Annotated in this window: 100 protein-coding genes and 1 pseudogene (2 of these 101 cut by a window edge); 42 read left to right on the forward strand and 59 right to left on the reverse strand. The window is 68.5% G+C overall.

Going from position 1 to position 114,095, the window contains the following annotated elements:
* From ACV22V_RS09185 to panE, 8 genes are all read right to left on the reverse strand, one after another.
* Positions 1-51, reverse strand: partial view of an SDR family oxidoreductase gene (locus ACV22V_RS09185; RefSeq protein WP_059692157.1) — the 5' portion only. It extends 708 nt beyond the left edge of the window; the window shows 51 of its 759 coding nt (coding positions 1-51); its start codon is at positions 49-51; its stop codon lies beyond the left edge, outside the window.
* Positions 48-1,595 (reverse strand): FGGY-family carbohydrate kinase, encoded by a 1,548-nt coding sequence (locus ACV22V_RS09190; RefSeq protein WP_448013618.1) that lies wholly within the window; start codon positions 1,593-1,595, stop codon positions 48-50. Before ACV22V_RS09190 ends, ACV22V_RS09185 begins: the two co-directional genes overlap by 4 nt.
* 34 nt (positions 1,596-1,629) lie before the next feature.
* Positions 1,630-2,718, reverse strand: a complete 1,089-nt coding sequence (locus tag ACV22V_RS09195) for an alcohol dehydrogenase catalytic domain-containing protein (protein WP_448013619.1) — start codon at positions 2,716-2,718, stop codon at positions 1,630-1,632.
* A 46-nt stretch (positions 2,719-2,764) separates the two neighbouring features.
* Positions 2,765-3,772 (reverse strand): ABC transporter permease, encoded by a 1,008-nt coding sequence (locus ACV22V_RS09200; protein WP_059819400.1) that lies wholly within the window; start codon positions 3,770-3,772, stop codon positions 2,765-2,767.
* The gene (locus ACV22V_RS09205) at positions 3,759-5,279 is read right to left on the reverse strand and encodes a sugar ABC transporter ATP-binding protein (protein WP_448013676.1); all 1,521 of its coding nucleotides are present in this window, start codon (positions 5,277-5,279) and stop codon (positions 3,759-3,761) included. The genes ACV22V_RS09200 and ACV22V_RS09205 overlap by 14 nt, the downstream gene beginning before the upstream one ends.
* A gap of 62 nt (positions 5,280-5,341) precedes the next feature.
* A complete protein-coding gene (locus tag ACV22V_RS09210; protein WP_448013620.1) occupies positions 5,342-6,283 on the reverse strand; it encodes a substrate-binding domain-containing protein in 942 nt (313 codons plus the stop codon).
* A gap of 118 nt (positions 6,284-6,401) precedes the next feature.
* Positions 6,402-7,361 carry an AraC family transcriptional regulator gene (locus ACV22V_RS09215; protein WP_059526694.1) on the reverse strand — a complete coding sequence of 320 codons (960 nt, stop codon included), beginning with the start codon at positions 7,359-7,361 and terminating at the stop codon, positions 6,402-6,404.
* Positions 7,362-7,656: 295 nt separating this feature from the next.
* Positions 7,657-8,595, reverse strand: coding sequence for a 2-dehydropantoate 2-reductase (panE, locus tag ACV22V_RS09220; RefSeq protein WP_059526697.1), 939 nt, complete (start codon positions 8,593-8,595; stop codon positions 7,657-7,659).
* Positions 8,596-8,854: 259 nt separating this feature from the next.
* On the opposite strand from panE, the gene ACV22V_RS09225 reads away from it, so the two are divergent.
* Positions 8,855-10,408, forward strand: coding sequence for a methyl-accepting chemotaxis protein (locus tag ACV22V_RS09225; RefSeq protein WP_448013621.1), 1,554 nt, complete (start codon positions 8,855-8,857; stop codon positions 10,406-10,408).
* Positions 10,409-10,530: 122 nt separating this feature from the next.
* Here ACV22V_RS09225 and ACV22V_RS09230 read toward each other — a convergent pair whose 3' ends face one another.
* Complete coding sequence (locus ACV22V_RS09230; protein ID WP_059526704.1) at positions 10,531-11,208, reverse strand: response regulator transcription factor; 678 nt, start codon at positions 11,206-11,208, stop codon at positions 10,531-10,533.
* Positions 11,209-11,581: 373 nt separating this feature from the next.
* On the opposite strand from ACV22V_RS09230, the gene ACV22V_RS09235 reads away from it, so the two are divergent.
* Positions 11,582-12,073 (forward strand): hypothetical protein, encoded by a 492-nt coding sequence (locus tag ACV22V_RS09235; RefSeq protein WP_059449548.1) that lies wholly within the window; start codon positions 11,582-11,584, stop codon positions 12,071-12,073.
* Positions 12,074-12,148: 75 nt separating this feature from the next.
* Here ACV22V_RS09235 and ACV22V_RS09240 read toward each other — a convergent pair whose 3' ends face one another.
* The 8 genes from ACV22V_RS09240 to ACV22V_RS09275 form a co-directional block, all read right to left on the reverse strand.
* Complete coding sequence (locus ACV22V_RS09240; RefSeq protein ID WP_448013622.1) at positions 12,149-13,570, reverse strand: sigma 54-interacting transcriptional regulator; 1,422 nt, start codon at positions 13,568-13,570, stop codon at positions 12,149-12,151.
* 112 nt (positions 13,571-13,682) lie between these two features.
* Positions 13,683-14,267 (reverse strand): hypothetical protein, encoded by a 585-nt coding sequence (locus tag ACV22V_RS09245; protein WP_448013623.1) that lies wholly within the window; start codon positions 14,265-14,267, stop codon positions 13,683-13,685.
* 156 nt (positions 14,268-14,423) lie between these two features.
* Complete coding sequence (locus ACV22V_RS09250; RefSeq protein ID WP_448013624.1) at positions 14,424-16,070, reverse strand: chemotaxis protein CheA; 1,647 nt, start codon at positions 16,068-16,070, stop codon at positions 14,424-14,426.
* Between the two features lie 44 nt (positions 16,071-16,114).
* Positions 16,115-16,396, reverse strand: coding sequence for a hypothetical protein (locus tag ACV22V_RS09255; protein ID WP_448013625.1), 282 nt, complete (start codon positions 16,394-16,396; stop codon positions 16,115-16,117).
* 74 nt (positions 16,397-16,470) lie between these two features.
* Positions 16,471-17,061, reverse strand: a complete 591-nt coding sequence (locus ACV22V_RS09260; protein ID WP_059526722.1) for a hypothetical protein — start codon at positions 17,059-17,061, stop codon at positions 16,471-16,473.
* Positions 17,062-17,172: 111 nt separating this feature from the next.
* Positions 17,173-17,499 carry a hypothetical protein gene (locus ACV22V_RS09265; protein WP_059527202.1) on the reverse strand — a complete coding sequence of 109 codons (327 nt, stop codon included), beginning with the start codon at positions 17,497-17,499 and terminating at the stop codon, positions 17,173-17,175.
* 1,481 nt (positions 17,500-18,980) lie between these two features.
* Positions 18,981-19,145, reverse strand: a complete 165-nt coding sequence (locus ACV22V_RS09270) for a hypothetical protein (RefSeq protein WP_448013626.1) — start codon at positions 19,143-19,145, stop codon at positions 18,981-18,983.
* Between the two features lie 265 nt (positions 19,146-19,410).
* Entirely contained in the window at positions 19,411-20,337 is a 927-nt protein-coding gene (locus tag ACV22V_RS09275; protein WP_448013627.1) for an AraC family transcriptional regulator N-terminal domain-containing protein, read from the reverse strand.
* A 183-nt stretch (positions 20,338-20,520) separates the two neighbouring features.
* On the opposite strand from ACV22V_RS09275, the gene ACV22V_RS09280 reads away from it, so the two are divergent.
* The 7 genes from ACV22V_RS09280 (at position 20,521) to ACV22V_RS09310 (ending at position 40,706) form a co-directional block, all read left to right on the forward strand.
* A complete protein-coding gene (locus tag ACV22V_RS09280) occupies positions 20,521-20,982 on the forward strand; it encodes a (2Fe-2S)-binding protein (RefSeq protein ID WP_059468378.1) in 462 nt (153 codons plus the stop codon).
* A 2-nt stretch (positions 20,983-20,984) separates the two neighbouring features.
* A complete protein-coding gene (locus ACV22V_RS09285) occupies positions 20,985-23,195 on the forward strand; it encodes a molybdopterin cofactor-binding domain-containing protein (RefSeq protein ID WP_448013628.1) in 2,211 nt (736 codons plus the stop codon).
* Positions 23,196-23,644: 449 nt separating this feature from the next.
* Positions 23,645-24,043 carry a winged helix-turn-helix domain-containing protein gene (locus ACV22V_RS09290; protein ID WP_448013629.1) on the forward strand — a complete coding sequence of 133 codons (399 nt, stop codon included), beginning with the start codon at positions 23,645-23,647 and terminating at the stop codon, positions 24,041-24,043.
* Between the two features lie 359 nt (positions 24,044-24,402).
* Positions 24,403-25,581: a type III secretion system cytoplasmic ring protein SctQ gene (gene sctQ, locus ACV22V_RS09295; RefSeq protein WP_448013630.1), complete on the forward strand. Its 1,179-nt coding sequence runs from the start codon at positions 24,403-24,405 to the stop codon at positions 25,579-25,581.
* A gap of 3 nt (positions 25,582-25,584) precedes the next feature.
* Positions 25,585-26,259 carry a type III secretion system export apparatus subunit SctR gene (sctR, locus tag ACV22V_RS09300; protein ID WP_044847619.1) on the forward strand — a complete coding sequence of 225 codons (675 nt, stop codon included), beginning with the start codon at positions 25,585-25,587 and terminating at the stop codon, positions 26,257-26,259.
* A complete protein-coding gene (locus tag ACV22V_RS09305; RefSeq protein WP_448013631.1) occupies positions 26,256-27,041 on the forward strand; it encodes a lytic transglycosylase domain-containing protein in 786 nt (261 codons plus the stop codon). The genes sctR and ACV22V_RS09305 overlap by 4 nt, the downstream gene beginning before the upstream one ends.
* Before the next feature lie 234 nt (positions 27,042-27,275).
* Positions 27,276-40,706 carry an LWXIA domain-containing protein gene (locus tag ACV22V_RS09310; protein ID WP_448013632.1) on the forward strand — a complete coding sequence of 4,477 codons (13,431 nt, stop codon included), beginning with the start codon at positions 27,276-27,278 and terminating at the stop codon, positions 40,704-40,706.
* A 15-nt stretch (positions 40,707-40,721) separates the two neighbouring features.
* On the opposite strand, the gene asnB is transcribed toward ACV22V_RS09310, so the two are convergent.
* From asnB to ACV22V_RS09385, 15 genes are all read right to left on the reverse strand, one after another.
* Positions 40,722-42,689 carry an asparagine synthase (glutamine-hydrolyzing) gene (asnB, locus tag ACV22V_RS09315; protein ID WP_448013633.1) on the reverse strand — a complete coding sequence of 656 codons (1,968 nt, stop codon included), beginning with the start codon at positions 42,687-42,689 and terminating at the stop codon, positions 40,722-40,724.
* 256 nt (positions 42,690-42,945) lie between these two features.
* A complete protein-coding gene (locus tag ACV22V_RS09320; RefSeq protein WP_059692139.1) occupies positions 42,946-43,977 on the reverse strand; it encodes an EscU/YscU/HrcU family type III secretion system export apparatus switch protein in 1,032 nt (343 codons plus the stop codon).
* Positions 43,978-44,001: 24 nt separating this feature from the next.
* Positions 44,002-44,811, reverse strand: coding sequence for a type III secretion system export apparatus subunit SctT (gene sctT / locus ACV22V_RS09325; protein ID WP_059526749.1), 810 nt, complete (start codon positions 44,809-44,811; stop codon positions 44,002-44,004).
* Positions 44,805-45,479 carry a hypothetical protein gene (locus tag ACV22V_RS09330; protein WP_448013634.1) on the reverse strand — a complete coding sequence of 225 codons (675 nt, stop codon included), beginning with the start codon at positions 45,477-45,479 and terminating at the stop codon, positions 44,805-44,807. Before ACV22V_RS09330 ends, sctT begins: the two co-directional genes overlap by 7 nt.
* Positions 45,472-46,857 carry a type III secretion system ATPase SctN gene (sctN, locus tag ACV22V_RS09335; RefSeq protein ID WP_059526754.1) on the reverse strand — a complete coding sequence of 462 codons (1,386 nt, stop codon included), beginning with the start codon at positions 46,855-46,857 and terminating at the stop codon, positions 45,472-45,474. The genes ACV22V_RS09330 and sctN overlap by 8 nt, the downstream gene beginning before the upstream one ends.
* On the reverse strand, positions 46,854-47,483 hold the full coding sequence (sctL, locus tag ACV22V_RS09340) for a type III secretion system stator protein SctL (RefSeq protein ID WP_059526757.1): 630 nt from the start codon (positions 47,481-47,483) through the stop codon (positions 46,854-46,856). The genes sctN and sctL overlap by 4 nt, the downstream gene beginning before the upstream one ends.
* Entirely contained in the window at positions 47,465-48,205 is a 741-nt protein-coding gene (locus tag ACV22V_RS09345; protein WP_448013635.1) for a SctK family type III secretion system sorting platform protein, read from the reverse strand. The genes sctL and ACV22V_RS09345 overlap by 19 nt, the downstream gene beginning before the upstream one ends.
* Positions 48,202-49,086, reverse strand: coding sequence for a type III secretion system inner membrane ring lipoprotein SctJ (gene sctJ / locus ACV22V_RS09350; protein WP_448013636.1), 885 nt, complete (start codon positions 49,084-49,086; stop codon positions 48,202-48,204). The genes ACV22V_RS09345 and sctJ overlap by 4 nt, the downstream gene beginning before the upstream one ends.
* A gap of 53 nt (positions 49,087-49,139) precedes the next feature.
* Positions 49,140-49,622, reverse strand: a complete 483-nt coding sequence (locus ACV22V_RS09355; RefSeq protein WP_448013637.1) for a hypothetical protein — start codon at positions 49,620-49,622, stop codon at positions 49,140-49,142.
* 124 nt (positions 49,623-49,746) lie between these two features.
* A complete protein-coding gene (locus tag ACV22V_RS09360) occupies positions 49,747-49,968 on the reverse strand; it encodes a hypothetical protein (RefSeq protein WP_059527208.1) in 222 nt (73 codons plus the stop codon).
* Between the two features lie 145 nt (positions 49,969-50,113).
* Complete coding sequence (gene sctD / locus ACV22V_RS09365) at positions 50,114-51,463, reverse strand: type III secretion system inner membrane ring subunit SctD (protein WP_448013638.1); 1,350 nt, start codon at positions 51,461-51,463, stop codon at positions 50,114-50,116.
* A complete protein-coding gene (gene sctC / locus ACV22V_RS09370; RefSeq protein WP_448013639.1) occupies positions 51,444-53,483 on the reverse strand; it encodes a type III secretion system outer membrane ring subunit SctC in 2,040 nt (679 codons plus the stop codon). The genes sctD and sctC overlap by 20 nt, the downstream gene beginning before the upstream one ends.
* Positions 53,483-53,761: a type III secretion system export apparatus subunit SctS gene (sctS, locus tag ACV22V_RS09375; RefSeq protein ID WP_011659215.1), complete on the reverse strand. Its 279-nt coding sequence runs from the start codon at positions 53,759-53,761 to the stop codon at positions 53,483-53,485. The genes sctC and sctS overlap by 1 nt, the downstream gene beginning before the upstream one ends.
* On the reverse strand, positions 53,758-55,971 hold the full coding sequence (gene sctV / locus ACV22V_RS09380; RefSeq protein WP_059819694.1) for a type III secretion system export apparatus subunit SctV: 2,214 nt from the start codon (positions 55,969-55,971) through the stop codon (positions 53,758-53,760). Before sctV ends, sctS begins: the two co-directional genes overlap by 4 nt.
* Before the next feature lie 238 nt (positions 55,972-56,209).
* The gene (locus ACV22V_RS09385; protein ID WP_059526771.1) at positions 56,210-57,043 is read right to left on the reverse strand and encodes a helix-turn-helix transcriptional regulator; all 834 of its coding nucleotides are present in this window, start codon (positions 57,041-57,043) and stop codon (positions 56,210-56,212) included.
* 280 nt (positions 57,044-57,323) lie between these two features.
* On the opposite strand from ACV22V_RS09385, the gene ACV22V_RS09390 reads away from it, so the two are divergent.
* Entirely contained in the window at positions 57,324-58,229 is a 906-nt protein-coding gene (locus ACV22V_RS09390) for a helix-turn-helix transcriptional regulator (RefSeq protein WP_059527214.1), read from the forward strand.
* 85 nt (positions 58,230-58,314) lie between these two features.
* Here ACV22V_RS09390 and ACV22V_RS09395 read toward each other — a convergent pair whose 3' ends face one another.
* On the reverse strand, positions 58,315-59,961 hold the full coding sequence (locus ACV22V_RS09395) for an Nramp family divalent metal transporter (RefSeq protein WP_448013640.1): 1,647 nt from the start codon (positions 59,959-59,961) through the stop codon (positions 58,315-58,317).
* 104 nt (positions 59,962-60,065) lie between these two features.
* On the reverse strand, positions 60,066-60,203 hold the full coding sequence (locus ACV22V_RS09400) for a hypothetical protein (RefSeq protein WP_175752182.1): 138 nt from the start codon (positions 60,201-60,203) through the stop codon (positions 60,066-60,068).
* 1,065 nt (positions 60,204-61,268) lie between these two features.
* Here ACV22V_RS09400 and ACV22V_RS09405 point away from each other — a divergent pair.
* Entirely contained in the window at positions 61,269-61,538 is a 270-nt protein-coding gene (locus tag ACV22V_RS09405) for a hypothetical protein (RefSeq protein WP_059692200.1), read from the forward strand.
* 92 nt (positions 61,539-61,630) lie between these two features.
* A complete protein-coding gene (locus ACV22V_RS09410) occupies positions 61,631-63,115 on the forward strand; it encodes a carbohydrate porin (RefSeq protein ID WP_059692133.1) in 1,485 nt (494 codons plus the stop codon).
* 91 nt (positions 63,116-63,206) lie between these two features.
* Here the strand turns inward: ACV22V_RS09410 and treA are convergent, their stop codons facing one another.
* Positions 63,207-64,922 carry an alpha,alpha-trehalase TreA gene (gene treA / locus ACV22V_RS09415; protein WP_448013641.1) on the reverse strand — a complete coding sequence of 572 codons (1,716 nt, stop codon included), beginning with the start codon at positions 64,920-64,922 and terminating at the stop codon, positions 63,207-63,209.
* A gap of 331 nt (positions 64,923-65,253) precedes the next feature.
* On the opposite strand from treA, the gene ACV22V_RS09420 reads away from it, so the two are divergent.
* On the forward strand, positions 65,254-66,642 hold the full coding sequence (locus ACV22V_RS09420) for an MFS transporter (RefSeq protein ID WP_059526783.1): 1,389 nt from the start codon (positions 65,254-65,256) through the stop codon (positions 66,640-66,642).
* Positions 66,643-66,990: 348 nt separating this feature from the next.
* On the forward strand, positions 66,991-68,202 hold the full coding sequence (locus ACV22V_RS09425; protein WP_448013642.1) for a winged helix-turn-helix domain-containing protein: 1,212 nt from the start codon (positions 66,991-66,993) through the stop codon (positions 68,200-68,202).
* A 102-nt stretch (positions 68,203-68,304) separates the two neighbouring features.
* On the opposite strand, the gene ACV22V_RS09430 is transcribed toward ACV22V_RS09425, so the two are convergent.
* Both ACV22V_RS09430 and ACV22V_RS09435 read right to left on the reverse strand, forming a co-directional pair.
* A complete protein-coding gene (locus ACV22V_RS09430; protein ID WP_006751720.1) occupies positions 68,305-68,523 on the reverse strand; it encodes a DUF1653 domain-containing protein in 219 nt (72 codons plus the stop codon).
* Positions 68,524-68,578: 55 nt separating this feature from the next.
* Positions 68,579-69,022: a GNAT family N-acetyltransferase gene (locus tag ACV22V_RS09435; protein ID WP_059526789.1), complete on the reverse strand. Its 444-nt coding sequence runs from the start codon at positions 69,020-69,022 to the stop codon at positions 68,579-68,581.
* A 152-nt stretch (positions 69,023-69,174) separates the two neighbouring features.
* Here ACV22V_RS09435 and ACV22V_RS09440 point away from each other — a divergent pair, with 152 nt between their 5' ends.
* Together ACV22V_RS09440 and ACV22V_RS09445 are read left to right on the forward strand one after the other, a co-directional pair.
* Positions 69,175-69,435, forward strand: coding sequence for a type II toxin-antitoxin system Phd/YefM family antitoxin (locus tag ACV22V_RS09440; protein ID WP_059526792.1), 261 nt, complete (start codon positions 69,175-69,177; stop codon positions 69,433-69,435).
* A complete protein-coding gene (locus ACV22V_RS09445) occupies positions 69,432-69,698 on the forward strand; it encodes a Txe/YoeB family addiction module toxin (protein ID WP_012366508.1) in 267 nt (88 codons plus the stop codon). The genes ACV22V_RS09440 and ACV22V_RS09445 overlap by 4 nt, the downstream gene beginning before the upstream one ends.
* Before the next feature lie 30 nt (positions 69,699-69,728).
* Here ACV22V_RS09445 and ACV22V_RS09450 read toward each other — a convergent pair whose 3' ends face one another.
* Positions 69,729-69,914 carry a DUF4087 domain-containing protein gene (locus ACV22V_RS09450; RefSeq protein ID WP_059526795.1) on the reverse strand — a complete coding sequence of 62 codons (186 nt, stop codon included), beginning with the start codon at positions 69,912-69,914 and terminating at the stop codon, positions 69,729-69,731.
* A gap of 75 nt (positions 69,915-69,989) precedes the next feature.
* Here ACV22V_RS09450 and ACV22V_RS09455 point away from each other — a divergent pair, with 75 nt between their 5' ends.
* Both ACV22V_RS09455 and ACV22V_RS09460 read left to right on the forward strand, forming a co-directional pair.
* On the forward strand, positions 69,990-70,613 hold the full coding sequence (locus ACV22V_RS09455) for an HAD hydrolase-like protein (protein WP_448013643.1): 624 nt from the start codon (positions 69,990-69,992) through the stop codon (positions 70,611-70,613).
* A gap of 370 nt (positions 70,614-70,983) precedes the next feature.
* On the forward strand, positions 70,984-71,556 hold the full coding sequence (locus ACV22V_RS09460) for a DUF4142 domain-containing protein (protein WP_059526798.1): 573 nt from the start codon (positions 70,984-70,986) through the stop codon (positions 71,554-71,556).
* Positions 71,557-71,654: 98 nt separating this feature from the next.
* Here the strand turns inward: ACV22V_RS09460 and ACV22V_RS09465 are convergent, their stop codons facing one another.
* Positions 71,655-72,260: a GNAT family N-acetyltransferase gene (locus ACV22V_RS09465; protein ID WP_059692198.1), complete on the reverse strand. Its 606-nt coding sequence runs from the start codon at positions 72,258-72,260 to the stop codon at positions 71,655-71,657.
* Positions 72,261-72,321: 61 nt separating this feature from the next.
* Positions 72,322-73,236 (reverse strand): LysR family transcriptional regulator, encoded by a 915-nt coding sequence (locus ACV22V_RS09470; RefSeq protein ID WP_448013644.1) that lies wholly within the window; start codon positions 73,234-73,236, stop codon positions 72,322-72,324.
* A 52-nt stretch (positions 73,237-73,288) separates the two neighbouring features.
* On the opposite strand from ACV22V_RS09470, the gene lysA reads away from it, so the two are divergent.
* The 5 genes from lysA to ACV22V_RS09495 all read left to right on the forward strand — a co-directional run bounded on the left by lysA (position 73,289) and on the right by ACV22V_RS09495 (position 78,441).
* The gene (gene lysA, locus ACV22V_RS09475) at positions 73,289-74,584 is read left to right on the forward strand and encodes a diaminopimelate decarboxylase (RefSeq protein ID WP_257127680.1); all 1,296 of its coding nucleotides are present in this window, start codon (positions 73,289-73,291) and stop codon (positions 74,582-74,584) included.
* A 357-nt stretch (positions 74,585-74,941) separates the two neighbouring features.
* Positions 74,942-75,553 (forward strand): ribosome-inactivating family protein, encoded by a 612-nt coding sequence (locus ACV22V_RS09480; RefSeq protein WP_448013645.1) that lies wholly within the window; start codon positions 74,942-74,944, stop codon positions 75,551-75,553.
* A 20-nt stretch (positions 75,554-75,573) separates the two neighbouring features.
* Positions 75,574-76,215: a hypothetical protein gene (locus ACV22V_RS09485; RefSeq protein ID WP_448013646.1), complete on the forward strand. Its 642-nt coding sequence runs from the start codon at positions 75,574-75,576 to the stop codon at positions 76,213-76,215.
* Between the two features lie 59 nt (positions 76,216-76,274).
* Positions 76,275-77,387, forward strand: coding sequence for a hypothetical protein (locus ACV22V_RS09490; RefSeq protein WP_448013647.1), 1,113 nt, complete (start codon positions 76,275-76,277; stop codon positions 77,385-77,387).
* Position 77,388: 1 nt separating this feature from the next.
* Complete coding sequence (locus tag ACV22V_RS09495; protein ID WP_156443183.1) at positions 77,389-78,441, forward strand: hypothetical protein; 1,053 nt, start codon at positions 77,389-77,391, stop codon at positions 78,439-78,441.
* A gap of 58 nt (positions 78,442-78,499) precedes the next feature.
* Here the strand turns inward: ACV22V_RS09495 and ACV22V_RS09500 are convergent, their stop codons facing one another.
* Positions 78,500-79,183, reverse strand: a complete 684-nt coding sequence (locus ACV22V_RS09500; protein WP_059526814.1) for a helix-turn-helix transcriptional regulator — start codon at positions 79,181-79,183, stop codon at positions 78,500-78,502.
* Positions 79,184-79,466: 283 nt separating this feature from the next.
* Here ACV22V_RS09500 and ACV22V_RS09505 point away from each other — a divergent pair, with 283 nt between their 5' ends.
* The 8 genes from ACV22V_RS09505 (at position 79,467) to ACV22V_RS09540 (ending at position 85,388) form a co-directional block, all read left to right on the forward strand.
* The gene (locus tag ACV22V_RS09505; RefSeq protein WP_059526817.1) at positions 79,467-80,159 is read left to right on the forward strand and encodes a DUF2589 domain-containing protein; all 693 of its coding nucleotides are present in this window, start codon (positions 79,467-79,469) and stop codon (positions 80,157-80,159) included.
* Between the two features lie 210 nt (positions 80,160-80,369).
* Positions 80,370-81,050: a DUF2589 domain-containing protein gene (locus ACV22V_RS09510; protein ID WP_448013648.1), complete on the forward strand. Its 681-nt coding sequence runs from the start codon at positions 80,370-80,372 to the stop codon at positions 81,048-81,050.
* Positions 81,034-81,480, forward strand: coding sequence for a lysozyme (locus tag ACV22V_RS09515; RefSeq protein ID WP_059449501.1), 447 nt, complete (start codon positions 81,034-81,036; stop codon positions 81,478-81,480). The genes ACV22V_RS09510 and ACV22V_RS09515 overlap by 17 nt, the downstream gene beginning before the upstream one ends.
* 168 nt (positions 81,481-81,648) lie before the next feature.
* Positions 81,649-82,764 carry an extracellular catalytic domain type 2 short-chain-length polyhydroxyalkanoate depolymerase gene (locus tag ACV22V_RS09520; protein ID WP_448013649.1) on the forward strand — a complete coding sequence of 372 codons (1,116 nt, stop codon included), beginning with the start codon at positions 81,649-81,651 and terminating at the stop codon, positions 82,762-82,764.
* 47 nt (positions 82,765-82,811) lie between these two features.
* Positions 82,812-83,354: a hypothetical protein gene (locus tag ACV22V_RS09525; RefSeq protein WP_059526824.1), complete on the forward strand. Its 543-nt coding sequence runs from the start codon at positions 82,812-82,814 to the stop codon at positions 83,352-83,354.
* Entirely contained in the window at positions 83,351-83,971 is a 621-nt protein-coding gene (locus ACV22V_RS09530; protein ID WP_059699112.1) for a hypothetical protein, read from the forward strand. The genes ACV22V_RS09525 and ACV22V_RS09530 overlap by 4 nt, the downstream gene beginning before the upstream one ends.
* 111 nt (positions 83,972-84,082) lie before the next feature.
* A complete protein-coding gene (locus tag ACV22V_RS09535; protein WP_059526829.1) occupies positions 84,083-84,700 on the forward strand; it encodes a hypothetical protein in 618 nt (205 codons plus the stop codon).
* A 70-nt stretch (positions 84,701-84,770) separates the two neighbouring features.
* Positions 84,771-85,388 carry a hypothetical protein gene (locus ACV22V_RS09540; RefSeq protein ID WP_059692123.1) on the forward strand — a complete coding sequence of 206 codons (618 nt, stop codon included), beginning with the start codon at positions 84,771-84,773 and terminating at the stop codon, positions 85,386-85,388.
* 72 nt (positions 85,389-85,460) lie between these two features.
* On the opposite strand, the gene ACV22V_RS09545 is transcribed toward ACV22V_RS09540, so the two are convergent.
* Positions 85,461-86,348, reverse strand: a complete 888-nt coding sequence (locus ACV22V_RS09545; RefSeq protein WP_448013650.1) for a DMT family transporter — start codon at positions 86,346-86,348, stop codon at positions 85,461-85,463.
* A gap of 126 nt (positions 86,349-86,474) precedes the next feature.
* On the opposite strand from ACV22V_RS09545, the gene ACV22V_RS09550 reads away from it, so the two are divergent.
* Positions 86,475-87,932: an aminotransferase-like domain-containing protein gene (locus ACV22V_RS09550; protein ID WP_059699115.1), complete on the forward strand. Its 1,458-nt coding sequence runs from the start codon at positions 86,475-86,477 to the stop codon at positions 87,930-87,932.
* 42 nt (positions 87,933-87,974) lie between these two features.
* Here ACV22V_RS09550 and ACV22V_RS09555 read toward each other — a convergent pair whose 3' ends face one another.
* Positions 87,975-89,408, reverse strand: a complete 1,434-nt coding sequence (locus ACV22V_RS09555) for a nicotinate phosphoribosyltransferase (protein WP_448013651.1) — start codon at positions 89,406-89,408, stop codon at positions 87,975-87,977.
* A gap of 74 nt (positions 89,409-89,482) precedes the next feature.
* Positions 89,483-90,523 carry a bifunctional nicotinamide-nucleotide adenylyltransferase/Nudix hydroxylase gene (locus ACV22V_RS09560; RefSeq protein ID WP_059526842.1) on the reverse strand — a complete coding sequence of 347 codons (1,041 nt, stop codon included), beginning with the start codon at positions 90,521-90,523 and terminating at the stop codon, positions 89,483-89,485.
* Positions 90,524-90,708: 185 nt separating this feature from the next.
* On the opposite strand from ACV22V_RS09560, the gene ACV22V_RS09565 reads away from it, so the two are divergent.
* The gene (locus ACV22V_RS09565) at positions 90,709-91,161 is read left to right on the forward strand and encodes a type II toxin-antitoxin system RatA family toxin (RefSeq protein ID WP_059692120.1); all 453 of its coding nucleotides are present in this window, start codon (positions 90,709-90,711) and stop codon (positions 91,159-91,161) included.
* Between the two features lie 18 nt (positions 91,162-91,179).
* Here ACV22V_RS09565 and ACV22V_RS09570 read toward each other — a convergent pair whose 3' ends face one another.
* A complete protein-coding gene (locus tag ACV22V_RS09570; protein WP_448013652.1) occupies positions 91,180-91,776 on the reverse strand; it encodes a DJ-1/PfpI family protein in 597 nt (198 codons plus the stop codon).
* A gap of 244 nt (positions 91,777-92,020) precedes the next feature.
* On the opposite strand from ACV22V_RS09570, the gene ACV22V_RS09575 reads away from it, so the two are divergent.
* The 3 genes from ACV22V_RS09575 (at position 92,021) to ACV22V_RS09585 (ending at position 93,842) form a co-directional block, all read left to right on the forward strand.
* Entirely contained in the window at positions 92,021-92,782 is a 762-nt protein-coding gene (locus ACV22V_RS09575) for an N-acetylmuramoyl-L-alanine amidase family protein (RefSeq protein ID WP_448013653.1), read from the forward strand.
* Positions 92,783-92,833: 51 nt separating this feature from the next.
* On the forward strand, positions 92,834-93,223 hold the full coding sequence (locus tag ACV22V_RS09580) for a lysozyme inhibitor LprI family protein (protein WP_059692116.1): 390 nt from the start codon (positions 92,834-92,836) through the stop codon (positions 93,221-93,223).
* A 103-nt stretch (positions 93,224-93,326) separates the two neighbouring features.
* Positions 93,327-93,842: an N-acetyltransferase family protein gene (locus ACV22V_RS09585; RefSeq protein WP_448013654.1), complete on the forward strand. Its 516-nt coding sequence runs from the start codon at positions 93,327-93,329 to the stop codon at positions 93,840-93,842.
* Between the two features lie 66 nt (positions 93,843-93,908).
* Here ACV22V_RS09585 and ACV22V_RS09590 read toward each other — a convergent pair whose 3' ends face one another.
* From ACV22V_RS09590 to ACV22V_RS09600, 3 genes are all read right to left on the reverse strand, one after another.
* Complete coding sequence (locus tag ACV22V_RS09590) at positions 93,909-95,255, reverse strand: glutamine synthetase family protein (RefSeq protein ID WP_059699131.1); 1,347 nt, start codon at positions 95,253-95,255, stop codon at positions 93,909-93,911.
* 147 nt (positions 95,256-95,402) lie between these two features.
* Positions 95,403-95,960 (reverse strand): helix-turn-helix domain-containing protein, encoded by a 558-nt coding sequence (locus ACV22V_RS09595; protein ID WP_059526860.1) that lies wholly within the window; start codon positions 95,958-95,960, stop codon positions 95,403-95,405.
* A 16-nt stretch (positions 95,961-95,976) separates the two neighbouring features.
* Complete coding sequence (locus tag ACV22V_RS09600; protein WP_448013655.1) at positions 95,977-97,266, reverse strand: NAD(P)/FAD-dependent oxidoreductase; 1,290 nt, start codon at positions 97,264-97,266, stop codon at positions 95,977-95,979.
* Positions 97,267-97,449: 183 nt separating this feature from the next.
* Between ACV22V_RS09600 and ACV22V_RS09605 the strand changes: the two are divergent.
* Together ACV22V_RS09605 and ACV22V_RS09610 are read left to right on the forward strand one after the other, a co-directional pair.
* A pseudogene (locus tag ACV22V_RS09605) lies at positions 97,450-97,716 on the forward strand (DUF488 family protein); the annotation flags it as partial.
* Positions 97,717-97,931: 215 nt separating this feature from the next.
* Positions 97,932-98,669 (forward strand): sulfite exporter TauE/SafE family protein, encoded by a 738-nt coding sequence (locus ACV22V_RS09610; RefSeq protein ID WP_448013656.1) that lies wholly within the window; start codon positions 97,932-97,934, stop codon positions 98,667-98,669.
* 157 nt (positions 98,670-98,826) lie between these two features.
* Here ACV22V_RS09610 and ACV22V_RS09615 read toward each other — a convergent pair whose 3' ends face one another.
* The 4 genes from ACV22V_RS09615 to ACV22V_RS09630 form a co-directional block, all read right to left on the reverse strand.
* On the reverse strand, positions 98,827-99,405 hold the full coding sequence (locus tag ACV22V_RS09615; protein WP_448013657.1) for an NnrU family protein: 579 nt from the start codon (positions 99,403-99,405) through the stop codon (positions 98,827-98,829).
* Positions 99,406-99,661: 256 nt separating this feature from the next.
* Positions 99,662-100,069, reverse strand: a complete 408-nt coding sequence (locus ACV22V_RS09620; protein WP_059447108.1) for a TfoX/Sxy family protein — start codon at positions 100,067-100,069, stop codon at positions 99,662-99,664.
* Positions 100,066-101,175 (reverse strand): malate/lactate/ureidoglycolate dehydrogenase, encoded by a 1,110-nt coding sequence (locus ACV22V_RS09625; protein ID WP_448013658.1) that lies wholly within the window; start codon positions 101,173-101,175, stop codon positions 100,066-100,068. The genes ACV22V_RS09620 and ACV22V_RS09625 overlap by 4 nt, the downstream gene beginning before the upstream one ends.
* A 75-nt stretch (positions 101,176-101,250) precedes the next feature.
* The gene (locus ACV22V_RS09630; protein ID WP_059699136.1) at positions 101,251-102,705 is read right to left on the reverse strand and encodes a M20 family metallopeptidase; all 1,455 of its coding nucleotides are present in this window, start codon (positions 102,703-102,705) and stop codon (positions 101,251-101,253) included.
* A gap of 608 nt (positions 102,706-103,313) precedes the next feature.
* Here ACV22V_RS09630 and adiC point away from each other — a divergent pair.
* Positions 103,314-104,840 (forward strand): arginine/agmatine antiporter, encoded by a 1,527-nt coding sequence (adiC, locus tag ACV22V_RS09635; RefSeq protein WP_448013659.1) that lies wholly within the window; start codon positions 103,314-103,316, stop codon positions 104,838-104,840.
* Positions 104,841-104,843: 3 nt separating this feature from the next.
* Complete coding sequence (locus ACV22V_RS09640; protein ID WP_448013660.1) at positions 104,844-107,183, forward strand: Orn/Lys/Arg family decarboxylase; 2,340 nt, start codon at positions 104,844-104,846, stop codon at positions 107,181-107,183.
* Between the two features lie 66 nt (positions 107,184-107,249).
* On the opposite strand, the gene ACV22V_RS09645 is transcribed toward ACV22V_RS09640, so the two are convergent.
* A complete protein-coding gene (locus ACV22V_RS09645; RefSeq protein ID WP_448013661.1) occupies positions 107,250-107,975 on the reverse strand; it encodes a hypothetical protein in 726 nt (241 codons plus the stop codon).
* Between the two features lie 172 nt (positions 107,976-108,147).
* Positions 108,148-109,122 (reverse strand): transcriptional regulator FtrA, encoded by a 975-nt coding sequence (gene ftrA, locus ACV22V_RS09650; RefSeq protein WP_448013662.1) that lies wholly within the window; start codon positions 109,120-109,122, stop codon positions 108,148-108,150.
* Positions 109,123-109,233: 111 nt separating this feature from the next.
* On the opposite strand from ftrA, the gene ACV22V_RS09655 reads away from it, so the two are divergent.
* The gene (locus ACV22V_RS09655) at positions 109,234-109,653 is read left to right on the forward strand and encodes a rhodanese-like domain-containing protein (RefSeq protein ID WP_448013663.1); all 420 of its coding nucleotides are present in this window, start codon (positions 109,234-109,236) and stop codon (positions 109,651-109,653) included.
* Positions 109,654-109,743: 90 nt separating this feature from the next.
* Complete coding sequence (locus ACV22V_RS09660) at positions 109,744-110,070, forward strand: superinfection immunity protein (protein ID WP_059526895.1); 327 nt, start codon at positions 109,744-109,746, stop codon at positions 110,068-110,070.
* Positions 110,071-110,088: 18 nt separating this feature from the next.
* On the opposite strand, the gene ACV22V_RS09665 is transcribed toward ACV22V_RS09660, so the two are convergent.
* The 5 genes from ACV22V_RS09665 to ACV22V_RS09685 all read right to left on the reverse strand — a co-directional run.
* Positions 110,089-111,255: a cytochrome P450 gene (locus ACV22V_RS09665; protein ID WP_448013664.1), complete on the reverse strand. Its 1,167-nt coding sequence runs from the start codon at positions 111,253-111,255 to the stop codon at positions 110,089-110,091.
* Between the two features lie 164 nt (positions 111,256-111,419).
* Positions 111,420-111,686 carry a YodC family protein gene (locus tag ACV22V_RS09670; RefSeq protein ID WP_059526900.1) on the reverse strand — a complete coding sequence of 89 codons (267 nt, stop codon included), beginning with the start codon at positions 111,684-111,686 and terminating at the stop codon, positions 111,420-111,422.
* A 333-nt stretch (positions 111,687-112,019) separates the two neighbouring features.
* Positions 112,020-112,880 carry an isocitrate lyase/PEP mutase family protein gene (locus tag ACV22V_RS09675; protein WP_448013665.1) on the reverse strand — a complete coding sequence of 287 codons (861 nt, stop codon included), beginning with the start codon at positions 112,878-112,880 and terminating at the stop codon, positions 112,020-112,022.
* Positions 112,881-113,015: 135 nt separating this feature from the next.
* On the reverse strand, positions 113,016-113,876 hold the full coding sequence (locus ACV22V_RS09680; protein ID WP_059526906.1) for a MurR/RpiR family transcriptional regulator: 861 nt from the start codon (positions 113,874-113,876) through the stop codon (positions 113,016-113,018).
* A gap of 55 nt (positions 113,877-113,931) precedes the next feature.
* Positions 113,932-114,095: the final stretch of a YgiW/YdeI family stress tolerance OB fold protein gene (locus tag ACV22V_RS09685; protein ID WP_059526909.1), read on the reverse strand. 190 nt of this gene lie beyond the right edge of the window; only the last 164 of its 354 coding nucleotides appear in the window; its start codon lies beyond the right edge, outside the window; its stop codon occupies positions 113,932-113,934.

The raw sequence follows: 114,095 nt of genomic DNA on the forward strand, positions 1-114,095 counted from the left end.
CGCACCGGTGACGAGCACCCGCGCACGGCTGAAATCGAATCGTGTCTTCATGATGACGCGCGCAGTTCGTGCATGATTGGCTTGAGTGCCGGATACAACGCCGTGTAAAGCGCGAAGCGCGCCGCATACGCATTCGCGCGCGCGGCATCGGGACGCGCGCGTTCGACGAGCGTGACCCAGCCGCCTTGTGCGTCGTCGTGCGACACCAGCCCCGCGCCGACGCCCGCGAGCAACGCGGCGCCCATCGCGGCTTCGACGTCCTGCTCGATCGTCCACACCGGGAAACCCGTCACGTCCGCGACGATCTGCATCCACAGCGCCGAATGCGCGGCGCCGCCGACGACGGTCAACCGGTCGTCCAGCGCCGCCGCGCCGCGCCGGCCGGCCTCGATGTTGTGCCGCAGCGCGAACGCGACGCCTTCGAGCACCGCGCGATACAGGTGCGCGCGTGTGTGCGCGAGGCTCAGCCCGACGAATGCGCCGCTCGCCTTCGCGTCCCACACCGGGCTGCGTTCGCCCATCAGGTACGGCAGGAACAGCACGCCTTCCGCGCCGGGCGGCACGCTTTCGGCCGCTTCCTCGAGCAGCACGTGCGGGTCGCCGTGCGGCAGCAATCGCGCCGCATCGATCTCCGCATGACAGAACTGATCGCGGAACCACGCGACCGATGCACCGGCCGTGATCGCGCCGCCGAACACGTACAGGTCGCGCTGACCGTTGAACACGTGCGGCATGCTGACGAGCCCGTGCCGCGCATCGACGTGCTGGTTCACGTAGCCCCAGCACATGCTGGTGCCGATCATCGCGACATGCTGGCCGGTGCGCGTCGCGCCGGCCGCGAAGGTCGCGACGGCCGCATCCACGCCGCCCGCGACGACCGGCATGCCGGCCGGCAGGCCGAGCCGTTCCGTCCATTGCGACAGCAGCCCGCCGACGACGTCGGTCGATTCGACGAGCCGCTCGGGCATCATCGTCGCGGGGATGCCGAGCATGTCGAGCGCATCGTCGGACCACTCGCGGCGCGCGACGTCGTACACGCCGCCGATGTTACCGGCCGAACTGTGGTCGACCGCGATTTCGCCGGTCAGCAGATAGATCACGTACGCGTTCGGCGGCAGAAAATAACGTACGTTCGCCCACACGTCCGGGCGCTGCTCGCGCAGCCACAGTATCTTGGCGAACCCGTAGTAGCTGTCGACGCCGTTGCCCGTGATCACGCGCAGCCGCTCGACGTTCACGTTCTCGTTCACCCAGTCGACCTCCGCGGTCGCGCGCCGATCCATCCAGATCAGGCACGGGTGCAGCGGCCGCATGTCGCTGTCGACCGGAATGCCGGAGCCGCCATACAGGCTGCTCACGCACACGGCGCGGATCGCGTCGGCCGGCACGCCGTGCGCGCGCGCGTCGCTCACGCAGCCCGCGATGCAGTCGAGCACCGCATCGAACCACACCTGCGGCCACTGCTCCGCCCACAGCGGGCGCGGCGTGTCGGGCTGGTAGCCGGCCGAACGGCGCGCGACGATCGTGCCATGCCGGTCGACGAGCAGCGCCTTGGTGCTCTGCGTGCCGATGTCGACGCCTATCACGTATTCCATGATGTCTCCGGTGAGAGATCGCACGAGCCGGCATTCAACGCGCCGGCTTCAGCAGCACCTTGATTGATTCGGACGACTTCGCAATGCGAATCGCTTCGTCCCAGTCCTCCAGCGCGAAGCCGTGCGTGACGATGCCTTTCGACGTGACGAGCCCGCGCGCGAGCAGGTCGATTGCGATCGGGTAGCAATACGGCCCCAGATGCGCGCCGCGCACGTCGAGCTCCTTGCGATCGCCGATGATCGACCAGTCGGCGGTCGTGTCCTCGCCGAACACGCTGAACTCGACGAAGCGGCCGAGCTTGCGGATCAGTTCCAGCCCCTGGTTCACGCCGACCGGCGCGCCCGTCGTCTCGATGTACACGTCGCATCCGTAGCCGTCGGTCAGCGCACGGACGATCTCGCGCGCATCGTCGCGCGTCGGATTGATCGTCACGTCCGCGCCGTATTGCCGCGCAAGTTCGAGGCGCTCGTCGATCAGGTCGATCACGACGAGCTTCTTCGGCGTCTTCAGGTGCGCGACCTGCGTCATCATCAGGCCGAGCGGGCCCGCGCCCGCGATCACCACGACGTCGTCGAGCTGAAGGTCGCCACGGTTCACGGTATGGATCGCGCACGACAGCGGCTCGATGATCGCCGCATCCTCGAGCGACACGCCGAGCGGAATCCGGTGCACGATCGCCGTCGGCGGAATGCGCATGTACTCGGCCATCCCGCCGTCGGCGACCTCGCGCTGGAAGCCGAAGATGTTGTGCACCTCGCACATCCAGTACTGGCCCGACTTGCAGTAGCGGCACTTGCCGCACGGCACGATCTGCTCGGCGATCACGCGGTCGCCCAGTGCGACGCCGAAATGCTCGGCCGCGCCGTCGCCCAGCGCTTCCACGTAGCCGAAGAATTCATGGCCGGGAATCACGGGCGCCTTCACCCACGGGCTCGGGCCGCCCCAGAACATCTTCGCGCCCGTATAGCATTTGCAATCGCTCGCGCAGATCCCGCACGCGGCGATGCGGATCACGAGCTCGTTCGCGCCCGCGCGCGGCTGCGCGACCTGTTCGACGCGGTAATCCTCGGGGCCGTGGCAAACCACCGCGGTCATGCGCGGCTGGGCTTCGGGTGTCGTCATGAGTTGTCTCTTCCGTTGATGATTCGGATGTCTGATGAATGAATCGTTACCGCGACCGTTCGCGGCTGATGTAGATCGCGAGCAGGATGATTCCGCCCTTGATCACGTTCTGCACATACGGGTTCACGCCGATCATGTTCAGCCCGTTGTTGAGCACGCCGAGCAGCAACGCACCGACGAGCGTGCCGAGGATCGCGCCGCGCCCGCCGGAAATCGACGTGCCGCCCATCACGACGGCCGCGATCGCATCGAGCTCGAAGCCGACGCCGGCGTTCGGCTGCCCGCTCATCAGGCGCCCGGTCAGCACGATCGCGGCAAGCGCCGACGTGAGCCCGGCCAGCGTGTAGACGATCAGCTTCACGCGCGCCACGCGCACGCCGGTGAGCCGCGTCGCCTGTTCGTTGCCGCCGATCGCATACACGTAGCGGCCGAACGGCATGCGATCGAGCAGCAGCCACGCGATCGCATAGACGACCAGCATGATCAGCACCGGCGCCTGGATGCCGAGCACCTTGCCGCTGCCGAAGAACGCGACCCAGTCGGGCAGCCCGTCGATCGGATAGCCGCCCGTATAGATCAGCGCGAGGCCGCGCGCGATGCCCATCGTCGCGAGCGTGACGATGATCGGCGGCATCCCCGCGAACGCGACGAACACGCCGTTCAGGAAACCGAACCCGAAGCCCACCGCGATACCGATCGCGAGCGCGGCGACCGCATTCACGCCGGCGACCATCAACCCGGCCGCGAGCGTACCGGACAACGCCATGACCGAGCCGACCGACAGGTCGATCCCGCCGGTCAGGATCACGCAGGTCATGCCGACCGCGATGATCGCGTTGATCGACACCTGGCGCAGCACGTTCTCGAGATTCGCGGCGGACAGGAAGCTCGGGCTCGCGATCATCATCGCGATGCACACGACGATCAGCCCGACGAGCGGATAGAACAGCGTCGAGCGCCGCAGTTGCGTCCACATCGCGCGCGGCGGCGGCATCTCGCCGGCCGCGGCCGCGAGTGTCGGGGAAGACGGGGAAGAAGAATCAGGCAGGTTCATGGGTCGCTCCTCGCGTGCCGGCCGTGGCATGGGTCATGACCGTGTCGGGATCGATCTCGTCGCCCTCGAGCGTCGCCTCGATGCGGCCCTGCCGGAACACGGCGACGCGATCGCACATGCCGACGATCTCCGGCAGCTCGGACGAGATCATGATGATGGCGTAGCCGCGCGCGGTGAGTTCGCGCATCAGCCCGTAGATTTCCGCTTTCGCGCCGACGTCGATGCCGCGGGTCGGCTCGTCGAAGATCAGCACCGTCGCGTGGTGATTCAGCCAGCGCGCGATCACGACCTTCTGCTGGTTGCCGCCGGACAGCGTCGCGACCTCGGTGTGGATCGACGGCGCCTTCACGCCGACGCGCCGCATCACGTCGTGCGTCGTGCGCGCTTCGCCGCGGCGATCGATCAGCCAGCGCATCGACCGGTACTTGCCGAGGTTGTTCAGCGAGATGTTGTCGCGAATCGAGAACGACGTGACGAGCCCTTCCGTCTTGCGGCTCTCCGGCAGAAGGCCGATGCCCGCGCGCAGCGCGTCGGCCGGATCGGCGAGCTTCGCCGCCGCGCCGCGCACGCGCACGTCCTTGCGGTGCGCGCGCGTCGCGCCGATCACCGCGAGCGCGGTCTCCGTTCGCCCCGAACCGACGAGCCCCGCGAAGCCCAGAATCTCGCCCGCATGCAGCGCGAAGCGGTTGACCGGGCCGTCGCGCTCGATCTGCAGCGCGTCGACTTCGAGCACGGCGGGCGCATCCGTGGCGCGCGCCGGCTTCGGCGGGAAGCTGCTTTCGAGCCGGCGGCCGACCATCATCCGCACCAGCTGCTCGACGTCCGTGCGCGCGACGTCGGTGGTCGCGACATACTGACCGTCGCGCAGCACCGTGATGCGATCGCACACCGCGAAAATCTCGTCGAGGTGATGCGAGATGAAGATCATCGCGACACCCTGCCGCTTCAGCTCGCGCATGATCGAGAACAGATGCTCGGCCTCGGCCGGCGTGAGCGTGGCGGTCGGTTCGTCGAGGATCAGGATGCGCGCGTCGAGCGACAACGCCTTGCCGATTTCGACGAACTGCTGCTGCGCGACCGACAGCGTGCGTAGCGGCGCGTCGAGATCGATCGTCACGCCGAGCCGCGCGAAGATGCCGGCCGCGACGCGCCGCATCCGCGTGCGATCGCGCACACCCCAGCGGGTGCGCAGCTCGCGGCCGAGGAACAGGTTGTCGACGGCATCGAGGTGCGGAATCAGGCTGAATTCCTGGAACACGATGCCGACACCGACCGCGACCGCGTCGTGATAACTCGCGAAATGCCGCGCGCTGCCGTCGATCTCGATCGTGCCGGTATCCGGCTGGTGGATCCCGCAGAGGATCTTCATCAGCGTCGATTTGCCGGCCCCGTTCTCGCCGAGCAGCGCATGAATCTCGCCGCGCGCGATCTCGAGGTGAATGTCCGACAGCGCCTTCACGCCCGGAAAGCTTTTCGTGATGTGACTGAGCGTCAGTATCGTGTCCATCGGCTTCTCCGTGCGAAGGGCGTCGGCCGCGCCGCCGCCCTTCGCGTCGCGTTGCGCGTCGCTCACCAGCTGAATCCCTTCGCGTTGCCGCGATCGACGACCTTCACGTCGACCGGAATCGCCTTCGGCACCGTCGCGCCCCACTTGCGCGCGATCGCGATGCCGAGCGCGATGCGCACCTGGTCGGCCGGGAACTGCGCGGTCGTCTCGATGAACTTCGAGTTCGGTTTCTGGATCGCCGCGATCGCCTCGGGCGCGCCGTCGACGCTGGTCAGCCTGATGTCCTTGCCCGATCCCTCGATCGCGGCGAGCGCGCCCATCGACCCGCCGTCGTTCACGCTGAAGATGCCCTTCAGGTTCGGATGCGCGGAGATCATGTTCTCCGTCACCGACAACGCGGTCGCGCGCTCCTGCTTGCCGTTCTGCGTGTCGACCAGCTTCACGTTCGGGAATTTCGCGAGGCCGGCCTTGCAGCCGCGCACGCGTTCGAGAATCGGCACGACCGGAATGCCGTCGAGGATCGCCACCTCGCCGCTGCCGCCGATCGCCTTCGCGAGGTATTCGCACGACATCACGCCCGCGTCGTAATTCTTCGAGCCGACGAACGAATCGACCGGGCCGTTCGCGTTCGCGTCGACTGCCACGACCACCGCGCCGGCCTTCTTCGCCTGCGTGATCGCCAACTGGATGCCGGTCGAATCGGTCGGATTCACGAGCAGGATGTCGATCTTCTTCTGCAGCATGTCCTCGACGTCGCTCACCTGCTTGCTGACGTCGTGATGCGCGTCGGTCACGACGACCTGCGCGCCGATCGACGCGGCCGCGTCGTTCAACGCCTTCTGCATCGTCACGAAATACGGATTGTTCAGCTCCTGGAAGGTCATGCCGATCCGCAGCGGCGCCGCATGCGTGACCATCGGGAACCAGGCTGCGACAGCTGCCGCGGCAACGGCCGCGATGCGTGCGGCGCGGCGGCGGGATGAAGCGGGCGATGCGTGCGTCATGACGGTGTCTCCGGTTATGTGCGGTTTTTTCGTGGGTGAGCGAGCCCCTCGCGACGCGAACGGCGCGATGGGCTGGGTGAAACGGCAAGGAAAAGTCAGGCGGGCGAACGCCGGGCGATCATCCGGGCTGCGGTACGCGCCCGCGTGCATCGGGCGTGACCACGCGCGGCGGCATCGGATTGCCGGTGGGCGCCGCATGCAGCGCGAGCTCGCGGCTGCGTGCGTTCAACCGCTGCAGCGCGCGGAATTCGGTCGGCGCCATCCCCTTCACCGCGCGAAACTGGCGATTGAAGTTGGACACGTTGTTGAAGCCGGCCTGGAAGCAGATGTCGGTGATGTTCGCGTCGTCGGCGAGCAGCATCTGGCATGCGGATTCGATCCGCAGCCGGTTCACGTACTGGACGAACGGCAACCCGGTATGGCGATGGAACGCGCGCGAGAATGCGCTGACGCTCTGCCCGGTCAATTGCGCGAGATCGGATTCGCGCAGCTCGGACGCGAGATTCTTGCCGATGTACGACAGCGCGTGGCTGAGCCGCGTCGGCGTCACGTGCGCCTGGTCGTACGCGGGGCTCGCGAGCAGCGTGCGTTCGGCCGCGCCGCACAACCGCTCGAGGATCGTCATGAACAGCGCGATGCGACGCATCCCGCGCGCGGTCAGCAATTCGTCGAACAGCGGTGCGATCGCGGCGCTCGTGTCGTCGTCGAAGCCGACGCCGCGCCGCGCGTCGTCGAGCAGCGCCTGCGCGTCGCGGCATTCGGGAAACGCGTCCATGCAGCGGCGCACGAACGACGGATCGAACTGGATCACGAGATTGCGGCGCTCGACGGTTTCGCCTTCGGCCATGTCGCTGACCCAGTTGTGCGGCAGGTTCGGGCCGAGCAGCACGAGATGGCCGGGGCCGAACGAGCCGATATGGTCGCCGACGAAATACTTGCCGCTCGTCGCGACGATCAGGTGCAGTTCGAATTCGGGATGGAAATGCCAGCGGATCGTGCGGTACGGATAGCCGTGCGACCAGACCTTGAACGACTCGTCGCGTCGCACGTCGACCACTTCCAGATCGGGATGCATCATCCTGGCGTCTCCATTCCCATGTCTCGCTGGCCGGGCCGCTCGGCGGTTCGCCTCGTTCGCCGCGTGAGTCGTGCGGCAACGCGACCGGTCGCATGGGAAGCAATGTAGGTCGATCGCGTGCGCGGCTCCACCAACTTTACGCCTGATTTTCGATACTTTTTTGCGGGTTGCGGGTGGAAAGGGGCGCGAAACGCAAAATTGTGCAGTGCGGCACCCCGCCGACCGAGCGCCGGCGGGACATACGCGCGCGCCGGAACACGGCCGCCAGGCGGGTCGACGACGGCCGCTGGCGCGGCTACGCCGCCGCGCTTTCCCGCGCGACACGCACCTCGTACGCCTTCAGGTGGTTGTACGCAATCCGCAGCAACGACAACGCATCCGCCGCCTGCGGGTCGCGGCGCGCAAGCAGGTCGCCGATCACGTGATCGGCTTCGACCCGTGCGCGGTTTTCGACGTCGCGCAGCATCGACGCGGTCAGCGGCGACGGCGTCAGCACCATCCGCTGCATCCGCTCGACCGCGGCGGAATCGGGCCGGTAACCGTTGTGCGCGGCGATCGCGCTGCATTCGTCGAGCATCGTCTCGAGCAGGCGGCGGCCGTCCGGCGCGGCGAGAATGTCGCCGATCGACCCGCGAAACAGCGACGTGCTCGCTGCGAGCGTCGCGAGGAACACCCACTTGTCCCACATCCGCGCGGCGATGTCGTCGCTGAGCGTCGCATCGAAACCCGCGCCGCCCAGCACGTCGGCCACCGCGCGCACGCGCGCCGATTCGCCGCCGGCGAGTTCGCCGAACGACAGCCCTGCCGTGTCGTTCAGATGCACGATCCGCTGCTCGCGATCGAGCGTCGCCGCGATCACGCACAGGCCGCCGAGCACCTGCGCGGCATCGAACCGGTCGCGCAGCACGTCGAGATGGCGCATCCCGTTGAGCATCGGCAGGATCAGCGTCGACGGCCCGACGAACGGCGCGAACGATGCGATCGCATCGTCGAGGCTATACGCCTTGCAGCTGAGCAGCACCAGGTCGAACGGCGCGGCCGCGTCGCTCGCGCGCAGCGTCTGCACGTTCGCGAGCGTCAGGTCGCCGCGCGGGCTGCGGATCAGGAGCCCGTCGCGCGCGAGCGCGGCCGCCCGGCCGTCGCGCACCAGAAACGTCACGTCGCGCCCCGCCGCCGCGAGCCGGCCGCCGAAGTATCCGCCGACCGCGCCGGCCCCCACCACCAGAATTCGCATCGTTGCCTCCTTTCGGGTTGGTTCGACGCCGCCGCCGTTCGCCCCGACCGTCGGGGCACGACGCGCAACCGCCATCGCCCGACAGTATAGCGACGCCGAATATGTATATGCATAGATAACCGCACCGCGCTCGGCGGTATCGAGCCGTCGCCGTTTCTAAGGGATTTCCCGCCTACGGCAACGTCCGTTTCGCGCCGTCAAAGAATTATCCCGTCACGCCGTTCCGGCGCGCTTGTTCGACCGACCGACCTCACTACCCATGCGCACCCTTTCCCTGAACCAGAAACTCGCCTCGATGATCGTCATCCTGTGGCTCGGCCTGCTCGTGATCGCCGGCATCGGCGCATGGCAGACGCGCGCATCGATGATCACGGATCGCCGCGACCAGCTTGCGTCGCTGGTCGCGCAGGCGACGAATGTCGCCGACCATTACTACAAGCTGTCGCAACAGAACGCATTGCCGGAAGCCGACGCGAAGCAGAAGGCGCTCGAGGCGATCGCGGCGATGCGCTACGGCACCGACGGCTACGTCTCGATCAACGATTCGAAGCCGGCGGTCGTGATGCATCCGATCAAGACCGAGCTCAACGGCAAGGACGTGTCGAATTTCACGGATCCGAACGGCAAGCATCTGTTCGTCGAGATCGTGAAGGCCGGCAACGTGGACGGCGGCAAGGGTTTCGTCGAGTATCTGTGGCCGAAGCCGGGCGCCGACAAGCCGCAGGACAAGACCAGCGCGGTGCAGCGCTTCGCGCCGTGGGACTGGTATCTCGTGACGGGCATGTACATGGACGACGTGCGTTCGGCCGTGCTCGCGAGCGTCGGCCGCTGGCTCGCGATCACGGCCGTGCTCGGCGCGATCGCGACCGCCGTGATGGTGCTCGTGCTGAAAAGCGTGCGCGCGAACCTCGGCGGCGAGCTCGAAGTGGCGCTCGACGCCGCGCAGCGTATCGCGCAGGGCGACCTGACCGCGCGCGTGAGCGTGAAGCAAGACGACCGCGGCAGCCTGCTGCATGCACTGCATACGATGCAGAACGGGCTGATCGACATGGTGTCGCGCGTGCGGACGGGCACGGAGAACATCAACGTCGGCGCGAGCGAGATCGCGTCGGGCAACACCGATCTGTCGCAGCGCACCGAGGAACAGGCGGCCGCGCTCGTGCAGACCGCGTCGAGCATGGACCAGATGACCGCGAACGTGAAGCAGAACGCCGACAGCGCCGCCCAGGCCGCGACGCTCGCGGGCCAGGCCGCGCAGGTCGCGACGCGCGGCAGCGAGGTGGTCGACGATGTGGTGCGGACGATGAACGAGATCACCGACCGCTCGCACAAGATCGGCGACATCATCGGCGTGATCGACGGGATCGCGTTCCAGACCAACATCCTCGCGCTGAACGCGGCCGTCGAAGCGGCGCGCGCGGGCGAACAGGGCCGCGGCTTCGCGGTGGTCGCGGCCGAGGTGCGCTCGCTCGCGCAACGCTCGGCGACGGCCGCGAAGGAGATCAAGTCGCTGATCGTGTCGTCGAACGAAACCGTCGAGCACGGCGCGACGCTCGTCACGCACGCGGGCGAGACGATGGCCGAGATCGTGCAGTCGGTGCGGCGCGTGAACGAGATCCTCGACGAGATCAGCCATGCGTCGCGCGAGCAGAGCGCGGGGATCGAGCAGGTCAACCGCGCGGTGGGCGAGATGGATCAGGTCACGCAGCAGAACGCGGCCCTCGTCGAGGAGGCCGCGGCCGCCGCGCATTCGCTGCGCGACCAGGCCGAGGCGCTGCGCGACGCCGTCACGCGATTCACGTTGCCGGCCTGACGTCGCCTCGTCCGTCGGCATCCCGCCGGATGCCGACGGATTTCGCCTGACCGGCCGGCAATGCGCGGCCGGCCCCGCACGACCCGGGCCCCGCCCTCACTTCTTCCGCGCGTCTTCCACGCTTACCCCGCTCCGCCCGGCCGGCTCATGGGCTTGAAACCGCCGAACCCCATCCCGGCCGCCCGCTGGGCCAGCTCGATGTCGTTGGTCACGCCGAGCTTCTTCATCGCGCTGATCTTCTGCGCGCTGACCGTCTGCTTGCCCTTGTTCAACCGCTGCGCGATCGTCTTGATCGGCAGGCCGGCCAGATAAAGGCGCATCACCTCGATCTCGCGCGTCGACAGTTTCACCGGCGCCTGGTCGTGCTCGGCGACCGCATCGAGCGCACGCCGGACGAGCGGCGACTGATAGCGCCCGCCGCTGTAGCTCGAATGGATCGCGGTGACGATGTGACCGACTTCGTCGAACTTGCTGACGAGGCTCGCGCCGCCTTTCGCGAGAATCGAGCGGAAGATCACCGGATTCTCGTTGCCCACCAGCGCGACGACCCCGACGTTCGGGCGCGTGCTGTGCAGCCAGTCGAACAGTGCGAGACCGTCCATCTGCACGTCGCCGCGAATCGGATAGTCGACCAGCACGATGTCGCAGTCGACGCTGCCGAGCGCCTCGATCAGATCGCCCGGGGTCCGGGAGACGCCGACCAGATCGATCGCGCACGCGTCGCCGGCAATGTGCTCCATGCCCGCGAGCGTCAGCGGCGAGTCGTACGCGAAAACAGTGCGAATTCTGAATTTCCCCATGCGCAGTCCCAGAAGTTTCGCCGGGCCGCACGTCGCGGAATGCGTGCGCGGCGGATCGGCATTGAATCGACGTTCAGGATATTTTTATCCCGGACATCATTCTAGGCAGCAACGCACGGCCGGGATATGGGGCGTCGTCTGAATTGGTCGGTGCAGGCGTGATACGAGTTTGATATCGGCGCCGGTCCGACCGTCCAGCGGCGGCCGGGGTCGGCCGGACGGCCGACGTTGCGGGTCGCGCGGGCCGCACGGACGGCCCGCGGGGTAAAATTGCGGCCTTTGCATGCCACTCCGGGCGACCGGCCGGCGGCAGCGCGCCCTTCCCGGCCGCGCGCCCGCCCGTTCGCCGGCTGCCCGTACTCCCGCTTCCCCCATGACCGAATCCGATCTGCAATCCGACGACACCACCATCCACGAAGACGGCCTCTGGCGCGACAACGGCTGGACGGCCCGCATCATCAAGAACGAGGACGACGACGGCTGGGCCGTCGAGATGATCAAGGACGGCGAAGCCGAGCCCGCGCTCGTCGGCCCGTGGACGATGGGTCGCGACAAGAAGAATCCGAAGCCGATGGACGCGAATGCGTTCCGCACGCTGGTGAAGACCGCGACCGAGGTGCTGATGCGACACGAGCAGCAACGCCGTGCGATGCTGCACAAGGAAGTGACGGTGCAGAACGACGACGGACAGGATGTGTCGGTCACGCTCGACATCGTGCCGGACGAGTTCGAGCCGTATGCGCAACTGAAGGCGTTCGACCCATACGGCGAGCTGCTGGCCGACGCGAAGGTCTCCGCCGGGTTCAAGCTCAACAAGGCCAGTGCCGCACGCTGGGTCGAATCGGGCTTCGAACGGCCGGCCTGACGCCACGGGCCGGCGCCCGCGCGACGCCGGCCACCTGCCGCGCGGGCGCAACGCGCGCAACCTGCGCAATCCGCGTCAGCCGTGCAGGCCGTGCGCGGTCATCAGGCGGTACAGCGTCGCGCGCGAGACGCCGAGTTCCGCCGCGACGTCGGCATGCTGACGCCGATGCCGCAACAGCGTTTCCTCGATCGTGCGCCGCTCGGCCTGGCGGCGCAATTCCGCGAGCGTCGGCGGCCGCTGCGACGTGTACTGGTTCAGTTCGAGATCGACGGCCGAGATCAGCGGGCCGTTCGTCATCACGACCGCGAAGCGGATCCGGTTGATCAGTTCGCGCACGTTGCCGGGCCATGCATAGTTGTGAATCGCCTCGATCGCGCACGGCATGAAGCCGCGAATCCGGTGCGCGCTGTCGCCGCGATAGCGCCGCAAGATGTGATCGGCGAGCAGCATGATGTCGCGGCCGCGCGCGCGCAGCGGCGGCTCGTCGATACGCAGCACGCACAGCCGGTAATACAGGTCCGCACGGAACCGTCCCGCCTGCATCGCGGCCTCGAGATCGACGTGGGTCGCGGACACGATCCGCACATCCACCGGAATCGACGTGTGTCCGCCGAGCCGCTCGATCTTGCCCTCCTGCAGGAACCGCAGCAGGCTCGCCTGGCTCTCGAACGGCATGTCGCCGATTTCATCGAGGAACAGCGTGCCGCCGTGCGCGGACTCGATGCGGCCGATCTTGCGCTGATGCGCGCCGGTGAACGCGCCGCGCTCATGACCGAACAGCTCGGCCTGCAGCAGCGTCGTCGGAATCGCCGCGCAATTCACGGCGACGAACGGCGCGTCGGCGCGCGACGAATGCTGATGGATCGCCGACGCGGTCAACTCCTTGCCGGTGCCGGATTCGCCGGCGATGAACACGGTGGCCTCGGTGTTCGCAACCTTGCGGATCGTCGCGAACAGACGGCGCATCGCGTCGCACGCGCCGATCATCGTGCCGCCGGGCGGCGCGGCATCGACGGCCGGATCGCCTTCCGCCAGTTTCAGCATCCCGTACGCATGGCCGACGAGATAACCGATCGTCGTATCGGCCGTCGCATCGCGGGCGTAGCCGAAGCAGCACTGGCGGATCAGACGCGCGATGGTGGCGTCGCGCAGTCGCTCGTCGTCGGCGAGCGCGACCCAGCCGATCCGCGGATCGCGCAGCAGCGCCTCGAACGACGCGACGTCGGGCGACGCGAAACCGTCGAAATCGACGATGCCCGCATGCAGGCGGTTCGCCTTCACGAGATTGAGTGCGTCCGCAACGGATTTCGCGCGCCACACGTCCCAGCCGCGCGACGCGAGACAGTCGACGAGCCCCGCATCGGGACGCGGCGACAGATACACGAGCGGGCGTGACGGCACGCCATGGTGACGCCGGACCGCGACGAACGGTGGCGTGCACGGCGCCCGCTCACCCTCCTGCGGGCCTGACAGTCTGATCGGGCAGCAATGGTTCACGATGGCCTCGCCGCATGGGGTTGTCTGGCCGAACGGGCGGCGCGAAACGATGCGCGGCAGGCCTCCCTGCCCACGCGCGACGCTGCCGGCATGTCCGCTCGGGAAAGTTTCGTCATCGGCAGAACACGACGCGTTGCATGTAGATCTGCGGTTCGACGACGGGCCGCGCGGCCTGGTTGAGGTCCTCGCGATAAGCACGGTAGGTCTTGCCGTTCACCGTCACTTCCGTCGCAGGCGCCGTCTCGATCGTGTTCAGCCCTTTGCGCTGCCAGTCGCTGACCCGCGCCGACGCCGACAAGCTCGACTCGCCGGCGATCTTCTGCGTGATCGCGCTGCCGTCGCTCCACGGCTGCGTCTGCATGTCCTCCGCGTGCTGCATCGCGCCGACCGTCTTGCCGGTCGGCGTCGGCCCGTTCTGCGCGGCGAACGGCGCGCCACGACCGTACACCGGCGATTGCCACGACGGTGCGTGCCCCTCCGCCGGCATCATGTAGATCATCTGCGGATCGCCGACCATCATCATCGGCACGCATGCCGTGTTGTCCGGGCGGCCGAGCGTCGTCAGCGCCTGCTGGACGCTCGCGGCATTCGCGAGGGTCTGCTCGCTCAGGATGACAAAGACCGCGGGGTTCTGGAAAACCGACTGCGCGGCGGCTTGTGTGCCGGCCAGCAGCAGCGCGACCAAAAAGATCCTCATGATTGAGGCCTCCTTGTACCCTCGTCAGGCAAAAAGAGGTGTTGACCTCGGGGAAGGGACCAACACCCGTCAAACTTGCGACGTGCGTCGCGCCGCGGATCCCGGCGGCGCCCGTGCGACCGGCATGTTGATCGCACGGGAGCCTTGTCCGCATGCTTACGACGATGTGCTCGTCGAGATGACGGTCGGCGCCGGCATCGCCGGCGCGGCCGGGGCGGCCTGCTGGTCAACCGCGGCCGGCATGTCGGCGGACGGTGCGGGCGTGGCAGCGGATTCGACCGCGTCCGTCGCCTTCGCATCGGCTGCCGGCGCGTCGGCAGCGGCAGCTGCTGCTGCTGCGGCGGGCTGCGCGGCTTCTGGCGCGGGCGCCTCGGCTGCTGCCTGCGATGCCGGTTCGGCAGCCTTCGCATCGACCGCGGGCGCCGACGTTGCGGCGTCCGCGGTCTGCGGTGCGGCGTCGGTCGCCGTCGGTCCGGATTGCGCGATGTCCGGCGTCTTCGTGTCGGCGGCGGGCGCTGCTGCGGCTTGCGCCGTGGTGTCGGTTGCGGCCGGTGCAGGTTCCGGCGCCTTGTCGGCAACCGCCGGCGCGGGTTCCTTCGCCTTCGTGTCGACCGCGGGCGTCGCGGCGGCTTGCGCCGTGGTGTCGGTTGCGGCCGGCGTGGGTTCCGGAGCCTTGTCGGCAACCGCCGGCACGGGTTCCTTCGCCTTCGTGTCGATCGCAGGCGTCGCCGCGGCTTGCGCCGTGGTGGCGGTTGCGGCCGGCGTGGGTTCCGGAGCCTTGTCGGCAACCGCCGGCGCCGCAACGATGGCGGCAGCCGGCACCGCACTCACCGCGACGGGTGCAACGGCAGGTGCAGCACTCGTCACGGCCGGTGCGGCAACGGCGGCAGGCACGAGCGCAGCCGCTTGCGTCGCCTTCACGGCGGCCGCTTGTACTGCGGCAGGCACCGCGCCGACGGCCGGCGCGGCGATCGACGGTGCCGGCACCGGGATCGGCGCCGCCTGGACCGCGGTCGTCGCCACCGGGCGCGTCTGCGCGGGCGCGGCGGCGTCCAGCGGCGGCAGGCCCATGCGGTTGCGCACGATCGGATCGCGATACTTCACGTCGTCGGCCACGGTCGCTTCGACGGCGGGCGCCACGTTCGAGCGCGCGAGCGGCGCGGTCGTGCCCGGGCACAGGTGACCGGTCGCTTCCACCGCACGCCGGTTCGCATCGCTCTGGCAAAGCAGCGCGAGCGCGACGTCGGTCAGCCCCATCGCGCGGAATTCACGCGCGTCGAGACGACGCACGCAGGCCTGGTCGACCAGGGTCGTGCCGCCCGTCGCGCCGAAGCCCGGAAACGACACGCCGACGCTCACCGAGCCCATGCAGGTATCGGACAGCGTGGTCGTGAGGCCCGGCGCCTGGATCGCGGGGTTCGTCTTGATCGTCTGGGTACCCGAGTAGTTGACGTTTTCCGACGTCTGGGTGTTGAACGGATTAGTCCCCGGCGAGCCCGCCGACTGGAGCGAGCTCACGCTCTGCGGCGTCACGTTCGAGCCGCCGCTCGTGGAAGAAGGCAAGTTCAAGTTCACCTGCACGCTCGAATTGCCGCTGCCACGCACCCCGCTGCTGCTGGTGGCGTTACCGCCGCGCGAACTCGTGGTGTTCGTGTTCATGCTCGAGCCACCGCCCTGGCTGATCGCCGTCGACGACGTCGAGGACTGCGCGCTTGAAGTCGAGTCGGCGGTCTGCGCTTGGGCACCGATCGTGGCCATCGCGAACATCGCCGCACATGCCACCCTGATCTTGTTGCTGTTCATTTCAATCTCCGGACGTGGTTTGACCTCCCACCCAGGCAACCGTATTAATTCCCCTGAATGCCTTCAGTTTTGCCTGCTTCCCCGAACTGCTTCCAGCCACTGCCCAGCTGGGACCATGAACCGCCCGACATGCCCGGCCATTGCGGGGCCGCCGATGCGCCGATGGCACTGCCCGACGAAAGCGTGTGTTGTTGTGACGGTTTGGTTGTCTGGTCAGGGTTGTTTGACGTTTGCACATTCAATTGCACGTCGTCGGCAGCACGGTCAGCGCCATACGCCGTCAGAGACGCGAGCATCAGAGCGGCGGCAATCAGTTTCTGCTTCATGCCAACTCCTACGGTGACAACAAGGCGAGGAAAGAGACCAGCGTCGTTGGGAAGCTGGCCCCCCGACACCCGATTCAGGGACTGCCGGCGGTCGCGCCGGAACTGCCCTGGCTGCCGCCCGATGCGAACGGCGATCCGGCCGGACCGGTGCCCCATACCGTCGACGAGTTGAAGTGATTCGAGCCCGCGACCGTTCCCGACCACCCACTGCCCGCCATGCCGGCGGCACCTGCGTTGGCAATGCCGTTGTCGTTCGCGCCGGTTGCCGTGTAGTGGTTCGCGCCGAGTACGATCGTGGCGGTCACCCCTCCCGACAGCGCATTGGCGTTCTCGCTCGTGTTGCCGGTTCCACCGAACGAGCCTGCGGCACCGATACCGCCGCCTGCCGCGAACGCGCCTCCGTTCGTGCCCCAGCCGCTGGCCGTCGAAGTCGAGTCGTGATAGGCGGATGCCGTGCCGATGGAGCCGGCGGGTGTCACGGTACTTCCGGCGTTCGCGCCCGCCACCGAAGTCGAGTTGCTCGTGTAGCTGCCGGTACCGACCAGCACCGAACCGGAGACGCCTGCCGCGACGGATTGCGTCTGGTTGAATGTCGTCGGACCTGCCGCCAGCACGGCTGACGATAGGACGGTGAGCGCTGTCGCTAAAATGACGTTGGCTTTCATAGCAATTCCTTGCTGTGAGGAAGTTCGGTGGCCAGGTCGCCGGGTCCGCCCTCGCGGGACGAAACCCGGCATCCGTGCCACCTGTCCATGACGAACGCTATGCGCCGCGGCTTAGTAGTGATACATCGTCCAGCCGGTCGATCCGGCGTTCGCGCCGCTGGAACCGCCAGCTTGTGCGCCGCCGAAGCCGAAGCCGCTCACCGTCGACGTGTTGATGTGGTTCGTGTACGAGATCGAGCTGCTCGCGCCGCCACCGGCCGTTGCACCGGCGGCGCCGAGCGCCGCGCCCGAATCGGTTGCGGTGAAGTGCCCGAACCCGACGACACCGGCCATCGTCTGGCCACCACTCGACGAGTTGCTGGTCGAGACCGTGCCGCTCGCTGCGAACGCTGCACCCGAAACCGCCATCACTGCTGCTGCAATCAGAAGCTTCTTCATGGTCGACTCCATAACGGCGTGGACGGAACAAGCGAGGAAAGCTGCACGCCTTCAACTTCCCTGCCTCGAGCAATCCTTAAAAATAAGGATCACTATCCAATCACAAAGCAACGATTCGTCTCGAATCCGAGACCACGTCACCTTTGGCCAGTCGAAGTTCAGGTTGGTATTTTTTTAATTTTCCGAATTTTTTATAGAAATTCTCGATATCGCATATCGATATTTAAAAATCAGAAAACAAATCGCCTCACGCACCCGAATACAGGCATTCGACATCCCGAACTGGTTTTTTCGAAATTCGCACCCGCGACACACCGGCACACGGCATTCGCTTCAGCGATCGAAAATGCGTGAAAATGGTTAAATACCGAAAATGCAGCGCCATCCAAAACATGCACATCATCGTGGCGATAACGGGCCTGCATGACGGTCAGTCGGCATCGCCTCTCCCTGAGCTACCGATCAAGGATCTTCCGGGTCATCCGGCCATCGGGTATTCGCGCGAGTCCGGCGAGCGCCGGTATTTGCCCGGCGCACTCGATACGGCCCTGCACGGTCGGAGTCGAGTCGGGGTCAAGCTGTCCGGCACGAACAGCCCGGTCCACCCGGACGCGCTGAATGAAAGGGAGCACCGCTGTCGGCCGGTCGTCATGCGGAACGACAGGCGTTCCAGCACGTGCAACACGCGGATGCCGGGAAACCGGCGACGAACCCGCGAGGCTGGCACTGCATCGCGAGCCGTACTCCGAGCTGTCCGACTACCCCACGGATGCGCAAGGAATGCGCGGAACGAATGACTGCTTCTGGTCTTCATCTCTATTTCCCCGACTGCTTATTGACGAACGCGTCGCCCCCCCATCTTTGTCGCATCAGGTCGACCGCTCGCCGGTGCGTCCCATGTCGCAAGCGGCATGCCATGCGTGATTCCACCGATGGTTGCCTGACGCGTACCATCCGCAACGCCCGGCCATTTCGCCGCGAATCGCATTTTTTGTTTCAGGAATGTATCGCGACAACCGTGGGCAGCTTGCGCCGATCATTGAATGCCGCGAAGCAATGCCGGAAAAGGCGGACGAATGCGGCCCGCGGGGCTCCGCGCAAGGGGGTGACGAACGGGTGTTTCATACTTGAGAAGTGCGCGGTCGCAGATTACGGCCGATCCGCACATCGGCCCCTGCCAAACCGCCTGCTGCGGCCCGTTCGACAGCGTTCGCATACCTGGGAAACGACGAATCGAAACGCGCGGCACCCCGGTGCAGCGAAGGCTGCACGGCAGATATCGCCAGGCTTCCGGCCGCGCACGCCGGCCGCCGCGAAACGCAGTTGATTCATCCGTGAAAATACCGACGGGATCAAGCGTCGGCCGACAATGCGAACGCGCGGCAAAAGACGGCAATTGCGGTGCAGGCCGACATGGCGTTCGCGCCGCCTGCATAACGGAAAAAATGACAACCTGTGCCGCACGAAGCCTTCAACACCCTTTATTCATTGTTACTGGCGTCATTCAATTCGGCGACATTCGATGTCGATAACCGCCGCGCGCCAATCGCCGGATAACGACGCACGATGCGCGCGAGAAACATCTCCGATGCGATATCGGCCGCGAATCTCATCGCTGAAACATGTTCGTGCAAAGCGTGATTCATGCAGAAAATTCGTGGCGCCGCGACTTTTTTGCGCGTTTCGACCGGCCGGTTCGTATGCTGCCGGCAGTTGTCACACCGGTTCGCGCAATCCACGGATACATGCGTGAAACAGAAGTTCGTGCGCGGCGCGGCAGCGCCGCCCGCTGCTCCCTCGCATCCGCATGCGGCAACCCTGGCACGCCGCTTGAATGTCGTCCTGATTCGGCAGACCGCGCAGCGCACGACGAAGCCACGCGCGATGCAATCGCAATGAACCGCGTCGCCGCTATGTGCCGAGCAATTCCTTCTTGCGCAGATGCACGACGTCGCGCATCGGCGGCGCGCCGAACAGCCGGCTGTATTCGCGGCTGAACTGCGACGCGCTTTCATAGCCAACGGTCGCGGCCACGGACCCGACGTCGCCGCCCTGCCGCAGCAATAGCCGCCGCGCTTCATGCAGCCGCAGTTGCTTCTGATACTGCAGCGGGCTCAGCGTGGTCACGTGCTTGAAGTGATGATGTAGCGACGACACGCTCATGTTGACCGCCTGCGCGAGCGTGTCGACGCGCATCGGCTCCGCGTAGTGATCGCGGATCCACTCGATCGCACGCGCGATCCGGTGCGTCTGGCTGCCCGCGACGGCCATGTGCCGCAGCCGCGTGCCCTGCCCGCTCTTCATCAGCCGATAAAGCAGTTCCTTTTCGATCAGCGGCGCGACCACCGGAATGTCGGCCGGCGTATCGAGCAGCCGCAACAGCCGCAGCGCGGCATCGAACAGCGGCGGCGTCAGCTCGGCAAGCGCGATGCCCTCGCCTTCGGGGCCGGCATCCGGCTCCGGTAGCCGCATCTCGGCCGCGAGTTCGACGATGCGCTGCGGATCGAGCGTGAGCGACAGGCACAGGTAAGGCGCATCCGGCGACGCCTGCGTGACGCGCGAGAGAATCGGCAAGTCGATCGACGCAATCAGGCAGTTCCGCGTGTCGTATTCGTAAGCCTGGCCGCCCACGATCACACGCTTCGCGCCCTGCGCGGCGATCACGAGCGCGGCGCGCGACACGCCGCAGCCGAGATCGACCGGATGCCCGTGCCGGTGCAGCATCAGCGCCGGCACGGCCGTCGAGTGGGAGCCGTCGGTCGGCGCGAAGCGGGCGATCAGCGATGCCAGTTCGCGCCGACCGGATTCGCGCGACGCCGCGATATCGGTCATGTCCATGACGGGTTCCTCGCTTCGTTTCCCCGAATCGCGCGAGCATAGCGAATCGCTCGCCGCCGCGCCGGGGATTTGCAGGATTGTTCAATAAATTTGCAGGATTGGGTAGACGCAAAAAACGCGCGCTCGCGCACACTGCCCGCTAACCGGGCGCATGCCGGGTTTTCCCCATGGAGACATACCAACATGCCTACCTCGTTTGTCCTCAACGGCAAGAACGTTACGCTCGACGCCGATCCGTCGATGCCCGTCCTCTGGGCGATCCGCGAGCACGCGGGGCTGACCGGCACGAAGTTCGGCTGCGGCATGGCGCAGTGCGGCGCGTGCACCGTCCATCTCGAAGGCCAGGCGGTGCGCTCGTGCGTGCTGCCGCTCGCCGGCATCGCAGGCAAGCACGTCACCACGATCGAAGGCCTGCAGAGCAAGCCCGCGCAGGCCGTGCAGGCCGCCTGGGTGAAGCTGCAGGTGCCGCAGTGCGGCTATTGCCAGTCCGGCCAGATCATGTCGGCCACCGCCTTGCTCGAACAGAACCCGAAGCCGACCGACGCGGACATCGACGCCGCGATGAACGGCAACATCTGCCGCTGTGCGACCTACGCCCGCATCCGGGCCGCGATCCACGACGCGGCCGCGACGCTGGGAGCCTGACCATGACGATCGAACTCGACAATCGCGATTCGGTGCGGCCGTCGCGCCGCACGTTTCTGAAGGCCGCGGGCGCCGCGGCCGCCGTCAGCCTGACGATCGGTTTCGAGTGGGCCGGCCTCGGCCGCCGCGCGCTCGCCGCGACGGCCCCCGCCGCCGACTTCGCGCCGAACGCATTCCTGCGCATCACGCCCGACGGCGCGGTCACCGTCATCGCGAAACACGTGGAAATGGGTCAGGGCGCGTACACGGGCATCGCGACGATCGTCGCCGAGGAGCTCGACGCCGACTGGTCGAGCGTACGCGTCGAAAGCGCGCCGGCCGACGCGAAACGCTATGCGAACCTCGCGTTCGGCACGATGCAGGGCACGGGCGGCAGCTCGGCCATGTCGAACTCGTGGCAGCAACTGCGCGAAGCGGGCGGCAAGGCCCGCGCGATGCTCGTGTCGGCCGCGGCGGCGCGCTGGAAGGTGCCGGCCGGCGAGCTGACCACCGCCAACGGCGTCGTCACGCACGCGAAGAGCGGCAAGACGGCCGCCTACGGCACGCTGGTCGCCGACGCGTCGAGACTGCCGGTGCCCGACAAGGTCACGCTGAAACAGCCGGCCGACTTCAAGCTGATCGGCCATCGCATTCCGCGCGTGGACGGGTCGGCCAAGTCCAACGGCACCGCGCATTTCACGCTCGACACGACCTTCCCCGGCATGCGCGTCGCGCTGCTGCAGCGCCCGCCGCGCTTCGGCGCGACGGTCAAGTCGTTCGACGCGACGGCCGCGAAGGCCGTGCCGGGCGTGGTGTCGGTCGTGCAGGTGCCGGGCGGCGTCGCGGTCGTCGGGACCGGCTTCTGGGCCGCGAAACAGGGCCGCGACGCGCTGAAGATCGACTGGGACGAAACGAACGCCGAGAAGCGCGGGTCGGCGGAGATCATGCGCGAGTACCGGCAGCTCGCGGCGAAACCCGGCGCATCGGCGCGCAAGGACGGCGATGCCGACGCGGCGATCGCGGGTGCCGCGCGCAAGGTCAGCGCGACGTACGAATTCCCGTATCTCGCGCACGCGCCGATGGAGCCGCTCGACGCGGTCGTCAAGCTGACCGCGAACAGTTGCGAGATCTGGGCCGGCGACCAGTTCCAGACGGTCGACCAGGGCAACGCCGCCCGGGTCGCGGGCTTGAAGCCCGAGCAGGTGCAGATCCACACGCTGTACGCGGGCGGCAGCTTCGGCCGGCGCGCGAACGCGTGGTCGGACTACGTGGTCGAGGCCGTGTCGATCGCGAAGGCGCTCGGCGCGGACGGCAAGCCGGTCAAGCTGCAGTGGACGCGCGAGGACGACATCCAGGGCGGCTTCTATCGCCCGATGTACTTCCACAAGCTCGACGCGGGGTTGACCTCGGACGGCAAGCTGGTCGGCTGGCGCCACCGGATCGTCGGCCAGTCGATCCTCGCCGGCACGCCGTTCGAGGCGTTCATGGTCAAGAACGGGATCGACGCGACGTCGGTCGAGGGCGCGGCGAACCTGCCGTACGCGGTGCCGAACGTATCGGTCGAACTCACGACCACCCAGGTCGGCCTGCCCGTGCTGTGGTGGCGCGTGGTCGGCAGCTCGCACACGGCCTACGCGGTCGAGGCGTTCATCGACGAAGCCGCGCACGCGGCCGGCAAGGATCCGTACCTGTTCCGCCGCGACCTGCTCGCGAAGGAGCCGCGAATGCGCGCGGTGCTCGAGCTGGCCGCGCAGAAGGCCGGCTGGGATCCGGCGAAGCCGCTGCCGAAGGGCCGCGGGCGCGGGATCGCGGTGGCCGAGGCGTTCAAGAGCTATGTCGCGCAGGTCGCGGAAGTATCGGTCGACGCCGACGGCAAGGTGAAGGTCGAACGCGTGGTGTGCGCGGTCGACTGCGGGATCGCGATCAACCCCGACATCGTCGCCGCGCAGATGGAAGGCGGCATCGGCTTCGGGCTCGGCGCGGCGCTGCACAGCGCGATCACGCTGAAGGACGGCCAGGTCGAGCAGCGCAACTTCGACGGCTATCACGTGCTGCGGATGGCGGAGATGCCGAAGGTCGAGGTGCATATCGTGCCGTCGGCCGAGGCGCCGACCGGCGTCGGCGAGCCGGGTGTCGCGCCGGTAGGCCCGGCGGTCGCCAACGCGATCTTCGCGGCGACCGGCAAGCGGCATTACGTGCTGCCGTTCGATTCGGGCGATACGGCGAAGGCTTGACGGGCAAATGAAACGCCGGCCGCGCGGCGAGAGTGTCGCGCGGCCGGTTTTTCTTTCTGCCGGGGCAGGCCTCGGCGGCGCATTCGAAGTCGGCGAAAATCTGCCCCAACCCATTGATTCGACGCGGCAATCCGTCCGGCGCGGGACGGTTCGATGCCGGTTTCACCGTCCGGCCGTTGCCCGGCTTGATCGGCGGAAATCGCCCGCCCCCGTAACACCGCCCGTAACGCCCGTAACGTTCCCCCGGATGCTACGTAACAATCCTTCAATGTTGCTCCGACCCTTCCGAAGCCCGCCGCGCATCCCGCGTTAAAAATTCTTTTAGATTCAAGGCCGGCGCGCCGCCAGCCCCGCCCCCGCCCCCCGTCGACGCCTGACGGACCATCCCTGGCCCGGAAGTTGCGGTACATGACCCGCAAACACTCCTTTACGGACATGCGAGGGCCAACATGGATTGCAAATACCTGTACATCGACAATATAAAAATCAACTTCGTGCGCCGCACGATCGAAATCGACAACAAAGTCGTCGACGTCACGCCGCGTGAATTCGACGTCGTCGAATTCCTGCTCGACAACATGAACAAGATCGTGCCGCGGCAAGCGATCCAGGAAGCGGTCTGGGGCCGCGAGCTCGGCGTGTCGTCGCGCACGCTCGACACCCACATCTCGCGCATCCGTTCGAAGCTGCAGCTCGATCACGACAAGAACCTGCGGATCATCCCGATTTATGCGGTCGGCTATCGGCTGGTGCTGTTCGGCGCGGCCATGACGCACGTCGAGCGCCACGACGCGGCGCCGATCCTGCGCGCCGCGCCGCAGCAGGCGATGGCTGCCGACTACGCGTAACGCGTCACGGCTCACCCGCGCGCCACCACCGCGCGGCGCGCCGGCAAGACTCCCCACCGCGCCGCACGTCCGCCGTGCGGCGCCGCGCGGCCCGGCACACGTGCCCCGCCGCGCCACGACCGCCGCCTCCGGGCGGCGGTTGCCTTTGTGCGCGCGACGCGCCGCACGCGGCCACGCCGCCGCGCAACAGGCTTCGTAGCTCGCCGCCGCCCGCGCGGCCGGCGGATGCGCGCGACTACGGATTCCGGCGCGGCACGCGGCCGGCGCCGTCCCTACAATCGACGCAGCAGCCGCGCGCCCCCTGCGCCGCCGGCCACAACAACCCGTCGAACCAACGCCGAATCCGCCCCGATCCCGCCGTGCCTGCGCTGTCCCTGACGAATGCCGACGCCGGCGACGCCGCGAACCGGGCCTCGCCCGCCGCTGCCACCCCGCCCGCCGCGGCGCCCGCCATCCCGCCCCCGCCGGCCGCGGTCGCGCTCGACGCGTCGCCGTGGCTGCCGCGCCTGTCCGCCGCCGCCGCGCGCGGGATGTCGCATGCGTACGGCGCCACGGGCGCGGTCCCGGTCACGCTCGGCGAACACGCGTACGAGGTGCGCTGGCGCGTCGACGCCGAACCGGCCGCCGACGCGCACGCGTACCGCTTCGTCATCGGCCCGGCCGCCGGCACGCTGTGGATCGATCCGGTCGCGGAAAGCGCATGGCTCGGCGACGCGGCCGACCCGGCCGTGCCGGCCGTGATCCGCGCGGCGCTGCTCGCCGACCTCGCCGCGCCGCTCGTAGCGGTGCTGCAGGCCGCGACACGGCAGCGCGTGGAACTGCTGCCGCCGCCGGCGAGCGTGCCCGCGTGGCGCACCGCGCCGGCCGCGCTGCGCTTCGAACTGCGTCGCGCCGACGGCGCATGGCGCTGCCACGGCGCGCTGCTGTTCGATGCGCCGGACGCGCTCGCGGTGTTCTTCGCGGCGCCGGCGGCCACGCGGCCCGACACACGCGCCGCGTATGCAAGCCTGCCGGTGCCGCTGGTATTCGAGATCGGCCGGACCGAGCTGACGACGGCCGAGCTGGCCGACGTCGTCAGCGGCGACATCATCGCGATCGAGCGCTGGCGCGCGCACGAGCAGAACCTGCTGTGCGTGGCGCGGGTGCCGGCCGCGCCGGCGTGGGAGATCACCGGACGGCCGTCGGGGACCCGGCTGACCGTCGAACGAATCAGGGAGATGCCTTTGGAACCGACCCGCACCGACACCCCGCCCGCCACCGCGACCGCGCACGATGCGTCGCCCGACGATGCGCCGCGCTCGCTCGACGGCCTCGCGGTCGACCTGCGCTTCGAATTGCCGCCCACGTCGATCCCGCTCGGCGAACTCGGCACGCTGCAGCCCGGCGCGGTGATCGAACTGCAGCAAGGCATCAACCAGAGCGTGATCCATCTCGTCGCGAACGGGATGCTGATCGGCACCGGCCATCTGATCGCGGTCGGCCAGAAGCTCGGCGTGCGCGTCGTCACGCTGACGCAGCCCGCGCCGCGCGAGCGCTGAACGATGGGCAGCCTGCCGAATCCGGTCGCGCTGATCGCGGTGATCGCCGCGCTCGGCATCGCGCCGTTCGCGGCGCTGATGGTGACGAGCTACACGAAGCTCGTGGTCGTGCTCGGCCTGCTGCGCTCCGCGCTCGGGATCCAGCAGGTGCCGCCGAACCTCGTGCTCAACGGCATCGCGCTGATCCTGTCGCTGTTCATCATGGCGCCGGTCGGGATGTCGATCCGCGACGCGCTGCAGGCCCGCCACTTCGACGCCTCGGGACAATTGTCGACCGCCGACATCGGCGCGCTCGCCGATGCCGCGCTGCCGCCGGTCAAGGATTTCCTGGTGTCGCACACGCGGCAGCGCGACCGCGAATTCTTCGTGCGCACCGCGACGTCGGTCTGGCCGAAGAACCGCGCGGACGGCATCAAGGATGACGACCTGCTCGTGCTGGTGCCGAGCTTCACGCTCGCCGAGCTGACGAAGGCATTCCAGATCGGTTTCGTGATCTACATCGTGTTCATCGTCGTCGACCTGCTGGTCGCGAACATCCTGCTCGCATTAGGCATGCAGATGATCTCGCCCACGACGATCTCGGTGCCGTTCAAGCTGCTGCTGTTCGTCGCGCTCGACGGCTGGTCGCTGCTCGTGCACGGGCTCGTGCTGTCGTATCGCGTGGCGGGGGCGGGATGAGCGCGCGCAGCGTCGCCGCGAGCCTGTGCGCGATGCTCGCGCTGACGCTCGCATGCGCGGGCATGCAGCCGCGCGGCGCGCACGCGGCGGGCAGCGCCGCGGGCTTCGCGCAGCTCGCGCGCGCCTGCGCGCCGAACGTCGATCCCGACACGCTCGCCGCGCTCGTGCGCACCGAATCCGGCTTCAATCCGTATGCGATCGGCGTGGTCGGCGGCCACCTGACGCGCCAGCCCGCGTCGCTCGACGAAGCACGCGCGACCGCAAGCGAGCTGGCCGCGCGCGGTTTCAGCTACAGCGTCGGCCTCGCTCAGGTCAACGAACGAAACTTCGCGAAATACGGCCTCGACGACACGACGATGTTCGAACCGTGCCGCAACCTGCGGGCGGGCGGCGCGATCCTGACCGAATGCTTCGCGCGCTCGTCGAACACCGGCCGCCCCGCGCAGGCCGCGCTGCGCGCGGCGCTGTCGTGCTACTACAGCGGCAACTTCACGACCGGGTTCTCGAGCGGCTATGTGAGCCGCGTCGTCGCGAGCGCGCAGCGCAACGCACGCGAAGGCGGCGTCGAACCGATTCCGGTGGTGCGCGACATGCCGCCGCCCGCGCGACAACGGCGCATGGACGCGGCCGCGACCACACCGCCGGAGCGCGCGCGCAGGCTCGCGTCGCCCGCAGCCTCCGCCGACGCGCCGTCGTGCCATGCGCGACCGGTCGTGATGATGTGTCGCGGATTGTCGGCGAGCCAGGCGAAGCGGCTGTGCGTGCGATGCCTCGACCAGTAACGGCGCGCGGCCCGTTTTCCGGGGCGGGAACATCGGCCGCGCAGCCCCGGGCACGCCGCCGACGCGGGGCCGCGCGCGTCTCGTAGCGCACCGTGGCCGCGCGCGGCGGCCGGCACGCCGCGCTACGAAACGGCGAGGAGCCGGCCGCAATTCGTATCCCTACACTCGTCGGATCGCATCGTGGCGCACGTGGCGCCGTGCGGGACGCGCATCGCGCGCGTAAGGGAGACGAGCATGCTGTCGATCGACGGAATGGGACTGGGCGTCAACTGGCAACGCTTCCTGTCCGACACGCTGGACCCGGTCGTCGCGCCGCCTCCCCCGCCGCAAAAGGACGATTCGTCGACCGGCCCGGCCAACCCGACCGTGGCGCCGCCGATTCCCGTGACGGCCACGCCGTTCACCGACCCGTCGAAGCCGACCAACCCGGAAATCGCATCCGCGACGTCGCTGATCCAGAGCATGGCCGCGCAATACAGGCCGCCGCCGCCCGACATCACGGTCGAGAACGACAAGACGCGGGCGGTGCAGAAGGCGATCCAGGACGCGCAGACGCAATACGACACCGCGTCGCAATCGCTGCAGGGCGCGCAGAACGTGCTGCACCTCGCCAACCGCGACCCCGAGTCGACCCCCGACGAACGCAATGCCGCCCAGGCCAGCTACGCGAAGGCGCGTGCCGCCGCCGACGATGCGCAGCGCAACCTGAACGTCACGACCGACGCGGGCTACATGATCCTGTACGGCGAACAGGCGACGAACGACATGCCCGCCGGCATGGTTCAGTCGGATACGGGTGAAATCACGAATCCGGGCGACGCGCGCAATCTCGCCGACCAGAAGCTCGCCGCGCTGCAGGCGCTGTTCCCCGACTCCCCGCACGATCCGAACGACAAGAACTGGGCGCCGCAGGCGAGCGACTGCAAGACCCCTGTCCAGATCCGCGCGTACGACGACTGGCAGACCGCCGACGCACATGCCGCCGCGGGCGAGGCGAAATACTACGCGGATATCGCGAACTCGAATCTCGCCTATACGCAGTTTCAGTCATACCTCGCCGATCCCGACTACAAGGCGGCCGTCGACGCCGGCGTCGGGAAGTTGAACGACGCGCTCGCGCCGCTGAACCTGGAGGTGTCGCTGCCGGATGCACCGGCGTCCATGGACGCCGCGCAGCAGGCCGTCACGACCGCCGCGAAGGATGCGAACTACGCCAATGCCGCGCTCTCGGCGGCAAACGACAACGTGACGCTCGTGCAGGCGCAGCAGCAATCGGACGCGGACCACGGCAAGGAAGGCCCGACGGTCGTCGCGCCCGGCGCGATCGAGAAGGACAAGACCGCGCTCGATCGCGCGCAGACCGCCGCAGGCACGAGCAGCAGCTATCTGCAGATGTTGTCCACGCAACAGCAGGCCGACACGCTGCAGGCAAACTTCCGCGGCAAGCATGCGAGGATCGACGACGATCCGGGCGACCCGTACACGCAGCTGCAAATGGCGAAGCAGCAGGCAAGCATCGCGCACGATGCGTTCGTCGTCGCGTATGGCGGATCGCTCGCGCAGCAGTACGACGACCAGGCCGCGCAGATCGAGGCGACGGTGAAGGCGACGGCGAAGCCGCCGACCATGTGCCGCGTGCAGCCGAACTGGCTGAATGCGTCGCCGCTGTTTGCGCCGCCGTGGAGCACGGCCGCGAACGGCACGGCGAACCTGCCCGGCGCGGCGCCGCTGTTCGCATCGCCGTTTTCGGCGGCGAATCCGCTGGCGGGCGGCACACCGAACGGCGACACGCCGTCGCTCGGCACGTCGCCGTTCGTGACGAGCCCGCTCCAGCCCGCGCAAAGCGATGCGACGGCGAGCGGCACGGCGGACGCCGGCCCGACGCTGGCCGATGCGCAACGCCTGCGCGTCGTCGCGGGCGCGATCCGCGCGGCCGACGATCGCCTGTCCGATTCGGTCAACGAGCGCGCCACGAACGCGGCGCTCGCCCAGGCGCGCGACCTGCAATCGCAGAAGCACGACTCGCTGACGAACGTCCAGCAGAAATACGACGACTGGCAGGCGTCGCATCCGGCACCGCCGCGCTTCCGGCAAGTGGCCGACGGCGACATCCTGCCGGCCTTTTCGCCGCCGCTGCCGAACCCGCACCAGCGCGAGCTCGACCAGGCGAAACAGGACGCGCAGAACGCGGACAACACGGTGCAGCGGCTGCAGTTGATGGGCGAACTGGCGCATCGTCAGGTGCTGATGGACCAGTTCGATGCGGGCCTCGACGAGCGCCTGCGCTACGTGACGGACGATCACTCGGACGCGTACAAGGACTACCAGAAGGCAGCGCGCGACTTCTATTCGGCGCATCACAGCGACATGTCGAACACGCTGCTCGACGTTGCGAGCGCGAACACCGGCAATGGCGCGACGATCGATTTCGGCAAGCTGAGCGATACGCAGCAGCGCAACCTGATCGGTGTCGCGCTCGGCATGTCGCCGGACGTCGGCGGCGATCCTTCGTCGACCACCTCGGTCGCCAACGACACGCAGACGCACTTCACCAACAAGGACAAGCTGTCGGCGATCGACGGCGTGCGCAACACGCTGCTGAAGATCGGCGGCGGCGCCGGCACGCAGATCAGCGTGCGGCCGATCGTGTATGCCGCGAAAGACGTCGGCATGCAGACGACCGCGCTCTTCGAAGTCAAGGACACCAAAGGCGTCACGCAGTTCGTGGACGAGACGGCCAGCACGTACCACGACATCAACGACTACATCGACAACAACGAACTGTCGTCGGACGGCACGGTGGACATCGCGACCGGCCACAACGCGGACGGCACGCTGCAGATCGTGTCGCGCGCGGCGCACCACGACAGCGGCTTCGACAGTTTCCTCAACACGTTGACGGGCACCAAGCTCAATCTCGGGATGCTGATCGGCGGGATGGTGCTCGAAGGCATCGGCGGCGTGCTCGACGCGACGGTGCTCGGCCTGCCGCTCGGCGCGACGCTGAACGTCATCGGCACCGGCATGGCGTATACGTCGATCGCCGCGACGATGACGAGTTCGGCGCTCGACCTCGCGAACCGTGCGGACCATGGCCGCAGCTTCAACCCGTTGAGCGACGCGGGGGCGCGCTCGGATTTCATCAACCTGATACCGATGGGCGCGGCGGGGGCCTCGAAGCTCGTCGGCAGCAAGCTGTTCATGCGCGGCGTCACGGGGCTGACGCGCATGCCGAAAGTGGCGTCGTTCCTCCGCGGCGCCACGAAGGTCTTCGCGGTCGGGACCGGCGTGGCCGGTGCGACCGAGTCGTTCTTCGAGGCCGGGGCCGACTACCTCAGCGGCAATGCCGACGCGGGCAACAAGGCGCTCGTCGGCGGCCTCACGAACGTCGCGCTGATCGCCGCGGGCGGGCTCAAGGCGCGCGCGGTCACGGGCGTCGTCAATCGCACCGGCATCGTCGCGCGCACGACGGACGGCAAGGCAGTGACGATCGACGGCCAGACGATCCGGCAACTGCTGAACAACGGCGGCGACGCGTCGCTCGCGGCCGGCCGCAATCGCGCGACCTTCGACGGCGAGCGCGTGACGGTGTCGCACGACGGCACGCTGATGGTCGGCGACAACGTGCTGACCTATGACGGCAAGCCGATCCGCATGCTCGACAACGCTTCGCGCAAGGCGTTGCCGACGGGCGAATCCGTCGTGCTCGGCGCGGACGGAAAACTGTCGCTCGCTTCGGTTTCCGACAAGAACTGGACCAACGGCACGCGCATCGACTCGCTGACCGACACGGGCGAAAGCCTGTCGTTCGGCCCGGGCGGCCGGATGAGCACGACGCCGAAGATCGCGGCGAGAACGCGGCTCGATCTGCTCGACAGCGCGTTGCAGCAGGCGCGCGACGCGTACACCGCCGAGAACGGCGGCGAACAGACGGCACGCAGCCTCGCGCAGACGACGACGCAGGACGACACGGCGAGCGCCGCGACCGACGCGCGCAGCACGCGGCGCACGAGCGAGGAACGCGCACGCATCGACGAGCAGCGCGACGAAAGCGATGCCGATCACGCGACGAATGCAGGCAGCAACCGCCGCAGCGCCGACGCGCACGCGATGCGGTATCGTCCGCTCGACACCGATACGCCGGCCGGCGCCGGCAATCGCGAGACGCCCGGGGCCGCGCGACCGCGCGTCGACGTCCGGGTCGTCGATCTCGCCGACGAGGCGCCCGCCACCCGTCCGGCGACGTCCGACCCGGCCGGCATCGCGGTACCGCGCGGGCCGCGCGCGGAACCGATGAAGATCGGTGATCGCACGGTGTACATCGTCCGCGACGGCGCCGAAGCGGACGCCCCCGCTGTCGGCGGCGTCCGTCCGCAGGACCTCGAGGAACCCGTCATCGTCGTCGCGGGCGAACACGACGGGCTACTCGCGCCCGAACTCGCGAACCGCTGGCAGAAGGCCATTTATGCGGCCGCGCCCGATGCGTTCGGCACCGATGGCCAGTTGCGCCCCGATGCGCGCGTGCTCCGCTTCGACCCCGCGCCGGACACCGAGGCGGCCGCCGGCCATGTGGCCGCCGACGAAACGCCGCACGCAAATTCGCCACGCGACCCGCGCGACGATACGGTGATCGTGCTCGCCGGCAGGCGCGGCCCGAACGAGCCTGCGGTGCCCCAACCCGCCGCGACGCGTCAACCGGTGAACGCGCTCGACGGTAGGTTCAGCCCGCCGAACCGGGTGCTCGTGCTGATCCGCCCGGAACGCACCGATGCGGCGCAGCGTGCGCCTGCCCGCGACGGGACGGCGCCGGACGAATCCCGCACGGCGCCCGCCGCGCGCGCGGACGGCGCAAAGCCGCGATCCGCAACGACGAGCGACGCCGCGACGCAGCCCGATACCGATCTCGCGGCGGCGCACCCGGAATTGACGGAAGCCGCGCCGCCCGAAGCAGCCGCACCGGATAACCCCGGCCGCTTCACGCAGGTGCAGTTCCGTTTCGGCGGCGCGCCGCTCCCCGAGGCCGTGCAGGCGCTCGCGATGCAGTCGGCGACCCTCGTGACGCAACTGCGCATGCTCCACGACGCCGGCTGGCGCGTGAAGGTCGGCAAGCGAGGCGGCGGCAGCTACATCGATCCGCGCAGGCGCCGCATGACGATCGACGGCGCGCTCAAGGATCCCGGCAGCATCACGTACACGCTCGCCGGCGAGGCGCGACAAGCGGTGGAAGCGATGCACGGCGTGCTGAAGCCCGACTACGGCGATCGCGGCCGCTTCACGCGCAAGGCCCTCGAAGCGGAGGCGCGCGCGCAGATCAACGCGTTCGAGGCGCGCTACGAGATCGCCCTCTCGAGCGGCGTCGACATCGCCGAACACGCGCATCTGCCCGAAGGGATCGCGCGCGAGGGGGTCGACTGGCAGCGCACGTCGGGCGATTACACGGGAACGGTCGGGCGGCTCGCCGACCTGTTCGCCGATGCGCCGGTGTCCGGACGCGACGGGCAGACCTTCAGCGCGTTCTACGACGACGTATGGGCGCGCCAGAAACGCCGCGGCGGCATTCCGCGCCGCATGCCCGCGCCGCGCATGCACGCCGCCGGCGACGCGCCGGACGACAGGCAACACCTCGACGCGCGCACCGCGTGGAGCCACGCGCATGCGGTGCTCGCGTCGCCGTTCGGCGACGGCCGCCCGGTACCCGACGCGGCCGACCTGCACGCGCGCCGCGACGGGCACATGGCGCGATTGCCAGATCGCAACCTCCTCGTGCTGCACGCGGACACGCTGCCGGACGGCACGCTGCTCGTCGACGGCGAGCCGGCCAATGTGCACGAATACACGCTCGCCCAGGCGCCGTGGAGGCTGGTCAAGGACGCCGACACGATCGTGCTGTCCGCGAAGCGCGGCGGCAATGAAACCGCCGCGCGGCTCGCGAACGTATTGCAGCGCGCCGTCTACGCGCCGCCCGAGCGTGCCGTCGGCGACGACGCAGCCGTGCTCGACACGCGCGTGTTCCACCGCTTCGACCCGGCGCCCGCGGCGCCGCACGCCCTCGGCGAACTCGCGGCCGACGCCGAGGGCGTCCATCTCGCCGGCGACCCGGGCACGCGGATCGACGTCGAGCACAACGTCGGCGCACTGCTTGGCGCGGGCGCGCGCAAGACCGCGTTCACGCTCGGCGACGACGCGGCGCTCGTCACGGTCGATCACGGCCCCACGCCGTTGGCGCCGCGGGAGGCGCCCGAATCGCTCGACGCACGGCGCGCGGCCGACGAGCAGCTCGTGAACGCCGAACGTCAGGCGCTTCAGGAACTCGAAGCGCTGGGCATACGCACCGTGCAGCTGCACGGTCCGTTTCGCTCGCTGGGCGGCATCGTCTCCGCGCTGGTCCACCCGCTCGGCGTGTTCCACAGCGACGCGTTCGCGACAGGCGCCCTGCCGTCCTACATCTCGCGCGCGGGGATCCAGAACATCCTGCGGCTGCACGATGTGCTCCACCAGTCCGGCATCGGCTTCGACCTGCAGGGCATCTTCACGCGCTCCGGCGACTTCCTGGTCAGCGATCCCGGACGGATTCGCCGCGACGACTACGGATCGCACCAGATCTCGCTGTCGCGGCTCGCGGAAATCGAGCGCGGCGTCGTACGCTGGCTCCAGTCGAATGAAACCGGCACCACGCTCGCGCAACGTGACGGAGCGCTGCCGTCCGACGCGTTCGTGCAGAAGCCGTCGCCGATCATGCGCGTGCGGATGCGCGTCGGCGGCGTGCCGCTGCCCGACGCCGTCACCACGCTCGCGCTGCAGTCGGACACGCTCGCGGCGCAATTGCGCATGCTCGACGCCAACGGCTGGCGCGTGCGCGTCGGCAAGCGCGGCGGCGGCAGCCGGATCGATACGAAGCACAGGCGCGTGACGATCGACGGCTCGCTGGCCGACCCCGAATCGATGACGTACGTGCTCGCGCACGAGACCAAGCATGCGGTCGAGGCGATCGAAGGCACGCTCGGGCTCGACTACAGCGACCGCGGCCGTTTCTCGCGGACGGCCTTCGAAGCCGAGGCACGCGCGCAGATCAACGCATTCGAGGCACGTTACGAAATCAAGCTGACGAGCGGCATCGACATCGCCGCGACGGTGCGGTTGCCCGATGCGCTGCAGCGCGAAGCCGACGCGTGGCAACCGTCGACCGATCCCGCCGTCGCCGTCGCGCGGCTCGCCGATGCGTTCGCCGATGCGGCTGTGTCGGGCACCGGCGGCAAGACGTACACGGCGTTCTACGGCGACGCGCACGCGCGTGCAAAGGCACGCGGCATGCGCGCGATGCCGGCGCCGGAAACACGCGCCGCGCGCGGCGACGCGAACGACGGGCCGCACACGATGCGCGAGATCCAGGCGCAGCGTGCGGCGTGGTCGCAGGCCAACGCCGCACGCGACGCGTCGCCGTTCGGCGCCGGCGGCCCGCCGCCGCTCGATACGCTGTCGTTCCTGCGCGACGGCCGCATCCTGATCGATCCGGTCACGCGTCTCGCGATCGTGCCCGCCGAGACGCTGCCCGACGGCACGCTGCTCGGCCCCGACGGGCAGCCCGTCGATCCGCATACGTTCACGCTGCTCAATCCGCCGCCGTCCGACCCGGGCTATACGACGATCCTGTCGGCGCGGCATGCGAACGAAGGCGCGGCCGCGCAGCTCACGAACCTGTGGCAGCGCGCGATCTACACCGCGCATCCGGACGCGGTCGGCGCGGCGGGCGCGTTGGCCGACCTGTCCGGAACGAACCGCTACGTGCCGGCCGCGTATCGCCAGCCGTCGCTCGGCGAGCTGTCGGTCGACCCCGTGCACGGCCATCTCCATCTCGGCGACGATCCCGCCAGGCGCGCCGATCCGGCGGATTTCCTCGGGCCGGTGCTGGGCTCGGGAGCGGACAAGACCGTGTTCGACGGCGGCGCCGGACAGGCGATCGGCGTGTACCGCGACGACTCGGCCGACGGCGTCGCCGACGCCCATGCGGCCGTCGATCTCGAACAGAGCGGGCTCGCGATGCTGCACGACGTCTACAAGTTGCCGACCAGCACCACCGACGGGCCGTTCACCGTCGGAAACCACGTCGCGGTCGTGCTGAAGCCGTCCGCGCAGCTCAGCAGCGTCGACGTCGAGCTCGACATCGGGCTGCCGAGCGTGGTGTCGGGCAAGGGTCTGGCCGACCTCGAGCGGATCCGCCGCGTCACGCAGACGCACCATCTGCTGTACGACTTCCAGGTGCTGTTCGGCCGCAACGGCGACGTGATGCTGCACGATCCCGGTCACCTCAGGCCCGGCGCCGACCCGGACGGCAGCGTACTCGGGCGAATCGACGAAGTCGCCGCGAAGATCCACGACGGAATCGCGACCGGCCGTATCCGGCTCGCGCATCCGGCGTTCGTCGAAGCCGGCGCGTATGCGCCGCGGCCCGGCGCGATCGGGCGCGTCGTCACGACCTTCCGCGGCATCGTGCTGAAGCTGCACGCGCACGCGCTGGCCGCGCGTTCGCCGACGCTGCGGGCGCAGATGCGGCTCGCGCGGTGCGACGGCTGGAAGGTGAAGCTCGGCGCCCCCGGCGGCGGCCAATACGTGGACGCGGCGCGGCGCGTGATCGTCCTCGACGGCAACACGCGTCGCGCCGGCACGCTGGTGTTCGCGCTCGCGCACGAGGCGCAGCACAGCGTCGACATCTCGACGGACACCCTCGGCATCGACCGCAGCAGCCCCGAAGCGTATGTGAGGAGCCTGCTGCTCGCGGAAGCGCGTGCGCAACTCAACGCGTGTCGCGTGCGCGACGAAATCCTCGCGGCCGGCGGCCCCGACATCGCCGCGCACGCGCAACTTCCGGAGGCGCTCGCCCGCGCGGCGGAGCACGCGTTCGCGAGCGGCGACGAGGCAGCGCTCGATGCGCTCGCCGATACGTTCGGCGACATGCGCACGTCGCTGCCCGGCAAGCCGACCTATCGCGCGCTGTACGCCGAGCAGGCGCGCGCCGAATTCGCCGGCCGGCCGGCGCCGGCGAAGCTCGCGGCACCGGCGCGCGGCGGCGCACGGCGCGGCCGCTACGCGATCGACAGCGCGGAAATGACGCGCGCGCGCGCGTGGCTCGACGAACGCGGCATGCGCACGCTCAGACGCGTCGACGGCACGCATGCGCCGTCGCTGCGCGCACTCGTGCGGCAAACCGGCGTCGATACCGAACTGCTGATTGCGCGCGCCGGCCCGGTGACGCCCGACGCGCCGCCCGAATTCGTCGCGTCCGCGCGCATCGATGCGAACGGCGCGATCAAGCCGCCGAAATTCGTCGGCAACACGCTGACGCAGGACGAACGGGAATGGCTCGGGGCCGCGCTGGACACCGCGCTGGACGCGGCCGATCCCGCGCAGGCCGCGGCCGCCCGCCAGGCCTTCGCGTTCCATGCGTCGCCGGTGTCGCTCAACGAACTGCGGTCGCTCGGCGGGGTCGCGAAGATCGAGCCCGTGCGCGACGGCAAGCCGGTGACGTTCACGCAGCCCGGCCGCGTGACCCACCGCTACGTCGCCGCGATCGTCGCGCTGGACAATACGAAGCACTACCGCAGCGCGCACAAGGCGATCGCGGCGGCCGCCGAGTCCGACACGATCTACGCGGTCGACCAGGCAAGCGGCGAAATTCGCGGCCACGCACGCTACGACAGCAGCCACGGCGTCTGGCAATACCAGGAGAACGCGCCACTTGCGCACACCCGTGTCGCGCAACGGCCCCTGGCCGGCGCGTACCCGCGACGTGCGCAAGTGCGCGTACGGCCGCACGGCAAATCGCACGGCGTGCCGCTCACGCGAGCACGCGCGCGCGGCATGACGTTCGCGGTCAGCAGCATCGCCCCGGCGACGCTCGAACGGATCGGCAACCGCTTCGATCCGGTCAAGCCGCCGAAAGCCGGCAAGCCCGACAAGCTGCCGCGGCCGGGCCTGCGCTATCTCGGCCATCTGGGGCTCACGAGAACGCTGAACGCGCCGCGCCGCGTCGCCTTGCTGACACGCAACCGCGCCGCCGCGGTGCTCGGACGCGGGCGCACCGGCGCCGCCCTCCCCGCCGGCGGCACGCGCGCGGCCGATCCGGCTACGCGGCTGTTCGAGAAGAACGTGTTGCCCGCCGGCAAGGACGCGGCACTCGATTTCAGCGGCCACAACGCCGTGCACCTGCTCAGCGTCGCCGAATTCGGCGGCCTCGAGGCGGGCAAGCATCACATCTACGTCTACGACACCGCGGAACCGCTGACCGACCGGCTCGACGCGCCCGAGGGCATGCTGGTGCCCGACGCGAACGGCAAGCTGACGTGGCACGACCCGCACACCCCGTCCGCGCCGGGCGTGCCGCTCGAGTCGTCGCCGATCGGTGACGGCCCATACGGCGCCAACGTGCATCTGCTGCTCACAGAACTGACGCCCGCCGAACTGGCCGCGCATGCGCGCGGCACACGGCTCGCGGCGCTGACGCGGCGCCTCGCGCACCTCGAAGCGATCGAACGGGACAAGTCGCCCGGCACGTTCGCGTCGCTGCGCACGTGGGCGAGCCAGCAGGCGCGTGACGCGCGCCGCGCGCGCAACGCGCTGAAGAAGCAGATCAAGACCGAGAAGGACGCTGCCAAGCGCCTCGGCCAGCCCGTGCCCGCCAACCCGAAGCTCAGGATCAGGCCATACCAGCCGTCGCTCGTCAGCGCGACGCTCGTCGAATGGAAGCGCCTGTACGGCGACGGCAACGTGTCCGGCCTGTTTGCGCACCTCGAACGGATCGACGCGCTCGCGAAGCGGGAACGCGACCCGCGCCTTGCGTCGCTCGAGCTGATCGACACGCCGCCCGATGCGCCGCCGCCGGCGATGATGGCCGACGCAGCCGCGTGGCGCGGCACCGGCATGCCGCTGTACGTGGCGCGCGACTGGTCCGGCGGCGGCGCACGCTATGCGCCGGTGCCGTTCTGGAAGCGCGCGCAGCGTGGCCTGAGCACGGCCGCGGCCACCGACCGCGCGCTGCGGCGCGCGTTCCTCGGGACCAGCGAGGCATTGCAGCACCGCATGGTGCCGATGAGCCGCGCGCACCGGCTGTCCGACGATCCGGCGCCGTTCGTCCGGCAGATCGTGCGCAACGGCGGCGTGATGCCGGTCGTGACGATCCCGATCGATCCGCACACGCTCAACGCCACGCGCGGCGCGAAGCACGACCCGGAATTCGTCGGCGACGTGAAATCGATCGGCAACCAGAAGACCGCGAAGATCGACTACTGGGAAGGCACGATCACCGGCGAAAACGGCGCCGTCATGCATCTCGACGACCTGACCGAGGCGAATCTGCATCGGTGGCTCGACGCGGCATCGCAGGCAGGTTTCCTGCTGCGCCTCGAAATGGCGCCCGCGCGCGCGCTCGTGTCGTCGGAGGACAACCGGCATCTGGCCGGCACCAACGACGGCTATCACCATCACGCACGCCTCGGCGAGCTGCTCGAATCGTGGGCCGACGCGCATCCGGGCGCCCCCGCGCCGCACGTGATGGTGACGTTTCACGGATGGGATGCCGTGCCGGAGCCGGTGCCGGGCGCGGGCCATCTGGCGCTCGTCAACTCGCTGCTCGACCGGCCGACGCTGAAATGGGTGCATGTCGGCCTGTCGTACGCCACGCACGGCGCCGACTTCATCGCGAATCAGGAACTGACGACCGCGCTGGCCACGATGCTCGTCGACCGCGCGCAGGCGGAAGCCGCCGCGCGGGCCGGCGCGAAACCGGTCGAAAGCACGCTCGAGCGGTTGCACGGCTCGGATGCGCTGACGCGCGTGTTCGAGCGCGTCGACCGCGCCACGCTGGCGGACCAGCACCAGATGCTGCTGGCCGAAATCGAGCGGATCGGCCGCGCCAGGGGCCTGCCGCCCGACGCGATCGCGGCCTTGCGGCAGGGAATCTACGAAGGCAACACGACGCGGCTGCTGAATCGCGCGCGTTACGCGACGTCGACGTTCGCGACCCGGGCCTGGGCAGCAAACCGGCAATCCGCACCGAAGGCGGACGCGCCCGGCCGCAAGTTCACCGAGACCTGGCTGGCGAGCGTCGGCGCCCGGCTGCGCGCACCCGGCCAGGACACGACGCTGCGGCCCGGCCAGAGCGGCCCGGCGCCGCTCGCGCCGTGGCGCGAGATCGTCCGGCAACCGGCACTGATCGTCGACGACTCGCTGCCCGTCAGCGACAGCCGGCTCGTCAGCGCGCAGGCGGTCGCGCACGTCGCGGCGGACGATCCGCTCGCCGCCTACGCCGAACTGAATGCGCTGCGCCTGCAGCAGGTGGAGCGCTCGTGGTCGCTGCTCAACTGGAAGAACGTGCTGTCCGGGATGGTCGGCATCGGTGCCGGCGTCGCCGTCCATCACATCGGCCTCACGCCGACGAACTACAGGCAGGCGGCCAACACGACGTTCGTCGGCGTGCGGACCGGCCGCCTCGTCCAGGCGTTGCATCAGGACACGCTGCGCGCGCTGCAAAGCGGCGATCCGCGGCTCTTCAACCATGTGATCGACCGCTTCATGAGCGGCCTCAACAACCAGTTGTCGGCGCACCGGATGCACGAGGACCAGCGTCGCGCGTCGCTGATCCGGCTGGCGGACGAAGGCCGCGCGAAGATCAACCTGCAGCTCGAACTGCATCGCAGGCAGTCGCTGCCCGCCGACAAGACGGTCGAATATACGAAGCTGATCGCGAACGACATGGTCCAGCAGATGCAGGGGGTGCTGGCCGGCACGTCGATCCAGCAGCTCCATCACGGCAATCCGCGCCGCTTCCTCGGCAAGGTCGGCCGCACGGCGGCGATCGCCGGCTACGCGAGCCTCGGCGAGCTGTCGCTGCATACGCTGCTCCAGGATCCTTCGCTGGTGCCGTTCCTCGGTACCGCCGGCGCGCTGCTCGGCCTCACCTACACGGGGCTCGTTCAGGCGAGCGCGTTCACGCACCTGAGCATCGAGCGGCGCAGCCGCGTCGTGCGCTTCATCGACACCGCCTCCGACCTCGCGAGCATCGCGGGCGGCTACATCGGGCCGTTCGTCGGCTCGGCGCCGACGATTCACGCGAACCTGCCGATGGCGATCTCGTCCTTGAGCTCCGCGACGCTGCTCGCGCTCGCACGCACCGACACGCATTTTCCGAACCTGACGAAGCGCGTCACCGGCAAGATGCCGACGATCCTGCTGCTCGCGCCGATCGGCATCTACGTCGGCAACTGGCTCTATACGGCGTTCGGCGGCAGCGGCAGCGGCAAATCGACGCCGCCGACGGGTTCGACGAAACCGCCCGGCCCGCCGGCGGGGCCGCCGTCAGGCACGCACGTGCACGTGGCGCCGGCGACGCCGGCAACGCCAACTGCCCCGTCGGGCACATCGAGCACGCCGAGCACGCCGAGCACGTCCAGCGCGCAGCCCTACATCGTCGTCGAAGGCGATTCGCTGTGGGTCATCGCCGACCAGCATCGTCAGTCGCTGCTCGATGCCGCGCACGTGTCGCGCGCCGATCAGCAGACGATGACGCGCGGCGAACAGGACGCGCGCGCGCTGAACGAGATCCTGCAGCTCAATCCGTCGGTCGCGCACGATCCGAACCGCCTGTCGATCGGCACGCCGCTGATCGTGGGCTGAAATCGGCGCCGCGCGTTACGCCGCCCGCTGATGTTCCAGCCACGCCTGGAACATCAGCACCGTCCACAGCTGGTGCTGCCAGTTCATCCGGCCCGCCTGATGCTGGCGCCACAGCCGCTCGACGGCCGCCGCATCGAAGAAGCCCTCGTCGCGCAGCCGCGACGGCTGCAGCAGCGCGTCGGCCCAGTCGCGCAACGCGCCGCGCAGCCAGTGATCGACGGGCGCGCAGAAGCCCTGCTTCGGCCGGTCGATCAGCGCCGGCGGCACGTACCGGTAAAGCAGCCGGCGCAGCAGCGCCTTCGACGGCCCTTCCGGCAAGCGCACCGACGCGGGCAGCCGCCACGCGAATTCGACGACGTGATGGTCGAGGAACGGCATGCGTGTCTCGAGGCTGACCGCCATCGCCGCGCGGTCGACCTTCGCGAGAATGTCGGTCGGCAGGTACGTGAGCGTATCGATCGCCATCGCCTGCTCGGCAAAGCTCAGGTTCGCGGGCCATGCGGACACCGTATCGAGCGGCGTCGGCGGCTCCTGGCCGCTGAGCGCGATGCGCTCCGGATGATGCACCGACGACATCAGCAGCCGGTACAGCCCGATGCGGCTCTCGGCCGTCATCACGTGGCCGAGCTTGTGCAGCCGGTCGCCGATGCGGGTCGCCGAGTCGCGCGCTTCCACACCGCCCCATGCGCCCTGCGCGACCGCCGCGAGCTGGTCCGCGTGATCGGGGCGCAGCGCGTGCAGCGCGGCGGCGATCCGCGCGCGCACCGCCGCCGGCACGCGATGCAGCTTGCGCCACAGGCGCGGCGTCAGGAAATAGCGCGTATAGCCGCCGAACAGCTCGTCGCCGCCGTCGCCGGACAGGCTCACCTTCACGTGCCGGCGCGTCAGCTCGGACACGAGGAAGGTCGGAATCTGGGAGGCGTCGGCGAACGGTTCGTCGTAGATCGCCGGCAGCTTCGGCACGACGCCGAGCGCATGGTCGGCCGTCACGTAAAGCTCGGTGTGGCGCGTGCCGAGATGGCGCGCAACCGCCTTCGCGTAGCCGGCTTCGTCGTAACCGGCCTCGTGAAAGCCGATCGTGAACGTGTCGACCGGGTTCGCCGACTGCGCCTGCATCAGCGCGACGATCGCCGACGAATCGATACCGCCCGACAGGAACGCGCCGAGCGGCACGTCGGCTTCCATCTGCCGCGCAACCGCCTGGCGCAGAACCGTGTCGAGCTGCCCGACCGCCTCGTCGGCGCTGCCCTCGAACGGCCGCTCGCGGCCCGCTTCGATCGCCTGCTCGAGCGTCCAGTACGCGCGCACGCGCGGCGTGTCGCGCGCATGCTCGAACTGGATGAAGGTGCCCGGCGGCAGCTTGCTGATGCCGCGATAGATCGTATGCGGCGCCGGCACGCTCGACTGGCGCAGGTACAGGCACATCGCGTCGCGATCGATCGTGCCGTCAAAGCCCGGATAGCCCCGCAGCGCCTTCAGCTCCGACGCGAACACCAGTGCGTCGCCGATCCGGCCGTAATAGAGCGGCTTCTCGCCGATCCGGTCGCGCGCGAGCGTCAGCACCCGCGACGCGCGGTTCCACAGCGCGAACGCGAACATGCCGGTCGCGCGCCGCAGCGTCGCCTCGACGCCCCACGCGACGATCGCCGCGATCAGCACCTCGGTGTCGGAGTGGCCGCGCCACGCCGGGGCGCGACCCGCGCGCTCGAGCTCCGCGCGCAACTCGCGATGGTTGTAGATTTCGCCGTTGAAGACCATGACGTAGCGGCCGCACGCGGATGCCATCGGCTGCCGGCCGTGGACCGACAGATCGACGATCGCAAGCCGCCGGTGACCGAGGGCGATGCCAGCCTCCGGGTCGACCCAGAGGCCCTGCCCGTCGGGCCCGCGATGCGCGACGCTCGCCGTCATTCGCGCGAGCGTGCCGCGCGCTGTCTCCTCATCGAAGGCGACGCTATTCAGAAAGCCGTCGATTCCGCACATTTGATTTGTCTGCCTCTGTTGACCTGGTCCGTCAGCGGCGGCGCAACCTCGCGGCCCGCCGCCCGGCTGACGGTCAAGCCATATTACGAAGAAATAAATCAGCAATAATTCATGGATGAATGTCGGACAAATCCGGAAAAAAAGCCGCGTCAAGCCCGACGTGCAATCGGCCCGGCAAACTGGAAAAGGGTCCACATCACGGCGCATCGGCGAACGGCGTGCATGCCGGCGATCGGGGCCCGGCGGGCCGTACCCGTCATGCCGCGCCGGTCGCCCACTTCAGCAACTGCGCGACCTCGCGGAAATGCTGCTGCTGGATCGTGCCCTTTTCGGGCGTGCTCTCGTACAGCGCGTGCGCGAGGCCGGCGTTCGCGAGCGTCGGGCGCAGCGCGTCGCGCGCGAGCCGCACGATCCGCTCGGCCGCCTCGCCCTCGCCGCGCGCGAGCACCCACGGCAGCGTGCCGATCCCGCCGTAATAGAGCGCAACCGCGACGCTCGACGAATAGACGACCACCGACGCGAAACCGATCCGGTCCGGCAGCGACGAGAACTGCGCTTCGCGCGCGAGCTGCCGGCGCTTTGCCTCGATGTGCGGATCGCCCTCGTCTTCCTTGTGCTCGCGCCGCACTTCCTCGATCGACATCTTCATCTTCTGGTTGAACTCATGGCGCTGGTGAACGATGTCGATCAGCGCCATGACGATGTAGATCAGCGCGGCCCAGCCGAACAGCAGCATCAGCAGCTTCACGATCAGCGCGAGAATCGACATCGGCCGCGTGAAGCCGGACTGCACCGACGGGTCGAGCGACTCGACGATCAGCCAGCCGAGCGTCGCAGCGAGCAGCACGGTCTTCAGCAGCATCTTCGCGAGGTTCACGAGGTTGCGCATCGACCACATGTTCTTCAGCCCCTCGGCTGGGTTGAGCCGCGACAGCTGCGGCACGAGCCGGCTCCACGCCATCACGCCGCCCACCTGCACGAAGCCCGCGAGCAGGCCGGCCAGCAGCCCGGCCGCGACGATCTGCGCGGACAGCAGCGCCCAGTCGCGCGCGGCGCCGTCGATCAGCGCCGCGAGCCGGGCGGACGGATCGGCCGCGCCGGCCGCATCGAACACGAGCCGGAACAGCGCCTGCAGCCGCGCGAACAGCGTGCCGAGCCCGACCGCGAGCGCGACGCACACGCCGACGAAGAACGCCGACGAGATCGTCTCCGCGCTCTTCGGCACGTCGCCCTTCTGGCGTGCTTCGCGCAGGCGCTTCGCGGTCGGCTGCTGGTTCTTTTCGGCCATCGTCGCTCCTGTTCCGGCGGGCCGTCACGCGCCGCCGTGCGCGGCGAACAGCGCGCGCAGCAGCGCCATCAGCCCGCTGTCGGGGCTCAGCAGCGCATGCAGCGACGCGTACACCACCGGCAGGAACAGCACCATCATCAGCACCGCGAGCGCGCTCTTCACCGGCTGCGCGAATACGAAGATGTTCAGTTGCGGCACCGCGCGCCCGACGAGACCAATGCCGAGCTCGACGAGCACCAGCACGATGATGACGGGCGCGGCGAGCTTCACCATCCATTCGAAGATCGTGTCGGTCTGCCGCACGACGAAGGTCTCGAGCATCGACGAGAAATCGGGGCCGAGCGAGCCGATCGGCCACCACGCGTACGACTGCGCGAACAGTTGCACCAGCACTTGAAGGCCGCCCGCGGTGACGAACAACGCGATCGCGACGAAATTGAGGAATCCCGACGTCGGCCCGCCCTCGTGCCCGCCCATCGGATCGAAGAACGCGGCGCTGCCGCTGCCGGTCTGGAAATCGATCAGGTAGCCGACGCCCTGGATCGCGAACAGCACCGCGCTGAACGCGCCCGCGAGCAGCATGCCGACCACCGCCTCCTTCGCGACGAGCAGGCACCACATCAGGAACGGCAGCGCGGCGACCTGCGCCGGATCGATCACCGGCGCGACGAACGCGGCGATCACCACCGCGATTCCGTTGCGCACGAGGCCCGTGACGATCTGCTCGTTGAACACCGGCACCACGAACATGACCGGCAGCAGGCGCGGCATCACGTAGAGCAGCGGCCGCAGCGTGCCGGCGATGTCGTTGAAATTCGCGGCGTGGTCTAGCATCGGCGGTCCGCGGCGGCGGGAGGGGTTGCAGCGTCGGCAGCGGTCGAGTCGGCGGTGTCGGGGGAGTCTGCCGCGGCCGTCGCATCCGCATCCGCCGGCCGCGACACCATCTCCGCATCGAATACGGCGGCCATCTCCGGCTGCCCCGCCGCATGCTCCGGCGCATCGCCCGCCCACACGCCGGCTGTCGCGAAACGCCGCACCGCATGCGCATCCGCGACCTCGTCGGCGTCGCGCTCGACCCGCGCGGCGCGCGCCTGCAATGCCTTCTCGCCCGCCTTGTCGAGCTTGTCCTCGGCGGCCTTGGCCTTGCGCGCGGCGCGCTGCAGGTCCGCGAGCGTCGCCTCGTGATCGCGGTGCACGTGCGCGGCTTCGCTGACCGACGCATTCGCGACGCCGATGTGACGATCGAACGTGCGCGTGTCGGCCGCGGCGTTTTGCAGCGCGCGCGCCTCGCGCAGGTCGTCGGCGAGCCGCGTCTGGATCGCGGCCTTCGCCGCGACCTGCCGCGCGAGCTGCGCGTGCGCGGCATCGAGCGCGCGGCGGCTCTGCGCGGCGATGCCCTGCTGGCGCGCGGCCGCCACACGCGCGATCTGGCTGCGCATCTCGCGCACGCGCTTCAGGCGCGCAAGCGTCGCGAGCACGAGACGGTCGTCGGCTTCAGACATGGTCGTTCGCGAGTTTCGTCAGCTTCGCGAGCAGCGCGTCGAAACGCACGTCCTCGTGCGACGCCTGCGTGCAGAACGCGCCGATCGCATCGCGCGCGCGCAGCGCGAGATCGCCGAGCCGGTCGCTGCCTTCGCGGTACTCGCCGATCTGCACGAGCAGCTCGATCTCCTGGTACTTCGCGATCAGCTCGCGTACGCGCGCGGCCGAGTGCTGATGCGCGCGGCTCGCGACGAGCGGCATCACGCGCGACAGGCTCGCGAGCACGTCGATCGCCGGATAGCGGTTCGCGAGCGCGATCTTGCGCGACAGCACGATGTGGCCGTCGAGGATCGAGCGCACTTCCTCGGCGATCGGATCGGATTCCTCATCGCCTTCGACGAGCACCGTGTACAGCGCGGTGATCGATCCGGTCGCGCCCTGCCCCGCGCGTTCGAGCAGGCGCGGCAGCACGGCGAACGTCGACGGCGGGAAGCTGCGCCGCGTCGGCGGCTCGCCGCTCGCGAGACCGACCTCGCGCTGCGCGCGCGCGAAGCGCGTCAGCGAATCGACCAGCAGCAGCACGCGCTTGCCGGCATCGCGGAAGTGCTCGGCGATCGCGGTCGCGACCAGCGCGGATTTCACGCGCTCCATCGCGGGACGATCGGACGTCGACACGACGACGATCGAGCGCGCGCGCACCTCGGGCGACAGGCTGTGCTCGATGAATTCGCGCACTTCGCGGCCGCGTTCGCCGACCAGCGCAATCACGTTCACGTCGGCCTGCGCGCCGCGCGCGATCATCCCGAGCAGCGTGCTCTTGCCGACGCCGGACGGTGCGAAGATGCCGACACGCTGGCCGATGCCGAGCGTCATCAGGCCGTCGATCACGCGCACGCCGGTCGGAAACGGCGTGTCGATCATCTTGCGCGCGAGCGGGTTCGGCGGGTCCTGCTGCGTCGATACCCACGCGGCGCCCGTCACGGGCCCGCGATCGTCGAGCGGCCGGCCGAGCCCGTCGAGCACGCGGCCGAACAGCGCTTCGCCGACCGGGAACACGTGCTCGCGCCCGGACGGCACGACGGTCGTCTCCGGCGACAGCCCGGCCACGTCGCCGAGCGGCGTGAGCAACGTGGTCTGCCGCGAGAAGCCGACCACTTCGGCGAGCAGCGTCGGCTGGTTCGGCGTGCGCAGTTCGCAGATCTCGCCGAGCCGCGCGCGGATGCCGGTCGCGTTGAGGATCTGCCCGACCGCGTGATTGACGCGGCCCTGCACCGACACCGGCGAGAAAAATGCGAGCCCCGCGTCGAGGTCGCCGACGAGGCGGCCGCGATCGAACGGCGCCGCATCGTCGTCACTGTCGCCGCCGAACGACTGCGGATCGTCGAGCGGCGTGTTCATCGCGACGTGCCCTTCAGCGCATCGCGGCGGATCGCCTGGCGCAGCGCGTCGATCTGCAGGTCGAGGCTCGCGTCGATGCGCCCGGACGGCGTCTCGACCGTGCACGCGTGGCGTTCGAGCTGGGCATCCTCGACGATGCGGATCCGTTGCCGATTCGACTGGCCGGCGAATGCGCGGTCGAGCGCGTCGCGCATCTCGTCCTCGCGGCCCGGCGCGACCCGCACGATCAGGAACGCCTCGTCGCGCACGAGCGGCGCGATCCGCGCGAGCGCGGCCTCGTAGAGCTTCTGCGTGCCCATCTCGCCGACGATCGCGCGCACGGCCTTCACGACGATGTCGGCCATCGAATCCTTCATCGACTCCATCGTGCGCGCGGCGGCCAGCGCCTGCGTGTACGCCTGCGCCGCATGCTCGCGCTGCGCGCGGCGCATGCCTTCGTCGTAGCCCGCCGCCTGGCGCTTGTCGAATTCGCGCTGCGCATCGGCGACGATGCGCGCGGCCTCGTCGCGCGCGGTCGCGATCACCGCGGACGCGTCGAGCAGCGCCGCGTATTCGCGCTCCTTGAGCACCTTGCGCTCCGACAGCAGCTGCAGGTTGTCGCTCGTGATCAGAAAAGCCAGTCCCATGACGCAAGCCTCTCGGGAATCAGAAACAGGAACAGCAATTCGCCGAACTGGTCGCGCTGCGCGCGGTTCAGCCAGTACGGCGCTTCGTCGTCGATCGCGCGGTTGAATTTCAGGCGCGCGCGCCGCGCGACCGCGTCGCCGGCCACGCCGATGAAATCCGCGAGCAGCCGTCCGCCGCGCGCGCGGATCACCACCGGCAGCGCGGCCGGATCGGCACGCCACGGTTCGAGCGTGTCCGTGAGCGCGCCGAATTCCGGCGCGCGCTCGAGCGCGAGTTCCAGCGCGTCGCCGCCGAGCTTCGCCGCGATTTCCGCGCGAATGCGGCGCACGGTCAGCGCGTCGCGCAGCCAGCCGCGATGCAGCAGCAGCCCCGCATACGACGCAAGCTGCTCGAGCGCCGCGCCGGGCAGCAGCGCGAGCCGCGCACACGGATTGGCGACGTCGAAGTCGTGATGCGCGGCCACGTCGTTCGCGTCGAGCAGATGGCGCGCAAGCAGCTTGCGGCCGGCCGGGCCGAACGCGTCGGGCGAGCGATAGCGCGCGGGCCACTCGGCCGGCACGCGCGTCACGTGCAGATAGCGGTCGGGCCGCAGGTTGAATTCGCAGACGAGCGCGTGAAACTCCGCGAGCCGCGCGGGCGGCGGCGGCGCGAGCGGGTGCAGCCACGGCAGCGGCGCGGCATCGGGCCTGGCACCCGGCGGCAGCGCGGCGTGTTCGCTCATGCGCCGTCGCGCGCGCCGTCCGGCGCGCGCAGGCCGCCGCCCGACGACGCGGACGCACCGCCGCCCCCGTTCGCACCGCGCGGCGTGCCGACCAGCCCGGCCAGCCGGGCGCCGAACATCCCGCGCCGCGCGGCCGACAGCGCGATCACCGCGCAGGTCAGCAGGATCAGCGCGAACACCAGCCAGCCGAGCGGCGAGCGCAGCCGCAGGACGTCCGACACCGCGCTGCCGATGCCGTCCACGCGCGTCGCGCGCGCGGCGGCCGGCTGCAGGAACAGCGACACGTTGTCGTACTGCAGCCCTTCGATGCTGTGCGCGACGAGATCCTTGACCATCGGCGCCATCGCACGCAGGTCCACGCCCGGCCGGTAGCGGATGTACACGGCCGCCGACGACGGCTTGATCTTGTCCGCGAGCGGATCGTTCTCAGGAATCACGACCTGCACGCGCGCGACCACCACGCCCTCGATGTCCTGGAGCGTGCGCGACAGGTCCTGCGACACGCCGTACAGATAGCGCACGCGCTCCTCGGCCGGCGTCGACACGAGCCCCTGCTTCTGGAACAGCTCGCCGAGGCTCGCATAGCTCGGCTTCGGCAGCCCGTTCGCCTGCAGCACGGTGAGCGCCGACTGCATGTCGCCGTCCGCGACGCTCACCTGCCAGGCGTTGCGATCCGACGTGTCGCGCGCGTCGTTGTCCTTCGACGCGCTGATGCCCGCATCGCCGAGCACGGCGACCATCTGGTTCGCGTCGCGCTCCGACAGGCCGGAGTACAGCTCCTTCTGGCAGCCGGCCAGCAGCGCGAGCAGTCCCGCGAGCAGCGCTCGCGCTGCCCGGCTGCGCCACGCATGCATGCGCGGCGTCGAATCGATCGTCGTCATCGTTTGTCCGCTTCAGGGCGCGCGGCCGCTTCGGGCACACGCACCGGCCTTCGTCACTCCTGCGTCTTCAGCACCGTGTGCGTGAAGCCGTTCGCCGCCTGCGCGACCGACAGGCTCAACTGGTATTCGGAAATCGTGGTGGTCGCCGTCCACTGGAAATCCATCGCCTTCACCATCGTCATCAGCGGATCGCTGCGGTTGTCCGCCATCGACGTCAGCATCTCGGTGCGATGCTTGTCGATGTTCGCGTACCGCGTGTCGAGATCGTTGCCGTACGTGCGCAACCGCTCGACCAGCGACGAATGGTTCGCCTGCGCGGGTGTCGCGGGCGTCATCTGCACCGCCGGCGCCGCATCGGCCGGCGCGCGCGACATCGCGACGCCCGACGCCGACGGCGACGCCCCGGCCGCACCCGGCTGCATCAACGCATCGAACTGGCGCACCTGCGCCGGATCGGACGCCGTGCCCGCCTGCTGCACGGCGCCCGCGAGCGCGGCCGCGCCCGGCGGCGCCGCGCCTACGCCTGTTACCGACATGATCGTGTCCTCCTTGACCGGCAGAGCCGGGAACGAGCCGGCCGGCACGCGCACACGCCCCGCCGGGCGCCCGTCATGGGCGGCCCGGGCATGTGGCGTCGCGCGGCGCGGCCGGCGACCGGCTTCATGCGCGGCCGGCGGAACTCAGGTGTTGCGCAACCTGGGCGTTCGCCGTCCCTTCCTGCGCGGTTACTGCGTTGCTGGTTTCGAACGTCGCGGTCGACTGCTGAACCTGGAAGTTGATCTTCGTCAGTTCGAGCTGCGTCTTGGTCAGGTCGTCCGCCTGCTGCTGCACCTGGGTCGTGTCATTCGGACCACCCGCGCTACCTGCTGCCGAGGCACCCATATTTCGCTCCTTTTGCGTGAAGAACGTCATCCACTTTCCGGCGGCGGCCCCATGCCCCGCCGGCGACGTGACGCGCCGCATGCATGCGGCGTGTCGCGTAATGCGCGCACCGCGCGACGCGCGATGCGCAAATCCTGTCGCGACGCTAGTGCGCCGCCTCCTTCGAGGCACCGGCGGCCGCGACGGCCGGCGTCACCGGCGCATCCTGCGGCAGCGTCGGGCCCGGCACCGGCTGCGCGACGCCGGCCGCCGCGCCGCTCGCGAGCGGCGGCACGGGCGGCGCCGGCGCCCGCTCCGGCGCGCTCGCGGACGCGCCGCCAAGCGGCATCGTGATGCGCTGGCCGTTGCGCTCGAACACGACTTCGTCCGGACCGATCGACACGACGGTCGGCCCTTCCTTCAGCCGCGCACCTTCGAAATAGCGGCTGCCGTCGGCCGTCTCGATGTAGCGCTGGTCGCCGTCGCCCGCGAATACCGTCGTGATCTCCGGAATCCCCGCGACGCCGCCGAGCGTCGTCGCGGTGCGCGGCGCGGCGGCATCGGCGTCGCGCACGTGGTCGACCACCTCGAGCGCCGGACGCGCATCCTTCATGTAGTTGCGGATGCGCGGCTCGATCTGCGCGCGCTCGGCCGCGCCCGTCAATTCGATCCGGCCGCGGCCGAGATAGGTGACCGTCAGTGCCGTGTCGCTGAAATACGTCTGCGCGGTCGCGACGAGATCGCTGACCACGTAGATGTTGCCGAGCGCCGCGTTGTCGACGCCCGCGACGATCTGCGCGACGCGTTCCCGCGCGGCCGGGTCGCTCACGTAGCCCGACACGATCACACCGTCGTCGCGCGGCGCGACGGCGAGCTCCGGATACGCGTGCAGCAGTTGCTGCAACCGGTGCGTGCGTGCGAGCACCGACTCGTGCTGCCACGGCAGGCGCCCCGACCACGCGACGAAGCCGTAACCGAGCGCGCCGAGCAGCACGCCGATCCACAGCGCGACGACCGCGATCACGAGCCGCCGGCTGCCGAGACGTCGCAGCCCGCCGGTGAGCCAGCCGAGCCACGCAGCCTCGCGCGCGGCGTCCTGCGTGTCGGCCTCGTCGGGCACCGCGACGCTCGCCTGCGCATGACGCGCGATGCCGAGCTTGATCGAGCCGACCGTCACGACGTCCTGCGGCGTCATCGAGCGGCGGCCCGCGCCGAGCGGCTCGTCGTTGAACAGCACGGGCGCCCCGCCGTCGCCGCCGTGGTTCTGCACCGTCACCGCGAGCGCGCCGACCTGCAGGCACACCTGTTTCGCGCCGATCTCGCGATCGGGCAGGATCACTTCGCAGTCGGCCGCGGTGCCGACCCAGTTCGCGCCGCGCGCGAGCGACATCGTGCGGCCGTACATCGGCCCGCTGAGGAAGCACAGGTTCCACGGCGACGCGAGCGCGGCCGATCCGGCCGCGCCGCCGCCGGGCAATGCGCCGTCGCCGTGCGGGTCAATGATGGTCGTCGACATGAGTGGACGCTCCTGCGGTCGTCGCCACGGGCTGCGCGGCCGAATCCTTCGGCGGCGGCAGCGCGGGCGGGCCGAACTTCGTGCCGGGCAGCGGCGCGGGCGTGAGCGGCACCGCGATGTCGTTGTCCGGCGGGCGATACATCGACGTGCCGTTCGAACCGGCCGGCCCATCGGCGCCCGGATTCACCGGCGAGCCGTCCGGCGCGTACATCGACGCGGTCGTCACCACGCGCGGCGTCAGCAAATAGAACCGCTCCATGTGGTTGCCCGACTTGTCGGTGTACTTGAACAGGTTGCCGATCAGCGGGATGTCGGACAGCCACGGCACGCCGCTCTTGTTCAGCCGCACCTCGTCGTCGTTGAAGCCCGCGATCAGCAGGCTCTTGCCTTCGTCGATCATCGTCTTGGTGACGATGTTGCGCTGCTGGATCACCGGCACGTTCGACACGGCCTGGCCCGGCACGATGTTGCCGTCCTGGATGTCGATCGACATCATCACGCTCTGCGGGTTACCCGACACGGCGGCCGCGTTGCGGATCGCCTCGTCGACGATCATCGGCGTCACCTTGATGCTGGTGCCGGTCGTCACGCTGTACAGCGACGAATCCTGGTAGCCCTGCACCTGTACGTAGAACTGCGTAAGATTCTCGAGAATGGCCTCGGTGTTGTCGAGCGCGAGCACCTTCGGCTTCGAGCGCAGCTGCGCCTGCCCCTTCTGCGCGAGCGCGTTCACGCGGGTGAGCAGATAGTTGCGCAACGAGCCGCCGATCGACGCGGTCAGCGCGATGCCGGTCGGCATGAAGGCGCCGGTCTGCCCGGTTTCCGACGTGCCGATGCCGAACGTCAGCGGCGGATTGCCGGCGCCGTTGAACTGCGTGTTGCCGTTCAGCGGGTTCTGGCCGTTGCCGATCTGCACGTCGCCGTGCGTCGTGTGCAAACGCCAGTCGATCCCGAGGCTGTCGAGCGAATCCTCGTTGATGTCGATGATCGTCACGTTGATCTCGACGATGCGCGGCCGCTCGTCGAGCTGGTTGATCAGCGACTGGTAGCGGTACATGTTCTCCGGCAGGTCGCGCACGATCACCGCGTTGATCGCCGGATCGGCGACGATCTGCGGCAGCGTGTCGCCACCGCCGCCGCTCGAGAACGGCGAGAAGCCGCCCGCGCTGCCGTCCGCACCGCCGTAGCCGCCCTGGCGCGGGCCGCCGGACATGTCCGGGAAGTCGAGCCGCGGCACCGCGATCGTCAGCCCCGAGCCGAGCTTCACCTGACGCGCGGCCTGCCCGAGCGGCGTGCTCGACGGCAGTTCGCTCGTGCCGCCGCCCTTGCCGAACAGCCGGCGCAGGATCGTCGCGACGCCCGGCACCGTCACTTCCTTGCCCGAGCGGTTGATCGTGAAATCGGACGCCCAGCCGTACCTGAGCCGGAACGCGCGGATGTCCGCATGCGCGCCGTTCGCCGACGGGTCGCCGACCGAGCCGACCGCCTGCCGCACGAGCTCCACGTAGCGGCGCGGGCCGGCCACGTACACGCTGTTCGCGCGGTCGTTGATCACGAGCGTGTAGCGCTTGTCGGGAATCTGCATCGCCTGCAGCGAGCGGCCGATCTCGCCGGCCGCGTTCGGCGGAATCGGGATCATCTGCGTCTGCGACTGGTCGGCCGGATCGACGTACAGGAACGAGCCGTCGTAGTACCACGTGAGCCCGTAGGTCGAGCAGATCGTGTCGAGCGTCTGCTGCGGCGTGCCCGAGAAGCGGCCGCTGATCACGCCGTCGACCTTCGGATCGACCACGGCCGTCACGCCCTGCGACGATGCGAGCTCGCGAATGAAATCGCCGATCTTCTTGCCGTTCGCGACGATCGTGAACGGCTTGTTGCGCCAGCGCAGGTCCGCCGCGCGCGCCGGATGCGCGACCGTCATGCACAGCGATGCCGTGAGCAGCGCGGTCGCGCACATGGCGAGCGCGGCCCGTTGCAGGCGGCGCGGTTGAAACCGGATCGGGGTGACGCGTCGACGCATCAAAGCACTCCTGAGGAAGAAACGAACATGCGTTCAAGCGCCTGTTGCGCGAATCGCAGCACCTCGCTGCCGAGCCAGCCCGACAGCAGCACGAGTGCGACCATCACGGCGATCAGCCGCACCGCGATGCCGATGTTGGCGTCCTGCACCTGCGTGACCGCTTGCAGGATCGCGACCACGAGGCCAGTGACGGTGGCGATCAGCACGATCGGCAGCGACAGCAGCAGCACGAGCATCAGCGCCTGCCGGGTCAGGTCGAGGATCGTCGAGCTCGTCATTGCGCGACTCCCGGCGCGCGCACGCCGGCGCCCGCGCCGAGCGTGCCGTCGTCGGGCGGGTTCTTCACCCAGCCGACCGTATGCAGCTGCACGTCCTCCTCGACCTCCTGGTACGACAGCACCGCGAGTTCGGGCAGCACCGGCTGCAGGATCGTCTTCACGTAGCGGCGCGCGCCGAGCGCGACCATCACCGCGAGCCGCGCCGCGCCTTGCGGGTTGCCGTGGCCGCCCGCGCCGGCCGCCTGCGCCGACGTCGCGGCCTGCACGATCGCGCGCACCTGTTCGCCGATGTCCTGCTTGATCGCGCTCGACAGCGCGAGGAAATTGCCCTGCTTCGTGCGCATTACCGCGTTCTCGATCCGCTCCTGCAGGTTCTGCTCGAACAGCACGACGCGCAGCTGCCGCGTCGCGCCCGCATGTCGATCGGTGATCATCCGGCGCAGGTCGACGCGCACCAGCTCGACCAGCGCGATCACGTCGTCGGGTTCGTTCGGCGCCCACGTGATCAGGCTTTCGAAAATCACGCGCAGGTTGCGGATCGGCACCTGTTCGGCAAGCAGTCGGCGCAGCACCTCGGTCACGCGCTGCAGCGGCACGAGCCGCGTCAGTTCGCCGACGAGTTCGGGATGCTCGCGGCGCACCAGGTGCACGAGCGCCTGCGTTTCCTGGATGCCGAGCAGTTCGTCCGCATGCTGGCGCACGATCTGTTCGACGTGCGCGGCGAGCGCGCCTTCGCTCGTCAGCCACTTGCCGTCCGGCGCCGCGCCGTCGGGCTTGATCCACAGCGCGGTCGCGAACGGGCCGAACGCCTCGGCCGGCTGGCGCTCCGCGCGCTCGGGCAGCGGCGCGACGCCGTCCCACAGCAGCCAGCCCGGCTTCAGCGCGCCATGCGCGGCGAGCACGTCCTGCAGATAGATCCGGTACGTGCCTGCCGCTGCGCCCTCGTCGTCGTTCAACGTGATGCGCGGAAACACCGTGCCGATATCCGCGTCGACGCGCGCCTTCGCGCTCGACAGCGCGGTCTGCAGCTGCGCGAGGTTCAGCGTCGTGCGCAGGTCGTCCGACAGCGACACCGCGATCAGCGACGTCACGCCCGCCGCATGCGACACCTTCGCGGGCTGGCCGTCGTCGGTCGCGCCGATGCGGCCGGCGATATGAATCAGGTTGAAGCTCGGCGCGGTCGTCTTGCGCTTCAGCTGCGTGAATGCGAACGCGCCGAGGCCGAACGCGATCAGCGCGAACGACCACTTCGGAAAACCGGGCACGACGAGGAAGCCGGCCAGCACCAGCGCCGCGATCAGCAGCGCGCGCGGATGCGCGCCGAGCTGCTCGCCCAGTTGTTCGCCGAGCTGGCGCTGCCGCGTGTCGCGCGTCGCGACGCGCGTCGTCACGATGCCGGCCGCGATCGACACCAGCAGCGACGGGATCTGCGACGCCATCCCGTCGCCGACCGTCAGGATCGCGTAACGTTGCAGCGCCTCGCCGATGTCCATGCCGTGCATCAGCGTGCCGACCGCGATGCCCGCGACGATGTTGATGAACGCGATCACGAGGCCCGCGATCGCGTCGCCCTTCACGAATTTCATCGCGCCGTCCATCGCGCCGTGCATCTGCGATTCCTGTTCGAGCTTCTCGCGACGCTCGCGCGCTTCGTCGGCGCTGATGATCCCCGCGCGCAGGTCCGCGTCGATGCTCATCTGCTTGCCCGGCATCGCGTCGAGCGAGAAGCGCGCGCCGACTTCGGCGACCCGCTCGGAGCCCTTCGCGATCACGATGAACTGCACGACGGCGATCACGAGGAACACCACGCCGCCCACCACGACGTTGTTGCCGACCACGAGCCGGCCGAACGCGTCGATCACGTGGCCCGCGTTCGCGTGCAGCAGGATCAGCTTGCACGACGCGATGTTCAGCGCGAGCCGGAACAGGGTCGTAAACAGCAGCAGCGCGGGAAACGACGAGAAGCTGACCGCCGAAGGAACGTAGGTCGACACCGTCAGCAACACGACGCTCGCGGCGAGGTTCAGCGAAATCATCCCGTCGAGCGCGGCTTGCGGCAGCGGCAGGATGAACAGCGCGACCACCGACACGATGAACGCGGCGAGAAACAGGTCGGCGCGCGGCGATGCCCCGAGACGTCGCCCGGACACGCTGCGGCCGGCGGAAAAGATCCGCTGCCAGTCGCGAGGGAGCGCCTTCGGTTCTGCCATCGTGCCGTCGTCCTGTCGTTGTCGCCGCCGGGCACGGGCCGTCATGCCCCGTGTCGCGCGGACCGTTGAATGGGACGAGTGTAGCGACGCGACACCGCGCAAAAAGGGATGCGCCTCGTAGCGGCGCGGCGGTTTTCCGATGACGATCCGATCCGACTACGAAACCCGGCGGCGCCTGCTCGCGCGCGTCGCCGGAACCGCTTCCATCGCGCGGCGTGCGCCGCGCGCGCAGACAGGGTCAGGACTCCAGACGGCGTGCGGCGAGATACGCGAGCTGCGCGCGATTCTGGACGTTGAAGAGTTTTTCGAGCGAACGGATATGGTGACCGACCTTGTGCAGCGACGTGCGCAGCGCGCTCGCGATCTCCTGGTCGGACAGCCCGCGCACGAGGCGCTCGAGCACCTCCTGCTGCTCGTCGCCGAGCGCGAAGCCGCGCATGCGCGCAATGCGCGCCTCGAGAAACGGCAGCGCGACGCGATGCACGGCGAGGCTCACCGACAGCGCGCCGCCGATCACGCGATCGTCGATCCACTCGGTGCCGTGCGCTTCCGACGTCACGTTCACCGCGACGCGCAAGTCGAGCCGCGGCGCCGACAGGCTGAAAATCACGCCGCTGTTCATTGCATGCGCACGCAGATGGCCGGCCAGCGCGAGCACCTTGCGGTCGCCGCTGCCCTGCGCGGCCGACTCGATCTCGTCGAGCCGCCACGCGACCGGAAAGCCGCTTTGTCGCACCTGTGCGAAACGCGGATCGCTCTCGTAGAGCATGCCCTCGATATACGGCTGCATGAACGTCGCGGGCGCGAGATCGCGCAGCAGATGCGCGCACAGAATGCGCCGCCCGATCATTTCATACGCGCCGTATCCAAGCGTGCTGAAACCGATTTGCCGCAATCGGGAATGGCATTGGGCGAAATCGACAGGCGCAAGGTCGGATTTACCTGGCGCGATTTGAATACCGGTAAAAACGTCACGCTCGATTGCATGAATTTCTTTCGAATAAGCGGCAGCGACCGCGATATCGGCCTGCGAGAACCACTCGACGCGTGGCGCGTCGTCAGCATATGTCATGAGGAGCCCACCCTTTCCCAATATGTGAACCTGCCCCGTCACGATCTGGTCTTTTCTTTATGTTTTTCTGGTTGTCTCTATACCGGTGCGAATATGAACCTTTCGCCCGAATTAGTATTACGGCATATTACGCGTACACAGGCATTTTTGTACAATGCCCCCGCGTTTCGTCTGGATGATGATCTGCGCATATCATAAAGATGCTCGATCGCATCGTCGCGAACGCCGTGCACGACACGGCTGCCGCCACGCGATGCGCGTCGATTCCGAGGGATGGCACATGTCCGATATTGCATTGCAAGAAGAAGCGGTCGCCCCAACGTTGTCCCGTCCGTCGCGGCGGACGGCCCCCTGCACCGACGCGTCGAGAGCGCGCCCGGTGCAGGTCGTCTGGTGCGACGACGTCAAGCGCGGCGACATCGCGCAGCCGCACGCGCCGAAGCTCGGCGTCGCCGATACGCTCGCGCACGCGCAAAGCACCGCCGAACGCAACCGGATCGTCGCAAGCCTGCTGCACCTGACGGGCTTCTCGACGTTCGCCTATTTCGCGCTCGAATTCTCGCGGGAGCGCGTCGAAAGTCTCTACCTGCACGAGGCGTTCACGCCGACCACCTATCGCGGCGACTACGTGCGGCACAACCATCACGACATCGATCCGCGCACGCTCGGCGCGCGCGTATGCAACATGCCGATCGTGTGGGACTTGCAGCAACTGCGCCGCGAACATCGCGAACGCGACGACGGTCCGTGCGTGACGCCGGCGGCGCTCGACGGTTTCCTGCAGACGATGCAGGACGACGGCATGTGCAGCGGCATCATGTATTCGATGGCCGTGCCCGGCACGCGGCTGCATGCGTTCATGAGCTTCACCGCGCCGCGCCGCACGCGCGAGTGGATCACGCCGGCGACGATCGAGCAGGCGTTGTCGATCGGGCTGTCGGTGCACAAGTTCGCGTCGCCGCAACTGATCGCGACGTCGCGCGAACGCGCCGTGAACGGGCTCACGCCGTTCGAACAGGAACTGCTGCTGGGCATCGCGGAAGGCGCGTCGGACAAGGAGATCGGCCGGCGCCTCGACACCAGCGCGCACAACGTCGACTATCACCTGCGCAAGCTCCGCAAACGCTTCGGCGTCGCGAACCGGATCCAGCTCACGTACCTGACGTCGAAGCTCGAGCTGATCTGACGCGCGCGCGACGAACCCGCGTAAACGGACATGCCGGCCTCGCGGGCCGGCATGTCCGTACACCTGACGATCACGCCGTACGGCGTTACTTCAGCAGCGTCATCTGCACGACCTTGACGATCACGAGACCGACGGCGATCACCAGATAGCCGCGCAGCACGGCCATCCAGACGCGCGTCGCGACCGTCATGTTCTGCGGTTCGAGCGTCTCGAGCGGCGGCATGCGCCACGTGGCGCGCAGCGCGCGGTCGATGCCCGGCTCGACGACACGCTTGTTGCGGCGAATCAGCACCGTCGCGAGATAACCGGCGATCGCGAGCACGGTGCCGCCGACCAGCACGTCGACGATCGCTTCGCCGCTGATGTCCGGATACGTCACCGATGCGGTCAGGATGATCGACAGCAGCACGAGCACCCAGATCACCGCGCCCGTGAACACGTTGAGCTTCGTCGAGTTGACCCAGGGCCCAAGCACCTGGCGATCGTTGCAGAGCACGAGCAGGAACACGGTCGCGCTCGGGAGCAGCACGCCGGCGAGCGTCTGCACCGCTTCGGTCAGCAGGCCGAGCGGGCTGCCCGGAATCAGCACGAGCGCGGCAGCCGCCGCGACGATGCCGAAATAGACGAGATAGAAACCCTTCGCATCGGACACGCCGCGATGCAGCGAATGGCGGATCTTGAACACGTCGCCGATCGCGTACGCGGTCGACAGCGACACCGCCGCCGCGCCGATGATGCACGCGTCGAGCAGCGCGACCGCGAACAGCGTCGCGCTCGTGCGGCCCGCATATTTCTCGAGGCCCGCGATCACGCCGCCCGCGTCGGTGAAGCTGCCCGCTTCCGGATGGCCGCCGAACAGCGCGGCGCTGAAGCCGATCATCGCGACCGCGCCGATCAGCACGAACGCGATGCCGATCCACAGGTCGACCTTTTCGTACTTCATGAAGCGCGGCGTGATGCGCTTGTCGATCACGTAGCTCTGCTGGAAGAACAGCTGCCATGGCGCGACCGTCGTGCCGACGATGCCGATCACGAGCAGCATCACGTCGGACAGCTTCGCGTGCGCGGGCCAGTTCGGCACGAAGAAGTCGCGCGACATCTGCGCCACCGGCGGGTGGATCGACACGAGCACCGGCACGAGCAGCAGGCTCATCACGCACAGCACGATCGCGAACCGCTCGAAGCGCCGGAAGTCGCCGGTACTCACCGCCGCCATCGTCAACGCGGCCGCCACGCAGACGCCCGCAACCTTCGGGAGCCCGAAGAAAGCCAGCACGAACGTGATGCCGATGAATTCGGTGACGATCGTCAGCGCATTGAGCAGGAACAGGTCGATCACGCTGAACGCGCCCCAGAACTTGCCGAAGCGCTCGAAGATCAGGCGCGCGTGGCCGACGCCGGTGACCGCGCCGAGGCGCAGCACCATCTCCTGGTTCACGTACAGCACCGGGACGAGCAGCAGCAGCGTCCACAGCAGCGTCGTGCCGTAGTTCTGGCCGGCCTGCGTATAGGTGCCGAATGCGCCGGCGTCGTTGTCGCCGACCATCACGATCAGGCCGGGGCCGATGATCGCGAGCAGCGTGCGCAGGCGCGCCCACCACGTGCCGCGCGCGGCGGTGTCGTGATGCGCGATGGTGCCGAGCGCGCCGCGGATGTCGCCCAGGTGGGCTTCGTCGAGCACGGCGCTGCGTTCGACGGCGATCGGTGGAGAGACGTTCGATGGCGTGGACATGATGAATTCCGTACGGCTGGTTTTTTATCCGGCAAGCGTGTGGCCTTGGAATACGCGCGCGGAACGAGGCCGCGCGCGCATGCCGAGACGCGCTCGGCGCTTCTTCAGCGGATCAACGATTTCAGGTGGTTCAGCAAACGGGAGAACACCCGCGGACGGGCGTCGAGCGTCAGCATCGCGTCGTAATGCGGACGCGATTCCGTGACGTGCGGGAGGTTCGACAGCAGAAGGCCGAAGTTCATGGTCTGGCTCCTGGCGGCAACGGCATGCGTGCCGGCCGCGTGGTGGGCGCGGGGCCAGTCCGGGGCCTGAACGACGTGTCAGGCTAGTCGGCCGGATTGTCCCTGCGACCCGGGTTCAAAAGGGTCTGTTGGTGCAACGGGCATATGGGACAACTGTCACTGTCGTTCACGGCGGCTCCTGTGCGGTGTTCCGGAGAACACGATTGACCGCCGCGCGGCGCGGGCCGCCGTTCGGGTGCATACGAAACGCATGCGCGAACGCGGCCGCGCGCCGGGCGGCGGCGAAACCGGATGGCGCATGCGCAAACGCATCACGCTAACCGGCGCGAATCAGGGTGCACGTAGGGAGTTGCTGCGGAATACTGCTGCGCGCACCGTTTGCCTGGATGACAAACGGCGGCTTCGATGAGGCGCGGACGTCGGTCGCTCAGGCGGAAATTTCGTTCGAAGATCGACTACTGCAGGCGTCCAAGGCGGCGGCCCCAAGAGTGAAGATGCCGGATTCTATGGACCGGCCGAAACGGAAGTCAACCCTCTGGCACGCCCTCCGGGGAATATTTTTTCCGTCCCCTACACGCTGAAAGATTCGCGCCCGGAATGACGCGCCGCAACCTTTCAATGCGTCGCACGGCGCGCGCCGCCGATGCGTGCGAGCAACAGTCGCCGCGTGCCGCCGGCGGGCGGTCGCGCAGGGCGTCGGCCGGCTCGCGCGCGGTGCTGCTGCCGGCGCAATACGCGCAACGCCGCTGCTTTTTTACTTGCACCGCAGCAAAGCTCGCGACTACAATCCGCCCCAATTCATCAAGGGAGTCCCTTCGTGGACACATGCTCCAGTTGCAGTTCGATGCCGGTCCAGGCCGGCCAAGCCATCGCGAGATAGCAGCCAGACGCATGTCATTCGCCGCTAGCTCGCATTCGTCGGGTTAGCGCGCTTCCCCCGGTGCCGGCATAGCCGGCCCGTCCGTCGCACGCTCCATTACGTTCCAACCGCCGATCGCAGGTCGCGTCATGCACCCGCGCTCGATCACGTCGTCCGGCATGCGCCGGACCGGACGGAGGGTCGTCATGTTCTTTCAATCGTTCGCGGCCAGACTCAAGCGACTCATCCACGTCGCGTCCGACCGCTCGTTGGTTTCGGCTGTTTCGCCGCTCGTCCACGCGTTCGGCAACTGGCGCGGCAGCGCCCTCGCCCACCTGCCGGAAGCGCCGCGCCCGCTCGACTGCGTGCTGGTCGGTGCGATGGCGGCCGCCATCGCGCTCGTCGCGCTGCTCTGCACGGGCGCGTCGCGCCTCGGCTTCGCGCACGTATGGCGGATCGGGGGCTGGCTGCCATGAACGGCGATGCGGAACGCGCCGCCTGTACCCGCGCCATCGCTTCACGTTTCCATTTCTTCAGTCAAGCTAATCAATCAAACAACGGAGCCCGCATGAAGAATCGCTTCGAATCCGCACCACGTACACCGCGCCTCGATGCGCTCGCCGCGTTGCTGTTGTCGCTCGCCGCCGCGCCCGCGTTCGCGCAATCGTCGTCGCCGGCCGCCGCGGCCGAGCCGGCGCCCGGCGTCAGCGACGCCGCCCCCGCACCGGCCGCCGATGCTGCCGCGCCCGCGCCCACCGGTTTCTGGGAGCGCTCGAACCTGTTCGGCAACATGGGCGGCCTGCGCGACGTGCTCGGCGATCACGGCGTCACGCTGAACCTGCAGGAAACCAGCGAATACCTGTACAACGCCGCGGGCGGCACGCAGCGCGGCGGCGCCTATCAGGGCCTCACGCAATTCGGCTTCAACGTCGATACGGAAAAGGCGGTCGGGCTGCCGGGCGGCACGTTCAACGTGTCGGCGCTGCAGATCCACGGCACCAACCTCACGCAGCGCTATTTGCAGACGCTGCAGACCGCGACCGGCATCGAGGCGAATTCGACCACGCGGCTGTGGGAGCTCTGGTACCAGCAGGCGTTCCTCGCCGGCAAGGCCGACGTGCGGGTCGGCCAGCAGAGCGTCGACCAGGAATTCATGGTGAGCCAGTACGCGGCGACGTTCATGAACGCGACGTTCGGCTGGCCCGTGCTGCCGTCGACCGACCTGCCGTCCGGCGGCCCCGCGTATCCGCTGTCGTCGCTCGGCGTGCGGCTGCGCGTGAAGCCGGCCGACGCGTGGACCGCGATGGTCGGCGTGTTCGACGGCAACCCGGCCGGCCGCAGCGACGGCGACGCGCAGGTGCTGAACGCGCACGGCACCAACTTCAATCTGCGCAGCGGCGCATTCGTGATCGGCGAACTCCAGTACGCGCTGAACGCGCCGTCGGCCGACCCGAAGGCACCGCAACCGGCCGGCCTGCCGGGCACGTACAAGCTCGGCTTCTGGTATCAGTCGCAGCACACGAACGATCCGCGCCTCGGCACCGACGGGTTGTCGCTCGCGAATCCGGCCAGCAACGGCATCCCCGCCACGCATCGCGGCAACTACGGTTTCTATGCGGTCGCGGATCAGATGGTGTGGCGGCCGTCGGCGGACAGCCCGCGTTCGGTCGGCGTGTTCGCGCGCGTGATGGGCGCGCCAGGCGATCGCAACGTCGTCGATTTCGCGGCGAATGCGGGGGTGACGCTCAAGGCGCCGTTCAAGGGCCGCGACGACGATACGGCCGGCATCGCGATCGGCTACGCGAAGATCGGCTCGCATGCCCGTGCGCTCGACGGCGACACCGGCACGTATACGACGCCCGGCTATCCGGTGCGTCGCGCGGAAACGGTGATCGAGGCGACCTATCAGTACCAGGTCGCGCCGTGGTGGCAACTGCAGGCCGACGTGCAACACTTCTTCCGGCCGGGCGGCGGCATCCCGAACCCGAACGCGGCCGGCGCGCGCATCGGCGACGAAACGGTGGTCGGCGTGCGCACGACGATCACGTTCTGACACCCGCGCATGCGACACGGGCCGGACTGCCGCGCGCGCGGCGATCCGGCCCGTGTCCGTTTACGCGCCTGCATGCAACGCATGCGGCCCGTCACTCGCCATACAGCCCGAGCAGTTTCAGCGTGACGCCGTTGGTCCAGCCGAAGCCGTCCTGCAGCGGATATTCGCCGCCACCGCCACCGCCCGCGCCGGCCCCTTCGACCACGTACTTCTCGACGAGCTTGCCTTCGGTCGCATACACATGCTTCACGTCGGCCAGGAAGCGCGTGCCGATGTCCTTCGCGAGCGCCGGTTCGCCGTAGCGGCGCAGCCCGTCGATCGCGATCCACTGCAGCGGCGCCCAACCGTTCGGCGCGTCCCATTGCTGGCTGGTGTTCTCGGTCGTCGTCGCAAGGCCGCCCGGTTGCAGCAGCGTCTTGCGCACCTCGCGCGCGGTCGACTTCGCGCGTTCGGGCCACGCGACGCCCGCGAACAGCGGATACAGCGCGGCGGCCGTCACGCCGTCGCGCGGCTTGCGCAACTGCCAGTCGTAGTCGCCGTAATAGCCGCGGCGATTCCACAGATAGTGGTTGATCGCCGCCGCGCGCCGCGCCGCCCGTCCGGAAAAATCCGCCACGCACGCGATGTCGCGCGTGACCGCGCAGCCCTTCACGATCGTCGTCTCGAGATGGAACATCAGGCTGTTCAGGTCGACCGGCACGATCGACGTCGTGCGGATCGTCGCGAGCGTCTTGCCGTCGCCGAACCAGCGCGAGCTGTAGTCCCAGCCGCTTTCGGCGCCCGCGCGCAGGTCGCGGTACACCTCGTTCGCGGGACGATTCGGCACCGCCTTCGCAGTCGTCACGTCCTCGAGATACGACTCGTCGCGCGGCGTGTCGCTCGCGTCCCAGTAGCGGTTCAGCACCGCGCCGTCCGGCATCGCGACCACGTTGCGCGCCGCCTGCCCGCGCGGCGTCGTGGTTTCGCCCTGCATCCAGTACGCATGCTCCTTGCGCAGCGCCGGCAGGTATTTCTGGTAGACCTTGTCGCCTTCGGCCTGCGCGGCGAGCGTGACCATGTAGGCGAAGAACGGCGGCTGCGAGCGGCTCGCGTAATACGTGCGGTTGCCGTTCGGGATGTGGCCGATCGTGTCGATCAGATACGCGAAGTTGTCGAGCATGTCGTCGACGAGATCCTCGCGCCCCGACACCTGCAGCCCGAGCATCGTGAAATAGGTATCCCAGTAGTAGCCTTCGCGGAAGCGGCCGCCCGGCACCACGTACGGCTTCGGCATCGCGATCAGCGAGCTGTACGGCGGCACCGTCGTGCTGGTGCGCGTGAGCTGCGGCCACAGCCAGTCGATGTGCTGGCGCAGCGTCTGGTTCGCGGGCGGCGTGACCCCGCCTTCCGGCGGCGGCGTGAAGTGCTGGTCGACGAACGCCTTCAGCGAGAAGCCCGGCTGCGACTTCTGTTGCTGATACAACTGTACGATCGTCGCCGGATCGGTGTTGGGCGTCGCGTCGACGAAGGTCTTCTGGTCGGGATAGATTTGCGCCGTCTGCACCGCGACGAACAGGTCGCCGTAGAGCTGGCTCGGTGGCGGCAGCAGCGTGCCCGAAGCCGGGCTCGCGAGCGTCGCCGTGGCGGGCGCGGCGGACTGGCTGCCCGCCTGCATCGCGGCCTGATTTGCGCTGTCGGCCTGCGCCGCGCAACCGGCGACGGCGAGGTAAGCGACGGCGAGGACGGCGGCCCAGCGCGGACGCGGCGCGGGAACGGACGGATGCGAGGCAGGATGCGATGCGGTCGATGCGGCACGACGTGGCGTCATGACGTGTCCCCTCCTTTCGATGACGAATGGTTCGGCAGGGGTCTCGTTCGCGCGTGCGCTCGTCTCGATGGCCGTCGATCGATGCGCGTCGTTGTATTACGCAGATGAGTTCCGACTGTCGCACGAAACGCGCATCGCACGCAAGTTTCGCGGCGGCCACCGCGGGCGCGCGTCATGTGTCATGTCACGAATCGCATCCGGCATCGCAGTCGTCCCTTCTTTCACACGCTGTAACAGGAACGACTGTTGCAACATGCGGAACGACCGTTGTCTCGCGTGACGCAACGACCACATTGTGGGCATAATGGCGCCTTTACCGCGCGCCCTGCCCATGTCGCCCGTCTTTCTAGCACCGCTCATCGTTGCCTGTGCGTTGTTCATGGAAAGCGTCGACGCGAACATCATCGTCACCGCACTGCCCGCGATGGCGAGGGACTTCGGGCACAATCCCGTCACACTGAACATTGCGATCACGTCCTACGTGGTCGGCCTCGGCGTATTCATCCCGATCTGCGGATGGCTTGCCGACCGCTTCAGCGCGCGCTCCGTCTTCCGCACCGCGATCGGCATCTTCGTCGCCGGCTCGCTGATGTGCGCGGCCTCCAACTCGCTCGGCGTGCTGACGTTCGCGCGCTTCGTGCAGGGCGTCGGCGGCGCGATGATGGTGCCGGTCGGCCGGATCATCATCTTCCGCGCGGTGCCGCGCTCCGATCTCGTGCGCGCGATGAACTACCTCGCGATTCCCGCGCTGTTCGGGCCGACGCTCGGGCCACTCGTCGGCGGCTTCATCACGACCTACCTGCACTGGCGGATGATCTTCTTCATCAACGTGCCGATCGGCATCTACGGGATCTACCTCGCGAGCAAGCACATCGCGAACACGCACGAGGCCGATCCCGGCCCGCTCGACTGGTTCGGATTCCTGCTGTCGGCGAGCGGCGCCGCGCTGCTGCTGATGGGCCTCACGCTGATCGACGGCTCGCTCACGTCGCGCGGCAACGCGCTCCTGATGTGCGCGGCCGGCGCGGCAATGCTCGCGCTCTACGTGCCGTACGCGCGCCGCAAGACGCGTCCGGTGCTCGACCTCAGTTTCCTGAAGATCCCGACCTACCACGCGAGCGTGGTCGGCGGGTCGCTGTTCCGCATCGGCCTCGGCGCGGTGCCGTTCCTGCTGCCGCTCGCGCTCCAGGAGGGCCTCGGGATGAGCGCGTTCCACTCCGGGCTGATCACCTGCGCATCCGCGCTCGGCGGCGCGGTGAGCCGCTCGACGGCCACCCATACGCTGCGCCGCTTCGGCTTTCGCACGGTGCTGATCTACAACGCCGCGTTCGCCGGGCTCGCGATCGCCGCCTACGGCGTGTTCCATCCGGGCATGGCGACCTGGGCGATCTGGACGATCGTGCTGGTCGGCGGCATCTTCCCCGCGCTGCAGTTCACGAGCCTGAATTCGATGATCTACGCGGATATTTCGCAGGCCGATGCAGGCCGCGCGACGAGCCTCGGCAGTGTCGTGCAGCAGATGTCGCTCGGGCTCGGCGTGACGGTCGCCGGCCTGGTGCTGCACGTGTCGCACTGGCTGCAGGGGCATCAGACGATGGTGTGGTCGGATTTCTGGCCCGCGTTCGTCGTGGTCGGGCTGTGTTCGTTCGCGTCGATTCCGATCACGCGACGGCTGCCGCCTGGCGCCGGCGATGAAGTCGCGCGCGGCAAGCGGCAATGAACGTGCTGGCTGGAGAGGGAAAGGCAGGCGGCGGAAGAGCCGGAAAACAAAAAAAATCAGCGGACATCCACACGGGGCCGGTGCACAGCCGCATGGATGTCCGCTCAGGGCTCCGGGTCTCTCGTTGGGGGTTGAGAATCCCGGATCTGCTTCCTGCGTGCCATGGACATATGTGCGTCGGAAGCCGAATCGTTGCGCGCACATTTCGTCGCGCCATGACTGCACTATAGGGAAAGTCGCGCCGCGCATCTGTCAACCATTGTCAGACGCGTTGCATGCATGCATCGCACACGTGCGCCGCTTTCGCGCTAAAGTGGTGCCCGACCGCCACCCTCAGCCGCCGTTCCGATGCTTACGCTCTCGCCCGCCGCCGCCCGCGCGCTGCATCTCGCCGCGCAGGGCCTGCTGACCCCGCCCCGCCGCAAAGCCACCAAGGCCGACGTGCTCGACACGATCCGCCGGATGACGCAGTTGCAGATCGATACCATTCACGTCGTCGCGCGCAGCCCGTATCTCGTGCTGTTCAGCCGCCTCGGCGACTTCGCCCCGCAGTGGCTCGACGAACATCTCGCCGAGGCGCGCCTGTTCGAATACTGGTCGCACGAGGCGTGCTTCCTGCCGATCGAGCAATTCGGGCTGATGCGCTACAAGATGCTCGATCCGTCGGGAATGGGCTGGAAATACGCGGCCGAATGGCACGAGCAGAATCGCGCGGACATCGACCGCATGCTCGCGCGGATTCGCGACGAAGGGCCGGTGCGGTCGGCGGATTTCATTCGCGAAGACGGCGCGAAGGGCAACGGATGGTGGGACCGCAAGCCCGAGAAAAAGCACCTGGAGGTGCTGTTCACGACCGGCGACCTGATGGTGTCGGAACGCCGCAACTTTCAGCGGATCTACGACGTACGCGAGCGCGTGCTGCCCGACTGGGACGATGCGCGCGACCTGCCGCCGCGCGACGCGGTGCTGCCCGCGCTGCTCGACTACACGTGCCGCGCGCTCGGCGTCGTGCGCGCGGACTGGGTGGCCGATTACTACCGGCTGCCGCGCCGTTCGTACCGCGCGGAGCTCGAGCGGCTCGCGGAGGCGGGCGAGCTGATTCCGGTGGAGATCGCGGACTGGAAGGAGCCCGCCTACGTGCATCGCTCGCTCGAGGCGCTGCTGCCGGCCGCCGCGGACGATACGCTGCGCTCGACCGTCACGACGCTGCTGTCGCCGTTCGATCCGGTGGTGTGGGACCGGCGGCGCGCGTCGACGCTATTCGGGTTCGACTACACGATCGAGTGCTATACGCCCGCGCACAAGCGGCGCTACGGCTATTTCTGCCTGCCGGTGCTGCATCGCGGCCGGCTGATCGGGCGCGTCGACGCGAAAGCGCATCGCGCGCTCGGCACGTTCGAATTGAAGGCGGTGCATGTCGAGCCGGGCGTGCGGTTCGGCACGGGGCTCGCGGCCGACGTCGCGAAGGCCGTGAAACGGCTGGCGGCGTGGCATGGCACGCCGGAGGTGACGGTCGCGCACGCGCCGCCCGAATTGTCGAAGGCGCTGGCCGGCGCGTAACGCCGGCGGAACGGCGACGCGCGACGCGCGACGGGCAACGGCGACGCGCGTGCCGCCTGCGATTGCACGGCGGCACGCCCGTCTCCTGCCACCTGTCACGACTCAGTCGCGCAGCTTGCGAAAGCGCGGGGTGCCGTCCGGCAGGTTCTCGTTGAACATCGCTTCCGGCCGCACCCACAGGCCGCGCGCATGCGGCCACAGATGCTCGTACACCACCACCGATTCCTCGGTTTCGGAATGACGGGCGACGCCGATGTAGCGATACAGCCCGCCCTTGTAGTGACGATGCGTGGCGAGTTGTTCGGCTTCCTGTTCGGTCATGATCTGCTTCCCTTCGGCAAAAACGAAAGCGCGTATTGTATGCGCTCGCCGCGCGTCAACGTTTCGCGTAGATGTCGGGGCGGCGAATCTCCATCAGCCGCTCGGGATTCGCGGACGGCCCGAAGCCGACCGGCCGGTACAGTTCATGCGCGTCGGTCGTCACGAGCATGATGCGGCGCAGGCTCCGCACCATCGGCTGCGCGAATACGTGGTCGATCAGCGCGCGGCCATAGCCGTTGCCGCGGTCGGCCGGCAAGACGAAGACGTCGCACAGGTACGCGAACGTCGCGTGATCAGTCACGAGCCGCGCGAACCCGACGAGCCGGTCGTCCACATACGCGCCGAAGCACAGCGAGCCGTCGATCGCGCGCTCGACGACATCGCGCGGAATCCCCTGCGACCAGTACGCATCGCGATGCAGGAAATCGAAGATCGCGTCGATGTCGAGTTCGCGCTTGTCGGTGGAAAATCTCAGCGTGGCGGGAGTGGCTGCGGGCACGTCGGCTCTCCGGTCAGGGCGGGGGCGGAGCAGCAACGATAGCGCGGTGCGGGGTGGGCGACAAGCGACGCCGAGCCGACATGTACAACAATCCGTACAGAAAATGCGCCCATGTTATACTTGTACAATTTCAAGTACAAGTTGAGAAAATCATGCGCACCATTCACTTTTCGGATGCCCGCGGCAATCTGAAGACGGTCATCGATCAGGTTGTCGACGACGCTGACGTGACGCTCATCACTCGTCGCGACGCGCCGAACGCAGTCATCATGTCGCAGGAATACTACGACAGCCTGATGGAGACAGTTCATCTGCTCCGCTCCCCGGCCAACGTCGCTCATCTCGAACGCTCGATCGCGCAACTGCGCAAGGGCAAGACGAAAGAGCACAAGCTGGCGGGGGACGATGAATGAGCGTACGCCGCGTGCTCTTTACTTCCGACGCATGGGACGACTACGTTTATTGGCAAGGGCAGGACCGCAAGACACTCAAGCGCATCAACCAGCTCATTCGCGAAGCCCAACGGACGCCGTTCGAAGGCATCGGCAAACCTGAGCCGCTGAAGGCCAATCTGTCCGGGTTCTGGTCGCGCCGCATCGACGATACGAACCGTCTGGTCTATGAAGCGGACGATCTTCAGATCAGCATCGTGTCCTGCCGCTACCATTACGCGTAGTGCCAATCCCGCCTCCGTCCCCGCCGCCGCTTATGAAGCCGGCAACGCCCGATCGGTCTTGCAGCGCTTCAACGGGAGCGGCCGGGCCACCACGATCCGCGTCACCTCGCGGGTGCGCGGGTCGATTTCCAGGTCAAGGCATGCGCAGCCGTAACCGTGCATCCCCTCGTTGGTGACGACCCAGCCGCGCGACACCCCCGGCGTCTGCTCGACCATCCCGCCTCGCCCCGGGCACATCCGGCTCGATTCGGTGATATCGTCACCGGCTCAATGAACTCGCCGCATCGCTTCATGCCCTATCGACTCATCGCGTTCGACTTCGACGGCACGCTCGCCGATTCGCTCGACTGCTTTCTCGCGGCGCTGACGGAAGCGTCGCGCATGCACGGCTTTCGCGACGCGACGCCCGAACTGCGTCCGGCGCTGCGCGGCATGTCGGCGCGCGAGATCATCCGCGCGCTCGAGGTGCCGATGTGGAAAGTGCCGCGCGTGACGCTCGACATGCGCCGGCTGATGCGGCCGCGCATCGCGCACGTGAAGCTGTTTCCCGGCGTCGACACGACCTTCGACGCGCTCGCCGCGCGCGGCATCCGCATCGCGATCGCGACGTCGAACAGCGAGGACATCGTGCGCGACCGGCTCGGCCCGCATGCGAGCCGATGCGTCGATACGTTCGCGTGCGGCATTCCGCTGTTCGGCAAGGCACGCCGGCTGCGCGCGCTCGTGCGCGAAACGGGCATGCAGCCCGACGACGTGCTGTATGTCGGCGACGAAATCCGCGACGCCGACGCGGCACGCCGCGCGCGGATCGCCTTCCAGGGCGTCGCATGGGGTTACACGGCCGCCGATGCGTTGCAGGCGCATTGCGCGACGCCGTTGCTGCCGCATCTCGCCGCATTGCTCGATCGCGTGTGAGGACGCAGCGCGAATCGCGCGTTCGATTCGACGTATCTCGTCGCGAAATAATCGACGCGTTTCGTGCGCAAGACGATGAAACGCCGATGACACGCGCACGCAAAAATTGCCGCCACGATGCGCGCGACAGGTACGCCCTACCTGCCCGCTCGCGCCCGCATCGATTCGTCTTACCAACCGTTACACAAACCACAGCGCGGTTGCACCTGCTACCCGAGCGCTCTCCTAGAATCAGTCGGGCCGGGAAACACTTCGAACGCCGCCGCGGCAGAGCGGCCATCGAATCCGGCCCGGGCGCGCCCGGTCTCTCGCACAGCTGCGGATCATCCGATCCGCCCGTTAATCAGAGCCCCGATAGAAAGGAGGTCCCATGAACCGCTTTCCCCACATCTCGCGCCTTGCATTGTCTGCCGCTGGCCTGCTTCTCGTCGCCGTGACGGCGACCGCGCAAACCGCGCAACCGGCGCCGTCCGCACCGGCCGCCGCCACGCAAACGCGCATCCACGAAGCCGACCAGGCTTTCATCACCGACGGCACGAAGACCGTGTCGACACAGCACGACGCCGCGCGCATCGCCAATTCGCGCACGTCGGACAGCCAGGTGAAGGCGTTCGCGCAGCGCGTGTCGACCGACGACGAGAAGATCATCCAGGCGATGCGCGCGGCCAGCCCGCGCGGCGTCGACGTGCCGGCCAACGATCCCGACACGGCCGTGCTGGACAGCATCAAGAACCTGCGCGGCGCGGAATTCGACAAGGCATACATCGAGCAGGTCGCGCTCGCCGGCCAGCAAAAGACGATCTCGGCATTCCAGGCTGAAATCGCTTCGGGCCGCGACACGAAGCTGAAGGAAGTCGCACGTCAGGCGCTGCCGATCCTGCAGGCGCACTACGCGGACGCGCAGAAGCTTGCGCAGCGTCACCACCTCGCATCGGCGCAGTAACGCGATGCCCCGCCGCGCATCGCGCGCGGCGCCCCGCTTCCCCCTCGTCGCGTCGCCGCCCCCTCCGGCGGCGCGACGCCAGCGGCACCCGGTTCGCGTCAAGTCGCGAGCTTCGCCCGCAACCGCTCGCGCACGTCCGGCCATTCGTCGTCGATGATGCTGAAGCGCACCGAATTGCGCTTGCGGCCGTCGGGCATGATCCGCTCGTGTCGCACGATCCCTTCCTGCTTCGCGCCGAGCCGCAGAATCGCCGCGCGTGACTTCTCGTTCAGTTCGTCGGTCGTGAACTGCACGCGCACGCAGTGCAGCGTGTCGAACGCGTACGAGAGCAGCAGCCATTTCGCCTCGGTATTCGCGCGCGTGCGCTGCGCCGATTCGCTCAGCCACGTATGACCGATCTCGAGCTTGCGATTCTTGCGGTCGATCTTCCAGAAACGCGTGCTGCCGATCGCGCGGCCCGACGCCCGATCGACGATCACGAACGGCATCACGGTGCCGGCCGCGCGACCTTGCAGCGCCGTGTCGATATAGGCGTCGACCGTGTCCTCGCCCGGCACGACCGTGACCTTCAGATTCCACAACCGGCCGTCCGCCGCCGCATCGAGCAACGCCTGCCGGTCGGATGCCTCGAGCGGCCGCAGTACGATGCGCTCGCCGGCGAGCGTCGGTTGTTCGAGTTCGAGGGAAGAGGAAGCGTCGGTCATGACGGGTTGCGTTTCCATGAAGATGACGCGGAGGCTGACCCAGCGCGCAGCGAAACGCCCATCATACGGGCAGCGCGGCGAGCCGTTGGCGAATCGCGTGCGCTTCGCCGCGCAGCGAATCGGCGAATGCGTCGACGAGCAGGCTCTTCGGCCGATGCTCGGGCACGATCACGCTGACGCGATACGGAAACGAGCGCGTGAGCGGCCGCACGTGCAGGTCGCGCCCGACGAAATCGAGCGCGGTCAGCGGGTTGACGATCGCGGCGCCGAGCCCCTGCCGCACGAACGCGCACACCGACACGGCCGACGGCGTCTCGACGACGGAACGCGGCGCGACGCCGAGCTGCGCGAACGCCTCGTCGATCAGGATCCGGTACGGGTCGTTCAGCGACAGGCTCACGAACGGGCGATCGGCGAGATCCACGAGATCGATCGCGCGCTGCGCGAGCAGCGGATGGCCGTCGGGCAGCACGCATACCTCGTCGACTTCGAGCAACGGCGTGAGGACCGTGCCGGCCGGCGCGATGTCGTGTTCGGTCAGCCCGAGATCGTAGCGCTGCGCGGTCAGCCACTCCTCGAGCACCGGCGACTCCTGCGTCGCGACCGACACGCTGACGCCCGCATGCGCGTCATGGAAACGCCGGCAGGCGCCGGGCAGGATCGCGTGCGAAAACGCCGGCAGCGCGATCACCGACAACTGCCCGTCGCGAAACTCGCGCAGCCGCGCGGCCGTCGCCGCGACGCGCTCGAGCCCCACATACGCGAGCCGCACGTCGTCGAACAGCGTGAGCGCGGCCATCGTCGGCCGCAGCCGCCCGTGCGAGCGCTCGAACAGCGCGAAACCGATCACCTGCTCCATGCGCGCGAGCTCGCGGCTGATCGTCGGCTGCGACGTATAGAGCATCTCGGCCGCGCGCGTCGTGCTGCCGGTGACCATCAGCGCGCGGAAGACCTCGATGTGCCGATGTGTGAGCATGATCTTCTATATCAGAAATGAATCGAATCTTGATAAACAGGCATTTTACTGTATAGCCGTTCAGGCGCATCATTCACGCTATCCGTTCAATCGATCCGATTCTTCCGCCATGTCCCTCGATTCCCGCCAGCTCGCGGCGCTCGCGCAGCAATACGGCACCCCGCTGTGGGTGTACGACGCCGACGTCATCCGCGATCGCATCGCCCAACTGCGCCAGTTCGACGTGATCCGCTATGCGCAGAAGGCGAACTCGAACCTGCATATCCTGAAGTTGATGCGCGACGAAGGCGCGTGCGTCGACGCCGTGTCGCTCGGCGAGATCGAGCGCAGCCTCGCGGCCGGATTCAGTCCGGCAGGCGAACCGGAAGGCGTCGTATTCACGGCCGACCTGATCGACCGCCCGACGCTCGCGGCCGTGCTGAAGCACGGCGTGACCGTGAACGCCGGCTCGCTCGACATGCTCGCGCGCGTCGGCGAGCATGCGCCCGGCCATCGCGTATGGCTGCGCGTGAATCCCGGCTTCGGCCACGGCCACAGCAACAAGACCAACACCGGCGGCCCGCAAAGCAAGCACGGCATCTGGATCGACGACGTGCCGCGCGCGATCGAGATCGTGCGCCAGTACGGGCTGAAGCTGGTCGGCATCCACATGCATATCGGCTCGGGCGTCGACTACGGCCATCTGTCGCAGGTGTGCGACGCGATGGTCGACCTCGTCACGTCGCTCGGCCACGACATCGAAGCGATCTCCGCCGGCGGCGGGCTGTCGATTCCGTATCGCGACGGCGAGCCGCGCGTCGACGTGGGCCACTACTTCAGCCAGTGGGACGCCGCGCGCAAGCGGATCGAACGGCATCTCGGCCACGCGGTGCGCATCGAGATCGAACCGGGCCGCTTTCTCGTCGCGGAAGCCGGCACGCTCGTCACCGAAGTGCAGGCCGTGAACCGCCGGCCGAAGCACGACTTCGTGCTGATCGACGCGGGTTTCAACGACCTGATGCGTCCGTCGATGTACGGCAGCTATCACGCGGTGTCCGTGCACGCGCACGACGGCGCGCTGCCCGCCGGCCGGCCGCTCGTCGACATCGCGATCGCAGGGCCGCTGTGCGAGTCCGGCGACGTGTTCACGCAGGACGCGGGCGGTGTGGTCACGCACCGCAAGCTTCCGCAGCCGCAGATCGGCGACCTGCTGTTTCTGCACGACGCGGGCGCATACGGCGCATCGATGTCCTCGAACTACAACAGCCGGCCGCTCGCGCCGGAAGTGCTCGTCGATCGCGGCACGCCGCGGCTGATCCGCCGCCGGCAGACGATCGACGAACTGCTTGCGCTCGAAACGTTCGAGTAACACGCGCATTCGCGCCGCGTTCGACGAACCGGACGCCAACGGCCAGGCTTGCCGCGACCGGCATGCCTGGCCGTTTTGTTTTTCGGCGCGCTGCGCTCATGCTGTCCGGCAACGCACGAAGCGCGCCGCCGACGTTGCCGATCTTCCACACGCAGTCGCCTCGCCCCTTCGTCGCCTGCGTCGACCCGATCCGACACCCGCTTCCCGGGTGTTCGGTCACGCGCCGAACCATGACTTCCGCCGCATTGTTCGCCCGCCGCGCGCCGCGCACAGTGGCCGCACGGCAGCGCATTCGCTTCGACCCGCGCGCCGTCTCGACGGCCGAGCGACGCCGGGTCATCGACAGGAGCGAACATCGTGCGACTTCGACTCACCACCGGCAGTGACTATCAGGACGACCTCACGGCGCTGCGCGACGCGATCCGCCAGAACGGCACGCGCGTGACGCGGCAAGCCGTCGACGTCGTGATCGGCGACGACACCGGCGCGCCGCGCGTGTCGCTGCTGCTGAACCTCGCGTGGCAAGCCGCGAAGAACGGGCCCGCCGTCGACGCGTCGCTGTACACGCTCGGCTTCGTCAGCCAGGGCGGCACCCCCTTCGTGTTCGACATCCGGCCGTTTCCGGGCGGCACGCCGGCCGGTGCGGCAACGCTCGGCGGCGACGGTTCGTACGGCTGGCTCGGCTACGCGACCGACCCATTGCCGACGATCAATCCGAGCAACCTTCATCAGGCCGTGTGGACGCTGTCGAAGCTCAAGCCGGCGGACGCGTCGAAACCCGCACCGTTCAAGCCCGATCTCACACGGCTCGTGATCGCGTTGTCCGAGGCGCTGCGCTTCGCGCGCACCGAGCATGCGATCGCCGGCCTGCTCGACGGCACGCTCGCGACCTATGCGCCGAACGACGATCGCACGGCCTGCTTCAACAATTGGGCGGCGAAGGGTTTCCCGCTCGGCGACCCGTCCTGATGCAGACGAAGGAGCCATTCATGTCTGGACTCGACTTCAACACGTCGCTGCGCTGGGAAACGTTCGTACTGGGCCTGATCGCGAATGCCGGCGATACGCCACGCGCGGGCAAGCAGCAGACCGGCTGCGCCCTGCCGATGTACGTGATTCCGTTCGGCCGGCTCGACGCGCCGCCCGAGTTGCGGGCACTGATATCCGAGATCGCGACGTCCGCACGCGTCGTCGATCGCGGTCCGCCCGGGCGCCATATCGGCGGCGACGTGCTCGGCGCGATGCGGCAGATCCACCAGAACGTGCCCCGCTATCTGCCGACCTTCACGTACGGCACGCAGACGGACCCGTTCGACGGCCTCACCGAACGCGCGAAGCTGTACGAACGCTATGCACGCGCGTTCAAGGCGAATTCGAACGGTCGCGGCGGCGGCACGCAAACGACCGGCTACGTCGAATACACGGCGGGCACGAACGCACTGTTTCGCGGCGGCAATCGCGCGCGCATCGCGTTCGACTACGTGTTCGGCCGCCTGTACTTCTCGCCGATCCATTACGAAACCTGGGTGCCCGGCACGCTCGACCCGGGCCCCGGACAAACCGTCGCCAAGGTCGTCGACGGGCCGTACGCGAACCCGTGGTTCTGGATCACCGACATCACGTCCGTGTGAAGCCAAGGCGACGCGGCCTGAAGCGCTGCACCGCCGTCATCGAGGAAGAGGAATCCATCATGAAACAAGCAGTCCGAATCGTTTCCGTGCGCCACGCGTGCGACTCCAAGCCCTTGCGCGCGCCCGACGAAGCACTCGACGCGTATGCTGCACGCGTGCAGCGGGTCGCGCTCAATCACCTGAGCGGTGCGCTGTCGAGCGCGTTCGAAGCCGTCCGCCGCGACGTGAAAGATGACGATGCGCGCTGCGTCACGTTCGTCACCGCGCCCGAGTTCTACTGGAACGTGCCGTGGGACGCGCTGCACGACGTCGACGAACTCCATGCGCTGGTCGACCTGCAGCTCGACCCCGTACGGCGCGCGATCGGCGCCATCGCCGAACGCTTTCCGGTGCATCAGTACGGGCCGATCGTGTTCCTGCCCGGCACCGTCGCGATGCTCGTCAAACACGAGACGGCGGCCGACGTGCCCGATGACGGCCCGCTCGTCGGGCCGTACGTGTCGCTGAATTTCACGTTCGCGACGACCAATTTCCTGCCGCCGCTCGCGCTCGACGAAGACGGTGACGGCGATGACGACGCATCGCGCCGCGCGGCGATCTGGCCGAAGCGGCACACGTCGTGGATCGACTACGGCGAATCGGTCGACGCGCTCGACACGCCGTTCACCCATACGTTTCGGCTCGGCGACGGCACGCTGGTGGAGGTGCTGAAGACGAGCGACGTATCGCCGCAAAGCGCAACGGCCGAGGCGCCGCCGTCGTCGCCGTACCAGGGGCCGCGCCTGTCGGACAGCTTCGACAACCGGCTCGGCGACGCGCCGCCGTTCGGCATCGACATCTGCCTCGACTTCCTGAAATGGCGCCAGCATCCGGGCAACGACGTCAAGCCGCCGCATCTCGACGACGGCGCGCTCGTGCTCGACTTCGTGCTGTCGTACGGCGTGAATCCGACCGATCGCGCGTTCGACGTGCCCGACTCGCTGCAATACATCGCTCACAACGACGGGCGCCGCCGCAAGGAGGTCGTCGTGTTCGCGGTCGACCGCGCGCGGACACACTGGCAGCGCGTCGCCGAAGCGCCGTGCGTGCGCCACCTGTCGAGCGCGGACCGCGAACGCGTCGCGATCCACGCGTTCGACGTGGACGTGCCGGACGCGGACGGCGCACCGTGACATGGGCGCCCCGCGCTTCGGACGCTGGCGCGCGCGGCCGGCGATGCCGGAGCCGACACGCGCACCGGACGATCTTGCCGCGCAGCTGTGCGACGAATGCGAGGCGATGGCGCGCTATGCGCTCCATCACGGGCTGCCGATCGAGCCCGAACTCGTCGCGCGGCTGGCGGCGCTGATCGCGGCCGCCGGCTCGGCCGCCCCGTCGGCCGGCGCATCGCCCGCCACGCCGCTGACGCCCGCGCAGCAGCAGGCGCTCACGGCGATCCACCGCAAGCTCGCGACGCTCGTCGCGCCCGCGACGCCGCAGGCCGTCACGTTGCTCGACATGCACCGGCGCCAGGCGCATCCGTTCGCGTGGCTGGGCCCGGTGCCACTGATCCGGCTGCTGACCGGCTCCGCGCTCGGCTTCCTGCTCGCGGTCGTGCTGACGAGCCTGTCGCCGCACGTGTCGGGCGAGAACATCGAGCGTGGCTTCCTGCAATCCAACGGCATGCAGCTGCTGTGGAACACGACGTTCCTGCTGTGCTGCGCGGGGCTCGGCGCGTCGTTCGCCACGCTGTTCCAGGCACACCACTACGTCGCCGCGTCGACCTACGATCCGAAATATGACGCATCGTACGGCGCGCGGCTGATTCTCGGCGTGATCGCCGGCCTGATCATCGTCCAGATGCTGCCGGCGCAGCTGTTCGCACAGGGCAGCATGCACAACTTCGGACGGCCGGCGCTCGCGATGCTCGGCGGCTTCTCGGCGACGGCCGTGCATCGCGTGCTGCAAAGGCTCGTCGAAACGCTCGAGACGCTGGTGCAGGGCGACCGCTCGACCGACGTCGGCGCGGCGCTCGCCGCGAATCGCGCGCGCGCCGCCAGCGAACGCGCGCAGTGGCAGGGCGAACTGGCGGCCAACCTGCTCGATCTGCAGCAATCGCTCGACGGCGCGGCGTCCGCCGAGGTCGTGCGCGCGCGCCTCGCCGAATTCACGCGCGCGATGCTCGCGGCCCACCCCGCGCCGTCGGCCGCGGACGATCCGCTTCCGCCCGACGCGCCCCGGCAGTAGCGCGACGCGGCGCTGGCGCGCCGTTCGCGGCGCCGCGCGCAGCCGGCCGTCGCCCGCATCACCCCGGCGAACTGCAAACGGGCGCGAACGCGAATGCCGCCGGCTCGGACGGCACGTGGCGCGCGAGCCACAATGCGGCCTCGGTCCGGTTGCTCACGCCGATCTGGCGGAACAGCGCATACAGATGGTTCTTGATCGTGCCCTCCGCGACATTCAGTACACGGCAGATCTGCTTGTTCGACTTGCCTTCGGCCAGCAGCCGCAGCACCTCGCGCTGGCGCGGCGTCAGACGCTCGAATGCGCGATCGTCCCCGGCCGGTGCGCCGCCCGGGCGCGCCTGCGTCGCGCCGCCGTCGTTCGGCGGCACGTAGATCGCGCCGGCCGCGACCCGGCCGAGCGCATCCGCGAACTCGTCGGCGCTCGCGTGCCGGTCGATGATGCCGGCCGCCCCCGCCAGCAGCGCATCGGCAATCGTGCGGCGGCACACGACGGCCACCACGCACAGCCACGGCGCGCCGGCGAACGTCTCGTTCAGCACGCTCGGCCAGCTCGGCCGCGCGGCCTGCTCGCCGCATTCGATCGTGATCGCCTCGACCGTCCCGGGCAGCAACGCGTCGCGCAAGCGCAAGACGTCCTCGGGACGGCGGGCCGACCATACGTGCCAGTCGACATCGCGTTTACACAGTACGTCCGCCACGCCCGCGACGAATAACGGCGGGCTATCGATCATCAGAACGTTCATTGCGCGGTTTCCTCGAAATCGGGATGCTCGGTTTAGGTTTTTTTGCTTCCCTACCCGGCGTTTTTTTTACCGCTGTTTTACCCGCCGCGCACTAGGCCCGTCGCTCCGTGACGAATGGCCTAATTCATCCACGCCCCACCCCGCCGCGCATACCGATGCCCGCCGCGGGCCGGCCAGGGCCGCCGGACGTGACGGACGTCATATTTTGTAAACGTCTTCAATTTCCTAACGTGAATAAAGACAACGAATTTCCGTTGTCTTCAACACGAAGAGGAGTTTATTCATGGACGCGAATTTCATCGGCTCAGTGATTAACGCTTTACCCATGGACCAAATGATCGCCGGCCCGTTAAAGGCGATGATCAGCGCGCAGACGCAGGCCGCGAAGAGCTACGCGGATTTCCTGATGCAGGTCTGCATCCAGGGCGGCAAGGCCGTGGCCGTCCAGTTCGACTACGACGAGACGCTGGTGGACGAAAGCGGCGTGTCGAAGGGCGTCGTGCAGAAGACGATGCGCATCCCGCTGCTCGCGGCGATCGTCCATCCGATCATCGCGATCGAGGAAGGCACGATCGACTTCGAGATGGAGATCACGCAATCGGAGAAGTCGTCGTCGTCGACCGAGGCCGGCGGCGAATTCCAGGCGAAGTTCGGCTGGGGGCCGATCAGCGTCAGCGTGTCCGGGCGCGTGTCGCACAAGGCGGAGCAGACGCGCAGCACCGACACGCGCGCGAAATATTCGATCCATACGCAGGTGAAGCGCCAGTCGCCGCCCGAAGCGCTGATGCGCGTGATCGACTTCCTGACCGAAGCCGCGACCAAGCCGGTCGTCACGGAAGGCAACGCGAAGGCCGTGAAGCCGCTGCCGGCGACGCCGACCGACGGCAAGCTGGTCGGCGATGCGTCGGGCGCGGGCGGTAGCGCGGCCGCGCCTGCCGGCGCCGGTGCGGATGCCCAGCAGCCGGCGCACGCGTAAGCGCGCGGGCCGGCCATGTTCAGGCTCTTCAGACGGTCTCGCCGCGCGGGCGGCGGGCGGGACGACGGAGATACGCGTCCGGGCGGCCGCACCGCCCGAGCGGAACCGGACGGGCCGGTCCCGCCGCCGGCCGATCCGGCGGCCGGCACTGCCGGGACGGTCGCGGGCACCGCTGCGCCGGCCGCGGTAACCGCCGATCCGGCGCGCCACGTGCCGCCCGACGTCTCCGGCTCGCCGGCCGGGGCCGCGCCAGGCGCGCACGACGCACCGGGCGCCGTGCCCGGCGCGTCCGCCGGCGGCGTGCCCCCCGCTCCGCCGGCCCCACCGGCGCCGCCCGGCACGCCTGCCGACGACGAGCGCCCGCCGCCACGCGGCATCGCGCTCGACGAAATCGCGCGCGGGATGCAGCACGCGGCGGCCGCCGCGAACCAACTGCTCGCGCACCAGTACACGGCCGTGCTCGACCAGTTCTTCGACCTGCGCGACGACGGCCTGCTCGCGCCACGCGAGGTCACGGTCGCGCTCGACGCGGAGCACTCGATGCCGGTGCCGCTCGTCGCGCTCGCCACGCCGCGCGGGCTCGCGCTCGACCGGATGATCGTGCACCTGACCGTGCGCGGCGACTTCACCGAGGCGTTGCCGGCCGGCGGCGTCGCGGGCGGCGACGATCAGCGCAGCCGTTTCTACGTGACGTTCGCGCCGCCCTCCGGGAAGAAAGACGCACAGGGCAACGCGCGGCAGCGCGACACCGAGCACATCGACATCGAAATGCAGTTCGCGGCGCTGCCGCCGCCCGAAGCGATCATGCGCGTGATCGACGAATACACGCATCGCCTGGTGCCGCGCGCACGGCCGGGCAGCAAGGAGAACGACGATGGCGAACCAGCCTGAACACACCGGTGAGCAAGGCATCGCGCTGATCAAGCAGTTCGAGGGGCTGCGGCTCGCGCGCTACCTCGACGCGGTCGGCAAGCCGACGATCGGCTACGGGCACCTGATCCTGCCGAACGAGCGCTTCACGCGACCGCTCACGCCGGCCGAAGCCGAGGCGCTGTTGCGGCGCGACCTGCGCGGCGCCGAGCTGAACCTGCGCAAGCTGCTGCGCGTGCCGGTCACGCAGCAGCAGTTCGATGCGCTGATGTCGTTCGTCTTCAATCTCGGCGCGGGACGGCTGCGCTCGTCCACGCTGCTGCGCTACCTGAACGCCGGCGCGAGCGCGCGCGCGGCCGATCAGTTCCTCGTCTGGAACAAGGCCGGCGGCAAGCCGCTCGCGGGGCTCACGAAGCGCCGCCGGGCCGAGCGCGCGCTGTTTCTGTCGTGAGCGACGGGACACCGCACCGGCCGAACGTCACGGGTCGCCGCGCATGTCGTTCGCGCCATTTCGCCTGTCGTCGGCTGCCCGTAAGCTGAAACCGTCGCTGAAATCTTGCCGCATCCGTTCCAGCCGTTCGTCATTCACGTTCGTTACTCGTCACGACAGGAGCCCCGCATGAAGATCACTCGCTCGCCCGGCCGCACGACGTCGCCCCATTTCACCGTTTCGCGCACGCTGCGACGCGTGCTCGGCGCCGCATGCGTCGCCGTCGCCGCCGTGGCGACGGTCGCGCCGCACGCCGCCGCCGCCCCCGCCGATCCGCTGCCCGCATATGGCGCCGACCTCTCGCGCACGTCGGTGTCGGGGCTGTCGTCCGGCGGCTTCATGGCCGCGCAGTTCGACGTCGCGTTCTCGAGCCGGCTGATCGGCGCGGGCATCGTCGCGGGCGGCCCGTTCTACTGCGCGGGCGTGAACGCGCTGATCCCGCCGGCGGTGGCCGCGACCACGCTGTGCATGCAGCCGATCGGCCCCGCGCCATCCGCGGCCGATGCCTGGCGCGCCGCGCGCATGTTCGCGCAGCGCGGCGAGATCGACGATCCGGCCGCGCTGCGCGCTCAGCGCATCTACGTGTTCAGCGGCGCGAAGGATACGGTGGTGTCGACGCGCGTCGTCGACCAGACCGCGCGCTTCTACACGCTCGCACAGGTCCCGGCCGCGAACATTCAGTACCGCGAATCGCCGGACGCCGGCCATGCGTTCATCACGAACCGCCCCGAAGACAACGCATGCAGTGCGAACGCGAGCCCGTATATCGACAACTGCGGCTTCGAGCAAGCGCACGACATCGTGCGCTGGATCTACGGCACCCCCGACAAGCCGCTCAATCCGCCGGCCGCCCAGGCAGGCGGCAAGCTGCTGAAGTTCGATCAGCGCGCGTTCGATCCGCGGCGCGGCGCGTCGCTCGGCGACACGGGTTATGCATACGTGCCGGCCGACTGCGAGCGCACGGCCTGCGCGGTGCACGTGGTGTTCCACGGCTGCGTGCAGAACGTCGCGGCCGTCGGCGAGAAGATGATTCGCGGCGTCGGCTACAACGAGATCGCCGACACGAACCGGCTGATCGTGCTCTATCCGCAGGTCGAGAAATCGGCCGTCAATCCGCTCGGCTGCTGGGATTTCTGGGGCTATACGAGCACCGATCCGCTCAATCCCGGCTTCTACCGCCGCGACGCGCCGCAGATGGCCGCCGTGATGCGGATGGTGCAGCGCCTCGGCGCCGCGCGTCAGTAATCCGCGTACCGGCAGCCGTCACCGCCCCTTCATCACGAGGAATCGCCATGTTCTCCACGTTCATCGCCCAATGGGAACGCGCGCACGCCGACGCGCTTCAGCTGTTCGGCAAGGTCGCAGCGCAGACGACCGGCGCCGGCGGCACGTCCGGCGGCCCCGCGTGGCGCGCGTTCGCGCACACCGCGCTGCTCGCCGGCCACCGTTACTCCGACGCCTGCCAGGCCGCGATCGACGCGTCGTGGCGCAGCCAGCTCGAACGGTTCGCGCCCGGCAGCTCGGCCGCCGCGGTCAAGGAGCTGGCGGCGCTGAACGCCGATCTCGCGACGCGCTTCACGCAGAGCCACCTGCAGCATGCGGGCGCGATGGCCGACGCGGCCGCGCAATACCTCGACGATCTCGCCCGCACGCGCGGCCCCGCCGATGCCGCGATGGCGCTCGGCCGCTTCGCGGGCGACCTGCAGGCCCAGGCGCGCGCCCATGCGCTGCACGTCGCGTCGCTCGCGAACGGCGTCGCGCCCGCGCTTGCGCAGTGGGCCGACCGCACGCTGCGCGACGATCGCGGCACGTCCGATCAGGAGCAAACGTCATGAACATCAAGCTCCGCTTCGTCAACCGCTCGAACGACTGCGGCAACAGCGAAGTCGTGCTGTTCCAGCGCGACGTGATCCCCGATCTCGACGCATTTGCGATCGCGTGGAAGGTGATCCGCTATTGCGGGCGCGACTGCTTCCATCCGTTCGACTACTCGACCGACATCGACGTCGCGCTCGGCGACGAGCACGGCAACTTCTCGCCGCGCGTCGCGGCGCCCGCCGGCGTGCGCTTCGTGGTCGACGCGCAGCCGACCGGACGCGGCCGGCTCGTGCCCGACCCGGCCGACGCGCCGGGCGGCGACATCGAGGTCGTCAACCGGTTGCCGCGCGGCGCCGTGAACGTCAACGCGTTCAGCGCGGGCCGGCTGATCGCGGTGAAGGAAGCGGTCGCGCCCGGGCAGAAGGCCGTGTTCCGCTTCACGCCGACGCTCTGGATCGGCGTGGCGTCGCAGATACAGGAAAGCCGCGCGCTGCACGCGGCGGTGATGTCGAGCGCGAACACGCTTCTGCCGCTGGCGGGCGTCGCGGCGGCGGACATCGTGATGACGGGCGGCGGCACCGGCACCGACGCGCAGCCGTTTGCGTTCGCGCTCGAACACATCGTGCGCGCGTAGCGCCGCCCGACACGGCTTGAACCGGCTTGACGGCACGGCTTCGCGGCCGGGCCGGCGGGAAAGGTGTGCGGCAGACCGACTGCCGTTTTTTCAAACTCAAGGAGCAACGACGTGGATATCCAACTGAACCTGATCAACCGCTCGAACGACGCGAACAACTCGAGCGTCGTGATCTTCCAGAAGAACGTGGCGACCGACTTCGACGAACTCGCGATCGCGTGGAAGGTGATCCGCAATTGCGGCCAGGGCGACAACCATCCGTTCAAGTTCCCGATGACGATGAGCGTGAGCGCGAGCGACAGCTGGGGCAACTACATGCCGCAGCAGGTCGCCGCGAACGGCCAGGTGTTCCAGGTCGTGCGCTCCAGCTCGGGCGACGTGCTGCAGCTCGGCGGCGACCCGGGCGCGAGCTCCGAGGTGCAGGTGCGCAACGACCTGCCGGCCGGCGCGATCAACGCGACGATCTACAAGGACGGCAGCGCGCTCGCGCGCAAGACGTCCGTCGCGCCGGGCCAGAAGGCCGTGTTCCAGTTCAAGCCGACGATCTGGATCGGCGTCGCGTCGCAGATCGAACAGGGCGCGCTGATGAATTCCGCGGTGATCTCCGACATCAACACGGAACTGTCGCTGCTCGGCATCGCGAGCGCCGACATCGTGATGACCGGCGGCGGCCCCGGCCCGCGCTCGATGCCGTTCACGTTCCGGCTGGAAAACGTGGTGATGGCGTAACGGTCCGTGCGCCGGCGACGCACGGCCGGCGCCCCTTCAATCAGTTCTCCAAATCGAATCAAGGTGACTCATGGACATCAATCTCAACTTCGTCAACCTGTCGAACGACGTCAACAACAGCCAGATCGTAATCTTCCAGAAGAACGTGTCGACGGACTTCGACGAGCTCGCGATCGCGTGGAAGGTGATCACCAACTGCGGGCGCGGCGACAACCACCCGTTCGTGTTCCCGATGCTGACGACCGTCTCCGCGAGCGATGCCGACGGCAACTACATGCCGCAGAAGCGCGCGGACAACGGACAGGTTTTCACCGTGTCGCGCGCGACGTCGGGCAACGTGCTGGCGCTGGCCGGCCCGGCGCCGACGTCGCGCGAGATCCAGCTGCGCAACGACCTGAGCCAGGGGGCGATCACCGCGTCGGTCTTCAAGGACAACCGGCTGCTCGCGCACAAGACGGGCATCGTGCCGGGGCAGAAAGCGGTGTTCGAGTTCAAGCCGACGCTGTGGATCGGCACGGCATCGCAGATCGAACAGGGCGCGGTGATGAACTCGGCCGTGCTGTCCGACATCAACACCGAACTGTCGCTGCTGGGGATCAAGAGCGCCGACATCGTGATGACGGGCGGCGGCGGCGGCACCACCGCGACCGCGTATCAGTTCCGGCTCGCGAACGTCGTGATGGGATAAGCCGCAAGCCACGCGTGCGCGACGGCGAACGGGCGGCACCCGTCACGTCGTCGCGCGACCGCGGTGCGTGAATCAGCTCGCGCGCCGCACGGGCGCCATCTTCGAGAAGTACTTCGCACCCGCGACGCAGCCGACGACCACGACCGTCACCGCGAGCATCGACGGCGGCACCGTCTCGTGCAGCAGCCCGGCCGCGAGCAGGAAACCGAAGAACGGCTGCAGCAACTGAAGCTGGCCGACGCCCGCGATCCCGCCGAGCGCCAAGCCGCGATACCAGAACACGAAGCCGATCAGCATGCTGAACAGCGACACGTACGCGAGCCCCCACAGCGCGGCGGCGTCGACGCCGTCGAACGTCGCGGGCCACGTGAACCACGCGAGCGGCAGCATCACCGGCAGCGACAGCACGAGCGCCCACGAGATTACCTGCCAGCCCCCGAGCTGACGCGACAGGCGCGCGCCCTCCGCATAGCCGAGCCCGCACGCGACGATCGCGGCCAGCATCAGCGCATCGCCCGCCACCGACGCGCTTCCGCCGTTGCGCAGCGCGAACGCGGCCACCGCACCGCTGCCGACCAGCGAGAAGATCCAGAACGGCAGCCGCGGCCGTTCGCCGCCCCGCCAGACGCCGAACAGCGCGGTCGCGAGCGGCAGCAGCCCGACGAACACGATCGCATGCGCGGACGTCACGTGCTTGAGCGCCAGCGCCGTCAGCAACGGAAAACCGACCACGACCCCGAGCGCGACGACGACGAGCGACGCGGTCTCGGCACGCGTCGGCCGCTTCTGCTTCAGCCCGGCGAGCAGGATCAGGCCGAGCACGCCGGCGATCGTCGCGCGCGCGAACGTGAGGAACAGCGGGTCGAGCCCCTGCACCGCGACGCGCGTCGCGGGCAGCGAGCCACTGAAGATGATCACGCCCAGCAGGCCGCTGAGCCATCCGTCGGTCGTCTTTTGCACGGGAAATCCTGATCGGAACAAGGTGGATGACCGATGATCCGCCGCCCGTGAAAAGCGCGTAAGCTACAGCCCAATACAATCCGGACAAACTGTACTGGACAACCGACCGTACAGTTCCCTCTCGCCATGAGCCGTTCCGTGCAAGCCCCTGCTCCGCCCGCGCCGTCGCGCACGCGCGTGGAAACCGTGATGGACACGCTGCGTGCAAGGATCGCGAGCCGCGCGCTGATGCCCGGCGCGCGCGTGCCGTCGATCCGGATGATGGCCGACGCATTGCACGTGTCGAAGTCGACCGTCGTCGACGCGTACGAGCGGCTCGCGAGCGAAGGCGTGCTCGTCGCGCGGCGCGGCTCCGGCTTCTACGTGTCGGGCCACGCGCCGCCGCTCGCGCTCGCCGAACTCGGCCCGCGCCTCGATCGAGAACTCGATCCGCTGTGGCTGTCGCGTCAGGCGCTCGAGGCGGCGCCGAACTCGGTGAAGCCCGGCTGCGGCTGGCTGCCGTCGTCGTGGCTGCCGGACGAGAGCCTGCGACGTGCGCTGCGCGCAGCGTCGCGCGACGAACCCGACGCGCTGACCGACTACGCGACGCCGCTCGGGCTGCCCGCGTTGCGCCAGCAGCTGGCGTGGCGGCTCGCGCAGCACGGCGTCCATGCGGAGCCCACGCAGATCATGCTGACCGACGGCGGCACGCACGCGCTCGATCTCGTGTGCCGGCTGCTGCTGGAGCCCGGCGACACCGTCGTGCTCGACGATCCGTGCTACTTCAACTTCCAGGCGCTGCTGCGCGCGCATCGCGCGCGGATCGTCAGCGTGCCGTTCACGCCCAACGGCCCCGATCTCGCACGCTTCGAGCAGGTGCTCGCCGAGCATCGGCCGCGTCTGTACATCACCAACGCGGCGCTGCACAACCCGACCGGCGCGACGCTCGCGCCGCCGGTCGCGCACCGGCTGCTGACGCTGGCGGCCGAGCACGGCTTGCTGATCGTCGAGGACGACATCTTCGCGGATTTCGAGAGCACGCCCGCGCCGCGCCTTGCGGCATTCGACGGGCTGTCGCGCGTCGTGTCGATCGGCAGCTTCTCGAAGACGCTTTCGGCCGCGATCCGTTGCGGCTATGTCGCCGCGCGCCCCGAATGGATCGACGCGCTCGTCGACCTGAAGCTCGCAACGTCGTTCGGCAACGCGCAGATCGGCGCGAACGTCGTGCACCGGCTGCTGGTCGACGGCACCTACCGGCGCCATCTCGACGGCCTGCGTGCGCAGCTGGCCGATGCGATGGGCGAAACGATCCGGCGGCTCGCGCGCGCCGGGCTCGGGATCTGGACCGAACCGCGCGGCGGCCTGTTCGTCTGGGCGGAACTGCCCGACGGGCTCGATGCCGCGCGCGTGGCGCGTCATGCACTCGACCACGATGTGGTGCTCGCGCCCGGCAACGTGTTCAGCGCGTCGCACGGCGCGACGTCGTTCATGCGCTTCAACGTGTCGCGCTGCAAGGGGCCGGCGGTGTTCGATGCGCTGGCGCGGGCGATGGACGCGACGCGTGCGGCGGAACGCAGCGACCGCACACTGGCCGGCGACCGATGACCATCGAAGGCGGCGGGACGCACGAACGCCCCGCCACCACCGTCACACTTCCGCCGCGTGCGCCCTCGCCCGCACCTCCGCGAACGTCGTATCGGCCAGCATTCTCCCCGTATCGAACACCGTTTCGAGCGCATCGTCCCACTCGCCTTCCAGCGCGCGATCGTCCCACGCGACCGGCAGCGTCACCGTCCGGTATTCTCCCGTGCGCGGATTGCGCAGCAACGTGAGGCGCCCCCTCTTCGAGCGCTTGCCCGGATCGGTGACCGGATCCTTGCTCACGTCGCACCACACGCCGTCGCGCCGGATCGCCGAGCACTTCATCGCGAAGCGCTGCGTATCGCGATTGACTTGCTGCAGCAGCGCACCGCCCATCCCGAACACGACGTTGCCGGCCGCATAGCCCGCGTCGTCGAGCGCGGCGAGAATCGCGTCGATCGACAGCTCGTCGACGCCGTCGCCCTGGATCACGCGCACGTGGTTCAGCACGCGCCGACCCTTGCCGTTCAAGGTCGAACCGAACGATGCGTCGAGCGCGCGCACGGTCTGCAGCACGATCGCCACGGGGTCGCCCGAATCGGGACGCACGACCAGCGTCGCGCCCGAATCGATCACGGCTTGCCGAAGCGCGCCGCCCCACATCTCGAGCGCGGCGAACAGATCGTAGGAGTCCGACACGACCGATACGATCGCGCCGGGCAGACCGAAGCGAGCGATCATGTTTCGATACGCATCGGCTTCGTGCTCACGCCCCCACGACGTGATCGTGCTGTGCTCGGCCGCCGGCACCGAATACGCGGCCATCGGCTCGCGATAGAAGCGGTTCGCGGCCAGCACGCCGAGCACCGTGTCCGAACCCATGAAGCTCACGAGATGCGCCGCGCCGCCGATCGCGGCCGATTCCGCGCTCGATACGCCGCGCGCGCCGAAGTCGTGCAGCTTGAACGGCAACTGCGCGAGATCGTCGTCGGTCTTCTCGAGAAAGCGGCGGATCGTCTGCCGCAGATGCCAGCTGCGCGTCGCGACCGTCACCGGGTACCACACGCGCAGCAGCATCGTCTCCAGATACGACGCGAGCCAGAACACCTTCGGGTCGTCGCATTCGACGGTCATCAGCACGTTGTGCACCGGCACGATCGAACCTTCGGGCACCGCGCGAATCTTCACGGGCAGGTAACCGTCGTAGTGTTCGACGATATGGCGCCAGCCGTCCTCGTTGAACGGCTCGCCATGCACCGCGAAGAAATCGCGGGCGTCGTCGATCATCGCGTGCGTGACGGGCCGGCACAGATATTCCTTCAGCAGCATCTGCAAGCCGAAGAACAGCGTGCGGTCGTAGCGGCCGCCGCGCGACTCGACGTACGAGAACATCGCCTGCGCGTCGGGCGGATATTGCAGGAAGTGGGAAGCCTTGTACGAATCCGTGTTGAGGATCGGATTGGCGAGAACCGCGGCAAGGCCGCCGGGATCGTTTTGCATGGCTAGAGCTCCTCTAGGCCGTTGAAGTGCCGCCGCGTCTGTCGCGGCGGACCGGAATCCGGGGAATCAGCGCGTCACAGCTTCCCCAGGAAGTGATACGCGATCTCGAAGTGATCCTCGAACATCACGTTGCGCATCTGCGCGAATTCGTTGAGCGGCACCCAGCGCGCCTTGTCGGCGTCGTCGCTGCCCTTCACGCGCGGCAACTCGCCGGTCGGGAAGTTGAACAGGCACGCGTGCGTGATCGTGCGGCCGCGCAGCGAGCGGGCCGGATGATCGAACACCTGGCGATCCTTGATCGAGCCGCGCAGCACGGGCTCCGGCAGCTTCAGGCCGGTTTCCTCGCGCAATTCGCGGATGCACGCCGCGTCGAGCCGTTCGTCCTGGTTCACGAAGCCGCCCGGCAACGCCCACAGGCCGCGACCCGGTTCGCTGCGCCGGCGCACGAGCAGGATATGGCCGGAGTGCACGACCACCGCATCGACCGTCACGAACGTGACCGGATACGGTGCGGCCGACCAAGCCTTGCGATACGCGGCGATGAATTCGGCTTCGGCCTTCAACTGCGCGAATTGCGGCTGCGTGCGGAAATGTTCGAGCCAGCCGAACACGGGTTCCGGCACGGCCCATTGCACGAAGCTGTTGGTTCGTTCGGCGAAATACTGGTCGCGAATTTCGGTGGCGGAAATGTCTTCGGTCGCATCGACGTCGACCAGCTCCCATTGCGGGAACATCCGCAGGTAATACGACGTGGCGTCCTTTTCGTGGCCGATCAGCCCGACCTTGCGCTGCGCGACGTCGCCGAGCGCGGCGGCCACGGCATCCTGCACCCAGCGCACCCAGTCGCCGTCGTTGTACGTCGAATCCTGCACGGGCGCGACCGTCACGCGATCGCGCTCGGACGGCTCGAGCAGCGAAGCCAGCATCTGGCAGCGCTCGTCGAACGAAAACGGATCCTTGATGGTGCGGGGCTTGTCGGTCGACCCGATCAGCACGCACACGCGCTCGGCCCGGCTCAGTGCCGACTTCAGCACGTTCAGATGACCACGATGCGGGGGCTGGAAACGACCAATGAAAACGAGCGCGTCGAAGCGCCGGTTCTGTTGCGTACTCATGAGGCTCCCTCAAGAGATTGAAACGCTTCGGGTCTTTCCCGAAGGCATGGAATCGATCGTAGGGGAATTCCCGGAGAAGGTCAATCGAGCACGCGCTCGACTTGACGAAGTCTGACGAAACGCGCGGCGCCGGCGCGGTACACTCGATTTCATCCCAATCCGCGCCGTGGCGCCCGCCATCCATCATGAGGATCTCAGTCAGCCGGATCGTCGGCGTCGATCGCAGACGCCTCTTCACGTGGTCGCAGGACTACGCGCGGCGGCTCGTGTGGGACAGCTTCCTCGCCGACGCGTATCTGCTCGACGGGATGACGGCCGACGTCGGCGTCGACGCGTTCTGCCGCAGCCAGTCCGGCGCGACGATGGTGTCGCGCTACATCTCGTACCGTCCGCCGCAGGTCGCGGCCATCGAAATGGTCGACGGGCCGAAAGTGCTCGAACGCTTCAGCGGCAGCTGGAATTTCACGGAACGCACGCCGGGCACGACCGAAGTGAAGTTCACGTACCAGTTCCGCGCGCAGCCGTCCTGGCTGCGCTGGCTGCTCGAACCGCTGATCGGCGCGTTCTATCTCGTGCACACGCGCCGGCGTCTCGATTCGTTCAAGCGCTGGGCCGAAGCCGAAGCGTTGCCGCACTGACGCGCGACGCCGCGCGCATCAGAGGAACGGCGAAATGTTCGCGATCGCGCGCGAGACGTAATCGTCCTTCTCGCCCACCGGCGCGACATAGTGAATCGCACTGCGCGCGGCCTCGATGCCGGCCAAACGCGCGATGAACCACGCGGCCAGATACTGCGACGACAGGCACCCGCCGGCGGTCGCGACGTTCCCGCTGGCCACGAACGGCTGGTCGAGCACGGCCACGCCGGCTTCCTGCACCCACGGCTTCGTGGTCAGGTCGGTACACGCGGGGACATCGCCGAGCCATCCCAGTTTCGCCAGCACGAGCGTGCCCGAGCACTGCGCGCCGAGCAACTGCCGCGCGGGGTCGAACTGCAATTGCGCCATCAACCCGGCATCGGCGACGACGTCGCGGGTCCGCACGCCGCTGCCCACCAGCACGGCGTCGGCGTCGCGGGCGTCCTGCAGCGACGCTTGCGCGTCGATCGTCACGCCGTTCATCGAGCGCACGCGGGCGGTCGGGCTCGCGATCGAAACCCGCCAGTCCGGCTGCTTGACCCGGTTGAGAATACCGAGCGCGATCAGCGAATCGAGTTCGTTGAAACCGTCGAAGGTCAGGATGGCGATGTGCATGGGGGCTCTGCGCGGGGACGTAGTACCGCCCGATCATAAGCCGTTCGCGAAATCGGTGCAGCGCGTCGTCGAATGCGCGACCGTCGCTGTCGGCCCGGTCGCTCACGCGACGCCGTGCGGCAGCGGTCATTTCGTCATTGCGGCGCCGCCGGCAACCGCTATAATCGCGCGACATTCCGACTGCATTGAGCAGGCCGACGGTGCGCGCCATACGACGCGCCGCATGCCCTCCTCGACAACAACAATGACAAACCGAACCGTTCGACGCCTTCGCCCGTTCGTGCGCGCCGCCGCGCGCCTGCTCGCGTGCGCGCCGCTGCTGGGCGTGCCGCCGGCGCTGCATGCGGCCGATGCCGCAAGCCCGGATGGGCAGCCGGCCTCCGGCCGCTACGTCGTCGTCGATACCGGCCATACGCCGGCCCACCCGGGCGCCACCGGCGCCAGCGGCCGCGTCGAATACCGATACAACCTCGACCTGTCCACCGCCGTCGCGGAGAAACTCGCCGCGCACGGCGATCGCGTACTGCGCACGTCGGCCGACGGCCGCGAGATCGCGCTCGACCAGCGCGCGACACAGGCCCCCGACGCGAACCTGTTCGTGTCGATCCATCACGATTCGATGCAGCAGCAGTTCATCGATGCGGGTCGGCAACGCGAATTCCGCGGTTTCGCCGTGTTCGTGTCGGAGCGCAATCCGCACTACGCGGAAAGCCTGCGTTGCGCGAAGGCGATCGCCGAGCGGCTGATCGCGGCCGGCGAACGGCCGTCGCTGTATCACGCGCAGCCGATCAAGGGCGAGAACCGTCCGCTGATCGATTCGCAACTCGGCATCCACCGCTTCGACGATCTCGTCGTGCTGCGCACCGCGCCGATTCCGGCCGTGCTGGTCGAGGCCGGCGTGATCGTCAATCCCGACGAGGAAAAACGGCTCGCGCAGCGCGAGACGATCCAGCGCCTCGCCACCGCGATCGCGGGCGGGATCGACACGTGTACGGCGGCCAGGTAAAGGTAACGCCCGTTGGTTTTCAACGGATTTCACCCAGTGAGGAGGAGTGCCATGAAAAAGAAGAATCTGCTCGTATCCTGCGCGTTGCTTGCGCTCGCCGTTCCGTTCGCCGCGCATGCGGCCGGCTGCGGCAAACCGCGCAGCGCGTTCGACCAGGTGTACTGCAGCAGCAACGAGTTCTCGCAGCTCGACCGCGAGCTGAACGACGAGTACGGCCGCGTGCGCAAGCAGTTGAGCGGCGACCAGCAGGCGAAGCTGAAGACGGGCCAGCTCGCGTGGATGAAGCAGCGCGACGACCGCTGCAGCGAAACGCGCGACGACGGCTACCTCGTGAACCTGCAATGCGCGATCGATGCGACGCAATCCCGCCTGTCGTTCCTGCGCGAACGCGAGCGCGAGTGCGCGAGCACGGGGTGCGTGACGGCGAAGCTCGGGGAGTAAGGGCTGACCGGGTGCCGTGCCGTGAGTCGATTCGCGGCGCGGTACCTTCTTTTGTGCACCATTCGTCATTCGGCAATCCGCTGGCACATCGATCACATCGAACATGACGACGATCGACATCCGCACCGCAACGTCCGTCGATGCACCGGCCATCGCCGACATCCACGTCGCATCGTGGCGCGCCACCTACCCTGGCATCGTGCCTGCCTCGTATCTCGCCGGTCTGTCAGTCGAACAGCGCACCACCGTCTGGCGCGCGGTGCTCGACGCCGAACAGTCACGCGTCGCGCTCGCGTTCACGGAAGGCGAGCTCCGGGGCTGGATCAACTATGGTCCGACGCGCGACACCGACAAGGATTCCACCTGGGGCGAAATCGGCGCGATCTATCTGCATCCGTCGCATTGCGGCCGGGGAATCGGGGCCGCGCTGGTCGCCCATGCGCGCCGATCACTGCACGACGCGGGGCATCGGTGGGTATCGCTGTGGGTGCTCGTCGAAAATCGTCGGGCGAAGGCATTCTACGAACGCGAAGGTTTCGTCGCCGAGCGCGACGCCAAGACGTTCGAGATCGACGGTGTGCCGATCGAAGAGATCCGCTATTGGCGTGCGCTTCCCTAGCCACGCCCTCGGTTCATTTCCCGTCGGGTTTGCCGCCGCCCCACGGCGAAGTCACGCGTCGCGCCGTCACAGAAACCACCGATACTCCCGCGCCCCGATCTCGTTGCGAAAATCCAGCTCCTCCTGACGCTTGTTCTCGCAATACACCATCACGAATTCACTGCCGAGCCCTTCACGCACGGCCGCGTGATCCTGCATCGCCGCGACGGCGGAGAGCATCTCCTTCGGAAAATCGATCCCGCTGCCGCGATCGTCGTTGAGCGGCGCGATCGGCTCGATCCGCGCGTCGAGCCCGTGCTCCATCCCGCTGAGGATCGCCGCGAGCACGAGGTACGGATTCGCGTCCGCGCTCGCGAGCCGATGCTCGATCCGCAGATTGCGCGCATCCGATTCCGGAATCCGGATGCACGCATCGCGATCCTCGAAGCCCCAGCTGGCACGGCTCGCCGCGTTCACCATCGACCCATAGCGCCGGAACGCATTGTGATTCGGCGCGAACACCGGCATGCAGTGCGGCAGCAGCTCGAGGCACCCGGCCACCGCATGCCGCAGCGGCCTCTGCCCGTCCGCGGCGAGCAGGTTGCGGCCCGCGTCGTCGTACAGGCTCACGTGCACGTGCATCCCGCTGCCCGGCGCATGCAGATACGGCTTGCCCATGAAGCTCGCGCGATAGCCGTGCCGCAACGCGACGCCGCGCGTGCTGCGACAGAACAGCGCCGACCAGTCGGCCGCGCGCAACGCGTCGTCGGTGTGTCCGAAGTTGATCTCGAACTGGCCGGGCCCGAGCTCGGCCGTGATCACGGTCGCGTCGACGCCCTGCTCGCACGCGGCCTCGACCATCTCGTGCAGCACGTCGGAAAACCGCGACAGGCGTTCGATGTGCATGTTCGGCTGGTCGTCGCGGTCGTCGCTCAAGCGATCGCGCGGATACTGCGGCATCCCGTCCGCGAGCTGCGCGGCGAACAGATAGAACTCGAGCTCGAACGCGACGACCGGCCGGATGCCGCGTGCCGCGAACCGCCGCAGCACGCGCGCCAGCACCTCGCGCGGCTCGAACTCGATCGGCGCATCCGTGCCGTCGGAGCTGATCAGCATCTGCGCGAGCGGCTGCCGCTCCCAGCGCACCGGCTTCAGCGTGCCGGGAATCAGGCGACGCGGCGCATCCGGGTCGCCGTCGTTGAAGCAGTAGTCGCCGATCTTGTAGAGACCGCCCTGCGTGCCGAGCAGCACGCAGTTCTGCGGCAGCTTCAGCAGCGAACCCGATGCGACCTTCTCGAGCGCATCGATCGGATAGCGCTTGCCGTAGAAATGGCCCGGCAGGTCGAGACAGATCAGGTCGACATAACGGATCTCGGGATGCGCCTGCCGGAATGCGCGGATTTCATCGACCAGCACGGGAACGACGTCAGCCATGTCTCACCCTTTCCATGTCTTGTATGACGGTGCCGCGGCGCGGCGAACCGGACTCATCGGCATGCGGCACGTCACATGCCCGCTATCGCTCAGTACTGCAAACCGGCAGCACGGCGCGACGCCCCGTCGCGCCGCCGTCCGACCACCTCAGGTGAACACCCAGATCACGCGTGCCGGCACATCGCTCAGGTTCGCGTAACGAAACCGCTTGTGCGCGGGAAGCTGAAATGCGTCGTTCGGGCCGAGCGTGACGGGCGTGTCGTCGCCGTCGATCCAGATCGTCAGCTCGCCTTCGAGCACGAAGCCGCCCTGCTCGTCGCTGTCGTCGACGGAGCGCTCGCCGCTGCTCGCGCCGGGCGCGAGATGGCTCTCCAGGATCGAGAAGCGCGAACGCATGTTCGGCGACACGAGGATGTCCGTGATGCCGGCCGCGTAATACACGGTGCGCCGCTCGTCGGGCCGCGTGACCCACGGCACGCTGCGCGGTTTGCTGAGGCTGTAGAAATACGTGGTCGGCACGCCGAGCGCCTCGCCGATCGCGGTGAGATCTGCGACCGTCGGACGCGACAGCCCGCGCTCGACCTGCGACAGAAAGCCGACGGAGCGGCCGATCCGTTCCGCGAGATCGTTGAGCGTGACCTTGCGATGCTTGCGCAGATCGCGGATCAGGATCGCCAGACTTTCTATCTCTTCCTGTTCGTTCATGATGGATTCCGGTGCGTCAGACGGTATCGCGCAAACGGTACCAGGCCTTGCCGATCGCTTCCAGCGGCGCGGCGAGACGATCGCCGCCGGGGAAGCGCGGGTTGCGGATGCGCTGATACTGCGCGAGCAGGCGATCGTCACCGAGCACGGCATCGGCGACCGCGCGCGCGCCGGCAAGCGTCGGCAACACGCCGTGCCCCGAGAAGCCCTGCAGCCAGAAGCGCTGGCCGCGACGGCCGATGTCCGGCGTGCGTCGCATGCTGATGTCGATGTGGCCGCCCCACGCGTAGTCGAGCGGTACGCCGGCCAGTTGCGGGAACACGCGTTCGAGGTGCGGGCGCGTCGCGGCCGCGATGTCGGCCGGAATCCCGCCGAGATACGTGCAGCCGCCGCCGAACAGCAGGCGGTTGTCGGGGCTCAGGCGGAAGTAGTCGGGCACGAACTGGTTGTCGATCACGCAACTGTTCCGCGGCAGCAGCGAGCGTGCGACGTCCGGCGCGAGCGGCGCGGTCGCGACCTGGTAGGTGCCGACGGGCAGCAACCGGCGCGACAGTTCGCGATCGAGCCGGTCGACATACGCATTGCACGCGAGCACCAGTACGTCCGCGCGCACTTCGCCGTGCGCGGTGCGGGCAACGTGACCGCCCGCGGTCTCGCGACAGTCGAGCACGCGGCTTTGCTCGAAGATGCGGCCGCCGGCCCGTTCGATCGTCTGCGCGAGACCGAGTGCGAGCTTCAGCGGATTCAGATGGCCGGCCTCGGGATCGTGGAGCGCGGCAAGATAGCGCGCGCTGCCGATCCACTCGGGCATCTCGTCCGGCCCGATCACGCGCAGCCGGTCGTAGCCCCAGCGCTGCGCGGCCTCGTCGCGGGCCTGCGCGAGCATCGCGACGCGACGCGGCCGCACCGCGGCCCACAGGCTGCCGGGCCGGTAGTCGATGTCGAAGCCGTGCCGCGCGGGCAGTTCCCGCACTTCGGCCGCGGCCCAGCGCATGCTGTCCCACAGCACGCGCGCGCCGTCGCGGCCGAGCGAATCCTCGAGCGGCTGCATGTCGCACGACCAGCCGAGCAGCGCCTGCCCGCCGTTGCGGCCCGATGCGGCCCACGCGACGCGGCTCGCCTCGAGCACGACCACGCGCTTGCCCGCAAGCGCGAGGCGCAACGCCGTGTGCAGCCCGCTGAAGCCCGCGCCGACGACCAGCACGTCGGCGTCGACGCGTTCGTCCAGTTCGGGCCGCCGCGGAATCGGCGCCGGGTAAGTGCCGGCGTAGTAGCTTGCGACGTGACGGTCGGACTGCACGAACATGCGGACTCCCGTGAAATTCTCGCCAGATAATTTCATGAAAAATTAGCACGGCAATTTCACGAGAGCAAGCGGGAGAATGAGGGCGCGCGTCGTCGGATAAATGAAAGCCTCGCCGGGTGCCGGCATGGTGCTTGCGCCTGTCGTCCACACTTTTCCATGCGCGGCCGGCACCAAAGATGCGTAGGCAACGACCGGCTGATCGCGCAAGGGCACCGGCAGCGCTGCGCGATCATGTGTTCGGAAGCCGTGTGGTGGCGCTGTCATCGGCGCATCGTGTCCGACTACCTGATCGCGCGCGGCGAGACGGTGCTGCACATCATGGGCCCGAATCGCGTGGAGCCCGCGCACCTCACGACCGGCGCGGTGATCCGGGACGACGGAACGATCGTCTACCCGGACGTCGAAGGCGATGCGCCAGCAGACGAAGCCGACGCGCAGCCGAACGCGTGACGCGACAGCGACGCGCGAACGCGATGCCGTGACGGCATGAAAGCGCGATGGCGCGTCATGCCCGATGCAACATCCACGTCGATCGGCCGTGCCCGCTGCGCACCCGATACGCGGCCCGCGCGCCCCGCTTTGCGCCGCGGCGATCCTGCATTACCATCGAGCGTCCATCACACGCACGCACCCGCGCGCCCCGCCACTTCCGCACTCCCGCATCAATGCTCGTCCTCATCATCATCGCCGGCCTGTGGGCCGGCCTGCAGAACGCCCTCGCGGGCGGCGGCTCATTCGTCACGCTGCCCGCGCTGATCGTATCGGGGATGTCGCCGCTCGCGGCGAACATCACGTCGACGGTCGCGCTGTTCCCCGGCCAGGTCACGACGGGCTGGGCGAGCCGGAACATGGTGCGCGGCGCGGGCAAGCTGCCCTTTCGCGCGCTGTTCGCGATCAGCGTGGTCGGCGGCGCGCTCGGCGGCCTGCTGCTGCTGAAAACCCCGTCGTCGATCTTCTCGCACCTCGTGCCGTGGCTCGTGCTGTTCGCGACGGTCGTGTTCGCATGGGGCAGTTTCTTCCGCAAGCCCGGCGCCGGCACGCAGCATATCGGCCCCGTCACCGCCGCGATCTCGCAATTCCTGATCGCGATCTACGGCGGCTACTTCGGCGGAGGCATCGGATTCCTGATGATGGCCGCGCTGACGATGGCGGGCCTGTCGCCGCGTCACGCGATGTCGACGAAGAATGCGCTCGCGGGCGTGATGAACGCGTCGGCGGTCGTGCTGTTCCTGACCTCGCCGCACCTGCACTGGCGCGAGGCCCTCGCGCTCGGCGGCGGCGCGATCGTCGGCGGCCTGCTCGGTGCGTGGGCGCTGCACCGCGTGAACGAACGCGTGCTGCGGATCGCGATCGTCTGCATCGGCGCCGCGCTGACCGTCGGGCTGTTCGCCAAGCCGATCTGACGCACGCGCGCCGTCGGCCGCGACGCATGCGCAATCGACGGGCAAGCGTCCGTGCGGCGAGCGACGGCGGAGTAACGCGCCCACTTCGATGTCGCGGGCGCTTCGGGGCGGCTTGCGCGCCCCGCGCTTCAATGCCCGCAGGCGTGTGCGTTCAACTTCAACCGAACGGCCGCACGCCGATCAGCGGGCCATGCAGGAACAGCGCGAAGACGGCCCATACGACGAGCCCGGCGACGAGCGTCACGGCATCGCCCGACAGCCTGCCGGCCGGATAGCGGACGCCGTCGCGGCGATCGCGCGCGCGCCACACGACGAAATCGACCAGCGACCACACGAAGAATGCGCCGAACAGCACGACCGCATGCAGCGTGCCGTTCGCGAGCAGGTGCGCGACCGCCCACACCATCACGCCGGCCACCATCGGATGGCCGACGAGCGTCTTGATGCGGTTGCGCGGCACGTAGGCCGCGGCGATCAGCACGAATGCGATCGCGGTCAGCATGCCGGTGAGATGGCGAACGCCGACGGGGGACACCCACAGCAGCGTCCCGCCCTGGCGCGCGACGCCGTAACCCCAGATGATCAGCACGAAACCGACGATCGACGCGAGCGCATAAGGGCCCTTCCAGCGTTTCTCGCCGATCCGCTCAATGGTCGCGGATCGCCAGCCGTCCGCGACGATCCGAATCGAATGCACACCGAGGAAGATCGCTAAACCGAGAATCAGGACGAGCATCGGCTATCTCCGTCTGGAACGATGAGTGGGGAATCATTCGCGCGGCTTTCGATGCGCCGTTCGCGAGGCCGGCGGCGAGACCGGCTCGGGGTCGCGCCGGGCACGAACGCGATCGCGCCGATCATAAACGCCGGGGCCGCCGTTGTGAAGCAGCCGGAACATACGGTGCGTCAAACCCGGCGCTTGCGCGCACCCGCGGTGGATCGAAAGAAAGGAAGGAAAAGGAAATGCGCCGCCGTACGCCCGGTGCCCGGCGCTACGTGCGCTTGCGCGTCGTTTCCGGTTTCGGCGCCGGCTTCGACTTCGGCCGCGCCTTGCGCTTCGGCGCCCCCGCCAGCAGCGCCGCGCGATACGCGCCGCGACACCAGTCGAACAGCGCGCCCGCGTCCTCGAGCACGTCGGCCGGCGTTTCGTAATAGCCCTCGAGCGCAACGGTGCGCGTGGGACGCTCGTACGAGAACGGCCCCATCCCCGCCGCAACGAACGCGGGGCGGTTCACGTCGTCGACGCGCAAAAACAGCGACCCGCGCGACATGAAGCCGAACATCACGCCGTCGAGCCGCATCGCGGCGCCGCTGAAGAACCGCACGACCTGTACGTTGCCGAGCGGCGCGAGCCGATACGCGATCTCCTCGCCGTGCGCCTTCTCCGATTGCCAACTCATGCGGGCTCCGTGCAGCGCTGCGTCCACATGTCGAGTTCCGCGTCGTCGAAACCGACGGCCACCGCGCTCTCGCGGATCTGCCGCCACGTCGCACGATCGACCGGAATGCCGTCCGCGCCACGCGCGGCGCGGCTCGCTTCCTCCGGCTCGCCGGGCATCCGCACCGGCGCATCGCCCGCCTGCGGCGACGCCTTCGCCCATTCGACGAACGCATCGGCTTCGCGCTCCGCGTCGGCCGCGTCGAACGCGTTCGGATCGATCAGCACCGACAGCATCCCGTTGACGATCGCGCTCGTCTTCTGCAGCGTGCCGCCGTAGGTCGTATGCCCGCCGACCAGCGCGCCGCCAAAGATCTCGCACATCGCCGCCAGCGCATAACCCTTGTGCAGTCCGAACGGCAGCAGCGAGCCGAACGGCTGCTCGTGCATGACGGCCGGATCGTCGGTCGGCTGGCCGCGATGATCGATCAGCGACCCGGCCGGCACGCGCTTGCGCTGGTTGTATGCCACCCGCGTCTTGCCGTACGCGATCGCGCTCGTCGCGAAATCGAGCAGCAGCGGCGGCCGGCCCGCGCGCGGATACGCGGCGCAGAACGGATTCGTGCCGAAACGCGGATCGGTGCCGTGCAGCGGCGCGACGAGCAGGTCGCCCGGCACGTTGACGAAATGGAACGACACGAGCCCCGAGCGCGCGCACTGCTCGGCCCAGTGCCCGATGCGGCCGAGGTGATGGACGTCGCGCAGCCCGAGCGCGCAGATGCCCATGCGTCGCGCGCGCTCGATCCCTTCGACCATCGCCTCGAACGCGATCACCTGGCCGAAGCCGCGCCCGCCGTCGATCGTGAGCACCGCGCCGCCGTCGCGGACGATCGACGCGTGCCCGTTCAACTGCAACTGCCCCTCCCGCCACGACGCCACGTAGTTCGGGATCGTCCCGATCCCGTGCGAATCGTGACCCGCCAGATTCGCGGCGACCAGATGATCGGCAACGAGCCGTGCCTCGCGCTCGCTGCTGCCGGCCCGCTCCCAAAGTGCCGCGACGAATGCATGCAGCGGTTCGGCGCGCATGCGCAGCGGGTCGGTATCGGAGGTCGGCAGCGCGGTCATCGGCAAGGCTCCGTGAGGTCGGGGTGAATCCGGTGGAATCCGGTTGAATCCGTTCGGGTCGGGCAGCGCGAACGCTCAGCGCGCGGACGCGATCACGTCCGCCACCGCGGCGGTCAGCTTCTTCGCGTACGGCACGTGCAGGAACTCGTTCGGGCCGTGCGCATTCGACTTCGGCCCGAGCACGCCGCACACCATGAACTGCGCGGACGGGAAGCCGGCCTGCAGCACGTTCATCAGCGGGATCGTACCGCCGAGGCCCATGTACGCGCAGTCCGCGCCGAAGTGGCGGCGCGACGCGGCGTCGAGCGACGACGCGAGCCACGGCGCGAGATCCGGCGCGCTCCAGCCGGTCGCGGCGCCTGCGTCCGGCTTGAACGTGACCTTCGCGTTGTACGGCGGATCGAGTTCGAGCAGGTCCTTCAGCTGCTGCACGGCCTGTGCGGCATCGACCAGCGGCGGCAGGCGCAGCGACAGCTTGAACGCGGTGCGCGGACGCAGCACGTTGCCCGCGTCGGCGAGCGCCGGCAGGCCGGCCGCGCCCGTCACCGACAGCGACGGACGCCATGTCGAATTCAGCAGCGCCTCGCGCGGATCGGTCGTGGTCGGCAGCACCGGCTTGCCGTCCGCGCCGCATGCCCACGGCAGCCCCTTCCACACGGCGTCGCCGAGGATCGCGGCGGCCGCGTCGGCTTCGCGCACGCGGCTGTCGGGAATCTCGCAATGAAACACGCCGGGCAGCAGGTTGCCGTTCTTCGCATCTTCCAGGCGCTCGAACAGCTGGCGCATCACGCGGAAGCTCGACGGCGCGATGCCGCCGAAGACGCCGGAGTGAACGCCTTCCTCGAGCACCTCGACCTGCAGGTCGCCGGACACCAGCCCGCGCAGCGACGTCGTGAGCCACATCTGGTCGTAGTTGCCGGCGCCCGAATCGAGGCACACGACGAGCGACACCTGGCCGAGCCGGTCGCGCAGCGCGTCGACGTACGGCAGCAGGTCGTAGCTGCCCGACTCCTCGCAGGTCTCGATCAGGCCGACGCAGCGCGGCCGTTCGACGCCCTGCTCGTCGAGCGCGCCGAGCGCCGCGAGGCTCGCGTAGATCGCGTAGCCGTCGTCCGCGCCGCCGCGGCCGTACAGCTTGCCGTTCTCGAACTTCGGCGTCCACGGGCCGAGGTCCGCGCGCCAGCCGTCGAATTCGGGCTGCTTGTCGAGGTGGCCGTACAGCAGGATCGTGTCGGTGCTGCCCGAGCGTGTCGCGGGCGTTTCGAAGAAGATCACCGGCGTGCGGCCGGGCAAACGCACGATCTCGAGCTTCAGGCCTTTGACCGGCTGGCGTTCGGCCCACTGCGCGGCATCGGTGACGACCCGCTCGAGATAGCCGCGCTTCGCCCAGTCGGGGTCGAATGCGGGGCTCTTGGCGGGGATCGCGATGTAGTCGGTCAGTGCGTGAAGAATTTCATCGTTCCACTTGCGCTCGACGAAGGTGACGAGCTTGTCATGGTCGAGGACGGGGGTAGTGTCGACGGAGGTCATGGTGGGGTGCCTGGATAGGGCTGACGAAACACCGGATGATACGCCGATGCCCCCGCTCCCGGGAGCGCTTTCCGTGGCCGTATTCAGGGCCCGTTCCCGCAGCGCTTCACGCGCGCCGAACGCGACTTCGACCGTGATGCCGCGGCCGTCGGCAATTGCACCGATGCATCGTCATCGGCATCACCGTTCGGTAGAAACAATCACTGGCGCCGGCAAACGCGCATTTCAAGCGCTCGATAATAACCGACTAATTCAATCAGGGTTTCCCGAGTCATTCAGCCCATGAATTGAATTAACCAGTTCGGCAAAAAATCGATTATCCGTTCCATTTTCGAGATACTGCACCGTCACCCGCGAACACGACCCGGACTGGCCCAGGTCCGCCGCCCTGCCGCATACGCCCCCATCCGTTCGCACCATGACATTTCATCTTCTTCAATGATGACGATCAATATTCAAGATATTAAATTGCATCGTTTACTCTTATTGAAACTCGATTAAGAGATAAGATGCTGTCGTTCAATAAAGCGACGGACCATTCCGGATTCGTCGACACGGCGCCGGGCCGCGCCACCTCAACTGCATCACGATCATTCAAGGAGCCTCGCATGTCCGATGCCAGCTCGTCTTCCTCCCGTTCCACCGCCGCGCCAGCCGCGACCACCGCGCCGAAAATCGGCGTCATCCCCGCCACGCTGATGGTCGCGGGCAACATGATGGGCTCCGGCGTCTTCATGCTGCCCGCGAACCTCGCCGCCACCGGCGGCATCGCGATCTTCGGCTGGCTGATCACCGTCGTCGGCGCCGTGTCGCTCGCGCTGGTGTTCGCGAAGCTCGCGGCGATCGACCCGGCCGCCGGCGGCCCGTATGCATACGCGCGCAAGTCGTTCGGCCCGTACATCGGCTACCAGACCAACCTGATCTACTGGCTCGCGAACGTGCTCGGCAACGTCGGCCTCGCGGTCGCCGGCCTCGGCTATCTCACGCACTTCTTCCCGATGCTGCGCGACCCGCTGGTATTCGCGCTCGCGCAGATCTTCGTGATCTGGCTGTTCACCTACGCGAACATTCTCGGGCCGAACGTGGTCGGCCGCGTGCAGTCGGTCACGACGATCTTCGCGCTCGTGCCGATCCTCGGGATGGCCGTGTTCGGCTGGTTCTGGTTCAGCAAGGACGTGTACTTCGCCGGCTGGAACGTGTCGGGCGCGAGCAGCGTCGGCGCGATCGGCGCGACGCTGAACTTCACGCTGTGGGCGTTCATCGGCGTCGAGAGCGCGTCGGTGTCGGCCGGTGTCGTCGAAAACCCGTCGCGCAACGTGCCGATCGCGACCGTCGGCGGCGTCGTGCTCGCGGCCGTCTGCTACATGCTCAGCTCGACTGTGATCATGGGGATGATCCCGAACAAGGCGCTGCTCGCATCGAGCGCGCCGTTCGCGGATGCCGCGCGCCTCGCGCTCGGCGACACCGCCGCGAACGCGGTCGCGATCTGCGCGGCGCTCGGCTGCCTCGGCTCGCTCGCGGGCTGGACGCTGCTGGTCGGCCAGACCGCGAAGGCCGCGGCCGACGACGGCCTGTTCGCCGGCGTGTTCGCCCGCGTCAACTCGAAGAACGTGCCGTCGGCCGGCCTCGCGATCGTCGCGGTCATCATGTCGGTGCAGGTGCTCGCGACGATGTCGCCGAGCGCGAGCGAGCAGTTCGGCAAGATCGCGTCGATCGCCGTGATCATGACGCTCCTGCCGTACATCTACTCGTGCATCGCGATCAAGGTGCTCGGCTACGGCAAGATGCCGTCGCACCAGTTCACCTTCTACACGATCGTCGGCCTGATCGGTGCCGTCTACGCGCTGTGGGCGATGGTCGGCTCCGACGGCCAGCAGACGCGCTGGTCGCTGATCTTCGTGATCGCGACGATCGTGTTCTACGAGCTGTCGATCAACCGTCAGCGCGAAATCGAGGAAACCCATATCCATCCGGGCGGCCGCTCGCCGCGCTGGGTGCGCTACCTCGCGCTCGGCGTCACCATCGTCGCGCTCGTCGCGACCTTCTGGATCTCCGTGGGCCGACACACGGCCGACATCCTTCACGCACGCTCGCCGGCCGCGGGCGTCCAGGCAACCCAGCAAACGGGGGAATAACCCATGACCGCTTCCTTGACCCAACCGGCGTTCCGCCGCCTCGGCATGAAGGCGCTGCTCGTGCAGCACGACATCGACGAACGCACGGCGACCGGACGCGCGGCCACCGCGCTCGTCGAAGAATTGCGCACGCGGCTCGTCGACGTCGTCATCGCGACCTCCGCCGAAGACGCGCGCGCGGTGGTCGACGCCGATCCCGCGATCCAGTGCCTGCTGCTCAACTGGGAACTCGGCAACGATCCCGCCCACGCGCCCGCGCAGGCCGTGCTCGACGCGATGCGCGCGCGCAATGCGACGGTGCCGGTGTTCCTGCTCGCGAGCCGCGCGAGCGCGGCCGCGATTCCCGTCGACGCGATGCGCAAGGCCGACGACTTCATCTGGATGCTGGAAGACACCACCGCGTTCATCGGCGGGCGGATCGTCGCCGCGATCGAACGCTACCGCGAAACCGTGCTGCCGCCGATGTTCCGCGCGCTCGCGCAGTTCTCGCGCGTGTACGAATACTCGTGGCACACGCCGGGCCACACGGGCGGCACCGCGTTCCTGAAATCGCCGGTCGGCCGCGCGTACTTCGAATTCTTCGGCGAGGCGCTGTTCCGCTCGGACCTGTCGATCTCGGTCGGCGAACTCGGCTCGCTGCTCGACCACTCCGGTCCGATCGGCGAAAGCGAACGCTACGCGGCGCGCGTGTTCGGCGCGCACCGCACGTATCACGTGACCAACGGCTCGTCGATGTCGAACCGCGTGATCCTGATGGCGAGCGTCACGCGCAACCAGGTCGCGCTGTGCGACCGCAACTGCCACAAGTCGGCCGAGCACGCGATGACGATGTCCGGCGCGATTCCGACTTACCTGATCCCGTCACGCAACCATTACGGGATCATCGGGCCGATCATGCCGGAACGGCTCACGGCCGCCGCCGTGCGCCTCGCGATCGACGCGAACCCGCTGGTGCGCGGGCGCGACGGCATCGATCCGACGCCCGTGCATGCGCTGATCACGAACTCGACGTACGACGGCCTCTGCTACAACGTCGCGCGCGTCGAGGAACTGCTCGGCCAGAGCGTCGACCGATTGCATTTCGACGAAGCATGGTACGGCTATGCGCGCTTCAACCCGATCTACCGCGATCGTCACGCGATGCACGGCGATCCGGCGCAGCACGACGCCAGCAAGCCGACCGTGTTCGCGACGCAGTCGACGCACAAGCTGCTCGCCGCGCTGTCGCAGGCGTCGTTCATCCACGTCCGCGACGGCCGCAATCCGATCGAGCATGCACGCTTCAACGAGGCATACATGATGCATGCGTCGACGTCGCCGAACTACGCGATCATCGCGTCGAACGACGTGAGCGCCGCGATGATGGACGGCCCCGGCGGCGAGGCGCTGACGACCGACGCGATCCGCGAGGCCGTGTCGTTCCGCCGGATGCTCGCGCGCCTGCATGCGGAATGCGAGGAGAACGACGACTGGTTCTTCAACGGCTGGCAGCCGGACACCGTGGTCGACCGCAAGACGGGCCGGCGCGTGCCGTTCCATGAAGCGGACGAAACGCTGCTCGCCACCGATCCGTCGTGCTGGGTGCTGCATCCGGGCGAGACGTGGCACGGCTTCGGCGAGATCGAGGACGACTACTGCATGCTCGATCCGATCAAGGTGTCGATCGTCACGCCTGGCGTCGCACCGCACGGCGGGCTGATGCCGGTCGGCATTCCGGCGTCGGTCGTCACCGCGTATCTGGACCGGCACGGGATCGTCGTCGAGAAGACGACCGACTTCACGATCCTGTTCCTGTTCTCGCTCGGCGTGACGAAGGGCAAGTGGGGCACGCTCGTCAACACGCTGCTCGACTTCAAGCGCGACTACGACGCGAACGCGCCGCTCGAACAGGCGCTGCCGGAACTCGTCGCGCGCTATCCGGACCGCTACGGCAAGCTCGGCCTGCGCGAACTGTGCGACCTGATGTTCAGCGCGATGAGCGACCTGAAGACGACCGAGATGATGTCGCGCGGCTTCTCGACGCTGCCGCAGCCCGACTTCAGCCCGGCCGAGGCGTTCGAACATCTCGTGCACAACGACATCGAGATGCTGGAGCTGTCGGAGATGGAAGGCCGCACCGTCGCGACCGGCGTCGTGCCCTATCCGCCCGGCATTCCGCTGCTGATGCCCGGCGAGAACGCGGGGCCGGCCGACGGCCCGCTGCTCGGCTACCTGAAGGCGCTCGAGCAGTACGACCTGCGCTTCCCCGGCTTCACGCACGACACGCATGGCGTCGAAGTCGAGGACGGCGTGTACCGGATCGCGTGCATCAAGGAAACCGCGCGCGACGCCAACACGCGCTGAGCATGCGCGCCGCGACGCCGCGCCGGCAGAATGCGGCCGGCGTCGCGATGCGTGACGACCCGCCGGTCATGCCGGCAACCGGCCGACCCACGCGGCAAGCTGCGCTTCGCCTTCTTCGTCGAGCTTGCCCTTCAGTTCTCCGTACCAAGGTGCGATCGCGTCGGCCGGCTGCGTGGCCTTCAGGATCTCGAAACTGTTCTCGAGGAACGACGCAAAGAACGGAATGCCGCGCATGTAGAGGAAGGTCGAATCGGTGATGCGCACGTGGCCGTATACGTCGCGCACCCACGCGAGATGCGGCAGCGCCTCGCGCAAGTGGCCGCTTTGCATCAGCGCGGAAATGAAGTTCACGCGCGCGGCGACGTCGGACTGCTCGCGCGTGTCGTGATTGACCTCGGCGGCCTTCTGCATCCACGCTTCGCCGCGCTCCACTTCGTCGCACATCGCCGAGGTCGTCGCGAGCTGAACCGCGTTGTGCGCGCTCGGCTCGCGGTCGAACAGCGCGAGCCAGTACGGAAACGCTTCACGGTAACGCTTCATCGCCGAATACGACAGCGCGCACAGGCGCGCCGCATCGGCCAGCCGCTCCGCATGCGGCGCGGCGGCCGCGATCGCGGCTTCGTGCCGGCCGGCCTGGAATGCCTTCAACGCGGACGCGAGCTCCGGCGCGATGTCGGGGCCGTTCTGATCGTTCGCGCCTTCGGATGCGTCCGGTGCGTCGTTCGCGGACGGCGCGGGCGTCGCCGCTTCATCACGCGGTTTCTTTCCGAACAGCTTTCCCAGCAGGCCCATGGCGATTGTCCTTGTCGTTGTGATGGATGAATGGCGGCGGGTCGCAGCGGCGCAGGAAGCGCGGCGCGCGTGAACCGGATCGCCGCACGGCGACCGCCATCTTACGCGCGCTCGAAGTCGGCGGGAAATGAACGACGACCGGGCGCCGCCGTGGCGAAGGAAGACGCGACGCTCACGCGTCCGTGGGCCTCACGCCGCGATCCATCCCGCGCCGGTATGCGGCAGGACTCGTCGCCGCGACGCGCCGGAAATGTCGTCGCAACGACTCCTCGGAACCGAACCCCGCGCGCGCGGCAATCTGCGCGAGCGACAACCCGGGATGCGCTTCGAGCATGTCCTTCGCGACGTTCACGCGCTCGCGGATCAGCCACGCGAGCGGCGACATCCCCGTCGCGTCCGCGAACTGCCGCTGCAGCGTGCGCGTGCTCATCGCCGCCTGCGCGGCCAGCGACGCGAGCGTGTGCGGCTCGGCCGCATGCGCGCGCATCCAGTCGATCAGCTTCGCGAGGCGGTCGCTGCCGCCCGGTGCGACCGGTCGCGGCACGAACTGCGCCTGGCCGCCGTCGCGATGCGGCGGCAGCACGAGGCGCTGCGCGACGCGGTTCGCGATCGCGCCGCCGTGGTCGCGGCGCACGAGATGCAGCAGCATGTCGAGCCCCGCCGCCGAGCCGGCTGACGTGACGATCTGCCCTTCGTCGACGTACAGCGCGTCGGGATTCACGCGCAGCGCCGGATAGCGCGCCTGCAGGCGCTCGGCGTAGCGCCAGTGCGTCGTGACGGTGAGCCCGTCGAGCACGCCGGCCGCCGCGAGCACGAACACGCCCGAGCAGATCGAACAGAGCCGCGCGCCACGGCGATGCGCGGCGCGCAGCTTCTTCAGCAGCGGTTCCGGCGGTAGCTCGTCCGGATCGCGCCAGCCGGGAATCACGATGGTGTCCGCGCGATCGAGCATCGCGAGCCGGTACGGCGCGGCGACCGTGATGCCGCCCGCCGCGCGCACGGGGCCCGGCTCGCTCGCGCAGACCGCGAAGCGATACCAGTCGACGCCGAGTTCCGGGCGTTCGAGCGCGAACAGTTCGACCACGCAGCCGAATTCGAAGGTGCAGAGGCGATCGTAGGCGAGCGCGACGACGAGATGATTGTGCATGGCGCGATGTTACCGGAACTTGTCGATCGCGCCACTGCCGCGATGGCCGCCGAACCGCGATACTGCCCTTCATCCCGGCGCATTCCGCGCCGCCCTTCAGGAGCGCCTTTCATGTCTTACGTCACCGACGTCCCCGCCGCCGACAGCGCCGCCGCCCTCGCGCACTTCGAAGCGTCGCTGCGCTTCGAGACCGATTGCTGGGACGTGCACGACGCGCTCGCGTCCGGCGCGCCCGATTTCGTGCTGCTCGACGTCCGGGGTCCCGAGCAGTTTGCCGCCGGCCACGTGCCCGGCGCGCGCAACCTGCCGCACCGCAAGGTCGTCGCCGGCAAGCTCGCCGACCATCCGGCCGACACGCTGTTCGTCGTCTACTGCGCCGGCCCGCACTGCAACGGCGCCGCGCGCGCGGCGATCCGGCTCGCGCGCCTCGGCCGCCCGGTGAAGCTGATGATCGGCGGCGTCACGGGCTGGCTCGACGAAGGTTTCGCGTTGTGCAACGAAGCGCAGCCGGAGGATGTCGCGACGCGCTGATCGTCATTAAAAACGCAACAATCAATTGCCGGCACGCGAACGGAAAAAGCGCGACAATCGGCGACATTGCAGTTCGGATGGAGCAGCAACATGGAACACGCAGTCCCGATTCAGATGGCCGGCTCGGTCGCGGCGATCGCGCTCTATTTTCTTCCGGCCATCGTCGCCGACCGGCGCGCCCGGCACGACAAGCTGACGATCGCAATGTTCAACGCCCTGTTCGCGTGGACGGGCATCGGCTGGCTGATGACGCTCTACTGGGCATGCCAGCCGAACCCGCAAACCGACGTCGCGCAAACCATCCTCGCGAAGCGCCGCGGCATCAGCATGCGGACCTTCTCGGCCGGCCTCGTCGAACGCGTGCAGCGCCGCGTCGCCGCCCAGGAGCAATGGGCCGAGAAGCAAGGTTGCCGCTAGGCCGTCCCGCTGTCCTCTTTACCTCGCCGCTTCGAACTTCGGCATCCTGACGTTGGTCGAGGCCCGGTAGTCCCACACCAGCCTGTCGCGCGGCGCCTCACCGCCCGCGCGCAACCACGCCCCGAACGCCCCCGCCGTCACCGCCCGCGCGATCCGCTCGCCCGGGCAGCCGTGCGGCCCCGTGCCGAACCCGAAGTTCGGCCCCGGCGCGCGGCCCGGCAACAATCGGTTCGGCTCGCGATGCACGGCCGGATCGCGGTTCGCCGCCGCGAGCACGACCAGGATGGCCGCACCGGCATCGACGGTCACGCCTTCGATCGTCGTGCGCGACGCGACGAAGCGGCGCGTGTTCTGCACTGGCGCATCGAAGCGACCGACCTCGGCGACGAATGCGTCGAGCGTCGCGGCATCCGGCAGCGTGCGTTCGGCGCCGGTTGCGTCCCACGCGACCAGCACATTGCCGAGCCACGCGGCCGTCGCCTCGCACGTCTGCGACAGCAACCCGACGAGATTCGCGACGAGCGCGCCGCTTGCGTGCCAGCCCGCGGCACCGGCCGCCTGCTGAATCGCCGCGACCCATGAGCCGTCCTGCGCGCGTGTGCGCGCGACGCGCTCCGTCATCCGGTCGAGCAGCTGCCGCGCGGCCTCGCTCGCGCGGGCCAGCGCCGCATCGTCCGACAGCGGCGACAGCGCGGCGACGAAGTCGACGACCAGCGCAGCGATATCGTCGAGTTGCGCATCGTCGAAGCCGAGCAGATCGGCGACCGCGCAAACGGGCACCGTCAGGCACCACGCATTCAGTGCATCGGCGTCATGCGGTGCGCGCAGCCGGCGGCCGGCAAGTTGCGCGGCCCGCTCGCGCAACGCGTCGACGTCGATCGGCGCGAACGCCGCGCGCAGCGCCTGCTTCGGCACGTCGTGCCGCAATGCGCCGTCGTTCATGCGCACCAGGTCGCCGAACAGCGCGCCCGCCGTCGTCCCGCGCAACGCGGGCGGCACCGGCGCATCGAGCGGCCTGACGCGGCACGCCGGGTGACCGAGCACGGCCGTCACGCTCGCCGCCCGGCTCGCGACCCACAGGCCGAGCGAGGCGTCGAACGCGAGCGGTGGCCCGTCGACGAGCGTCGAGTAGTACGGATAGGGATCGCGGTACGTGACCGCGGCAATCGGATTGGTCGGGTTCATGCGTGCAGTATCGGCGCGTCGGGCCGCCGCATGTTTCGGGTTGACGTGAAATGTCGCGGATGTCGCGGATGTCGCGGATGTCGCGGTCGCGCCCGCGCCTGCACCGCGGGCTGCTGCGACGCAGCAGTCGGCCGCCGGCAAGCGGCGTCGTGACGGACGTGGCCTCAGGCTGCCGAACGGTAGCGGTGCGCCTGCATGCGCAGTCGGACGCGCCCGGCGGAAATCGCACGCGGTTCGGGCACCACCGTTTCGTGATGAAACATTTCTTGCCGGAAGTGGCCGCCGTCGTCGAACCACTGGCAGATGAGCCAGTCGGCATCGTCGAACACGACCGGCCCGGCATACGTGACCGTCATGCGCGGGCCGCCGGTTTTCAGCGTCACGACATCGCCGACGCGAAAGCCGTTGCTGTGATTTTCTCGGATTTTCATCGCTCTCTCGATTTTTTATATATTCATTTTCCGGCGGCCCGCTGACAGGTCTTTCGGATATGCGGCAGATTACCAATCCAATAAATAACCGGCAACTCCCGAATACGCCAAAACATCGACCTGAAAATCGCAACGATACGCGGCAGCGGTTCGCGCGGCGGGCTTCTGACACCATATTCGGCGCGGCTTGCGCGCCGAATATGGTCAAACAGCCGGAATGCGGAGAATAAACGATGAATTTCGCGCCGTCATCGAACTTCAAATCGGCGGCGGTTTCGATTGATTACTGTCAATCGGTTTTCGGCTGGAAACGTTCCCACGTTTTATCGGCGCTCATTGTTCGAACCGGACGTGCGAATTGTCCGGCGCCGAAAACCAGCGATTGAGGTCGCGCCCGGGCACCGCCGCCTGCGTGAACGTGAACGTGCCGTCGCGCGCCATTTCCGTCGCGGCGCGCAGGAACGCGCCGAATGCGGCCCGCGCCAACGCGCCGCCGACGCTGACGCGCTTCACGCCGAGCGCCGCGAGCGCCTCGAGGCTCAGCAACCCGCCCTGCAGCCCCATCACGACGTTGACCGGCGCGCCGACCGCGCGCGTGATCGCCGCGATCTCGTCGGGATCGGTCACGCCCGGTGCGTAGAGCACGTCGGCGCCGGCGTCGCGGTACGCGACGAGCCGCGCGATCGTGTCGGCAAGGTCGGGACGGCCATGCAGGTAGTTTTCGCAGCGCGCGGTCAGCGTGAACGGAAATCGCAGCGAGCGCGCCGCGTCGACCGCCGCCGCGATGCGCTCGACCGCCAGGTCGTGCGGGTAGATCGGCGCGTCGGCACGGCCGGTCGCATCCTCGATCGAGCCGCCCACCGCGCCGGCGTCGGCCGCCAGGCGAATCGTCTCGGCGACCGCGTCGGGCGCGTCGCCGAAGCCGTTCTCGAGATCGGCGCTGACCGGCAGGCCGCCCGCGGCGACGATTTCGGCGATGTGGCCAAGCATTTCGTCGCGGTCGATCGCGTTGTCGGGCCGCCCCCTCGAAAAGGCGAAGCCGGCGCTCGTGGTGGCAAGCGATTCGAAGCCGGCCATCGCGAGCAGCCGGGCGGAACCGGCATCCCACGGGTTCGGGATGATGAAGGCCCCGGGGCGCGTGTGCAGCGCGCGGAAGGTTTCGGCCTGGCGGAACTGCACGTTGGAATCGGACATTGCGGTCTCCTCGGAATGGAGACGTCAGCATACGCGCGCGCGATACCGCGACGGTTCAGCGCGCGGTGAAATATCGACGTGGATGCCGGGGCCTCGCGCGCGGCGCGGTGTGCCGCCAGTCACGCCGCCGTGCGGCTACACGACGTACGCGCCCTTCGCATGCAGTTCCGCTTCCGTGCGCTCGAGCGCCGCGATCGCATCGCTGCCTTCCATCGCCAGCAACTGCGCGACCAGCGCCTCGGCCATCGCATGCGCGGCGACCAGCGACGGAAAGAACGACGGGCTGTCGTGCGTGAAGATCAGCTGCGCGTCCGCATGCAGCGCGATCGGCGACACCGCGCTGTCCGTGATCGCGACGATCTTGCTGCCCTGCGCCTTCGCCGCCTGCGCGACACGCGTCGCTTCCGCGGAATACGGCGCGAAACTGATGATCACCGTCACGCTCTGCTTCGCGATCGTGCGCAGCTCCATCTCGAGCGAGCCGGCGACGCCGTTGAGCAACGACACGGTCGGCCGGAACAGCCGATAGCCGTATACGAATCCGAACGCGACCGGATAGCAGGACCGAAACCCCGCGACGTGCACGTGCGATGCCTTGCGGATCAGTTTCGCGGCGTCGGCGAGCGCGTGCTCGTTCTGCGCGGCGGTGGCGACGAGGTTGTGCTGCTGCGCGGCAAGGAGATCGTGCGCGAGCGACGCCTTCGCGTCGGGCCGCACGAGCGAACGCGCACGCTGCGTGAGCGGCTCGGGACGCGCGCGCACGCGCGCGACGCACAGGTCGCGCAGCTCGTTCCAGCCGGGGAAACCGAATTGCTGCGCGAGCCGCACGAGCGACGCGGGCTGAACCTGCGCGCGCTGCGCGACCTTGCGCATCGACGAGGTGGCAACCTCGTCGGGATGATCGAGCAGAAATGCAGCGCCCGCCTGGAATTGCGGGCTCAGTTCGGAAAATTGCGCCCGGATCCGGGACGCGAGTTCATCGAAATTGGCAGCCATCTTGGTGAGAACGGGAACCGGTCGTCCATGGTATCACCGGCCCCGTCCGCACCGGTCAGCGCAGCACTTCGACGTGATCGGCGTCGACCTTCACCTTGCCCGACCACTTGCGCTCGAACTCGCCGGTCAGCTTCACTTCGCTCTTGTCGCTGACGGGCTGGCCGGCCGCCCACAGCTTCTTGTCGATCTCGACGCGGATCGTGCCGGTTGCATCGGCGA

Source organism: Burkholderia sp. AW33-5 (genome assembly GCF_053427615.1).

What these genes read in the sequence shown, in the direction of transcription:
- ACV22V_RS09260 (WP_059526722.1), bottom strand. Translation starts at nt 17,061, where the DNA reads ATGAAAGCCAACGTCATTTTAGCGACAGCGCTCACCGTCCTATCGTCA.
- ACV22V_RS09555 (WP_448013651.1), bottom strand. Translation starts at nt 89,408, where the DNA reads ATGCAAAACGATCCCGGCGGCCTTGCCGCGGTTCTCGCCAATCCGATC.
- ACV22V_RS09390 (WP_059527214.1), top strand. Translation starts at nt 57,324, where the DNA reads ATGTCCGATATTGCATTGCAAGAAGAAGCGGTCGCCCCAACGTTGTCC.
- ACV22V_RS09405 (WP_059692200.1), top strand. Translation starts at nt 61,269, where the DNA reads ATGTTCTTTCAATCGTTCGCGGCCAGACTCAAGCGACTCATCCACGTC.
- ACV22V_RS09440 (WP_059526792.1), top strand. Translation starts at nt 69,175, where the DNA reads ATGCGCACCATTCACTTTTCGGATGCCCGCGGCAATCTGAAGACGGTC.
- ACV22V_RS09210 (WP_448013620.1), bottom strand. Translation starts at nt 6,283, where the DNA reads ATGACGCACGCATCGCCCGCTTCATCCCGCCGCCGCGCCGCACGCATC.
- ACV22V_RS09245 (WP_448013623.1), bottom strand. Translation starts at nt 14,267, where the DNA reads ATGAGGATCTTTTTGGTCGCGCTGCTGCTGGCCGGCACACAAGCCGCC.
- ACV22V_RS09490 (WP_448013647.1), top strand. Translation starts at nt 76,275, where the DNA reads ATGAAACAAGCAGTCCGAATCGTTTCCGTGCGCCACGCGTGCGACTCC.
- ACV22V_RS09460 (WP_059526798.1), top strand. Translation starts at nt 70,984, where the DNA reads ATGAACCGCTTTCCCCACATCTCGCGCCTTGCATTGTCTGCCGCTGGC.
- sctL (WP_059526757.1), bottom strand. Translation starts at nt 47,483, where the DNA reads ATGGGACTGGCTTTTCTGATCACGAGCGACAACCTGCAGCTGCTGTCG.
- ftrA (WP_448013662.1), bottom strand. Translation starts at nt 109,122, where the DNA reads ATGCACAATCATCTCGTCGTCGCGCTCGCCTACGATCGCCTCTGCACC.
- ACV22V_RS09310 (WP_448013632.1), top strand. Translation starts at nt 27,276, where the DNA reads ATGCTGTCGATCGACGGAATGGGACTGGGCGTCAACTGGCAACGCTTC.
- panE (WP_059526697.1), bottom strand. Translation starts at nt 8,595, where the DNA reads ATGCGAATTCTGGTGGTGGGGGCCGGCGCGGTCGGCGGATACTTCGGC.
- ACV22V_RS09680 (WP_059526906.1), bottom strand. Translation starts at nt 113,876, where the DNA reads ATGGCTGCCAATTTCGATGAACTCGCGTCCCGGATCCGGGCGCAATTT.
- ACV22V_RS09560 (WP_059526842.1), bottom strand. Translation starts at nt 90,523, where the DNA reads ATGAGTACGCAACAGAACCGGCGCTTCGACGCGCTCGTTTTCATTGGT.
- ACV22V_RS09265 (WP_059527202.1), bottom strand. Translation starts at nt 17,499, where the DNA reads ATGAAGAAGCTTCTGATTGCAGCAGCAGTGATGGCGGTTTCGGGTGCA.
- ACV22V_RS09495 (WP_156443183.1), top strand. Translation starts at nt 77,389, where the DNA reads ATGGGCGCCCCGCGCTTCGGACGCTGGCGCGCGCGGCCGGCGATGCCG.
- ACV22V_RS09615 (WP_448013657.1), bottom strand. Translation starts at nt 99,405, where the DNA reads ATGCTCGTCCTGATTCTCGGTTTAGCGATCTTCCTCGGTGTGCATTCG.
- treA (WP_448013641.1), bottom strand. Translation starts at nt 64,922, where the DNA reads ATGACGCCACGTCGTGCCGCATCGACCGCATCGCATCCTGCCTCGCAT.
- sctR (WP_044847619.1), top strand. Translation starts at nt 25,585, where the DNA reads ATGGGCAGCCTGCCGAATCCGGTCGCGCTGATCGCGGTGATCGCCGCG.
- ACV22V_RS09570 (WP_448013652.1), bottom strand. Translation starts at nt 91,776, where the DNA reads ATGCACATCGCCATCCTGACCTTCGACGGTTTCAACGAACTCGATTCG.
- ACV22V_RS09360 (WP_059527208.1), bottom strand. Translation starts at nt 49,968, where the DNA reads ATGGGTGCCTCGGCAGCAGGTAGCGCGGGTGGTCCGAATGACACGACC.
- ACV22V_RS09400 (WP_175752182.1), bottom strand. Translation starts at nt 60,203, where the DNA reads ATGAACTTCGGCCTTCTGCTGTCGAACCTCCCGCACGTCACGGAATCG.
- ACV22V_RS09525 (WP_059526824.1), top strand. Translation starts at nt 82,812, where the DNA reads ATGTTCTCCACGTTCATCGCCCAATGGGAACGCGCGCACGCCGACGCG.
- ACV22V_RS09420 (WP_059526783.1), top strand. Translation starts at nt 65,254, where the DNA reads ATGTCGCCCGTCTTTCTAGCACCGCTCATCGTTGCCTGTGCGTTGTTC.
- ACV22V_RS09250 (WP_448013624.1), bottom strand. Translation starts at nt 16,070, where the DNA reads ATGAACAGCAACAAGATCAGGGTGGCATGTGCGGCGATGTTCGCGATG.
- adiC (WP_448013659.1), top strand. Translation starts at nt 103,314, where the DNA reads ATGTCCGATGCCAGCTCGTCTTCCTCCCGTTCCACCGCCGCGCCAGCC.
- ACV22V_RS09610 (WP_448013656.1), top strand. Translation starts at nt 97,932, where the DNA reads ATGCTCGTCCTCATCATCATCGCCGGCCTGTGGGCCGGCCTGCAGAAC.
- ACV22V_RS09285 (WP_448013628.1), top strand. Translation starts at nt 20,985, where the DNA reads ATGACGATCGAACTCGACAATCGCGATTCGGTGCGGCCGTCGCGCCGC.
- ACV22V_RS09590 (WP_059699131.1), bottom strand. Translation starts at nt 95,255, where the DNA reads ATGGCTGACGTCGTTCCCGTGCTGGTCGATGAAATCCGCGCATTCCGG.
- ACV22V_RS09505 (WP_059526817.1), top strand. Translation starts at nt 79,467, where the DNA reads ATGGACGCGAATTTCATCGGCTCAGTGATTAACGCTTTACCCATGGAC.
- sctT (WP_059526749.1), bottom strand. Translation starts at nt 44,811, where the DNA reads ATGCTAGACCACGCCGCGAATTTCAACGACATCGCCGGCACGCTGCGG.
- ACV22V_RS09575 (WP_448013653.1), top strand. Translation starts at nt 92,021, where the DNA reads ATGACAAACCGAACCGTTCGACGCCTTCGCCCGTTCGTGCGCGCCGCC.
- ACV22V_RS09655 (WP_448013663.1), top strand. Translation starts at nt 109,234, where the DNA reads ATGTCTTACGTCACCGACGTCCCCGCCGCCGACAGCGCCGCCGCCCTC.
- sctV (WP_059819694.1), bottom strand. Translation starts at nt 55,971, where the DNA reads ATGGCAGAACCGAAGGCGCTCCCTCGCGACTGGCAGCGGATCTTTTCC.
- ACV22V_RS09425 (WP_448013642.1), top strand. Translation starts at nt 66,991, where the DNA reads ATGCTTACGCTCTCGCCCGCCGCCGCCCGCGCGCTGCATCTCGCCGCG.
- ACV22V_RS09200 (WP_059819400.1), bottom strand. Translation starts at nt 3,772, where the DNA reads ATGAACCTGCCTGATTCTTCTTCCCCGTCTTCCCCGACACTCGCGGCC.
- ACV22V_RS09600 (WP_448013655.1), bottom strand. Translation starts at nt 97,266, where the DNA reads ATGTTCGTGCAGTCCGACCGTCACGTCGCAAGCTACTACGCCGGCACT.
- ACV22V_RS09270 (WP_448013626.1), bottom strand. Translation starts at nt 19,145, where the DNA reads ATGAATCACGCTTTGCACGAACATGTTTCAGCGATGAGATTCGCGGCC.
- ACV22V_RS09430 (WP_006751720.1), bottom strand. Translation starts at nt 68,523, where the DNA reads ATGACCGAACAGGAAGCCGAACAACTCGCCACGCATCGTCACTACAAG.
- ACV22V_RS09395 (WP_448013640.1), bottom strand. Translation starts at nt 59,961, where the DNA reads ATGTCCACGCCATCGAACGTCTCTCCACCGATCGCCGTCGAACGCAGC.
- ACV22V_RS09345 (WP_448013635.1), bottom strand. Translation starts at nt 48,205, where the DNA reads ATGAGCGAACACGCCGCGCTGCCGCCGGGTGCCAGGCCCGATGCCGCG.
- ACV22V_RS09330 (WP_448013634.1), bottom strand. Translation starts at nt 45,479, where the DNA reads ATGTCTGAAGCCGACGACCGTCTCGTGCTCGCGACGCTTGCGCGCCTG.
- asnB (WP_448013633.1), bottom strand. Translation starts at nt 42,689, where the DNA reads ATGTGCGGAATCGACGGCTTTCTGAATAGCGTCGCCTTCGATGAGGAG.
- ACV22V_RS09640 (WP_448013660.1), top strand. Translation starts at nt 104,844, where the DNA reads ATGACCGCTTCCTTGACCCAACCGGCGTTCCGCCGCCTCGGCATGAAG.
- ACV22V_RS09450 (WP_059526795.1), bottom strand. Translation starts at nt 69,914, where the DNA reads ATGGTCGAGCAGACGCCGGGGGTGTCGCGCGGCTGGGTCGTCACCAAC.
- ACV22V_RS09665 (WP_448013664.1), bottom strand. Translation starts at nt 111,255, where the DNA reads ATGAACCCGACCAATCCGATTGCCGCGGTCACGTACCGCGATCCCTAT.
- ACV22V_RS09195 (WP_448013619.1), bottom strand. Translation starts at nt 2,718, where the DNA reads ATGACGACACCCGAAGCCCAGCCGCGCATGACCGCGGTGGTTTGCCAC.
- ACV22V_RS09645 (WP_448013661.1), bottom strand. Translation starts at nt 107,975, where the DNA reads ATGGGCCTGCTGGGAAAGCTGTTCGGAAAGAAACCGCGTGATGAAGCG.
- ACV22V_RS09595 (WP_059526860.1), bottom strand. Translation starts at nt 95,960, where the DNA reads ATGAACGAACAGGAAGAGATAGAAAGTCTGGCGATCCTGATCCGCGAT.
- ACV22V_RS09235 (WP_059449548.1), top strand. Translation starts at nt 11,582, where the DNA reads ATGACCGAATCCGATCTGCAATCCGACGACACCACCATCCACGAAGAC.
- sctJ (WP_448013636.1), bottom strand. Translation starts at nt 49,086, where the DNA reads ATGACGACGATCGATTCGACGCCGCGCATGCATGCGTGGCGCAGCCGG.
- sctN (WP_059526754.1), bottom strand. Translation starts at nt 46,857, where the DNA reads ATGAACACGCCGCTCGACGATCCGCAGTCGTTCGGCGGCGACAGTGAC.
- ACV22V_RS09280 (WP_059468378.1), top strand. Translation starts at nt 20,521, where the DNA reads ATGCCTACCTCGTTTGTCCTCAACGGCAAGAACGTTACGCTCGACGCC.
- ACV22V_RS09520 (WP_448013649.1), top strand. Translation starts at nt 81,649, where the DNA reads ATGAAGATCACTCGCTCGCCCGGCCGCACGACGTCGCCCCATTTCACC.
- ACV22V_RS09230 (WP_059526704.1), bottom strand. Translation starts at nt 11,208, where the DNA reads ATGGGGAAATTCAGAATTCGCACTGTTTTCGCGTACGACTCGCCGCTG.
- ACV22V_RS09225 (WP_448013621.1), top strand. Translation starts at nt 8,855, where the DNA reads ATGCGCACCCTTTCCCTGAACCAGAAACTCGCCTCGATGATCGTCATC.
- ACV22V_RS09620 (WP_059447108.1), bottom strand. Translation starts at nt 100,069, where the DNA reads ATGAGTTGGCAATCGGAGAAGGCGCACGGCGAGGAGATCGCGTATCGG.
- ACV22V_RS09320 (WP_059692139.1), bottom strand. Translation starts at nt 43,977, where the DNA reads ATGGCCGAAAAGAACCAGCAGCCGACCGCGAAGCGCCTGCGCGAAGCA.
- ACV22V_RS09585 (WP_448013654.1), top strand. Translation starts at nt 93,327, where the DNA reads ATGACGACGATCGACATCCGCACCGCAACGTCCGTCGATGCACCGGCC.
- ACV22V_RS09205 (WP_448013676.1), bottom strand. Translation starts at nt 5,279, where the DNA reads ATGGACACGATACTGACGCTCAGTCACATCACGAAAAGCTTTCCGGGC.
- ACV22V_RS09485 (WP_448013646.1), top strand. Translation starts at nt 75,574, where the DNA reads ATGTCTGGACTCGACTTCAACACGTCGCTGCGCTGGGAAACGTTCGTA.
- ACV22V_RS09275 (WP_448013627.1), bottom strand. Translation starts at nt 20,337, where the DNA reads ATGGACATGACCGATATCGCGGCGTCGCGCGAATCCGGTCGGCGCGAA.
- ACV22V_RS09625 (WP_448013658.1), bottom strand. Translation starts at nt 101,175, where the DNA reads ATGACCGCGCTGCCGACCTCCGATACCGACCCGCTGCGCATGCGCGCC.
- ACV22V_RS09500 (WP_059526814.1), bottom strand. Translation starts at nt 79,183, where the DNA reads ATGAACGTTCTGATGATCGATAGCCCGCCGTTATTCGTCGCGGGCGTG.
- ACV22V_RS09660 (WP_059526895.1), top strand. Translation starts at nt 109,744, where the DNA reads ATGGAACACGCAGTCCCGATTCAGATGGCCGGCTCGGTCGCGGCGATC.
- ACV22V_RS09515 (WP_059449501.1), top strand. Translation starts at nt 81,034, where the DNA reads ATGGCGAACCAGCCTGAACACACCGGTGAGCAAGGCATCGCGCTGATC.
- ACV22V_RS09455 (WP_448013643.1), top strand. Translation starts at nt 69,990, where the DNA reads ATGCCCTATCGACTCATCGCGTTCGACTTCGACGGCACGCTCGCCGAT.
- ACV22V_RS09410 (WP_059692133.1), top strand. Translation starts at nt 61,631, where the DNA reads ATGAAGAATCGCTTCGAATCCGCACCACGTACACCGCGCCTCGATGCG.
- ACV22V_RS09190 (WP_448013618.1), bottom strand. Translation starts at nt 1,595, where the DNA reads ATGGAATACGTGATAGGCGTCGACATCGGCACGCAGAGCACCAAGGCG.
- ACV22V_RS09445 (WP_012366508.1), top strand. Translation starts at nt 69,432, where the DNA reads ATGAGCGTACGCCGCGTGCTCTTTACTTCCGACGCATGGGACGACTAC.
- sctD (WP_448013638.1), bottom strand. Translation starts at nt 51,463, where the DNA reads ATGTCGACGACCATCATTGACCCGCACGGCGACGGCGCATTGCCCGGC.
- ACV22V_RS09550 (WP_059699115.1), top strand. Translation starts at nt 86,475, where the DNA reads ATGAGCCGTTCCGTGCAAGCCCCTGCTCCGCCCGCGCCGTCGCGCACG.
- sctS (WP_011659215.1), bottom strand. Translation starts at nt 53,761, where the DNA reads ATGACGAGCTCGACGATCCTCGACCTGACCCGGCAGGCGCTGATGCTC.
- ACV22V_RS09580 (WP_059692116.1), top strand. Translation starts at nt 92,834, where the DNA reads ATGAAAAAGAAGAATCTGCTCGTATCCTGCGCGTTGCTTGCGCTCGCC.
- ACV22V_RS09215 (WP_059526694.1), bottom strand. Translation starts at nt 7,361, where the DNA reads ATGATGCATCCCGATCTGGAAGTGGTCGACGTGCGACGCGACGAGTCG.
- ACV22V_RS09530 (WP_059699112.1), top strand. Translation starts at nt 83,351, where the DNA reads ATGAACATCAAGCTCCGCTTCGTCAACCGCTCGAACGACTGCGGCAAC.
- ACV22V_RS09565 (WP_059692120.1), top strand. Translation starts at nt 90,709, where the DNA reads ATGAGGATCTCAGTCAGCCGGATCGTCGGCGTCGATCGCAGACGCCTC.
- ACV22V_RS09465 (WP_059692198.1), bottom strand. Translation starts at nt 72,260, where the DNA reads ATGACCGACGCTTCCTCTTCCCTCGAACTCGAACAACCGACGCTCGCC.
- ACV22V_RS09290 (WP_448013629.1), top strand. Translation starts at nt 23,645, where the DNA reads ATGGATTGCAAATACCTGTACATCGACAATATAAAAATCAACTTCGTG.
- ACV22V_RS09255 (WP_448013625.1), bottom strand. Translation starts at nt 16,396, where the DNA reads ATGAAGCAGAAACTGATTGCCGCCGCTCTGATGCTCGCGTCTCTGACG.
- ACV22V_RS09385 (WP_059526771.1), bottom strand. Translation starts at nt 57,043, where the DNA reads ATGACATATGCTGACGACGCGCCACGCGTCGAGTGGTTCTCGCAGGCC.
- ACV22V_RS09540 (WP_059692123.1), top strand. Translation starts at nt 84,771, where the DNA reads ATGGACATCAATCTCAACTTCGTCAACCTGTCGAACGACGTCAACAAC.
- ACV22V_RS09630 (WP_059699136.1), bottom strand. Translation starts at nt 102,705, where the DNA reads ATGACCTCCGTCGACACTACCCCCGTCCTCGACCATGACAAGCTCGTC.
- ACV22V_RS09675 (WP_448013665.1), bottom strand. Translation starts at nt 112,880, where the DNA reads ATGTCCGATTCCAACGTGCAGTTCCGCCAGGCCGAAACCTTCCGCGCG.
- sctC (WP_448013639.1), bottom strand. Translation starts at nt 53,483, where the DNA reads ATGCGTCGACGCGTCACCCCGATCCGGTTTCAACCGCGCCGCCTGCAA.
- ACV22V_RS09470 (WP_448013644.1), bottom strand. Translation starts at nt 73,236, where the DNA reads ATGCTCACACATCGGCACATCGAGGTCTTCCGCGCGCTGATGGTCACC.
- ACV22V_RS09355 (WP_448013637.1), bottom strand. Translation starts at nt 49,622, where the DNA reads ATGTCGGTAACAGGCGTAGGCGCGGCGCCGCCGGGCGCGGCCGCGCTC.
- ACV22V_RS09305 (WP_448013631.1), top strand. Translation starts at nt 26,256, where the DNA reads ATGAGCGCGCGCAGCGTCGCCGCGAGCCTGTGCGCGATGCTCGCGCTG.
- ACV22V_RS09670 (WP_059526900.1), bottom strand. Translation starts at nt 111,686, where the DNA reads ATGAAAATCCGAGAAAATCACAGCAACGGCTTTCGCGTCGGCGATGTC.